This is a genomic window from Planotetraspora sp. GP83 (assembly GCF_041262585.1).
Lineage (GTDB): Bacteria > Actinomycetota > Actinomycetes > Streptosporangiales > Streptosporangiaceae > JAOEGB01.
In genome coordinates, this window is sequence record NZ_JBGCBZ010000016.1 from 57,379 (window position 1) to 172,126 (window position 114,748).

Sequence of the window (114,748 nt, forward strand, 5' to 3'; positions counted from 1 at the left end):
ACGCCGTGGCGCTCGGGGACGGGAACGGCTGGGGCTGAGCGACTCATCCCGCCCAGTCATCCCGCCCAGTCATCCCGCCTAGCCCCCCGCGAGAACTCACACGAGTTAGATCCAGTTCTCCTCTTTGGCGCGGAGGGCGGCCTGGAAGCGGTTGACGGCGCCGAGCCGCGCCATGAGATCGGCGACGTACCGGCGGTAGGTGCGGACGGAGATGTCCAGTTCGCGAGCCGCGATCTCGTCCTTGTCGGCCGTGGCCATCACTTCGAGCACCCGCTGCTCCATCTCGGACAGGTTCGGCTCCTCCGTGGAGGGCTCGGTGAACTCGCGGAAGTCGACGGCCGACTTCCACATCCCCTCGAAGTAGATGACGAGCTGTGAGACGAGCCCCGGCTCCCTGACGAGAAGGGCGCCCTTGGCGCTCTCCTTCGGGTCGATCGGCACGACGGCCACGCCGCGGTCATAGATCAGCATGCGGTCCATGGGCTGCTCGGTGAGACGCACATGCGCACCGAGGCTGACCAGCTCCCGCAGGTAGGACATCATCGCGGGGTCGTCGAGCGCCTCGGGGTGGTAGACCCCCTTGAGGGCGAGCCCGCGGCGCAGCGAGCGGGTGTCCAGAGGGAGCGCGGCGTCGATCATCGCCCGGTTCCACGGCCCGCCCGGATGCAGGCAGAGCGTCTCCTTGTAGGAGAAGAAGGCGAGGTCGTCGAGCCGCTGGCGGACGCGCTGGAGCCCCTCTACCCGCTCGATGTCGAGCACCGTCGCCGCGCGCTCCCCCTCCTGCTTGTCCTCGACGAAGACCGAGATGGCGTCACGCGCGGACAGGACACGGCGGATCTCGGCGTTGAGCTCGTTGAGCCGCTTCTCCACGAGCCGCTCGATGCCGACCCTCGGCTCGGTCGCCACGACCCTGTGCCGGTCGGCGAGGTCGAGCAGAGACAGCTTGCCGAGCATCTCGACGGCTGTCTCCACGGTGTCCGGATCCAGGCCGAGGGCGTCCGGCAACGTGCCGACGCCTTCGCCCCGATGCCGGAGGAAGTAGCGATAGATCTCCGCCGCCTCGGCTGAGATACCGATGACCGAAACATCCATGGCTCCGCCTCCCGCGTCAGACAACTGGGCAGGGCAATGTCGCGCCGGTTGGAGACGCCCCGTAGCGGGCGGCCCCTGGGCACACCACCTTGACGGCCTCGTGAGACGTCCCCGCCTCGACCACGACGGGCTCGTGTCCGAACCGGCGGCGGGCGACGGCGGCCCAGTCCGGCATGGTCAGCCCGGCCGCACCCGCCTCGCCGGCGTCAAGGGCGCGCGGATCGGCGTCGACGGCCCACCGCTCCAGATAGGTCACGTGGTCGGTCTCGCGGTGCCAGACCGCGAAGCGGCGCAGGGAGTCCGCGGTCGGGAGCGTGCTCCACGGCTGCGCCCGGGCCGCCATCGCGCGTAGGAAGGCTTCGCCGACCGCCTCGCCGGCCGTGGGGGTGGCGGCGGTGGCGACCCCGGGTTCAGCCCCAATCGAGAACAGTGCCGAGGTCTGCGCGTACGCGAGGTGCACCGTGCCGTCGAGGCATCCGGCGACCTCTCCCAACGCCTCCACCGCCGACCGAGAGCCTGGAAACGTGGGTGCCATCGAGCCCTCCTCGCTGAGCGTGACCTGTCAAGGCCCGGCGTGGGGGCATCGGCACCGCGGCCGCATGTCGCGGCGGAAGGTCCTGACACAACAGGCCGCGGGCCGAGCTTCCCCGCCGGCCGGCATCCGATCGGGACCGTGAAAAGCCCAGGATGCCGGCACACGACCAGTAGAGCATGCGCGACAAGGGGTCAGTCAACGCGAAAGCCCCTATTCGGCAATCCACAAGAAGGCATTCAGCCGGTTGCGTTGGACGATGGAACGTCCGATTGCGGGAAAACTGTCACGCGCGCCATTTCGCTGCCCCCGATATGCCTGGCCAGCGGCCTGTACGGCATGCACCGTGGACAGCGGGAGAACACGCCATTCGCTCACGGAGGCGATGTAGGAAAATGGAAATCTCCGCCACCCTGCAGGACAATCTGCCGACCAATCCCGATAAACGCGATCGCGACGACGAACCGCGATTCAACATCGCCGAGCGATTTCTCGACCGGAACCCCGGCGACCGGACCGCTCTGATCACCGCCGCCGGTCACCTCACCTTCGCCGAGTTGCGCACGCTCGCCAACCGGGTGGGCAACGCGCTCCTGGCGCTGGGCGTACGGCGCGGCGACCGGGTGCTGATCGCGTTGAGCGACGGCGTCGAGTTCGTCGCCACGTGGTACGGCGCGCAGAAGATCGGGGCCGTCACGGCCGAGGTCTACACCTACCTCCAGCCGAAGCACTACCGATATTTCGCCGACTACGCGACGCCGGCCGTCGTCGTGACCGACGCGGTCGCCGTGGACAAGCTGCGCGCGGCCGGGGTGCGCGATCTCCTGGTCGCCGGGGTGCCACAGCGCTACCTGCGGGAGGGCGAGCACCACTTCGAGACCTTCGTCGGCCGGCAGCCCGGCGATCTGGAGCCCGCGCCGACGACCCGCGACGACGTGGCGATCTGGAAGTTCACCACCGGCAGCACCGGCGCCCCCCGGGCGTGCGTGCTGGCCGCCCGCAGCCCCGAGCTCAGCTTCGAGTGGTACGCCAGGGGCGTCCTGGACGTCCGGCCCGACGACGTCGTGCTGCCGGTGCCCAAGCTGTTCTTCGGCTACGCCCGCGACCTGACCGCGCTCTTCCCCTTCGGCGTGGGCGCGGCGGGCATCGTGTTCCCCGAGCGCAGCACCGCCGACCGGATCTTCGAGCTGATCGCGGAGCACCGGCCGACGATCCTCGTCAACGTGCCGACCATGATGAGCGCGATGGTGGCCCATCCCGACGCCCACAGGCAGGACCTGAGCTCGCTCCGCCTGTGCACGTCGGCGGGCGAGTCGCTCCCCGAGGAGTTGCACCGCAAGTGGACGGACACCTTCGGCGTCGAGGTCGTCGACGGCATCGGCTCCTCCGAGGCGTACCACATCTACGTGTCCAACCGGCCTGGCCACGTCCGCCCCGGCACCCTGGGGCAGGTGGTTCCCGGCTACCGGGCGCGCGTGGTGGACGGGCGGGGACGGTCCGTACCGGACGGTGAGATCGGCAGACTGGAGATCACCGGCGAGACGGTGGCGCTGGAGTATTGGCGGGAGCCCGAGAGGTCGGCCGAGACGTTCGTCGCGGAGCACACCGTGCGGTCCGGCGACCTGTTCAGCAGGGACGCCGACGGGTTCTTCCGCTACCACGGCCGGGCCGACGACCTGCTGAAGGTCGGCGGCGTCTGGGTGGCGCCCGCCGAGATCGAGAACTGCCTTATGGGACATCCGGCCGTGGTCGAATGCGCGGTCGTCGGTTACGACGTGAACGGGCTGACCCGGCCGCGGGCGTACGTCGTGGCCTCCGGCGAGGTCGCGGCCGAGGAATTGCAGGCGTACGTGAAATCCCGGCTGGCGCCGCAGAAATATCCGCGTGACGTGCGTTTCCTGGCCGAGCTGCCGCACACCGCGTCGGGAAAGGTGGACCGCCGCGCCCTGGAGGACCGGACCGACGGTGAATCGTGAACATCCCGGGGAAGCCGCCGGTCCGGCGGGCTGGCAGGAAGCGGTTACGCGCACGCAACTTGCTGCCCGATGAACGCCTGGTTCCGGGAACGGGCAACCCGCACAGTTGACGTGTGGGAGGAAGTGCAGGGTAATCGCGATGACACCTTCGCAGAACAAGAGGTCAGGCGTATGAAGAACTCGACTACGTGTCCGCTGGATTCCGCCGACGACTCCCTGTTCGCAGGCGACGCGATTCCCGCGTACCGCGCGTCGCTCGCCGCCGACCGCGGGCCCCGGTCAGCCGACGTGGGCGCACGCTCCGCCGTGGGGGTTGACGAGACCCCGGTGGCCGATCCTCCGGCCGACTTGACGTACTCCTCCTATCTCGCGCTCGACGAGGTGCTGACGACCCAGCGGCCGCTCTCCGGCGCGCACGACGAGATGATGTTCATCGTCATCCACCAGGTGCACGAGCTGTGGTTCAAGCTGCTGCTGCACGAGTTCGCCGACCTGCAGCGGCGCCTGTCCACCGGGGACACCGCGGGCGCGCTGCACTCCCTGCGCCGGTCGCTGGCCGTGCTGAAGGTGGTGATCTCCCAGATCGACGTCATGGAGACGCTGACACCGGCGCAGTTCGCCGCGTTCCGCGGCCGCCTCGGGACGGCCAGCGGCTTCCAGTCCGCGCAGTTCCGCGAGGTCGAGACGGTGCTGGGGCGGCGCGACCTCGCAGTGCTGGACAGTTACAGGGAGGGCGGCGCGGAGCGTGGCCGGATCGAGGCCGCGATGAACCGGCCCTCCCTCTTCGACTCCTTCCTCCAATATCTGGCGTTCCAGGGCTACCCGGTGCCCGTGGCCGTGCTGTACCGGGACGTGTCGCTCCCCCTGGAGCCCTCCGCCGAGGTGCAGGACGCGCTGCTGGAGGTGCACCTCGAGGACGGCGTGGCCGCGCAGGTCTGCGAGGGTCTGATCGACCTCGACCAGCGGCTCCAGGAATGGCGCTACCGGCACGGGAAGATGGTCGAGCGGATCATCGGCCACAAGACCGGCACCGGCGGCTCCTCCGGGGCGTCCTACCTCTTCCGGACTCTGGCCACGCCCATGTTCCCCGATCTGTGGGCCGTCCGGAGCCGGTCGTGAGCGACCAGTCGGCGCGGCTCGCGCCGCACTACTCGATGTTCCAGGTGTCGGGGCGTCTCCTGCTGACCGGCCACTCCCACCAGGCCTGGCCGGACGTCGCGCTGGAGGGCCAGGTCGAGGCGTTCCACGACGCCGCCCGCGACGTGGACGACAAGTGGGGCCGCGCTCTGGCGAAGGCCGACGAGGTGAGAGCGGGTTTCCGCCGGTTCCTCGGCGACCCGGCGGCCGAGCTGGCCCTGGGCGCCAACACGCACGAGCTGGTGCTGCGGTTCCTGTCCGCTCTCGACCTCCGGGCCCGTCCCCGGCTGGTCACCTCCGACGGGGAGTTCCATACGCTGCGGCGGCAGCTCGGCCGCCTGGCCGAGGAGGGCGTCGAGCTCGTCCGGGTTCCCGCCGAGCCCGCCGGCACGCTCGCCGAACGGCTGGCCGTGGCCGTCGACGACCGGACCGCCGCCGTCCTGGTGTCGGCGGTGCTGTTCGAGACCGCCAGGATCGTCCCGGGGCTCGGCGCGCTCGCCGGAGCCTGCCGGCGGCGGGGCGCGGAGCTGCTCATCGACGCCTACCACGCACTGGGCGTCGTGCCGTTCTCGACGGCGGAGGCCGAGCCGGCCTGGGTCGTCGGCGGCGGGTACAAGTATCTCCAGCTCGGCGAGGGCAACTGCTTCCTCCGGATCCCCCCGCACGCCGCGCTGCTGCGGCCGGTCATCACCGGCTGGTTCTCCGAGTTCGCCGAGCTGGCCGCCGAACGACGCGACGGTGAGGTGCGCTACCCGACCGGCGAGGCCCGTTTCGCGGGGTCCACGTACGACCCGACGAGCCACTACCGCGCCGCCCGCGTCTTCGGGTTCTTCTCCGAGCACGGCCTGACCCCGGAATTCCTGCGCCAGGTGTCGCTGCGCCAGGTCGGCCTGCTGGCCGGACGGTTCGACGCCCTCGACGCCCCGGAGGACCTGATCACCCGCGACCGCCGCGGCTCCCTCGGTGACTTCGGCGGCTTCCTCGCGCTCCGCACGCCGTACGCCGCGCGCCTGCGGGACGGCCTGGCCGCCCGTGGGGTCCTGACCGACAGCAGAGGCGACTACCTGCGCGTCGGCCCCGCGCCGTACCTGTCGGACGCCCAGCTCGTGTCGGCCGTCGACGCCCTCGGCGCCGAGATCGCCGAGATCCGCCAAGGTACGGAAGTCACCGCCGGCCACCACGAGCGCGATCGGGACGGCTGATCGTTCTCGGGGCGCGCTCCCGGCTCACCCGTGCTCCACCAGCCGGCGAAGCTGAGGGCGAGGGCCCCGGCGGCGCGTCTGGGGAGCGCGCGGCCGGGGCCCTCGGGTCATCGGCCGGCGGTGGCGAACTGTCCGGGGGTACGGCCGGCACCGGCGGGGCCCCGGTAGGCCTGGGCGATGTCCAGCCAGTGGTCGGCCTCGGCGCCCGTGGCCGTGACCGCGAGATCGGCGCGGTGGCGGCGCCTGGTCACCAGCAGGCAGAAATCCGTGGCCGGGCCGGACACCCGCTGCTCGCCGTCCTCCGGGCCGAATGCCCAGACCTCCCCCGACGGTCCGGTGATCTCGAAGCGGAACTCGGTGGCCGGCGGGGTGAGGCCCCGGGCGAGGTAGCCGAAGTCGCGGGTGAGGATCGCGAACACGACCAGGTGCTTGAGCCGGTCGGTCCGCTCCAGCTCCACCCCCAGCGCGTCGGCGATGTCCTGCCCGTGGGCGAACTGCTCCATGATCCCGGCGCAGGCGAGCACGATCGGCGGCAGCGGGTTCACCAGCCAGGGCACCACCTCGCCGGCGGGGACGGCGGCGAGGCCCTTGACCACGGTCTCCCGCTCGGCCCGCCAGCGGGCCAGCAGCACCTCGGGCGTGTCGTTCTCGTAGTCCTTCAGCGCGGCGTTCACCGCGCCGTCGAAGTTGCTCTGCGCCCCGGCGGTCAGGGCCTTGAACGCCTCCGCGTCCGTGGCCGCGGTCGCGGCAAGGCGGAAGATGAAGGCGAGATGGGCGATCTGGTGGCGAATCGTCCAGCCGGGTGCGGGAGTGGGGAGATTCCACTGCTCCGCGTCGAGACCGGCCACCAGGCGGTCGATCTGGTCGCCGTCCGTGGTCAGGTCCTTGAGCACAGCCTCCAGCTCGGTCACGTTCTCTTCCTCTCATTCGGCAAGCGGGTTGTCTTCGTGCGTCGATGCCCGGCTCGGCTGAGCGACGGGGACCCGTGACCAGCTCCCCACCTCGCGCGCCGCGGCCAGGCTCGCCCACGCGGTCAGCTCGACCAGCGCCCGGTCGCCCGGCTCGGCGCGGCGGAAGTCGTCGATGACCGACCGGTCGACCTGGTAGGCCGCCAGCGCGGTCAGCAGGGCAAGACGGCCCGCGGGGCGCTGCGCCGCCGGCAGGACGGACACCGCGTCGGTGGCCCATCCACGGCTCGGGCCCACCGGGCGCCCGCTCCACGCGGAAAGCTCGGCGACGACGAGTTCCCTCACCGGGTCCGGCACCGAACGGCGGCCCGCCGCCTCGATCGCGGCGGCCGCCCGCGCGAAGGCCCCGGCGATGTGCGCGCCAGTTCCTGCCCCCGCGCCGGCCCACGACATGTCGCCGGGTAGCCGCGCGGCGGGCAGCAGGTCGAGGGACGCGCCGGGTGTCACGGCGCGGCGCGCGGCGGGCCGCATGAGGAGGCCGAGCAGCCGCAGGGCGGGGCCTCGGACGCCGGCCGGCACCTCGGGCGGCAGCGGGGAGTCGCCCAGGAACACGTTCACCATGCGGTTGAGGTAGTGGAAGGTGACCGCCACCGCGACCAGTTCCCCAGCCTCCCCGGGCGGCGCCGGAAGGTCCTGCCGTACGGCCGTGTCCCGGTTCGCGGCGGCGCGCGCCCATTCGGCGGTCCGCCGGACGCCGGGATCGGGGATGGCGTCGAAGCGGCCCTCGGAGATCTCGCTCGCGTGGGCTCCTCGCGCCAGGCCGCGCAGCGTCTCCCTGTGGACGTCCACGCAATATGGGCAGGCGTTGCCGATCGAGACCGTGGTGGCCACGACCTCTCTGACCGCCCTGGTGACCGAGCCCGCGGCGAGCAGCGACTCGCGCAGCATCAGCCAGGAGGCCGCCAGGGTCTCCGGAGCGGGCGAGTGCAGGATCATCGGCGGGGCGAGCATGCCGAAGTCCCGCTCCGCCTGGTCGTAGACCTCCGCGACCAGGCCCCGGGCGACGTCCGGCCGCACCGGCGAGACGTGGCGGACCTGGGCAAGCGAGTTGCGCAGCGTCGCCTTCGTGAGCAGCGTCCCGCCCATGGCCGGTCCCCCCTACTTCCGCATGAGGGCCGGCACCAGGGGAGCCGTCCCGCGCCGGCCGCCGGTGCCGCCGCCCGGCGCCGGCGCGCCGTACGTGACCTCGACGCCGCGCTCCCGCGCGGCCCTGACGATTCCGGGGACGGCCCGCTCGGCGAGCGCGCAGATGGTCATCGCGGGGTTCACGGTCAGCGCCCCCGGTACGGCCGAGCCGTCGGTGACGAAGATCCCGGGGTGGCCTCTGAGCTCGTGCCGGTCGTCGAGGGCGGAGGTGTGCGGGTCGTCGCCGATGCGGCAGGACGCCAGGGGGTGGACGGTGTACGCGCCGACGAGGTCGTTGGTCCAGGGGGTCACCGTGGCGAGCCCGTCGCGTTCGAGGATGTCCTTCACCTCGGCGTCCGCCATGGCCCAGGCGGCGCGAGTGTTGGCGGTCGGGCGATACTGCAACCTGCCGACGCCGAGCATCTGCTGCGAGAGCCGGTCGGCGTTGCCGCGCTCCGGGGGCGGGCCGAAGACGCCCTCGTTGTCGTCCTCGATCATCTGGAAGATGATCAGCCACGACCGCCAGCGCTTGAGCATCTCCTTCTTCTCGACCCCGAACCACCCCGGCCCCGATCCCCCGGGGGCCGTCGCCAGGATGGTGCCGAGGCCCGGCGGGAAGTAGAGCTGCTCCAGCGAGAAGCGGGTGTATTCGGGGAGCGAGCCGTCCAGCCGGTCCCAGTTGGCGACGGTCGGCCCCTTGCCGATCTGGTTGGCGGCGTAGGCCAGGCCGTCGCCGCGCTCCAGGCCGAGCAGGTCCCGGACGCGGTCCTCGTTGAGGACGGCGGTGTTGAGCCGCTCCCCGTTCCCGGAGAAGTAACGGCCCACGGCGTGCGGCATCGGGCCGAGCGTCGGCTCGCTGCGCTGCAGGATCACGGGCGTGGCCGCGGCTCCGGCCGCGAGCACGATGATCTTGGCCTCGATCGTGCCCTCTCCGGTCGTCAGCCGGTAGTCCTCGTCGTGGACGAGCTTGTAGTGCACGCGGTAGCCGCCGTCGTCGGTCCTGGAGATGCTCTGCACCTCGTGCAGCGGCCTGATCTCCGCCCCGTGCGCGAGCGCCGCCGGCAGGTAGTTGAAGAGGAGCGACTGCTTGGCGTCGAAGCGGCAGCCGGCCATCATCCAGTTGCAGTTGACGCACTTGCTGTTGTCCACGGCGGCGGGGACCGGATTCGCCGTACGGCCGGCGTGGCGGCAGGCCGCGGCCCACAGCCCTCCGGCGTACGACACGTCCTCCCAGCCCTGGTGGGTGATCGGGATCGACTCTGCCACCCGGTCGTACCACGGGTCGAGGGTGTCGCGGGTGATGGCCGACGGCCACATGCGGCGGGCGATGCTGCCGCGGCGCTCAAACACGAACCGCGGCGCGCGCGGCATGGCGGCGAAGTAGACGACGCTGCCGCCGCCCACGCAGTTGCCGCCGAGCGTGCTCATGCCGTCGCCCACGACGAAGTCGAAGATCCGCGTGTACGACGACCCGAGCTTGTAGTCGTGCTCGAAGTCGGTGTTCGTGAGCCACGGCCCGCGTTCGAGCATCACGACCCGCGCGCCGCCGGCGGCGAGGTGGTAGGCCGCGATGGCGCCGCCGAAACCGGTTCCCACCACGAGGACATCGGTGCGCTCCGTGGTCGTCATGCGGGGCTCCCTGAGGGCGTCGTGTCCGGATGGAGGTCGGCCAGCGCGCGGCCGTACGTGTATGCGGGGAAGCGCCACAGGCCGTCCGGGTCCGGCGTGGTGATGCCCATCGCGGTCAGCCCGGGGTGGCCCGCGGCGATCGCGTCCCTGGTGTGCATGTGGGCGGCCGAGTCGTAGGCCATGTTGCTGAACAGCGACAGGCTGATCCACAGCTCCTTCTCCGGGTGGCCGGGCGCGGTGAGCACCCCCACCAGGGCGCCGCGGTGCTCGAACGGCAGGGCGACGAACGGCGGCACCGACTCGTCGAGCGCCAGCCCGTGCTGGGCCGCGTAGGCCAGCGCGTGGGCGTCCAGCGCACGGGCGAAGTCGTCCAGCCCGCCGGTCAGCCCCGTCGCGTCCCACTCCAGCAACTCGATGGCCCCGGCCGCGACCGCGCCGCCTCCCGGAGCCGCGCCCGCGACGGCCCTGTCCTCGGGATACCGCTTCTCACCAGGGATGATCGTGTCCGCGAACGCCTCGAGGGTCATCGTCCTGGCCTGCTGCTGTGGGCTTGGCGCGCGCATAGGCGTTCCCCTACCTAGTTGAGCTCCGGCTCTCCACATGGTCCGGATTTCTGCTCGTCTGGTGCATCTTCTTCATTGCCGTCACCTTCCGCCTCAAGTGCCGACCTGAGCGTGGCGAGGGCGCGGACGGTCTGGCTCCGCACGGTCGAGGAACGGCTGCCCATCGCTCGGGCGGTCTCCTCGACGCTGCGGTCCTCCCAGTAGCGGAGGATGACCGCGGCGCGCTGCCGCGGCGCGAGGCCGGCCAGCGCGTCCATCAGGACCATCCGGTCGCCCAGCAGGGCGTACGGGTCGGGGTCGGGTGTCGGCTCCGGCTCGGGCGGCAGGTCGTTGAGGATCTCGCGGGACCAGCGGAGCGAGCGGCGGTCGCTGATGAGCAGCCGCGTCATGATCGTGCGTGCATACGCGGCGATCTTGTCGCGCTCCTCGATGGTGTCCCAGTGCCGATGGATCGCCATCAGGGTCCGTTGCACGAGGTCGTCCGCCTCGTACCAGTCGTCGGAGAGCTGGAATGCGGTGCGCCGCAGCGCCGGTCTGGCCTCCTTGACGAAGCGCGCGAACTCATCGCCGCATGCCTCAGCCATCTGCTCACACTCCAAGAAGCTGACCGGATTCCAGCGAGAAGGGGCCGGACCCCCTCCGAAGCGACGTATCGACGTCGATGTGCCTTGCCAGCCACCCTCAGAATTTGCGCGCAAATCTGCCTTCACAACCCCTACACGCCGCACACGTCCCCTTATCCGGGCCCTGTGAACCCCTATTTGGGCGCGGATCTGCTGCTCAGGGATCGGGCCGCGAATACGCTCGCCAAATGACAGGCTCGCAGCCCCACAGGGGCAGGCCGCCCGCGAGGAGCGACCGCTACGTCGCCTTTCCGGGGCACCGGGCCGCCATGTGGAGCCCGCGTTCCGCTGCATGAAACGTGGTGTTCACCCAGCCTCTGCCCGGCCCGCGCCGCAGGCGCCCGTAGGGCCTCCCATCCGATGGCGTAAACGCCCGGAACAATGCGGCCACATGATGTCACCGGTCAATTACTCAAACAAGTTCTCGGAGAAACTTGCGGCGCAGTGCAGCGTCGACAGCATCTCGCCGCGTGTAATCACCGAGAGAGTCAGGAAACGCGGCAAATGTCCGGATGAACATCTGTCCGGAAAACGCCACGTGACTCCTCGGAACACACGCCGACCAGGGCGATCAGGGGAACGTCGCAATCCAGGAGTAATACTGGCGCATTTGTCGTGCCCAGTCTTATTCAGGATTGCTCGGCCGACGCCTCCACTATCCGGGAGGGGTAATGGACGACGTAATCGAGCGGGCTGTCCTGCGTGTCATCGACAGCATGCACGAGAACCTCGGCGAACAGATCACCATCGACGACATGGCGCGCACGGCGATGTTCAGCAAGTTCCATTTCTCCCGCGTTTTCCAGCGGGTCACGGGGCTTTCACCTGGGCGCTTCCTGTCAGCGGTACGGCTCCGCGAGGCCAAACGGCTGCTGGCCTCGACACCGCTGAGCGTCACGAACATCAGCCATCAGGTCGGCTACTCCAGTGTCGGCACCTTCAGTTCGCGGTTCACCAGCAGCGTGGGGCTCTCTCCGAGCAGGTATCGGCAGCTCATGAGCGTCACGCCGCAGATCCTCACCGACGGCCGCCGGATTTTATCGGGGTGCCCGACGGTGACGATCAGGGGTGACATCACCTCTCCGATGGAGGACCGGCCCGTCTTCGCGGGCCTGTTCCCCGACCAGATCCTGGAGGGCCGGCCCGCCAGCTTCACGCTGCTCAGCAGGCCCGGGCCGTACGTCCTGGAGAACGTGCCGGAGGGCCGCTGGCACCTGATCGCGCAGTCCATCGCCGCCGGCCGGGAGGACGCCATCCACTACCCGCCCGGAGACGACGAGGCGCTCTGCATCGCGCGCTCCGGGCCCATCACGATCGGGCCGGGAGGCGGGCCGCATCTCGCCGACATCCAGCTCAAGCCGATGCGGCCGCTCGACCCCCCGGTGCTGCTGGCGCTGCGCGACCTCCTGTCCTCGCAGGACTCGCAGGACTTCGCGGACGCCACTGCGGACGCCTGTGCGGACGCCTGCTGAGCCCCGGCACGACAAGCGCCGCGGGCGGTGATTCCATCACCGCCCGCGGCGCTTTCGATATCTGATCCGGGTGTTCCGGGGAACGTCTCAGGCCAGGGTCACGGACATCGGCAGGCCGCCGCGGACCCGGAGGGACAGCATGGCCTCGGGAGTCACCCGGTAGCCGGGAACGCCGGTCAGCCGCAGTTCGCGGCACACCATGGCGAGGACGAACGTCGCCTCCAGCATGCCGAGGTGGTTGCCGACGCAGAACCGGGGCCCCGCGCCGAACGGGATGTAGGCATAGCGCGGCCGGCTGGCCGGGCGGCCGGGGTCGAACCGCTCCGGATCGAACCGATCGGGTTCGTCCCAGAAGGCGGGGTGGCGGTGCAGCGTGTAGGGGCTGATCATGACGTCCGCCCCGGCCGGCACGTGGTAGCCGCCCACCTCGTCGTCTCGCTGGGCCACCCGCGTCAGGGCCCACACCGGCGGGTAGAGCCGCAGGACCTCCTCGACGACCATCGCCGTGTACGTGAGCCGGTGAAGGTCCTCGTAGACCGGCGGCCGGTCGCCCAGCACCTCGACGGCCTCCGCGCGCAGCCGCTCCCCCACCTCCGGATGCCGGTCGATGAGGTGGAAGGCCCACGACAGCGTGCTGGCCGTCGTCTCGTGCCCCGCGAGCAGCAGCGTGACGATCTCCTCACGCGTCAACTGCCGGGCGGCCCGGGGATCGGCCTCCTCCCGCGTCGAGGCCAGCAGCCGCGACAGCAGGTCGTCTCCGTCGGCCGAGCCCGCGCCCCGTTCCGCCACGAGCCGATCGGCCACCCGGTACAGCTCTCGGCGGGCCCGGCGGAAGCGCAGGTGCATGGGCAGCGGCAGCCACAGCGGCACCATGCTCAGTGAGACCATCTCGAACATCGCCTGGTCTTGGATCTCCTCGAAGGAGTGCCCGATCGAGGTGAAGGCTCCGAGGTCGGCGTCGAGCAGAGTGCGGCCCAGGACGCCGAGGGCGAGCCCGGTCATCTCCCCGGCCACGTCGACCGGCGGTCCGCCCGCATGCGCCCGCAGGCGGTCCACCAGGCGGGCGGCCTCCTGCGCGATGAGGACGTCCTGACGGGCGAGCCGCTTGTTCTGGAACGACGGCTGGATCGTCCTGCGCTGCCTGCGCCACAGCTCGCCCTCGCTCGTCAGCAGCCCGTCACCGATGACCCGGCGGGCCTCGGCGAGCCCGATGCCCTTGTGATAGGCGGCGCTGTTGTCGGCCAGCACGTGCTTGGCGTGGTCGGGGTGGTTGAACAGGTAGATCGCCTTCGGGCCGATGGCCAGCCGTACGGCGTCGCCGTACCGGGACGCGGCCGACGAGAGCATCCCGATGCGGTCGGTCACGAGTTGCTTGAACAGCCTGGGCGCGGCCGTGATCGGAGGTCCGGGCGGCACCACGCGGGTGCCGCCCGGGACCGACGCGGCCGCCGGCGGTCGTTCGGTGTTGAGGCTCATGCCGACAGCTCCCTCAGATCCGTGATCTCCCGGAACTTGCCCCGGTAGACCAGCAGGCCGTCGCGGTCGGTCTGCTGGTAGATGGACAGGACCTTCCCGATGAAGATCGTGTGATCGCCGCCCTCGTAGGAGCGCCACACCTCGCACTCGAAGCGCGCGACCGCGCCCGCGATGAGCGGCACGGCCGTCAGCTCGCCGGACAGCCACGCGACGTTCTCGAACTGCGCCGCGCCGAGCGCCCGGTAGCGGTTGGCGAAGTGCCGCGCCTCGTTCTCCTGGTGAGACGCCAGGACCGACACGCCGAACGAGTCGGCCATGCTGAGGCACTGGTGCATCACCGCACCCCGATCGATGCAGACCAGCACGAGCGGCGGGTCGAGCGAGACCGAGGTGAAGGAGTTGGCGGTCATGGCATGCGGGACCGGACCGCCCGTCGTCACCACGGTGACGCCGGTGGCGAACGCCCCGAACGCCCGCCGCAGCACTTTCGGGTCCGTCACCTGGCAGGACGCCGTAGATTGCTCGACTTGCACGCTGACCTCCTGGATCCGCGCCTAGGGCGCGTACGGTTCGAGCGCCCTGACCAGCGACTCGGGGACCCTCGCGGGGGATGTGCGGGTGTTCGGCCCGCGCATGCAGGCCACCCGCTGCTTGCCGCGGGCGACGAGCGTCTCCCGCTCACCCGCGTCCAGCCGTACGTAGTCGAAGCTGAACTCGAGCTGGGTCTGCGCGAGCTCGCCCAGGCGCATCCTGATGGAGAGCTCGTCGAATGCCGTGATCTCCGCGAAGAACTCGCATTCGACCTTGAGCGTGAAGAGCTTCAGATCGTCCTGCAGATCGGCGAGCACCTCCGGCGCCCGCTCCTTCAGGAACATCTCCCGGCACCGCCCCTGCCACCGCAGGTAGTTGACGTAGTAGACGTTGCCGACGATGTTCGTCTCCTCGAACCCGACCGTGTGCAGGTATTCGAAGTACTTGCTCATGGCCTATGCCCCTCCTTCCGTGAGCACCGCGACGACGACGGGCTCGGGGACGCCCCGCACGGTGGTGACGAGCGTCGCGATCCGGAGGCCGCCGGAGGCGAAGACCGCCCACGCGTCGCGCCTGTCCGGAGTCAGCGTGAGCGGCGTGCCCGGCGCGAGACCGGCCCGCCGCAAACACTCGGCCGCGGACAGGACCCGCGCGCCCGAGGTGTCGGGCCCCTCGCCCAACTCCCCCGCTATCAGTTCGGCAAGCGGCGCGCGCGGACCGAGCAGGCCTTTCCACTCCTCCGCCGAGCGCGTGGTCACCCAGGCGACGTCGCAGCCGAGGGTGCCGGTGGCCGCGACGCAGAGGGTCACCCCGGCGGCGTGCGCCACCGAGACGGCCCGCTCGCCGTCGACCTCCGGCTTCCGGTCCGGGCCGTACCGGACCTCCACCGGGCGGCCGAAGGCCCGCCCCACGCTCACGGCCGCCGGGCCGTCCGGCTCCTTCCCCTCATGAGGTTCGACCACGACCGCCACCCGCGTGCCGGTCAGGTCCTCCAGAGTCCGCTCGACGTAGGAGCCGAGGAGCGGGGCCACCCAGGGTCCGCGCCCGTCCTTCTTCCGCACGGCCTGGAGCCGCAGGCCGTCCCACCGCTCGACGACATCGCCGGCGTGCGTACGCACCGCGATGTCGTAGACGTAGGTGTCGCCGTCGCGGCTGCGCTCGGTGGCGCAGTAGCGCAGCTCCCCCGCCGCGGCGAGGGACGCGCCGCCCGCGTGGACCCGCTCGATCCCGGTCGGGAGCAGCGTGGCGTCCGGCACGCAGACCTGGTTGCCGTGCATGAGCGCGTCCCGCATGCCGGGGTCGCCGAGCAGCAGGTGGCCGGGCAGGTACGCGGCGAACCAGTCCCACGCGTCGACCGCCGCCACGTCCGCGTCGACGTGCCGGGCCGCGGCGCGGTGATAGCGGCGCAGCCGCTGGAACCGCTTGCCCTGGAACAGCACGTCGCCGTACATCTCGGCGGCCGGATCCAGCGCCACCGGGGGCAGCCCCTCTCCCACCTGCTCGGGCGGCCCTTCGGGGGCCGCCTCGCCGGTGTACGACAGCCGCGCCCGGAAGTGGTCCACGTCGAAGCCCGTCTCCGCGCTCCGGATGGTCACCGCCAGCGTGTCGTCGTCGGTGACCGTGGCGGCCACCCGGAGCGTGGTGCTGCCGTCCGGCGGCACGATGATCGGCCGCAGGAACTCCGCGTCCTCGATGACCGGCGTCGCCTCCCGCCCGGTGGCCGCGAAGGCGACCTGGGCCATGGCCTCCATGCCGAACACGGCGGGGAAGAGGAGGTTGCCGTCGAGGTAGTGGTCGGGCAGGTAGAGGTCGGTTCCCGCGTTGACCTCGACCTCGGTGACGAGCTCCACGCCGTGGTAGCGGACGAGCGGCTTGCCGACGAACCGCAGCAGCGGCAGCGCCGGCAGGTCGTACCGGACCGTGTCGATGCCCTCGGTGCGCCCGCTGATCACCACGACGCCCGGGACGTCCGGGTCGGCCACCAGCCGCCGCATGATCCGCACGCCCTGCTCCGGGGAGATCGGCGTGATGCCCTGGCGGGTCAGCCCGTCGATGACCGACAGCCGCTCCCCCATGCCCACGTCCGACCAGACCGACCACTCCATGCACACCGCGCGGCAGCCGGGATGCCTCTCGGCGACCTCACTGGTGAGGTCGGCCAGCCACTCGTTCGCGGTCGCGTAGTGCGCCTCGCCGTGCAGCCCGGCCCGGCCGATGATGCTGCCGAAGGTCACGAGCAGGCGCAGCCTGCCGGTATCGATCGCGTCGAGCACGTTCCGCAGGCCGTCCACCTTGGGGGCGAACGTCCGGCGGAAGGCGGCCGTGTCGAGGCTCGTCAGGCCTGCGGGCTCGTTGCGTCCGGCGCCGTGCAGCACCGCGGTGACGGGCCCGAGCGCCGCCTCCAGCTCCGCGATTCCGCGCCGCACCTGCTCCGGGTCGGTGACGTCGGCCCTGGCGTAGCGCACCTCGATGCCGGAGTCCGCCATGCGCCGCAGATTGGCGGCGAGTTCCTCGTCGCCCGCCGGGTCGGAACGGCCCAGCACGGCGAGCCTGGCCCCGCTGTCCTCTGCCACCGCCAGCGCGCACTCGGCGGTGATGCCCTTGCCGCCGCCGGTCACCAGCAGCACGTCGGTGCCGTCCAGCGGCTGCTCGGTTCGTGCGGGCCGTACCGGCAGCGCCCGCATCGTGGGCACCCGCCGCACGCCGGCCGCGTCGTAGTACGCCTCGGCGTAGGCCGTGGTGGCGGCCACCTCGGCTACCACCCAGCCGACCGCCTCCGGCGTGGGCGGTACGTGCACGATGGTGACCCGGAGCCGCGGGGCTTCGAGCTGGAGCGTCTTGGCGAGCCCGGCCGCGCCCCTGCCGTGCTGGACCAGGACGAACCGGGTGCCCGGCGCACTGGCGATCGCCGCCTTGGCGCCGAGGAGCGCCTGCTCCAGATGCTCCTCCCCGCACTCCGGCGGTAGGCACACCAGCACACCGGAACCGACCTTCCCCTGTTCGAGTGCCAGGCGCAGCGGCTCGGCGATCGGGGACTCCGGGGCCGCGAAGACCTGCCAGTGCCCGCTCTCCCGCGCCGCCGTCCGCTCCGGCAGCGGCAGCTCGTCGAGGTCCACGGCGAACGGCCTGGCCCACGGAGCGGCGCCGGCCACCCCCTTCGCCACCGTCTCCTGGGGCTCCACGGCCAGCCGGTCGAGCGCCTCGCCCAGCTCGCGCAGGCTGGCCGTGGCGAGGTTCGTGGGAGACCGGTTCGCGGGGACGCCCAGCGCCTGGGTCGCCTGGTCGACGATGTGCATGACGGTGACCGAGCTCAGGTGCAGCTCGTCGAGCGGCCTGCTGTCCTCGGTCACCATCTCCAGAGGAAGCTCGGCGCGCTCGGCCGCCAGGCGGCGCAGCAGGTCGATGGTCGACTCGGCCGGCTGAGTGGTCTGCCCGTCCGGCTGCGGCGTGCCCATCGGCTCAGTCCGCGCCGGAGCCTGGAGCGCTCGCGCGGCTTGGGGGAGGCGAACCTCCGGCGCCTGCTCGGCGGGGCTGGCGAAGAAGGAGAACTCCGCGCCCACCTCCAGCGGCCGGACCAGCCGGCCCTGGAACAGCTCCTCGTGCACGACGGGGACGCCGATGACGTAGGCGGCGCCCACCGCGCGCAGCAGCCCGGTCAGCGACTCGGCGTCGGTGTCCAGCGGGACCGCGGGCACGTCCGTCACGTCCGCCGCCAGCCCGCTGAGCACGCGACCGGGGCCGACCTCGATGAACAGGTCGATGTCCTTGGCCGCCCGCTCCACCGCCTGGGTGAACAGCACGGGGTCGGTGATCTGGCGGCGCAGCAGCCCGGCGATGTCGGTGTCCGTCGGCAGCACCTCCCCGGTGACCGTGGAGACCACCTGGCGCTCGATCGGCCCGAGCTCCTCTATCTCCAGGTACGCGCCGAGCGCGTCGGCCGCCGGGGCCACCAGCGGCGAGTGGAAGGCGTGGGAGACCGCCAGCCTGGTCCACGTCAGGCCCGCGTCGGCGGCCCTGCGCCCGACCGTCTCGACCGCGTCCACGGGACCGGCGACGACGGTCTGGCTCGGGCCGTTGTATCCGGCGATCACGACGGGCAGGTCGCCGATCAGGTCGAGCACGGCGTCCGGCGCCGCCCGGAGGCCGGCCATGGTGCCCGAGGCGCTGTGCTCGGTCATGGCCTCGCCTCGCACGGTGGCCACGCGGAGCAGGGTCTCCTCCTCCAGCGCGCCCGCCCAGTGCAGCGCCGAGATCTCGCCCAGGCTGTGGCCGACCGCGACGTCCGCGTCGACGCCGAGCAGAGACAGAACGCGCAGACCGGCCATCGAGCCGGTGACGATGCGGGGCTGGGCCACCGCCGTCGCCACCATGTCGCCCGTGATCGGCAGCGCCGCCCTGGCGTAGATCTCCTCGGCCTCGGCGAAGCGCCGCCGCAGCGCGCCGCCGCTGGTGCCGCGGCCCGACCCCTGCCCCGGGAAGAGGAAGCCCACCCGGGCCGGGCCGTCCGCGTGGCCCAGGAAGGCCCGGCCGTCCGGCGTCAACAGGCGCGTCTCGCCCGCCTCGAGGGCGTCCAGCACGCGCTGGATCTGCCGTCCGGCGTCCTCGGGCGAGGAGACCACCACCGCAGCCCGGCACGGCAGGTCACGCGACTCCCGCTGCAGCGTGGCGGCGAGATCGGCGAGCTGGGCGTACGACACCTGCGCCACGAACTCGGCGATCTGGGTGAGCCGTTCGCGCAGCCCTTCAGGTGAAGCGGCGTCCACCAGCAGCAGCTCCACGTCCTGCGCCGACGAGGCGAGCGCCCGCGTGCGGGTCGAGAGCGGCACGCGACGGCGCGGACCGCTCTTCTCCAGCACGACGTGCGTGTTGATGCCGCCGAAGCCCATGGCCGTGATGCCGGCGCGGACCGGAGCGCCGGCCGGCCACGGCTCGGCCCTCCGCAGCACGCGCAGCGGCGCCGACTCCTCGGCCAGGATGTCGTGGGGCTCGACGCAGCCGATGGCGGGGGGCAGCACCTGCTCGTGCACCGCCATCGCGGCCTTGATCAGGCCCGCCACCCCGGCCGCCGCCTTGGCGTGCCCGATCATCCCCTTGATGGAGGTGACCGCCGCCGGAGCGGCCCCGGGACCGGCCTCCGCCCTGGCCTCCGACAGCGCCGTGAGCTCGGTGGCGTCGCCGACGGCCGTGCCGGTGCCGTGGCCTTCGAACAGCTCGACGGTCTCGATGCCGAAACCCGCCCGCTCGTAGGCCCGCCGAAGCGCCAGCTTGTAGCCGCTGACCTCGGGCCTCGTAATGCCGCCCTTACCGTCGGAGGAGATGCCCCAACCGGCGATGGTGGCGTAGACCCGGCGCCTGGCCTCCAGCGCGTCGGCCTCGCGCATCAGCACGACCATCCCGCAGCCCTCGCCCGGCCAGAAGCCGTTGGACCTGCGGTCGTAGAGCCGCATCTCGCTCTTGGCCAGGGCGCCCGTCTTCGCGAAGCCCACGATCTCGAACGGGTCGATCGACAGGTCCACCCCGCCGGCGATGGCGACGTCGATGTCGCCGTCGATGAGCGCCTTGCACGCCGTCGTCACCGACAGGAGCGAGGAGGAGCAGGCGCCGTCGACCGTGTAGCCGCCGCCGTTGAGGTCGAAGTGGTTGCAGATCCGCCCCGCGATCGTGTTCGACAGGCCGCCCGCGAGGGTGTCCTCGTCGATCGGCGGGAACGGGTTCTTGTAGGTGGCTTCCAGGTCCTCGAGGAAGGCGGCCAGCCGGTCGTCGTCCCAGCCTCCCTGCTCCTTGAGGACCGCCGCGACCGTCCTGCGCACGTACGGCCAGCGCAGACGCATGACGTTGGCCCGGGTGAACTCCCCGGTCAGGGTGTTCCCCACGACCACGCCCGTGCGCTCCCGGGGCAGTCCCTCCGCCCCGGGGAAGCCCGCGTCGGCCAGTGCCAGGCCCGCCATGTCGAGCGCGAGCCAGTGCGTGAGGTCGGTCGAGCGGTAGGTGCTGCCGGCGATCCGGTAGCCGATCCGGTCGAACTCGTAGCCCTCGATGACCGCGGCGGTGCGGGCGTAGAAGCGGTCCGGGGTGGCCGGGTCGGCGTCCCAGTAGTCTTCCAGCCGCATCCGCACATCGGGCAGCCTGCGGAAGGCGCGGCGACCGGCGAGAGCGTTCTCCCAGAGCTCTCTCGGCGACGCGGCGTCCGGATAGCGGCACGCCATGCCGACGATCGCGATCCTGGTCATGCGGCCGCGACCTCCGTCCCCGCGGCCGGGACCTTCTCCACGGCCACCTCGGTGGTGACCGCGCGGAACTCCTGAGTCTCCCGCTGCTCCCGCGCCTTGTTGACGAAGTGCAGCGCCCAGAAGAACCCGCCGCGGATGGCGCAGACGCCGGCCGTGGCGAAGAAGAGCGCGTAGGAGATGTGCACCGCGGTCAGCAGGCCGTACAGCAGGGCGACGCCGCCGCCGAAGGCCACCTGGGACGCGGGCTTGGAGGGGCTCGTGCCGGGGTCGGTGACCATGTAGTTGCTGAAGAGCACGAACGCGACGCCGGTCATCATCCCGAGGGCCGCGGGGATCGACGTGCCGAAGAAGAGGCCACGGACGATCGCCTGCAGGGCGAAGACGCCCACCCAGCCCATGATCAGCGGCATCCGGCCCGTGAGCTTCCCGTTGAGCATCGTGCCGCCGATGATGATCAGGCCGGGGATCAGCCAGTCCGCCCAGGTGTCGATGTGCTCGGTGAAGTGGTACGGCGGAGCGATGCTGGCCCAGGGGAACAGGAGCAGGATCACCGCGATGCCGAAGTTCGACGGGTTCATGAAGTGGCGCAGCCTGCCCTTCACCGGGGCCCGCAGCACCCACTTGGCGCCGACCGCCACCACGACTCCGAAGAACAGCACGAAGATCTGGTCGTTGACGTAGATCAGCATGTTCATGGCGAGGCTGGTGATGTGCGCCGGGTAGAGGAACTCGCGCAGGCCGCGGAACCCGTTGCCCGCGTAGCGCGGCGGGCGTCCCTCGACTCGGGCTCCGATCCACTCCAGCCCGAGCTCCATGCTGTAGCCGGTCGCGAGGGCGATGAACGGCCACGTCCACGGCTGCTCGAACCCGAGAATCGTGTAGCCGACGATGTTGAAGACCGAAATCGAGATCGCGAAGTTGCGCAGGGCGATGACCACCTTGGGGTCATGCCGCGGCGGCGCGCTGGGCTTGTTCTCAGCCATGTCGATCACTTCTCCTTCGCCTGCTGGCCGAGCTTGAGCGAGTGCCAGCCGGGGGCCAGCTGAAGGTCCTGTACGTGGGTCTGTCCGGTGCGGTCGCGCCAGCGCAGGTTGACGGTCAGCGGTCCGGTGACGTTCGGGCCGAGGCCGATGTGCACATCGGTGGTCCGCCTGCCGGAGTGCCCGCTGCTGCCGTCGACGCGGGCGATGTACTTCCGCCCGTCGGGGGTCATCACGCAGACCTGCGCGCCGGTGACGGGCGAGCCGGCGGCGGGAAGCGTCCCGGCGACCGGCGCGGCGTCGTGGGTGAGCCGCAGCCCGAGGAAGGCGCCGGTGGACGGGCTCTGGTTCTGGTAGAAGACCGGCTCGCCCCACTGCCGGGCGACGGCGAAGTCCAGCCGGCCGTCACCGTCGGCGTCGCCGGTGGCGATGCCCCGCGTCGGCACCGGTACGGCCAGGCCGAGCTGGGGGGCCAGGTCGACGTACCGGCCGGTGGGACCCTTGACGAAGAAGTGCAGCGTCTGGTTTCCGCCGATGTCGTCGCCCGCTTGGGCGTTCGGCCACCAGAACGGGTTCTGCAGCAGCTCGTCGTTGGCCGTGGCCAGCTCCTGGAGCTGCGGCCAGCGGTCGGTCTGACCCTTGACGAACCCGGTCGCCTGGGCGATCGACAGCTCGCCGCTGTTGTCGAAGTCGTCGATTTTGACGTCCCAGCCCCAGCCCGACCAGGCGGTGCCCGAAGGACCGCTCCTGTCCTGCCACGGCGCCACGCCGTCGCGCAGCTTCGCGCGCAGGTCGGCCTGGTTCTTGGCCGTGGAGACGAACTGGAAGTTGCTCTCCTCGATGCCCCACGACGTGGTGATGTTGCTGACGAACATGTCGTAGATGCCGTCGTGGTTCAGGTCGCCGAAGTCCACGCCCATGCCCTTGAAGGAGTCGTGGCCGATGCTCTTCGACTTGGGGATGATCGGCGAGCGCACGCCCTCGACGAGCGAGAGCTTGATGTGGCCCGGCGTGGACCGGTTGTAGAACATCCGGTCGGGGCCGAAGTCGTTGGCGAGGTAGAGCTCCGGCAGCAGGTCGCCGTCCAGGTCGGTGGACGCGGCGGCGAGCTCCCAGCCCTTCGAGGCGTCCTTGGGCAGGACGTTGTCGAGCTTCTGGTAGCTGACCGTGGGCTGACCGCTCGTGCCGGCTCCCGTCCACCGGAAGAAGTAGTCCTCGCCGCCGTTGTGGGCGTCGGACATCGAGTGGTTCATGTGCACGCCGCCGCTGACCGTGGGGTCGAGCACCGGGCCGTCGGCGAAGTAGTTGCCGATGAAGATGTCGTCGTGCCCGTCGCCGTCGAAGTCCGCGACGGTGGCGGCGTTGGTGTTCCACTGCGGGCCGGTGTACCTGCCGTTGGTGGCGTTCTTCCCCGGCACCAGCTCGGTCGGCTGGTAGGCGTCCGCGCCCAGCTTGGCCGCGGCCGGCTTGGCCAGATAGATGATCGGCGTGCGGCCCCACATGTAGACGAGCAGATCGAGCCGGCCGTCCTCGTTGTAGTCGCCGGGGACGCAGCCCATGGGCGCCATGTGGTCGTTCACCGGCAGCGCGCCGGGGCTCAGCGCGAACGGGGCGTACCTGCCGGAGCCCGCGCCGGGGGTCGGCGTGACCACGACCTGGTCGATGCGCGTGTCCACCAGGCACAGGTCGTTGGACAGCCCGTCACCGTCGAGGTCGTTCATCGCGATCGCCGCGCCGACCGAGGAGATCCACGCGTCGATGTGCGTGTAGTCCTTGTTCACCTGGCGGATCGAGTGCTGCGCGTATCCGCCCGGCAGAGCGACTGACAGCGGTTTGAACGAGAACTTGCTCGCCATGGTGGCCGTCTGGGCCGCGGAGTAGGAAGGCAGGCGGGCGATCAAGAAGACGCTCGTGACCAGCACGAGAGCGACGATTCCCGGTAGCTGCCTCCGCAGCCAGCCAAGGGTCCCAGTCACGGGCTAACACCTCCAAGAGAGACAAATTGGTCGGCTATGCGCCGCCGCCACACTTCGTAGGCGGGCACATCGCCCTGGGTCGGCCGGTCGGGACGGGATTCGTTGCTGATGCGGGCCGCCTGCCACGGGGTCGTGCCGCAGAGCACCCGCGTGGCGGTCTCGGTGGCGGGCACGACGAGGTCGGGCCGGACCCGGGCCTCGGCCGCGAACGCGGAGCCCTGCGCGAGCTGGGGACGGTACGCGCCGGCCCGCTCCTGGAAGGCCAGCAGTTCCGCCTCGTCCGCGCCGCAGGCGTAGGTGGCGGCCAGCCCCGCGCCGGCGTACAGGTCGGCCCGCCGGTACTCGGGGAACTTCTCGATCATGGTGGCCACGACGTCGGCGTCGGTGCCCCCGACGAACCACATGGCCCGTCCGATGCCCTGGTCGATGACCCGGTTGGCGTACCCGGCGGGCGCGTCCAGCGGCCACGGGAACCGGGCCTCCTGGAACTGCCCGTGCACGTACTGGTCGGTCCGGAAGTAGGCCTGGTGGAAGCCGTACCCGTCGAGCGCGAGCCACCGCAGCATCGGGTCGGGGGCGTGGATCTTGGACCACAGGAACCGCGGCAACCGGGCCATCGCCCACCCGACCCCGACGTAGATCATGTAGATCTGGGCGTCGCCGCCCGGCCGGGCGAGGAAGCCCGCGACCTTGGGGCCCATCGCGAGCGGCGTGGCGTCAAGGATGCCGAACGCCATTCCCGCGCCCTCGTAGGCGAATCCGCGAAATCGCCGCGGAAGCTCCTCCAGACGCTCCTCGGCCTCGGCCGGCGTGCGCGACTCCGCGGCATAGGCATAACCGGTGAGAAACATCTCGCCGACCGTCTCCAGCAAATCCCGGGACTCCGGGTTCTTCACATGGAAACCGCGTTTCGCGAGCCTCGTCTCGGAGACGTCGGGCGTAATAATGCGCCGTCTCAATGACCGTAGAATGCTGGCCAATCTCCCTCTCCCTCCCCCAGGTTGTCATTTTATACTTGGGGTAATCTTCCTTTTGATGTAGCCATATGGGTTTACTTGTGGTCCACTCCGGTCGTGCTCATTCGGCGGGTTGTTTCCGGGCATGCCGAACAGAACCCTCGAGCCGGCGAGGAAATCCCGCAGGTGGCGGGGACCGAACGCGTCGCCGGGTCAGCGAGTAATACGGTTCTCCGCCGCGATGAAATGCGCGCTCACATTGCGCCGCCACAATTCGTACGCCGGAACGGAGTCGCCGGCGTCCACCGCGGCGGCGTCGGCGAGGGCGACGGCGTCCTCGACGGACAGCCCCGCGAGGACGGCGGTGGCGACCTCCGTGTGGTCCGGCACGAAGCCCGCGAAGCTCCGCGCCCTGGCCGCGAAGACGACGCCCTGGGCCAGCTCCGGCAGGTGGTCACCGGCCTCGCGGCGCAGGACGGCGAGCCCGTCTGCCCCGCACCCGCCGGCGAAGGTCGCGGCCAGGCCGACGCCGCTCCAGAGGTCGGCCTGGCGGTGGGCGGCGAAGCTCCCCACGTTGGCGGCGATGTCGGGCACCTGTCCGCCGTGGATGAACCACAGCGCCCGGCCGATGCCCTGGTCGACCGCCCGGAGGAAGTAGTCCGGCGAGCCTTCCCACGCGTACGGCGACGGCACCCGCTGCTCGTCGACCCAGCGCCGGGTGTCGAAGTAGGCGCGGTCGAAGCCGTACCCGTCGACCGCCAGCCAGGTCATCGCCGGGTAGTACGCCGAGCCGCTGAGGTCGGGGACCACCTTCTTCCACAGCGGCCTGGGCAGCCGCGCCATGGCGAACCCGATGCCGATGTAGGTGAGGAAGATGTGCGGCTGCCCGGGGCCGAGGAGGAGGTCGCGGGTGCGGTGGCCGCGCCCGCCGCCCATCGCGTCGAGGACGGTGAAGGCCATCGTGGCGCCCTCGTAGGCGAAGCCCCGCAGTTCCTCGTCCACCATGCTGAGCCGCCGCTCGACCTCCCACTGGTCGCGGGCGTCGATTCCCCATTCGAAGCCGCAGACGACCGCCTGGGGAATCGCCTCCAGCCGTTCGGTGGCGGGCGACGGCGTGACGGGAAAACCGCGAGCCCGGAAAGTCACATCGAGCAGCGACGGCGCCAGAATGAGCCTGCGGAGCGAGCCGGATAACGTCGACATGGTGTTCTCCTCTTCAATCGACAGGGCGTTCTGGGGCGTTGGTGGAATCGAGCCCGTCACGACCACGGCGCCGCCGCATACCACGGAATGATTTCCCGCCGCGCCAGCGTCCGTACGTCCCAGTAAAGGAAGGTGAACACGCCCGCGATGATCAGCGCGGACGCTGTCAGGACCGCGGCCCGGCCGGGCTTGGCGCTCAGCCACCGCTGCAGCCGGCTGCAGCCGACGGCGGCGAGGACGATGAACCGCACCGCCATGATCACGATGTTGCCGACGGACTGCATGACGAACGCCGCAGCGCCGTACAACCGGTTGCCTCTCTCCGCGGCGTCGCGGAACATCTGCCGGAACAGCGCGAACGGCCGGCCGATCAGGAACCCGCCGATCAGCACCGCACCGAAGACGGCGATGTCGCAGGCGGTGAACGTGCCGGCGATCCCGCTGACGAAGGCGAACACGATGCCCGCGGCGACGCCGGCGATCGGCGTCCCCTTGGCGTCGTGCCCGAGAAGCGTGCCGGCGACGTTGTCGCCGATCGTCTGGTCGACGAACTCGGCCGACCAGATCACCGTAAGCAGGAAGCCGGCCAGTCCACTGAACAGGATGATCAGTTTGCGCCTCCGGGGGACGTGGCCGGCTCCCGGGCTGGGCGTGGCCCTGTCTGCCACGACTGCGCTGTCGCTCATCCTGATCTCCGGTGACACGAGGAAACGGCACGGTCATGCTCATTCATCAGGATGGGACGGGCAGCCTGCCCCGGTTTTTCGCAGAATGCGGCATTACCCTAAACAGCGCTTATTCGCCCAATATCCACTGAGCCACAGCACATGAGGAGAAGAGCGCCGCATCAGGCAGGCCGCGATCAGCAGTGATCAATACTGATCAGCCAGCGGTCAGCAGGCGCCCAGCGACTTCCGCCAGGTGCCGCCGAAACTCCCAGGCGATTGCTCAGTGTGGGTGGGTGCTCGTTCGCCAGGTGGCGCGGGCTCCCGGACCGGGCGGCGGGTGAGCGTGAAGCCGTCGGTCCACGCGGGCGGGGCCTCCGCGCGGGCGGCCTCCGACGCCGCGCGCCGGCGGAGCAGCGCGATGACCGCGATGACGGCCGCGAGCTCCTCGGGCGTCGGGTTCCCGCGGACGATCGTCACGTCTGCGCCCTCTTGCGCGGCTGTGCTGTCTTCCACGGTCGCCTCCCGCGACGAACGTCACACCCGGCGGGGACGCGCGCTTCTTCCGGAATGCGGACCTTCCGTCAGAGCGTGGCCTGCTCCCCCGAGCCCTGGTTGCCGCGCTGGTTGCTGAACTCGAGGACCAGCGGCAGGTCGGCGCGGCGGGTGATGTTCAGCTTCCGGTAGGTGCGGGTCAGATGCTGCTCGACCGTGCTGATCGTGATGTAGAGCCTGGCCGCGATCTCGCGGTTGGAGTAACCGGCCGCGGCCAGGGCGGCGACCCGGCGCTCGCCGTCGCTGAGCGCCTTGATCAGGTCCCTCGGCAGCGGGGACGCCGCCGCGCCCCCGTCGCCGGCTCGGGCCAGCGCCTTGACGAGCGGCTCGGCGCGGCACTCGCCGGCGACGACCTGCGCCCGCCCGGCGATCGTCCTCGCCCTGCGGTACTCGCCGAGCGCGTCGTAGACCTCGACCAGGTCGAAGAGCGCCCGGGCCAGCTCGTACTTGTCGCCCGCCATCTGGAGATACTCGGTCGCCTGGCGGAGCAGGGCGGGACGGCGGGACGGTTCCGACACGGCGGCCAGCAGCCGCAGCGCGATGCCGCGGCCCCGCCGGGCTTCCGTCCCGCAGGCGGCGAGTTGCGCCTCGATGAGCCGCCGGGCCTCCTCGACCTGCCCCATCCGCAGGCACGCCTCCCCCGCGTCGGCCCGCCACGGGATCAGTCCGGGCGTGTCGAGATTCCAGGCGGCCATCAGCTCTCCGCACCGCTGGAAGTCGCGCAGCGCCAGCGCCGGATATTCGGTCGCCAGGCTGTGGCGGCCGCGCGCGTGCAGATAGTGCAGGCCGTACCTGGTCTGAAACATGGCGTCGGGGACGGGCCGGTCGAGATGCTCGCGCACCGCGCCGTACCTGCCCATCGCCGTCAGGGCGAGGATCAGGCTGCTGAGCGGCCCGCCGATGGCGACGCCCCAGCTGCTCATCGGGATGGTGTCCAGGGCGACACGGGCATGATGTTCGGCGGCCGGCATGTCGCCCTGGCGGATCGCGATCTCGGCCCGGATGGCCGCCAGCCTGGCCTGACGGCTTGGCGCCTGCCGAGACGACGCCTCGATGCTGAACAGGTCGCACCACGGGGCGACCCGCTCGCAGCGCCCGGCGTACGTGAGCGCCAACAGGGAATTCTCCACGGTCTCCATCGTCATCTCGTCGAGGCGGGAGTCCTCCAGGATCCGCTCGACGGCGTCCAGGTGCTGCTCGCGCGGCCCCCGGGTGAGCACCTCGGCGAGGGCGAGCGTCGACTCCAGCCGCCTGCTGACCGAAACGGAGACCATGGTCGCGAGGCCGCGTTCCGCGGCGGTGTGCCGCACATGCGCCAGAAGCGGCGGATGGGTGGCGCGCAGCCACAGCTGGACCACGACCAGCTCGGCGACCGTCTCGTGGTCCGCGGCCTCCATCGACTCGTTGAGCTGCTCCAGCACGTCGCGCGCGTCGTCGAAGCGGCCGTGCCACAGCAGCGCCCGCGCCAGCACCACGGCGTCGCTCCCCCGCAGGCTGCCCCGGTGCATCGCCTCGGCCAGCTCGGCGAGATGCCCGGCCGGCGCGGCTGGGTTGATCCGCCACTCGGCGCGCACGAGCATCGTCATGATCTTCGACCGGTGGGCCTCGTCCGCGCACTCGCGCCACGCCATCCGGAGGTAGGCCACGGCCGACTCCACCTGGCCGCCCCGCAGGGCGCTCCGCGCCGCCTCCTCCAGGGTCGGGACGACCCAGGCCGCCTCGACCCGTCCGGCCTGCAGCAGATGCTCGGCGACCACGGCCGGAGCGGCGCCGGCGTCGTAGGCCAGCTCGGCCGCGCGGCGGTGCAGATCCATCCGCTCCTCGGGATCGACCCCGGCGAGCACGGCCTGCCTGAGGGCCTCGTGACGGAAGCTCCCCACCGTGAGCAGACCCGCGGCGCTGAGGGAGAGCAGCTCCCGGCCGATGTCCATCGCCGGGATGTCGAGCAGCCGGTCGAGGCCGTCGGTCTCCCCGAGGATTGCCAGCCCCCGCGCCACCCGCATGGCCTGCGGCTGGCCCCGCTCCAGGCAGGACAGTACGGCCTGGCCGTACTGGTCGCCGATGACGACGGTGGTGGGCGGCTCCCCGGCGGCGGAGCGGACGAACTCCCGGTGGTCGTCGGCGAGGGCGGTGGCCAGCAGGGGGTTGCCGCCGCTCAGCGCGTACCAGTCGTCGGCGAACCGGGCGGCGGCCTCCCGGCCCACCCGCTCCGCCGCCAGCCCGGCGACCCCCGCCCGTGACAGCGGCGCGAGCTGGAGACGGCGGCAGTGCGGCTGGCGGAGCAGGTCGGTCTGGAAGTACGCGTCGGTGTAGCGCCCCTGGTCGGAGTGGCCGAAGACGGCCACGATCCGGGCTCCCCTGACGCGGCGCGCCAGATACGCGAGGCAGAGCAGGGAGACCCGGTCGGCGTGGTGGACGTCGTCCACGATGATCATCAGGGGGTACCGCTCCGACAGGTCGAGCAGGACCGTGCAGAGGGCGTGCACGATCTGGGCGTCGATCTGCTGCTCGGCGGCTTCCTGCGCGTTCGCGACTGCCCGGGCGCCCTCGTCCAGCAGCGCGAGCGCGCGGTCGCGCTCCCCGGCGACCAGCGGCGCGTCCTGGATGAGCTGGCCCAGCACGCCCAGCGGCAGGTCCCGCTCCAGCCGGGAGCCCGTCGCCGTGACCGCCAGCGCGCCCAGCTCGATGGCCTGCTCGGCGAGCGTCCGCAGGAGGGCGCTCTTTCCGGTGGCGACGGCGCCGCCGACCAGGGCGACCCTGCCTCTGCTCACGACGGCGCTGGCCAGCAGCCCCTCCAGGGAGGCCAGCTCCTCCTCGCGCTCGATCAGGTCCATCGCCGCCTCCGATCGTCAGACCGTGGTCGGGGAATCTGACACCGCAACGTTAGGTACCGAGGGCATTCGATCCTTATCGCCCGGCTATCACCCGCCGGGCCCGCCCGGCCCCGTGGCGGTCATGGCACATGTCCTGCTCCGGGAAGGCGGACGGCTGCGCGTCCCCCGCCGAGTGCGGCTGCGCCTCCGCACCGACACCAGGGGCGGCCCGCGCGAGCCGCGCCCTCGTGACGGCCGAGCGCACGGCCGCCACCGCGGCGCCCTCGACGTCCGGCTCGATCCCCGCGCCCCAGAACGTGGTCCCGTCCACCCCGCACTCCGCGTAGACGGCCACCCGCCGCGCCGTCGCACGGCCGGGGCGCTCCAGGCCGGTGTGATGCACCACGCGGACGTGGAAGCCCCACCGGGCGAGCGCCGCCCGGACCGCCTGGATGGTGTCCGTCCTGGTCGAGCCGGAGCCGAACGGCTCGCCGTCGATGTGGAGGCCGGTGACCGTCGCGGGGGCGTCGAAAGCCGGCGGCACCGGCGGAGCCGAGGTGATGACGTACTCGTTCTCGAAGAGCCGCCTGATCCGGTCCGGCGCGATCTCGCCGCCTTCGGCGTCCGCCAGCGCCTGCACGATCTGGGCGAACTCGATCTGGAGGCCGCGCGGCAGGGTCAGCCCGTGCCGGGCGCTCATGAGGTAGGCCAGACCGCCCTTGCCGGACTGGCTGTTGATCCGCACGATCGCCTCATAGGTGCGGCCCGCGTCCTGCGGGTCCAGCGGCAGGTACGGCACGCGCCACGGCAGATCGGCGGCCTCGGCGCCCGTGCGGGCCGCCTCCCGCTCCAAGGCGTCGAAGCCCTTGTTGATGGCGTCCTGGTGGGAGCCCGAGAATGCGGTGTAGACGAGGTCGCCCCCGTAGGGGTGCCGGGAGTGGACGGAGATGCCCGTGCAGTGCTCGACCGTACGGCGGACGTGGTCGAGGTCGGAGAAGTCGACGCCCGGGTCCACGCCCTGGGTGAACAGGTTCAGCCCCAGCGTGACGAGGCAGACGTTGCCCGCCCGCTCCCCGTTGCCAAACAGGCAGCCCTCGATCCGCTCGGCCCCCGCCATCAGGGCGAGCTCGGCGGACGCGACGCCGGTGCCCCGGTCGTTGTGCGGGTGAACCGACAGGCAGACGTGCTCCCGCCGGGAGAGGTTGCGGTTCATCCACTCGATCTGGTCGGCGAAGACGTTGGGCGTCGAGCGCTCGACGGTCGTGGGGAAGTTCAGGATGATCTCGCGGCCCGGTCCGGGGTTCCAGACGTCCATGACCGCCTCGCAGACCTCCAGCGAGAAGTCCAGCTCGGTGTCGTTGAAGTGCTCGGGAGAGTATTCGAAACCGAGATCGCAGTCGCCCAGCGTCCGCTCGGCGTACTTCATCGTCAGCCGGGTCCCCTGGACGGCGAGGTCCTTGCACTCGTCGCGGTCCATGTCGAACACCAGCCGCCGGAACAGCGGCGACGTCGCGTTGTAGAGGTGGACGGTGGCGCGCGGCGCCCCCTGGAGGCTCTTCACGGTGCGCTCGATCAGCTCGTCGCGGGCCTGGACGAGCACCGAGACGCGGACGTCGTCGGGGATGCGGTCCTGCTCGACGAGCATGCGGACGAAGTTGTAATCATCCTGGCTCGCGGCCGGGAAGCCGATCTCGATCTCCTTGTAGCCCATGCCCACCAGGAGGTCGTACATGGCGAGCTTGCGGGCCGGGGTCATCGGGGCCGCCAGCGACTGGTTGCCGTCGCGGAGGTCGGTGGAGAGCCAGCGCGGCGCGGCGGTGATGGCGGCGCTCGGCCACACGCGGTCGTCAAGGAAAGCCTGCGGGAATGCGCTGTAGCGTCTGAACTTCACTGTCAGAGCCCCTATCTGGTCGCACCGAGACCGTCAACTGGGCGAACCGAAATAGGCCGAATAGCAATATGTCGAGAGCAAAAGTTGAATTTGGTACAAATCTGTCTCGTCCTGCATGCGGAACATGACGACGATCTCCGGATAGGCGGCGCTGAGCCCGAGACCGACAAAGTATCGGTCACTTTCGAATATGATGCGGTACAGCCCGCGCTCGAACCTGCGACCGCACCACTCCCGCACCCGTCCTTCCTGATCGGTCTCCGCCTTGTCCTCGGCGTTCCACTGGCCGTTGTCGGCGTGCTCAAGCCGCACCCGCACGCTGGCGGCCGGTCGGCCGTACACACCGTCCAGCGCCTGCACAGCAATCCCCATATCACCGTCACCTGTTCGCGGGTCCGTCGCGGCTGCCCGGCGCCCAGGCGCCAGGGCTCGGTCCAGGCTGGTCCATGGCGCTATCGATGTGGTTTCCGTCCGCTATCGGCCGGAGCGTGCCATCCCGCCCCGCGGCGCGGCGGGACGGGGGACAGGCCGGCCTCACAATCTCCAGTCTCGCCCCGTGACACGCTCCGCCGCCCGCCAGAAAGAGCCCTGAGCTGCATTGATATGCCACCGGAAGCGATCCGATATGGGCCGGATGGCGGCCCGTGTGAGCGTGAGCAGCGGTCAACTGAAGCGCCGCGCGACGCCGGCGCCAATAAGTGGAGGTAGGCAGATGAGTGCCAGGATGAACAAGAAGGTCGCGCGACTCGGCGTCTCGGTCGTCATCGCTCTCACGGGCGCCGTGGCCACGACCGGGATCGCCACGGGGACCTCAACCGCATACGCGGATGGGACCGGGGCGAGGACGCCCACTCCGACCCCCCCGCCGCCGCCCGTCCCGCACAACAACCCCTGGGGATGACTGACCGAATCCGCGCGACGACCACGACTTAACGGCCGGAGACAACGATGTCTCCGGCCTTTCCACGTGGTCCGGAACTTGACAACGAGGTTCACCCGACCGCCGGAGGTCCTTCTAGCCATGGATCGCCTAGCGCTGTACGATCCAGACACAATCGGACAGACTGCACGAGGGTAACCAAGGCGTCGAAAGGGGTGCCGCGCACGGGCACAGCCGCCTTGGGTTTTCGCTATCGGTTGACAGCATTTTACATACACGACCGGAGATCGAAAAGGCTGTCATACATGAGACTTCACGTGTTGCGCTTCCCGCGTGGGGAGGTGTGAATCCTTCACCGGGCACGAGGACAGAAGTTTCATCAAGGAGATGAGCGTGGAGTTTCGCGTTCTGGGGGCTCTCGAAGTTACAGCGGGGGGTCGCCGCCTCGATCTGGGAGGCATTCGTCAGCAGACTGTCCTCGCAGTGCTGCTCCTCAACGCCAACCGGCCCGTGGCCATCGGGCGGCTCATGGAGGCCGTCTACGGCGACGACCCGCCCACCACATCCCGGGCACAGGTGCAGATCTGCATCTCCGTGCTGAGACGGCTGTTCGCCGCGCACAACAACGGCGACGGCGACGTGATAGTGACCAGGTCGCAGGGCTACGCGCTGCGCGCCGACGACGAGCAGATCGACGCCCACCGCTTCCAGAGCCTCGTGCAGCAGGCCCGGCAATCCCGCGACAACCGGGGCTACGACGAGGCCGTCAAGCACTACCGCGACGCGCTCGCGCTGTGGCGCGGGCCGGTCCTGGAGGGCATAGGGAGCAGGCTGGTGCAGTCGGCGGCCGGCCGGCTCGCCGAGGAGCGGATCACCGCGAACGAGGACTGCATCCAGCTCGAACTCGACCTGGGCAGGCACCACGAACTCGTGGGCGAGCTCACCAAGCTCGTGGAGGAGCACCCGCTGCGTGAGCGGCTCCTCGGCCAGCTCATGACCGCGCTCTACCGTTCCGGACGCCAGGCCGAGTCCCTCCAGGTCTACCGCGACGCCCGGCGCAGGATGATCGACGAGCTGGGGATAGAGCCCAACGAGCGGTTGCAGCAGCTCGAGTCCGCGATCCTCACCTGCGACGAGCGGCTCGACCCGCCGCAGCAGCCCGTGCAGGCGGGCCACGCCGGTAATCCGTCCACGGGCGGCGTCGAGCTCCCCGCCGTCCCAGGAATGCTCCCCGCCGGGATCGCCGACTTCATCGGCCGGCAGAACCAGGTCGACCACATCCGGCAGCGGCTCACGGTCGCCTCCGACGGCGCCGCCCGCTTCGCCGTACCCATCATCGCGATCGTCGGCAAGGCCGGGATCGGCAAGACCACCATCGCGGTGCACGCGGCGCACAGCGTGGCCGAGCACTTCCCCGACGGCCAGCTGTACGCCGACCTGCACGGCGGGGTCTCGCGCCCGCTCAGCCCGATGCAGGTGCTCGAACGCTTCCTGCGCGCGCTCGGCGTGCCCGGGACCACGCTCCCCGACGGCGTGGAGGAGCGCGCGGAGACCTACCGCATGCTGCTGGCCGACCGGCGGATGCTCATCGTGCTGGACGACGCGGCGAGCGAGAGCCAGGTCCTGCCGCTGTTACCGGGCAACCCCGCCTCCGCCGTCATCGTCACCAGCCGCAGCCGGCTCGCGGGGCTGGCCGGGGCGACCCACGTGGACGTGGGACTGTTCGACTCGGCCCACTCGCTGGACCTGCTCGCGCACATCGCCGGGACCGAGCGGGTGCGGGCCGAGGCCGACTCGGCCGCGGCGCTCGCCGACCTGTGCGGGCATCTTCCACTGGCGCTGCGCATCGCGGGCGCGCGCCTCGCGGCACGTCCCCACTGGAGCGTCGAGCAGCTCGTGGACCGGCTCAGGGACGAGACCCGCAGGCTCGACGAGCTGATGCACGGCGAGATGGGCATAAGGGCCAGCCTGTCGCTGACCTACGACGGCATCAGCGAGGAGGCGCGGCGGCTCTTCCGGCGGCTCGCGATTCTCGACTCCCATGTCTTCTCGGCATGGACCAGCGCGGCCTTGCTGAACAGGCCGCTCGCCGACGCGCAGGACCTCCTCGACGACCTGGCCGACGCCCAGCTCGTCGAGGTCACCGGCACGGGCCGCCACGTGCACGCGCAGTATCGCTTCCACGACCTCATCCGCGTGTTCGCGCGGGAACGCCTCGCCGCCGAGGAGCCCGCCGCCGAGCGCACCGCCGCGCTGGCCCGCGTACTCGGGGCGCTGCTCTCCCTGACCGACGCGGCCAGGATCCGCGAGTACGGCCCGGACGCCACGATCCACCAGAAGGCGACCAGCCCCTGGTCGCTGCCGCAGGAGCTCATCGAACGGCTGGTCACCAAGCCGATCGCCTGGTTCGAGCGCGAGCGCCACATCCTCATCGCCGGCATCCGCCAGGCGGCGCAGGCGGGCTTCGTGCAGGTGTGCTGGGGGCTCGCGGTGAACGCCGCGATGTACTTCGAGTCGCGGGTCTACCTCGACGACTGGCGGGAGACCAACGAGATCGCCCTGGAGGCCACCAGGAGGGCGGGCGACAGGCGCGGCCAGGCCGAGATGCTGTACCGGATCGGCTCGCTGTCCCTGAGCGAGCAGCGGTTCGACGACGCGCGGCGCGAGTTCGAGGCGGCCGTCGAGCTGTTCCAGGAGGTCGGGGACGATCTGCGGATCGCCCTGGCCATCCGCAGCATCGCACTCCTCGAACGCATGAACGGCAGGTTCGAGAGCGCGGTCAGCCACTACGAGCGGTCGCTGGAGATCTTCCGCGCCACCGGCGACCACGCCTCCGCCGCCCACACCCTGCACAACCTCGCGCAGGTACGGCTCGACTGCGACGACATCGACGGCGCCAAGATGCTGCTCGCCGAGGCCCTGATGCGCAGCAAGGCCGGCGGCGACCGGCGGGTGACGGCCCAGGTCCTGCACCGCATGGGCCAGGCCCACCTCCAGTCGCGCGAGTTCGCCCTGTCGGCGGGCGCGTTCGAGGAGGCGCTGACGGTCGTGCAGGAGATCGGCGACACGACCGGCGAGGCGTTCGCCCTGCACGGCCTCGGCATCGCGCGGCTGCGGCAGGGCAAGCACGCGGAGTCCGCCGGCTCGCTGCGGCGCGCTCTCAACGTGGCCTACACCTCCCGCCACCGGCTCGCGGAGGCGTGCGTGCTGGCCGGGCTGGGGGAGCTTGCCATCGCGACCGGCGACCCCGCCGAGGCCACGGGCCACCTCCGGCGGGCGGTCGGCCTCTTCCACGGGATGCGGATCCCGCTCCGCGAAGCGGAGACCCTCATCCTGCTGAGCGACGCGTTGCAGGCCGTCGGAGACGCCGACGCGGCCGGCGACGCGCTGTCCAAGACGCTCGAACTGGCCGACCGGCTCGACCGGCGCGCCGGCGGCTACCTGCGTGAACAACTGGCCGAGCTCCACACCCGCGACAGACGCCCGGAGTACGCCACCGTCTCCGACCCGTCCGTGTGACCCGGCTGCCGCCGAAGCCAGGGGGCACCCGAAGGCGCCCCACGCCGGTCGGCGTCGCTCGCGTGCCGCCCGACCATCTGTGATCGATTCCCGGCTATCAGAGCCGATGATGAGGCTTGCTGGGATCGGTCCTTTCCCCGCGACTCGTCCGTCACGTCAACTGAGATCAGCCGGCGCACCTCGCGCCGGCGTTCTCGGGGGGCGTGATGGTCCCAGGCGTGCAGGCATGGGCATGACCGGCTCCGGCAGCGGTCTGAACGGTCAGACGCCGCGTTGCAGCCACTTCGTCACCGTCCCCTCCGCTGAGCCCGGCTCGCCGGAATGCGCTCGGTGCCTGGCACTCGGCTTGAGCTGGGCCCGCCTCCTGGCCTGCCTGACGTGCGGCGGGGTGGCCTGCTCCGACGACTCACCGGGCGGCCACGCGCGGGAGCACTACGAGGAAACCGATCATCCGGTAGCCGCCGCGCTCGGCGCCGATTCTCCGTGGCGATGGTGCTACGTCCACGAGCGAACCGTGTGAGCCGGAGGGCGCGACACGACGAAGGAGCACAATGATCACTTCCGAAAGGAAGGTGGACGGCTATGACGGCGTGTCCCCCTTCCCCCGGACCGCGACCCCGAAGCCGGGGCCGGGGCCGGCAACCAGAATCCAGGTGGGCTTGACAGGGTCGATCGTCCTGCTGCCGTTCGTGGCGCTGGGCTTCGCCATCTGGCTCGCGTGGGGGCACGGTGTCACGGTCACCGATCTGGTGCTGGCCGTCCTCCTCTACCTCGTAACGGGCTTCGGGGTCACAGTCGGCTTTCACCGGCTCCTCACCCACGGGTCCTTCGCCGCTCGGCCGTGGTTGCGGGTGGCGTTGGCCGTGGCCGGGTCGATGAGCTTCCAGGGCAACGTCCTCGACTGGGTGGCGGTCCACCGCCGCCACCACGCCTTCACCGACCGCCCTGGCGATCCGCATTCCCCCTACCGCTACGGCACGAGCCTGCGCGGGCAACTGCGCGGGCTCGCCCATTCCCACCTGGGCTGGCTGTTCCGCAACGATCCCACCCCGGCCGACCGCTACGCCCGCGACGTGCTCGCCGATCCGGCGCTGGTCAGGGTGGCGCGGGCCTTTCCGGCCCTGTGCGCGCTCTCGCTCGCGTTGCCGTTCCTCGCCGGGTGGGCGATCAGCGGCGGCCTGTACGGCGGGCTGACCGCGTTCCTGTGGGCGGGGCTGATCCGGGTCTTCCTGCTGCAGCATGTGACCTGGAGCGTCAACTCTCTCTGCCATGTGATCGGCAGCAGGCCCTTCACGACCCGTCGCCATGACCGGTCCACCAACCTGTGGCCGCTGGCGTTGCCGTCGTTCGGCGAGAGCTGGCACAACGGCCACCACAGCGATCCGACGTGCGCGAGACACGGCCTCGGCCCGCACGAGACAGACATATCCGCTGGGCTGATCAGCCTGTTCGAACGGCTGGGCTGGGTGACCGACGTCCGCTGGCCCGACCCCGGCCGCGTGGAACAGCGCCGCCGTCACGAGGCCGACGCCCCGGGAGGCGCGCGCACGCCGGCCTGACCGGCTGGCCGCCCCCAAACACCGCAGCCAGGCCGACCACGCGCGTCAGCGCGTAGGGTGAAGGAGGATCCGCATCGGCGCTCCCGGCTGGAAGGGGGGTGGCGGACGTGGAGGTGCGTCAACTTCGCTACTTCGTCACCTTGGCCGAGGAGCTGCATTTCGGGCGAGCGGCGGCGCGCGAGCACATCGTGCAGTCCGCGCTGAGCCAGCAGGTGCAGCGACTCGAGCGGGAACTCAAGGTGCGGCTCCTGAACCGCAGCACCCACCACGTGGAGCTCACCGCGGCAGGCGTCGCGTTCCTGGTCGAGGCACGCCAGATCCTCGACCACATCGGCCGGGCGACGCAGGCGGCCAGAAACGCCGCCGCTTCCGCGCCCACTCTCCGGGCGGGCATCATCGACGGCGGCTACGACTCGATGCCACAGATCCTTCGCGCCGTCCAGCGGCGCCATCCGGACCTGACGATCCACCAGGTGGAGATCGGCACGCCCGAGCAGTACCGGCAGCTCGCCGACGGCCGCCTGGACATCGGCATCGGGCGCGCGTCCCTGACCCCGCCGGGTGTGGCCTCCGAACTCGTCCGGCTCGATCCACTGGGCGTGCTGGTCCCGGAAAGCCACCGCTTCGCCGCACAGGACGGCGTGCCCGTGGCCTCGCTCGCGGGCGAGGCGCTGCTGCTCGGCGAGGACACCCGGGCGCCGGAGTTCAACCAGTTCGTCGTCGAGCTGTGCCGTTCAGTGGGATTCGCGCCCACAATCTACGAGGGCACGGTCGAGAGCACCCGCGCCGCGGCCGACCTCGTGCTGCAGGGACGGTGCGTCCTGTGCGTTCCCTCCTCGTCCCGCACGTCCAACCGGCCCGGTACCGCCTGGCGGCCGCTGATCGAACCGGCGGCGCGCTATCCCTGGTCGCTCCTGTGGCGATCCGGCGATCCGTCGCCTCACGTCGCGGCCGTGATCGAGAGCGCCAGGCACCTCGCCGAGCGGCTCGGATGGCTGGAGACCGCAGACCTGCCTGTCGACTGACCTGCCAGAAGGCCGGCATCGTGGAGGCTCATCAGCTACGGTGATGAGCCTTTCCCGTATTGATTGTTTCCCCTCTCGCAAGGATCGGCTTAACTGGTGGCAGGGCCACCCCACGTGGAACGACCCTGAACATTCACGGACGCGAATGCCCGCGAACCGCCGGCCGCGTCCATCGATTGGAGGTCCGCATGGACCTGAAAACGCGCGTTCTTTCCGACTGGACCGTCGTCAGCGTCTCCGGAGACGTCGACATCTTCACGACGTACAAGTTGCGTGAACACCTGCTGGCCGCTTTGGACCGGCCCGGACGCCGGATTCTCGTCGACCTGTCTGGGGTCACCTTCATGGACGAGAGCGGCCTGGGAGTCCTGGTCTTCATCAGGCGCACGGCGATGCTCCACGGCGGGACGCTGCGCCTGCTCGCCCCGACGCAGTCGATGCGCTGGCTGCTGAAGGCCAGCGGGCTGTCCGGGACCTTCGCCGTGAGCCTCGATCTGCTCGCCGCACGGCAGGCGGAACCGGAGCTCGTCGGCTCCTGATCCCACCCGCCACGGAGCGCTCCCTAGCCGGCGGGTTCGGCATCCGATTGAGGCCGGCCGGCCGGGTCTTCGCTCACCTGACCGTCCAGGCGCAGGCCGGGCGCGCGGTCCCAGCCGGTGAGGCTCAGCAGGCGGAGGACGTGCGGCGGCACCGAAAGCAGCGTCAGGCCCCCTTGAAGCCGGGCGGCGGCGACGGCAAGCGCGCGTAATCCGCCGACGTCGATGAAGCGCACGCCGCCGAGGTCGGCGTAGGTGTCGTCGCGGCCATTCATCGCCGAGGCAAGCGCCTGGGCGAGAAGGGGCGCGGTGGTGCCGTCGACATGGCCCTCGATCCGCAGGCCCCCGCCGACTCCGAGGCAGGTGATGCTGAGGCCTCCCTTGCCGATCTCAAGGGTGGAGGCTGTGAAGTCCGTCATGTCCATGCCCACTTCTACGGGCTCGCTGTACAGGATGGGCCGCAGGATCCGTACGGCACGGAGGCATCTTGCCATCGAACTGGTGCGACGAGGTGATCGTGCACTGGTTGGCCGCGTAGCGAAACGGCCAACCTCAGCCCGGCTCATCTCTGTTGCAGATGACCGGTATCGCCCGGTGCCGGCTATGCCCGGCCGGTCTGCGCAGGCGTATGGTCAAGGAGGGCTAGCACACCAGGAGGTGCGCGATGAGCCGTACGGACAACACCAGGCCGATCCGGTTCCAGGAGCAGGACGGCCGCGAGTTCACGAGAGACGTCGGGGGATCCTCCGCCGGTCGGGGCAAGGTGACCGGTCTCTGGGAGCATCAAGCCCGGCAGCGGGTGCGACTGACTCTCGCACGCGGCGACGAACCGGAGCCGACGCGCCACCGGCACGGCGCCAGACACGACCGCCACTGATCCCCGGTAAGGGAACCCACACAGGAAAGCCCCGGTTCAGGCTCGGCTCCATTCGTCACACACGCTGGCCGATGGATGTCTTCACCGCGTGAGGCTCGCATCCGCTGGCAAGAGCGGGCCGATGACCGGAAAGCAGGGCAAGTTGACCCGCGCATACGGCTTCCTCAGCACCCACCCGCCCACGCAGTGCGGACTCGCCACCTTCAATTCCGCCCTGGCCGCCCATCTCACCAACGGGGACATGGGCGGCGGGATCGTCCGGGTCACCGCGGAAGGCGACGACGAGCGCCCGGCTCCCGGGGTCGTGCACACCTGGAGCCCGGGCAGGCCGGACGGCTGGAAGGCGGCGGCGGCCGCGCTCGACGACTTCGACGTCGCCATCGTCCAGCACGAGTACGGCATCTACCCCGGCCAGGACGGCGAGGACGTCCTGCCGCTGCTGCGCGGTCTCACCGTGCCGAGCATCGTGGTCCTGCACACCGTCCTGACCGGTCCCACTCCTCGGCAGCGGAGGCTGCTTCAGCAGATCACGGCCGCCGCCGACGCGGTCGTCACCATGACCGGCACCGCCCGCGACCGGCTGCTCACCGGCTACCACGTCAACCCCGGCAAGGTGTCCGTCATCCCGCACGGGGCGGCCGACCACGCGCGTGTCCCGGCTCGGCGTCGCCTCCGGCCCCACCTGCTCACCTGGGGGCTGCTCGGCCCCGGCAAGGGGATCGAATGGGCGTTGCGAGCGCTCGCCCTCCTCGGCGACCTCACCCCATCACCTACGTACACCGTCGCCGGGAAGACCCACCCCAAGGTGCTGGAGCACCACGGAGAGGCCTATCGCAACCGCCTCCACCGGATCGGCGCGAAGCTCGGCGTGTCCACCTCCGTCCGATACGACCCCGTCTACCGTGACAACGCCTCGCTGAGCGCGCTCATCCGCTCGGCGAACGTGGTCGTGCTGCCGTACGACTCCCCAGAGCAGGTCACGTCCGGCGTCCTCATCGAGGCCGTGGCCGCGGGCATCCCGATCGTCGCCACGTCCTTCCCCCATGCCGTGGAGCTGCTCACGGGCGGCCCCGGCCTGCTCGTCCCCCATGAGGATCCCGTGGCGATCGCCGCCGCCGTGCGCCGGATCCTCACCGAACCCGGCCTGGCGGAAAACCTCACCGGCCGCACCCGCGCCCTGGTCCCGGCGCTGCTGTGGCCCGCCGTGGCGGCGCGCTACGACGACCTGGCCGGACGTCTCCTCGCCGCCCGCGCGCCCGCCGTGGTCGCGGCACGGCCATGAAGCCCACGAACCCCATGAACTCCATGATCCCCACTGCCTCCGATTTCAGGCACCTGTACCGGATGAGCGACGACACCGGCCTGTTCGAGCACGCCCGGCACGCGGTCGTCCGACGCGCACACGGCTACTGCACCGACGACGTCGCCCGCGGTCTCGTCGTCATCAGCCGCGAGCCCGCCCCGGACCCCCGGGTGCTCCGGCTCGCGGAGCGCTACCTGGCCTTTCTCTCCCATGCCCAAAATGGTTCCGGCGCCTTCCGCAACCGGCTTGCCTACGACCGGCGCTGGGCCGACGGACCCGGCGTGGGCGACTGGTGGGGACGAGCGCTGTGGGGCCTGGGCACCGCGGCCGCCCGCAGCCCGGCTGCCTGGATCCGTGAGGAGGCCCTGCTCGTCTTCACGCTCGGCGCCTCACGGCGATCCCCTCACCCTCGCGCCATGGCGTTCGCCGGGCTCGGCGCGGCGGAGGTCCTGCGCGTCCACACGGACAGCACCCTGGCGGCCACCTTGCTGGTGGACGCCGCCGCAGCGGTCGGTGTTCCGGCCGAGAACCCTGACTGGCCGTGGCCGCAACCAGAGCTGACCTACGCCAACGCCGCCCTCGCCGAGGTCGTCATCGCCGCCGGTCACCTCAGTGACGACGCCTCGATGCTCACCTGCGGCCTGCGGATGCTCGCCTGGCTCGGCGACATCCAGACCCGGCGCGGGCACCTGTCGGTCGTCCCGGCCGCCGGTTGGCGGCAGGGCGCGCCACGCGCCCGCTACGACCAGCAGCCGATCGAGGTCGCCGCGCTCGCCGACGCCTGCGCCACCGCGGCCGCCGTCACGGGCGACCCACGCTGGCAGGAACGTGTACGGCAGGCATCGGCGTGGTTCGAGGGCGCCAACGACTGCGGCACGGCGATGTGGGACCCCGCCACCGGAGGGGGCTACGACGGCCTGACCGCGCACGGCCCCAACCTCAACCAGGGAGCGGAGTCGACCATCGCCCTCATCTCGACCATGCAGCACGCCGGGCGCCTGTCGTGACGGCCCCGGACCTGGCCACCCGGCTCGACCTGTCGCTCGCCCCCGACCCACGACGAGTGATCATCAAACTCTTCGTCCCCGGCGAGGACGCCGCCGTGGCGCACACCCGCTCCGTCGGCCTGATCGACCGGATCGCGCTGCTCGACGCTCACGAGACCGGGGCGCTGCTGGAGGAGACGCTGCGGCGATTCGGCGGCCGGCACCACGACCTGGAGGCGACCTTCCTCCACCACTACGACGTGGTCCGCTACCGCGTCCCCCGCCACATCGACCTGTCCCCGGCCGGACGCCTCGTCGTCGGCGCGTACTTCAGCCACGAGTACGCCGTGGAGGCCGCCGCGCTGTGCAATCCCTCGATGGTCCCTCACCCCGACCAGTCCGGCCTGAACCCCGGGCAGCTCCGTGTGGTGCTCAGCGTGCGGCAGATCGGCGAGGGCCACCTGTCGTCGATCGGCTTCGCCACGGCGCTGCTCGGACCGGGCACCGACATCGCCATCTCCGACCGCTCGGGGCCGCTGTCCGTCGGCCGCCGGCGTGGCACCCACCACCTTCGCGACCTGCTCGCCGCGGGCCTCTCCGACGAGGGATGGGACAACGAGGTCTCCGCCACCGTGCTGGGATCCCTCCCAGAGCGTTTCGACGACGACGACTTAGAGCAGGCCATCGCCCGGCTCCCCGCCGACCTGCTCACCCGCACCACCACGCACAGAACCCTGGAGGAACTGCGCCGCACAACGGCCTCCGACTACGCCGCGGACTTCCCTGTCGACGTCCCCCTCGACCGCCGGGTGCTGTGGCCGGCCACGTCGGCCGAGAGTAACGGGATGGAAGACGCCCGTTTCGTGAGGGTCCTCCGCGGAGACGGCACACCGTCCTACCGGGCCACCTACACCGCCTACAACGGGCGGCGCATCCGCTCCCACCTGCTCGCCAGCGACGACCTGCGCCGTTTCGAGGTCACTCCCCTGCGCGGACCGGCCGCGGCCAACAAGGGAATGGCGCTGTTCCCTCGCCCGGTGGGTGGCCGGCAACTCGCGCTGTGCCGCTCGGACGGCGAGACCACCGGGCTGACCTCCCTCGACAGGCACAACAGATGGCAACAGCCAGTGCCGCTCCACACTCCCCACAAGGGCTGGGAGCTGATCCAGGTCGGCAACTGCGGCTCCCCCCTGGAGACAGAGTCCGGCTGGCTGGTCCTGACCCACGGTGTCGGCCCGATGCGCCGCTACGCCATCGGCGCCCTGCTGCTCGACCTCCACGAGCCGCAGCGCGTCATCGCCGAGCTCCCCGGCGCGCTGCTCACTCCCAGCGACGCCGAACGCGAGGGCTACGTGCCCAACGTCGTGTACTCCTGTGGGGGCCTGCTGCACGGGGGCGCCCTGTGGCTGCCGTACGGCGCGAGCGACGCCCGGATCGGATTCGCCCACGTGGCCCTCGCCACGCTCATGGAAGCGATGCGCCAACCTGGAGGAGCCGGGTGATCGCGGGCGTGGAGAGCCATCTGGGGCGGCCGCCCGAGCTATTCGGGTTATCTCCGTGGTGGTACGAGCACGGCCGCGCCCAGCCAGTGGCACACGGCCAGTGCGGTCTCCAGCCCCAACCGGTCGTCCCGGAGTGGCCGCCCCCGCTCCTCGGCAGCCCTGCGCAGGCGGTACACCACCGTGTTCCGATGGACGCCCAGCCGCTCGGCGGCCGCGACGTAGCTTCCCTCCGACGCGAGGAACGCGCGCAGCGTCTCCCGCAGGCGCGCGTGGGCGTCGTCGTCGATCGCCAGGGCGCCGAGGGCCTCCTCGACCCACTCGCGGGTCGCGTCCATGTCGGAGCACATGAGGGCGACCGGGCCGACCTCGCCGAACGCGATGCAGGACGGCGCGGGGGCGCGGCCCGCCAGCGCGACCGCCTGCGCCTGTACGGCCTGCCGGTGGGTGCGGCGGAACCCGGCCACGCCGCTGTGCGGCTCCCCCACGGCCACCCTGGCCGGCCGCTCCCATCCGCCGACCAGCGTGGAGATCACGGCCGAGTCGACCGTACGGCGTGGCCCCATGGGCAGCCAGGCCCACGCGCTGAGCTCGTCGCACGGTGCGAAGAGAGGGCGGGCGGCGCAGCCAAGGCTCTCGGCGAGCGCCAGGACGGAACGCTCCAGGGCGGCGAGCCGGTCCTCGGCGGGATCGTCGCGTTCCGCCCAGACGACGAGACCGAGGTGATGCTGGCGGAGGCGGTAGCCGAGCGTGCCCTCGGCGGAGGCGACGTCAACGGCCTTGCCCTCGATCAGGTCCCTGATCCGGGCCGACCGTGAGGCCCCGCGGCTGAGCAGCCACAGATCGCGCTCGTGCTCGTAGACCGCGACGACCGTCTGGGAGACCCGGTCGATGTAGGCGGACGTGACGGCGACGATGCGCAGCGCGGCGGACGAGACGGCTTCGGCGTCGTCGCTCTGGCGGCTGAGCTCCTCCAGGCACCACCGCAGGAAGCTGTCCTGTCCCAGCCGGTAGCACCGGACCAGCGCGTCGACCGGGACACCGCGCTGGGCGAGCCGCCGCGCGTACTCGACCGCCGCCGGCGGAGCCTCGGTGCGCTCCACGTCGATGCCGTGCCGCAGGATGTGAACGATCGTCTCGACGTTCCCCTCGATGCCGGCGGACATGAGCTGGACGAGCCGGTCGTCGCCGGCCAGTTGCTCGATCTCGGTGGACAGCCGGAGCAGGAGATCGCCTGTGATGTCGGCCAGGCGGACGTTCAGGACGGCCCCCACCGAGGCCACCAGATCTTCGAGCATGATCCCCGGACCAGGGCGTATGTCACCGTTCCACCGCATCGCCCCAGAGTACGCCGCTCGCCGGGAGGCATCAGACGTGTCGTCTCGCCCACGTGTCTCCCTCTTCCAGCGGCTTGCCGGCGGTGAGAGCCGTGTCACACACCGCTGGACGACATGGATAGGGCCCATCCCTCCCGTGGGGGCAGGAGGGACGGGCCCCGGCTGGGGAGATTCGCTAGCCGATAGTGATCTTGTCGACGTTCGGGCCACCGGTCGAGCCGTTACCGGTGAGCCGGATGGTGTTGGTGCCCGCCACGAGGTTCACCGTCACCGACTTGGTGACCCAGGTGTCCCAGTTCGTGGTGGCGCCGAACGACACGCCGCTGGCGGCGACCGTGCCGTTCACCGAGACGTCCAGCGGACGGGCCGTCGTCGTGCCGTTGGAGTACCGGATGGTCAGCGGGGTCGCGCCGGCCGAGTCCGCGTTCACCGTCAGCTCGATGTAACCGCCGGGGGCGTTGACGTAGTCGACGAACCCGGTGCCGGTGTACCCGAGGTGGTTGGTGAACACGCCCGCCGCGGACAGGACACCGTCCTCGGCCTGGTAGTCCTTGGGCGTGGCCACCGCGCCCGTGGTCGCGGTGGCGGGGCCGGAAGCCCCGGAGAGGTTGCCCGCCGCGTCCTTGGCCTTCACGGTGAAGGTGTACGACGTGCTCGGCGTGAGGCCGGTCACGGTCGCCGTGGTCCCGCTCACCGTGGTCGCCGGCGACGCGCCGTTGTAGACCTGGTAGCCGGTCACGCCGGTGTCGTCGGTCGAGGCGTCCCACGCCAGCGACACGCTGGAGGAGGTGGTGCCGGTGACGTGCAGGTTGCCCGGAACCGAGGGCGGAGCGGTGTCGATGATCCGCTGCTCAACCGTGATCTTGTCGACGTTCGGGCCGCCGGTCGCGCCGGGCCCGGTCAGCCGGATCGTGTTGGCGCCGGCGGCGAGGTTGACCGTCACCGACTTGGTGACCCAGGTGTCCCAGTTCGTGGTGGGGGGGAAGGCCACGCCGCTCGCCGCGACCGCGCCGTTCACGGAGACGTCCAGAGGCCTGGTGTCCGTCGCGCCGTTGGCGTACCGGATCGTCACCGTGGCCGCGCCGGCCGCGGTGGCGTTCACCGAGAACTGGATGTAGCCACCGGCCGCGTTGACGTAGTCGACGAAGCCGGTGCCGGTGTAGCCGAGGTGGTTGCTGAACACGCCGGCCGCGGACAGGACACCGTCCTCGGCCTGGTAGTCGGTCGCCGAGCCGGGCTGGCCGTTCACCGTGAGCGAGTAGGTGGCCGTGTGCGTGCCCGAGCCGCCCGTGCCCTTGATCGTCACCGGGTAGGTGCCGCCCGGCGTCGAGGAGGAGGTCGTGATCGTGACCGTGGAGCTCGCGCCCGCGTTCACCGAGGCCGGGCTGAAGGAGGCCGACGCGCCGGACGGCAGGCCGGAGGCCGACAGTGTGACCGACTGCGCGCTACCGGCCGTGACAGCGGTGCTCACGGTGGCCGTCGCGGAGGAGCCCGCGTCGACCGTGCCCGAGGTGGGGCTCACCGAGACCGAGAAGTCGTTGCTGCCGACCTCCGGCGGGAAGATCCACTGGGCGGACGTGCCCGAGCAGCTGCCCGCGACCACGCTGGTGCCCGACGCCCGGATGCACTTCTGACCGGTCTGGATGTCGGTGATCGTGCCGTCGGGGTTGATTGACCACTGCTGGGCCGGCCCGGCGGTACAGGTTTGCAGGACGATGTTGCCGCCGCTCATCCCGGCGCACAGGTTGTTGATCACCAGGAAGGCGCCGTGGAAGGTGAACCGCTGGTTCGCCGCCCCGCTGCACGCCGCCAGCTTGAGCGCGGTGCCCGTGCTGGAGCTGTTGTTGGGGTCGTCTATGCAGGTGCCGGTGCTGGCGTTCTTCCACTCACCGACCCACTTGTTCGGCTGGGCGCCGCCGTAGCACTCACCGGTCGAGGTGTTGAAGATCGGCGTGGAGTCGACCACCTCGCTCGATCCCGGGTTGACGATGACGGGCTCCATCGTCGGCGTGCCGTTCGAGTTGTAGTGCGTGAGCGCGTCCTCGCAGTCGATCGCGTCCATCGCGTTGCCGCCCTTGCCACCCAGCCAGAGGTCGAAGTGGTACAGCCCCGGGCCGCCGTTGGGGCCGTTGCCGCTCCAGTCCTCGCCGCACTCCTGGCAGCCGTCCTCCATGATGAAGTACTTCTTCACACGGGGGACGTAGATCTTGGTGCCCGCCGGGGCCTCAGCGGTCGAGGTCGCGAAAGTGATCGGGTCCGAATACGTGCCCTTGCCCCCCGCGGTGCTGTGGATCTGGGGGTAGGAGATGTCGCCGCCGGGCGGCGTGTTGTCGTACCAGCCGTAGAACGTCAGGAAGGTCTGCCGCGTCGTGGCCGCGTAGGCGGGTGTGCCGCTCAGCAGGGCGGCGAAGACCGATAACAGGATCAGACAGGCAGCCGTCAGGGTTGCGCCAAGCGCACGCCGACTCATGGGGGGACCTCCGGGGGGCGAGGATCAACCAGCGTTAATGCAGGGTCAAGCCGGAGGCCCCCGGAAGTCAAGGTTTGATAGGAAAGTTTTCTAACAATCACCCTCGGCGCACATCGACCGCCTCCCGCCGCACCGTCTCGATCCCGGGGTTCACCCAGCTCAGCGGCTGATGAGGGCGCCACGAGGGACGAGGGGCCGGACGTACGGGCTCCGAAATCACGCGTACGGCACCGCACAGGTGGCAGGATCGCCACATCCCAGAACGAGACGACATCTCTGAACGACGACACGGTCACGAGGACGCACATGCCGACAGAGCCGCAAATCGTGGAACGCGCCGAGCAGCCCTACGTGGCGATCAGAGGCGTGGTGACCATGCGGACGATCGCCGAGATAGCCGACCGTCTCCCGGAGGTCTTCGGCCGGGTCGGCGCGCACGGGGTCGAACCGGCGGGAGCGCCGTTCTTCAAGTACAACCTGATCGACATGAAGGGGCGGCTGGAGATCGAGGCCGGCGTACCGGTCGCGGCCGTCGCCGAGGCCGCCGACATCGCGCAGGACGCCGACGAGCTTCTCTCCGGCGTCCTGCCCGCGGGCCGATACGCGACCGTCACCCACGTAGGCCATCCGAGCGGGCTTCTCGACGCCACCGCCGCATTGCTGGACTGGGCGGCGAAGCGCGGCCTGCGATGGGATGTGACGGAAACGCGCGACGGCGAGAAGTGGGGCTGCCGCCTTGAGCTGTACAAGACCGATCCCCGCGTGGAGCCCGACATGAACAATTGGGAGACGGAACTGGCATTCCGGCTGGCCGACTGACCCGGACCGCGGCCGTTCCGCGGGCGCCGAAGGGCTTCCAGCAGGGTCTATAACCTCACCTATACCGACGTGTCCGATGCTCAGCGCGAGCCATTCCCGGCTTCGTCCGGGGGAACGGGGATCGGCGCCAGGCCGCATGCCCCGACGCCGGTAGGAGAAGGAGATTCATGCGTACCAGGAAGTTCTTCGCGATTGCGGCTGCCGGCCTCGTCGCGTTGGCGACCGTGTTCGCCGGCCCCGCACCCGCGAACGCCACGACCTACCCGATCACCACCTGGATCAGCGTGCTGGGGCCGAACGGGTCCATCGGTCCGAAGGTGCTCGACATCAAGGACAAGTCCACGGCGAACGGGGCTCGGGCTCAGCTGTGGCAGCTGAACCGGACCGACAACCAGCTGTGGACCATCGAGCGGATAGGCACGTATGGAAACTATTACTACTACGAGTTGAAGAACAAGCTCTCCCAAAAGTGCCTCGACATGGCGACCGATGGGCCGGTGGGGAACGGCACCCGCGTGCAGCAATGGGACTGCAGACACACCGCCAACCAGCGCTGGATAGCGAGGCCGGTTCAGTCGGGGAACAACTGGGTCGAGCTCGTCAATATTGAGAGCGGGCGTTGCCTCGACGTCACGGACGTCAACTACGCCGACGGCGCGCTGCTCCAGGTCTGGAGTTGCAGCGGAGACTGGAACCAGCGCTGGAACATCTCCTAGTGGCGTGACGTGACGGCCGGGCCTGGTGAGATATCGACCCGGCCCGGCCGTTAGAAACCGAGATCGCTGAGGCCCGGGTGGTCGTCCGGGCGGCGTCCCAGCGGCCAGTGATGTTTCCGCTCGGATTCTTTGATCGGCAGGTCGTTGATGCACGCCCACCTGACGACCATGACGCCCTGCTCGTCGAACTCCCAGTTCTCGTTGCCGTAGGAGCGATACCAGTTTCCCGAGTCGTCGTGGGATTCGTACGCGAAGCGTACGGCGATGCGGTTGCCGGTGAATGCCCACAGCTCTTTGATGAGCCGGTAGTCCAGCTCTCTCGTCCATTTCCGCCGGAGAAACTCGATGATCTCGTCGCGCCCGTTGACGAACTCGGCGCGGTTGCGCCAGCGGCAGTCGACCGTGTAGCCCTGGGCGACCTTTTCCGGGTCGCGCGTGTTCCATGCGTCCTCCGCCAGACGGACCTTTTCGATGGCGGATTCTCTGGTGAACGGAGGGTACGGAGGACGGGACATCAGGCGCTCTCCCTCAGGAAGTCGAGAAGGGCGTGGTTGACCTCTTCGTGATGGGTCCACGCGATGTTGTGCGGGCCCCCCGGAATCTCCACGTATTTCACGTTCCGAATCAGCGAGGGCAGCCGCCTGCCGGTGGAGTCGATGGGCAGGATGCGGTCCTCGTCTCCCTGCACGACCAGCGTCGGCACGTCGTTCCTGGCCAGGTCGCCGCGGAAGTCGGTCAGCCACGCCTGGACACAGTCGAGCGTGCCCTTCGCCGACGCGCCCACGGCGACGTTCCAGCTCAGCTGCCACGCCTCGTTGCTGATACGGCTGCCGAGAAGCTTGTCGACGTTGTAGAAGTCGTCGAGGAACGACTTCAGGTAAGCCGGCCGATCGGCGACGATCGCCTGCTGGATGCCGTCGAACACACCCTTGTCGACGCCCTCCGGGTTGTCGTCGGTCTTCAGCAGGTACGGTGGCACCGGCGCGAGCAGGGCCGCCTTGCTCACCCTGCCGGAGCCGTGGTTGGCCAGGTATCGGGTCACCTCGCCGGTGCCCATGGAGAACCCCGTCAGCACCGTGTCACGTAGGTCGAGTTCTTCCATCAGGGCGTTCAGGTCGGCGGCGAAGGTGTCGTAGTCGTAACCCACGGCCGGTTGGCTGGAGTCGCCGAATCCCCGGCGGTCGTAGGTGATTACGCGGTATCCGGCGTCGAGCAGCACCAGGACCTGCTTCTCCCAGGAATGACCGCTCAACGGAAATCCGTGGATCAGGACGACCGGCTGCCCTTCGCCATGATCTTCGTAGTAAATCTCGATATCGCCGGAGTTTTCCGTACCGACAGTGACGTACGGCATGTGCCCCCCCCGTGGTGATCGGTCCGGCGGTTCATCCCACCTATCACCTCGCGGAAATCCCCGGTGACGGTAAGGAATGCGTCAGAACCCTCACAGTGAGCGTGTCGTCACTGGCCGCGCGACCCGGGAGCCGTCAGGACTGCAGGGCGTCGGCCACCGATTCGTAGATGGGGAAGGCGTCGTCAAGGCCGAGGACCTCCAGCAGCCGCCTCAGCGGGCCCCGGACACCGGCGAGCTTGAGATAGCCACCCGCCTCCGACGTGCGGCGGAGGAACTCCACGAGAAGCCTGACGCCCATGGAGTCGCAGAACGTGAGCTGCTCGACCTCGACGATGAGCCGCGCGTGCCCGGCCTCCATCTCCTCGGAGAGAGCTTCGCTCAACCGGCCGGCGGAGATGATGTCCAGCTCTCCCGCGAGCGTCACCACGGTGTCGGCCGCCTCCTGGCTTACCGTGACAGCGAGTCTCGTGGGCATCTCTCCATCCTCGTCCGAAGATCTGTAGAGAAGGTACACCCACCGCATCGCCGCTCGATACGCCTGGACCGTTTTCGTCCTCAGGGCAGCCGTCATCTCGGCCGTGGCGAGGGCGCGGGTGTCGCCAGCAGGCCGGAGGCGAGCGCGCGCAACGAGTCCGTGAGGCGGGCCGCCCCGCCGTTGCTCGTGATGTGCCTGACCAGGTCGGCGTCGAACATCGCGAGCAGCGTGTGCCCCAGGAACTCGGCGTCGAGATCGGGACGTGCCGCCGCCAGCAAGGCCGTCACGTGGCCGTGCCAGAGCAGGTAGATCGGGTCGGCGTACTTGTCCTCGGCACAGGCCCGCTCGTGGGCGGCCAGCAGCGCGACGTTGCGGGTCGCGAGGTCGGCCAGCGCGTCGAGGAAGGCGAGCAACCGCTCCTCCGGCGGCGCGCCCGGCCCGAGCGGCGGAGGGCCCGACGTGATGGCCTCGCGCAGCAGCACCGCGCGTTCCTCCAGCAGCGCCCGCATGAGGCCGGTGCGGTTGCCGAAGCGGCGGAAGATCGTCCCCTTCCCCACCCCGGCCTCGGCCGCGACCTTGTCGAGCGACACATGGTCGAACCCGTGCTCATCCAGGAGACGCTCGGTCACCCTCAGGATCGCCCGGCGATTACGCGTCGCGTCGGCACGTTCGGCGCGTTCCACGCGGTGCTCGCTCATGAATCCATCCGTAGACAATCGGACCATCAGTCCGTATCGTACTCGACATCCAGAGACGGACCGATGGTCCGCTTAGCATGGAAGCATGAGGAGCACATAGATGGGTGTCGGGGCACTGGTCGTCAACGCGGACGCCTCGGGAATGCGGATGGGCGAGATTCCCGACCCGGTGCCGCAGCCGTACGAGGCGCTGGTGGATGTCCGGCATGTATCGATCAACCACGGTGACCTGCGCGTCGACGTGCGCCCGCCGGGGACCGTTCTCGGCTGCGACGCCTCAGGCGTGGTCGCGCGGGCCGCGGCCGACGGCGGCGGGCCGGCCGTGGGGACGCGAGTCGTGGCCTTCTCCGTCGGCGCCTGGGCGCAACGGATCGCGGTCGCCACGAGCGACCTGGCCGAGGTGCCCGCGTCGATCGACCTGGCCGACGCCGCGGCCTTGCCGCTGGCGGGCATCACCGCCCTCCGCACGCTGCGCGCGGCCGGACCCATCCTCGGCAGGAGGGTGCTCGTCACAGGCGCCTCCGGAGGTGTCGGCCGCATGGCCGTACAGCTCGCCGCGCACGGCGGCGCCCACGTGATCGCCTCTGTCGGTACGGCGGAGCGCGGCGAGGGCCTGGCCGCGCTCGGCGCCCACGAGGTGGTCGCCGGTCTCGACGGCATAGACCAGCCGGTCGACCTGATCCTGGACCACGTGGGCGGGCCCCAGCTCGTCGCCGCCTGGAGCCTCCTCGCTCCCGGAGGCAACGTGCAGAGCATCGGATGGGCGTCCGGAGAGCCCGCCGTCTTCCCGCCGTACTCGACCTTCGCCCTCGGCGCCGCCAGGACGCTGAGCTCGTTCGGCGACGCCTCCGACGTCGGGCCCGACCTCGCCGCTCTGGTCCGGTTGGTGGCCACTGGCGCTCTCGTCGTCGAGGTCGGCTGGAGAGGCCCGTGGGACAGGGTGAACGAGGCCGCCGACGCGCTCGCCGGCCGCCGCGTGGCCGGCAAGGCTGTACTGGACGTGAGCTAGCCGCGCCGTCGCCGTACTCCCTGGGGCGTACGCGACGTGTCGCTGAGCGGCGGACGACACCCCGGACGTCCTGGGACACGATCACCACTGTGCATCCACAGGAAAGGGAGTAACGCCCATGCGCAGGGTCTACGCCGCTCTCGCCGGCCTTCTGCTGCTGTCGGTCGTCGTGCAGTTCTACTTCGCGGCGGTCGGCGCGTTCGACAAGCCGCAGGTGGACGGCTCGTTCGCACTGCACAGCGTGACCGGCACGCTCGTCATCCCGGTCCTCTCGCTGCTGGCCACCGTGGCGGCGGCGCTGTCCCGGGCGCCAGGGCGCCAGATCGCGCTCACGATCCTGCCACTGGGCCTGGTCATCGTGCAGATGCTCATCATCGCCCTCGGTGAGGCACTGGACGACAGCACCGGCAACACCACCCCGGCGTCCCTCGCCGTCCTCGGCCTGCACGCGGTCAACGGCCTGGCCATCATGGGCGTCTCCGGGTTCGTGTTCCGGGGAGCCCGCCTCCTCGCGACGACGACCGGTGACGCGCCAAGAGACGCCGCCGCCCAAGCGTCATGAGAACGGGCCTCCCGACCGTGGGGATCACGGCGGCGGTCGGCGTGACGACGGTCGGCGTGACGACGGTCGGCGTGACGACGGTCGGCGTGACGACGGTCGGCGTGACGACGGTCGGCGTGGCGGCGCTGCATGGCGACTGACCAGCTCATGGCGCTCGACCTGCTCGCCGCCGTGGTGACCACGGCGGCATGGCTGGGGGCCGGCGTCGCGGCGGCCCTCCGGCGCCCGAGACTCGCGCTCTCATTGTTCGCCGCCGCGGTGCCGGCGTCACTGGCCCGCGTGGGGAGCGTCTTCGCGCTCTCCCGCGCCGGATGGTGGTTCGCGCAGGAGAAGGTCACGGTCGCCCTGCCGCTGCTACTCGTCACCGGACTGGTCGCGACCGTGCTGGCGGGGCCCCGCCTGGCTCTGGCCGCCCGCCGCCCCAGCGAGCCTGGCTCCGCGGAATCGCCCGCCGTCGTGGTGCCGCTGCTGAGCACGGGCTACGCGGCGGCGGCCGGGCTGGTGGTCACGTTAGTGTTCGGCTACCCCGCGACGTGGAGCATGGCCCTCATCACGGTGGCCATCGTCGCGACCGCGGTCCTCGTGACCTGGCGCCCGGCGTCCGTGTGGCGGCGAACCGCCACGGCAGCGACCACCGTGACCGGCCTGATCGGCGCCGGCCTGGCATTCCTCCCCGCCGAAGCCACCGACACAGGCGGCGGCATGGGACACCCCGCCATACGCGACACGCACGGCGAGCACGAGGGACACGAGGGCCTCGGGGAGCGGGGTGGGCCGGTGGCGGTGACCTCGCTACGCGGGCCGGCCGCACCGGCTCCGGGCGGCACCATCCGCCGATACACGCTGACCGCCCGCACCGCCACCATCACTCTGTCGTCCGGGCAGCGGGTCGCGGCGTGGACCTTCAACGGCCAGGCGCCGGGGCCGCCCATTACGGCCGCTGTGGGCGATCTCGTTGAGGTGCGGCTGCGCAATGCCGACATCGGGCCGGGCGTGACGTTGCACTGGCACGGTTACGACGTGCCCTCCGGCGAGGACGGCGTCCCCGGCCTGACCCAGGAGGCGACCCTTCCCGGGCGGGAGTTCGTCTACCGGTTCCTGGCCGACCGGACCGGCACGTACTGGTACCACACCCATGAGGTCTCCGACCGCGGGGTCAGGATGGGTCTGTACGGCACGCTCGTGGTCGGGCCGCGATCGACGGGCGTGGACGTCACCGTTCCGGTGCACACTTTCGCGGGACGGCTCGTGTTCGGCGACCACGACCAGCCGATCGACCAGCGCGTGGCGCCGGGCACGCCCGTGCGGCTGCGTCTCATCAACACCGACAACACGCCACACCGGTTCACCCTCGGCGGCACGCCGTACCGGCTGGTGTCCGTGGACGGCACCGACCTCAACGGCCCAGGCGAGCTCGACCGGGTGGGGCTGCGCCTGCCCGCAGGCGGCCGATACGACCTCTCGTTCACCATGCCCCCGGCGCCCGCCGGATCCTCCGCGCCCGTCGCCGTGCTGAAGGCCGACGACCGGACCGCAGCCGTACGCTTCACCCCCACCATGGAGAGCACCTCCATCGCACCGGGTGCGGCGCGCTCGGACGAAGACACCTCGGGCTGGCCTGAGCTGGACCTCACGCGGTACGGCACGGCGGTCGCGAACGGGGACGCCATGCCGTTCAGCGCGGCGAGCCGTTTCGACCGGCGGTTCACCCTCGTGCTCGACCGGGGTCTCGCGCTGGTCGGCGGACGGCCGATGTACGCGCACACGGTCAACGGCCGGGCGTTCCCGTCCATCCCCACGCAGATGGTCTCGACTGGAGACCTGGTCCGGATGACCGTCGTGAACCGGGGGCGCGAGACCCATCCCTGGCATCTGCACGGCCATCGCGTGCTGGTGCTGGCCCGTGACGGCCGTGCTCCGAGCGGCAGCCCGCTCTGGCTGGACACCTTCGACGTACGGCCCGGCGAGGTGTGGGAGGTGGCGTTCCGCGCGACCAACCCTGGCCTGTGGATGAACCACTGCCACAACCTGAGCCACGCCGACCAGGGCATGGCCCTTCATCTGGCCTACGAGGGCGTCACCACTCCCTTCCACGGCACCCACGGAGGCTGAGCCGTGGAAGGCGATGAACACCGGAGGGCACTAATACGGCAGCCATAATGGACGAGCGGGGAGTAATGACACCGGGTTATCCGCGCATTGAGCCGGCCAGCCATCGGAATTTCGTCTAATTTAATCCAGCTTGATCCAGGTCCTTTGTTCCGCAATCATGGGCAGATGTTCGCCCCGCGAGCCGGCGGCGCTGGAGCGGCCTGGACCATTGGCGCCGATGGCCGGTCACTGGACGTGATTTTGACGATGGACGGCATGACGCGGTCCATTTCCAGCTTCGCGCGCACCGTTTCGATGGCCCTCGTCGTCGCCTGCGGCGTGACGGCGGCCGGATGCTCAAGCGAGCCCGTCAGTGTTCCGGGGCCAGACCGGACGGCGGCGAAGAATCCGGTGGAGCCGACCGGCCCGAGTCCGGCGGGGCCGTCCGGCCTGCGAGCCGAATCGCTCAAGGCTCAGCGGCACCGGCTTCAGGCCGCCAGAGCGGCGACCCGGTCCGCGCTGATCCAGGAAGTGCTGAACGCCGCTCGGCACGACGGTACGGAGCCGTCCGAAAAGATCCGCCGTCTGCTGCATCTGAAGGAGTACGAGGAGAATGACTACGGCTGACCGACGGTTGCCGGGATCCCTGCCCCCCGCTCTGCTGCTCACCGCCCTGCTGCTCACCGCCTGTGGCGGTGGCGCAGCCGTCGAAACGGACCGGCGGAACGCATCCTCTGCTCCCGCCTCAGCGGCGGCGAGCCGACCTCAGCACAGCTCCAGCCCTTCTCCGCGGCCCACCGTCAGGCCGACCCGGGTGCCCGTAGGGCCCGGCATGAAGGTGGTCACGGCCACGGACGGGCACAGCCGGATCGCGATACCGGTCACCTGGTCGCGCATGAAGATCAGCGACGACGACGTGCTCGATGTCGGCAGCGATCAGTATGTCGAGTATCTGGACGTGGCGAGCGAGGACAAGCGCCCGTACGCGTGGGACCTCGGCGCCTACGCCAAGAACATGATCAACTTCTTGAGCAAGGCATTCGACCGGGTCCGCGTGTCGAAGCCGCGCCGCGTGACCATCGGAGGCATGCCGGGGGTCCAGTACGACTTCCAGGGCGAAGTCGACGAAGGGCGCGTGGCAATGCTGTTCACCTTCGTCGAAGGCGCCGAGCACTATCACCGGATCTCAACGACGACCCCGGCCTCTCGCGCCGCGGCCAACAGCCGACGGCTGCGCGCCATAGTCGCGACCTTCCGCGAAACGGGCCGCTGAGCATCCGGATCCGGATCCGCCAAGAATCCGGGTCACACGCCCGGCGACAGGTAAAGAAAAACAGCCCTGCCATGGGGCCGTGTTAAACGCAGAGTAATTGGATAACAACTCCCGGTGAGCATCGTGTGCCGGGCTCTCTGGCCCGGATCGAGCGATGCGGACCGAAGGGAGACATCGTGACAATCGCCAAGCGGGTCGTCCCCGTGCTGACGGCCTGCGCCGCCGCGGGGTGGCTCATGGCAGCCGCCGCCCCGGCTCAGGCCGCTGCGCAGGCCACAACACGGGCTACAACACGGGCCACCACCCAAACCAGCGCCCCGGCTAAGGCCACGGCCGCCACTCATACACCCACCACGTTCGCCCCCACCGCTCTGCTCCCCACTGCCCTTCTCCCCGCCCCTCTCGCCGGGGCCCTCCAAGGAAAGGCCCCGCATGCGACGGGGATTCATGTAACGGGGATCCATGTGACGGGCGCCGCCCGGGCCGTCCCCCGCCCGATCCCTAGGGAGGCCCGGCCGACGCTGGCGTGCAGCTACCGGCTGCACCGCGTGCGGCCCTCCAGCTTCCTCAACGTGCGGAAGGGGCCGGCGCTGCGGTTCCGCCCGGTCGGCAAGCTCAGCGCGGCCGACGGCCGCTTCGCCGGATCGTGCGGGGCGCACCACGGCTGGGTCGCGGTCAAGTCCGCCAAGGGCACCCCGGGCTGGGCCTCGGCCGGCTTCCTGCGCAAGCTCCGGGCCTCTCACCCTGTGGTGACACGCCCCGCCCTCGCCTGCGCCTACCGGGTCACCAACCTGCGGACGGGCGGCTTCCTCAACGTCCGCAAGGGTCCTGGGCTGCGGTTCCGCCCGGTCGGCACCCTCAAGGCGGCCGACGGCCGCTTCGCCGGATCCTGTGGGGCGCACCACGGCTGGGTCGCGGTCAAGTCCGCCAAGGGCGACCCGGGCTGGGCCTCGGCCCACTACCTGGCGAAACAGGCCGGCTAGCGGCGCGCACAGCCCCCCGCCGACGTTCCCCGCTCCCGGCCATCCCGCCAGCCGGGGGCGGGGAACACTGGTCGAAACGGGCGGCTACTCGCCGCTGATCACGCCGCAGGCGATGCGGCTGCCGGAGTCACCGGCCTTGAGGGTCTCGGCGTCGGGACCGGCTTTGCCCTCATGGCTGTAACGCTCGGGGATGTTGGCGTAGTTGTCCGGCTTCGAGTGGATGATGACCGAGGTGCCCTCGTCCCCGGCAAGCCCGCTGACCCGGAAGCGGTCGGTCACGTAGGTGGCCTTCGCCGTACCGTCCTTGTTCACCAGGAGGTTGGGCAGGTCGCCCGAGTGCTGCGGGTGAGACCGGGCGTCCAGGTGCGGTCCAGAACTGAAGAAGGGGCTCCCGGTGGCCGGGTCGGTCGATCCGGCCTCGCAGGTCCCCTTGCTGTGGACATGGAACCCGTGGAATCCGGGTGGCAGGCCCTCTGCTCTGACGGTCACCGTGGACTTGCCGTTCCCGGCGTCCTCGACGCTGAGCGTGCCGACCTGGTTGCCTTCGGCGTCTCTGATGACGGCGCCGGCCTTGGCGTCGGACGGCGTCGGCGGCGTGTCGGCCATGGCGACCCCGGGTACGGCGGCTGCCGTTCCGAGCGTGACGGCCAGGGCCAGAGATGTCGTGCCGAGCATGAGAATCTCCCCGTGGACAAGATCCGCTGGCGTCTACGGCCAGCGTAGGCACAACGCGCGCACGCATAGGGCCAAGGCGGCGTCAAGTCTGGGCGTCCCCCATGCCGTCTATCCCAGATCGGGGTGGGGCACGTACCGGTCCAGCCGTACGAGACTGTCGTCGCTCGTCATGAAGGTGTCCATGTCGGTGATGCGCCAGCCCGCCGCGAGAAGCGCGGGCAGGAGCGGGTGCGCTCCAGGCACCGCCATGCGGACGACGTCCACCTCCGGATGCGCGGCGCAGGCTCCGAGGACCGCCGCGACGCAGTCCGGTGGAGTCACGCCGCCCGCCGGTCCCACCACCAGTTCGCCGCCGGCCAGCCGGGCGAACGCGTACCCGCCACCGATGACTCCGCACGTCACGCCGGGCAGCCCGGCATACCAGGCGAGAGTGGCGGAACGGTCGCCGCCGGAGACCTCCGCGTCCAGTTTCCCCGCCTCGCCTGCCTTCCCCGCCTTCCCGGCCGGGCGGGCGCCGGCGCGCTCCGCCTGCTCGCCGTACGCCACGGGCCGGTCCAGCGACCTCGGCGAACCGGTCAGATAGAGCAGCGGGCATCTCGGCCGCATGCCGCGCCTCACGTAGAGGGCCATCGCCCTCGGGTCGGCCGACGCGAAGGTGACGAGGGGCGCCCCATGCGGGAGCAGCTCGTCGAGGAGCATCCGGCCGATGCCGGACGACTGGTGCTCCGGCAGGACGAACAGGTCTCCCAGGTGGGTCACCGACCCCCGGCGCAGGGTCCCGCCGTAACCGACGACCCCCGCATGCCCGTCGGAACCCACGAGGAGGTCGCCGAACGTCCGCTCCGCGTCCAGGAAGTCGGGCGTGCCCGGCCACTTGCCCAGGAGGTCGAAGTGCGACGCGACGGCGCGTACGGCCGGCATGTCCGCGTCCAGGGCGGCACGCGTGATCGGATCAGGCACGACGATCTCCTCGGAGAAACGGGCGTTTCCTCACCCCACGTGGACATGCGGGCGGCGCTCGCGGTCGGGCTCGGCCTGCCGCAGGACCTCGCGGGTCATCGCGGGCACGTCGCCGCCGCCGAAGAGGAGGTAGCGAAGCATGGCGACGATGGGGTTGCCCTCGGCCCAGTGGAAGTAGATGTGGGGCACCCTACCGGTGCGGTCGCGGAGGTAGAGCAGCAGAGCGGCGAGCGCGTTCGGGACCGTCGAACTCTCGATCCGGAGGATGCGGTGGCCATACCGCTCCTCGCCCTCGACGCGGAGCTCGGTCTCGAACTCCGAGGCGTCGGGCACGGTCACCTCCACGAACATGAGCGGCTCGGATGTCCGCAGCCGGTGGGTCAGCCACATCTCGCGCAGCTTGTGGTTGTACTCGGCCTGGTCGCGGGCCTCGGGTTCGTTGGCGATGAGGTGGATCTCCCCGGCGGCCTCGTTGATGGACTCCTCGGCCAGGGAATCCAGATGGACATTTGTGACGCGCAGCTCGGTCGACCTGGTCGCCCGGGAGATCAGCGAGGTCCCGACGATGGCCACGATGAAGAAGGACGCGATCTTCACGCCCTCGGGCCGCTCGATGACGTTGGCGACCAGCGTGTAGGCGAGCACAGCGGAGATCGTGACGAACGCGGCCACCAGCCTCCGCCGCCCGCGCCGATGAGCCGAGATGGTCACCGCGACGGCCGCCGACAGAATCAGCACGAGCACGCCGGTGGCGTACGCCCCGCCCTGCGCCTGCACGCTCGCCCTGAAGATGATCGTGATGGCGAAGGCGATCAGGGTGAACACCAGCACCAGAGGCCGTACGGCCCGGGTCCAGTCGGGGGCCATGCCGTACCGGGGAAGGTAGCGCGGGACGAGGTTGAGCAGCCCCGCCATCGCCGAGGCCCCGGCGAACCAGAGGATCGTGATCGTGCTGACGTCGTACAGCGTGCCGAACCAGTCGCCCAGGTAGCCGTGGGCGAGGTAGGCCAGGGCCCGCCCGTTGGCCTTGCCGCCCTCCTGGAACTCCTTTTCCGGGATGAGCACGGCCGTGACGACGCTGCTCAGGATCAGGAAGACGCTCATGATCGCCGCAGCGGTGGTGAGCAGGCGCTTGGCGCCCCTGATCCTCGCCTCCAGATCCCCCTTCACCAGCGGCAGCACCGCCACGCCCGTCTCGAACCCGGACAGGCCGAGCGCGAGCTTGGGCATGACGAGCAGGGAGAAGCCGACCATGGTCAGCGGGCCGTCGTGCCGCGACAGCAGGGCGTGCTCCCAGCCGGCGAGCAGTGCCGGGTGCTCCATGACGTGGAGCAGCGCCGTCGCGACCACCACCGCGTTGAGCGCGAGATAGACGGCTACCAGCAGTACGGCGATGCCGATCGCCTCGCCGAAGCCCACGAGGAACACCGCCCCGAGCAATCCGAGAAGCACCAGCGTCACGCCTATCTGGTGCCCTTGGAGCCATCCCGGGGCGAAGGGGTTCTCCAGGGCGTGAGCCGTCGCGTCGGCGGCGGACAGGGTCATCGTGATGACGAAGTCCGTGGCCGCGAACCCGAGCAGGACCAGCACGAACAGCTTCCCCCACCAATGCGGCGCGAGCCGTTCCAGCATCGCGATGGAGCCCTGCCCGTGCGGGCTCTCGACGGCCACCCGCCGGTAGACGGGCAGCGCGCCGAACAGCGTCAGCATGACGAGGAACAGTGTGGCGACCGGCGACAGGGCGCCCGCCGCGAGCGCGGCGATGCCCGGCTGGTAGCCGAGCGTGGAGAAGTAGTCGACGCCCGTGAGGCACATGACCTGCCACCACGGGTGCCGCCCGTGCGGTTCCTCCGGCCCATAGGGGCTCTGCACCTTCAGATCCGCGTGCTGGAGCCCCTCCAGAAGCCAGGAGCGCACCCCATCCCCGGCCCCCACACTCCGCACCTTACGAGCTGCCCTCGGCCCCGTTCGTCAAGGACACGTATGCGGTTGACCAGAAGCCGCTAGCTCACCGCGGCGGGGCGCTTGCCGTACGCGTGCTTGACCAGCGCGATCAGCACCTCCTTGCCCGAATCCCGCTTCCGCGCGTCGCAGAGCAGGACGGGGACGTCCGGGCCGAGGTTGAGCGCGAGCTTCACCTCGTCGAGCTGGAACATCGGAGCGCCCTCGAAGCAGTTGACCGCCACGATGAACGGCGTGCCGCGCCGCTCGAAGTAGTCGACCGAGGGGAAGCAGTCGGCCAGCCGCCGCGTGTCGGCGAGCACGACCGCGCCGAGCGCCCCTCGCGCGAGCTCGTCCCACACGAACCAGAACCGCTCCTGCCCCGGCGTGCCGAACAGGTACAGCACGAAGTCGTCGCCGATGCTGATGCGGCCGAAGTCCATCGCCACCGTGGTGGTGGACTTCGCCTCCACGCCGGACAGGTCGTCGACGCCGACGCTGCGGTCGGTGAGCGTCTCCTCCGTGCGCAGGGGCCTGATCTCGGAGACCGCGCCGACCATGGTGGTCTTGCCCACGCCGAACCCGCCGGCGATCAGAAGCTTGACCGCCGTGGGCATCTTCGGGGTGGGCTTCTTCGGCACGTCAGAGCGCCCGGAGACCATCGAGCACCGCCCTGTACATTCTCTCGTCCAGCACGTCCACCTCCGGTTGGGGCTCCTGCACGGCGACGAACCCGCGGTCGAACAGGTCGCCGAGCAGGACTCGGACGATCCCGGCCGGGAGGTCCATGTGGGCGGCGATCTCCGCCACCGACAGCGGCCTCCGGCACAGTCGCACGATGGCCTGGTGCTCCGGATCGAGGCCGATCTCGGCGCCGGTCGTGGGCCGGATCGTCACGGCGAGCGTGATGAGGTCGAACCGGTCCTGGGCCTCGGTGCGGCCACGCGCGATCACGTACGGCCGGACGGTCGGCGCGTCGAGAAGCCGCTCCTCGTCCGGGCTCCAGTCGCCGTTCCAGTCGTTCATCGCTCAGCCCCGCCGCCGACGGCACGGGCGGGGGATGTGAGGTACGGACCCACGCGGACGACCAGCATCGCCATCTCGTAGGCGACGAGGCCCACGTCTCCGTCGCCGGCGCACAGCACGGCCAGGCAGGCCCCCTGCCCCGCCACGGTCACGAGCAGGTAGGCCGACTTCATCTCGACGATCGTCTGCCGTACGGTGCCGCCCCCGAACCGGTCGCCGACTCCCCTGGCGAGGCTCTGCAGCCCGGAGGCGACGGCGGACAGGTGCTCGGCGTCGTCCGTGCGCAGGTCTCGCGAGGAGGCCAGGAGGAGGCCGTCCGTCGAGAGGACGACCCCGTGCTCGACCTCCCGCACGCGCGTGACGAGGTCGTCGAGCAACCAGGCCAGGTCGGCGGAAGTGCTCGTCCTCTGCGTCACCGGGTGTTCTCTCCTTCGCCAAGCAGCCTCGCCGCTTCGGACCTGCCCCGCCTGGTTCCCGTCTGAAACGACCCCATGATCTTACGGATGTCGTCGGGCGTGCGCTCGTCTTCGTCGTCATCGGCCGATGCCGGCTGCTCCTCGGCGAGCGACGGCGCCAGGCTCGCCTGCGGCACCCGGAAGGGCAGGCCGGAAGGCGTGAACGACGCGGGCGGCGCGGATCTCGCCGGCTCACGGGCCGGTGGGGCGAGCATCCCGGGCCCGGCCGAAGCCTCGGGCACGGCCGGAGCCTCGGGCACGAGCCGCGCCTCAGGCTCGGCGGGCGCCTCGGGCGCGCCGACAAGAGCGATCTTTCGCACGTTCTCCTCCTCCTGGTCGGGAAGGGCCTCCGCGTTGTCGATCACCACCTCGCGCGGCAGCAGGACCACTGCCGTCGTGCCCCCGTACGGCGACGCCTTGAGCGACACCCGGATCTCGTGCCGCTCGGCCAGCCGGCTCACCACGTACAGGCCGAGCCGTGCCGTACTGGACAGGTTGAACTCCGGGGGGTCGGCGATCCGCTCGTTGGTCGCGGCCAGGTCCTCGGGGCTCATCCCGAGGCCTCGGTCCTCGATCTCCAGCGCGTAACCGCTGGCCACCTGCTGCCCGCCGACCTGGACCATGGTGTACGGCGGGGAGAACGACACCGCGTTCTCGATGAGCTCGGCCAGCAGGTGGATGACGTCGCCCACGGCGCGGCCGGTCAGCCCGACCTGCCCCATGGGAAGCACGGTGACGCGGGTGTAGTCCTCGACCTCGGCGAGCGCGCCGCGCACCACGTCGACCATCGGGACCGAGCGCCGCCACGCCCGCGCGGGCGACGCGCCGGACAGCACGATGAGGTTCTCCGCGTTGCGCCGCATCCGGGTGGCGAGGTGGTCGATGCGGAACAGGTCCTTGAGCTCGGCCGGGTCCGTCTCGCGCCGCTCCATGACGTCGAGGAGCGTGAGCTGCCGGTGGACGAGCGACTGCGTGCGCCGGGCGAGGCTGAGCAGGATGTCGCGGATGCTCTGCCGGAGCTGGGCCTCCTCGACGGCCGTCCGGATCGCGGTCTGCTGGACCGCGTTGAAGGCGGCGCCCACCTGGCCGATGACGTCGCCGCCGAACTCCAGCGGTGGGGCCTCCACCTCGACGTCGACCTTCTCGCCCTGGGCGAGCCGGGCCACGACGCGAGGCAGGCGGTCGTTGGCCAACTCGAGCGCGGCCGTACGCAGCTTCTCAAGCTCGCGGACCAGGGCCCTGGCGGTCGTAATGGACAGGATGATCGACGCGATGACCGCGACCAGTCCGAGCACGCCGGCGAGCACGAGACGGGCGATGACGCCGACGGCGACCGGGATCGCTCGCTGGACCAGCCCGTCGCCCGCGTCCAGGACGACCTTCTGCAGTCCCGCCAGAGCCGGCTCGGCGGCGGCCCGCCACTGGGCGTCCGTGACCAGGGGCATGCGACCGGCCTGCCTGCTCTGGGAGAGCAGGTCCTCCATGTTCCGCACACTGGTGACCGTCCGTGACTTCGTCCACTGCTCGAACGCGGGACGGTCGGGCTCGGGCAGATCGGCGGCGGCCCGGGAAAGCACGTATCGCTGGACGCCCACAGCCTGGGCGAACTCCTGGTGCTCGGCCTCGGTGAACCGCCCGGACGCGAAGACTCCGGCGAGCAGCGCGTCCTCGCGGGAGAGGAGCTCACGGGCCCGGCTCAGGGTCGTCAGCGTGCGGCCGTCCTTGGCCAACGTGGCGTCGTCCAGGGAGGACACCGAGTCGTACACCCGGTAGAAGGACTCGATGACGTCGGTGAAAGCCGCCTCGGCCTTGACCCGGTCCATGTGGCCGCTGTCGATGGCGTCCCGGGTGGCGGGCAGGCTTTCCAGCCGCCGGATCGTGTCGCCGAGGCGTGCCAGCAGCCCCGGGCTCGCCGCGAATCGGACGCTGTCACTCTTGGCGGACTTCACGAAGGCGGCGACCGTCGCGTCGGTGCGCGCCCGCTGGTCGTCGAGCTCCTTACGGGACAGGCGGGCGATGTCTCCCAGCCGGACCAGGGACAGCCGGCGCTCATGCTGGAGCTCCACCAGCAGTGGCTCGCTGGGCTGGGCCACGCCGCTGTCGATGGTGGTGGCCCAGACGAGATTTATGCCCTCCCGGAGTGTGACCCAGGCCGCGAACGCCCACAGCGCTGTGAGGGACACCAGCAAAGCCGCGACCTTGGTCCGCACACGCGAATTCCGGAAGCGCATAGACACCCACCCAGCGAAAAGTCAGAAGACCGTAACGGCGCGTTCTTTGGCGATTAACAATTGCTTGTCTCTAGGGCGACGTGCATCGCGCTCAGCACAAAAATAGCCGCGCCATATCTCGACATCCCGGACACCCTAGCAAAGGCCGAGAAACCCGCTCAACCCCACAATATGCGCCAGGAGAAATGTCAAATCTAAGACACTTTACTACAGTTTATGCCTGCATGATCATACTTGACCGATGTAGTCGACTACAAGTCGGCTCTCCTGTGCGAGGTGGAGCGCGGCCAGGACGGCCGCCCTGACGACGGCCATCGGCAGGTAGAGGTCCTTGTCATGCCAGAGGGCAGGGCCGTCCGCCCCACCGGCCGACCGGAGGAGGTATCGGTAGCCCCGTGCCGCCGCGTCCCTCCCCCGTTCGGCGAGCTCTCCCCCGGGCTCTCCTGCCAGGAGCAGGAGTTGCACGGCGTACGCGGTCTCCTCCGCCGTGCCGGTCCACCGGCCCCAGGAACCGTCCTCGCGCTGGGTCTCCAGCACCCACCGGACGGCCTTCCGTACGGCCGGCTCGGAGGCGGGGCCTCCGAACTCGCGCAGTGCGAGCGCGCAGGAAACGGTGGCGTAGTAGGGGGACGCGTGCCACCGGTCCTCCCAGCTCCCGTCGGCCCGCTGCCGGTCGCGAAGCCAGGCCGACAGCATGCCGATCGCGGGCGCGTAACGCGCGAAGGCGGTGGGCCTGGCCGCCACGTACTGGCCGAACGCGTCGAGCACGTGGGCGTTCACGCTGACGGAGGAGCCCTGCTCCCCCTGCCAGGTGCAGAAATGCGTCGGCGTCCGGTAGGCCCAGAGGCTGTCGGGCTCCTGGGGCATGCCGAGCAGAGACAGGGCGTACAGGGCGACGGAGGTGCTGTCGGCGTCCGCGGGCAGCCCCGCCCCCGCCGGCGTGCCGGACGGGCCGATCGCCGCCCGGAGGTCGGCCAGCATCTCCGGCGGCACGTCGAAGGCGATCCCGGCGCGGGCCAGCAGGCTCAGCACCCATCCGCGTTCGAAGACCGTGATGGGCAGGCCCACGGGGACCGGGCCCCCGTGCCGCAATGCCACCGCCTCCAGATGGCGCCGGGCGGGATGGCCCGGGTCGGGCGGCGTGCCGTGACCGAGCCACGCCGCCGTCGCCGCCGGTGAGGCCCCCACAGTCCCGATCGGTGTCGGGCTCACGGCGGGACAACCCACCGCCGACTCGCCCGCGACCTCCAGGGCGTGCAGGAGCTTCTCGGGCAGGACGGCGCCGGATGCCACCCGCTGCCTGATCGCGGCGAGCGGCGCGTCGCTCATCCCCGAGGGCAGCCGCAGGGGTTCCCGCGCGCCTGGTTCCAACCGGGGCAGGCTGCCGACATGCGCGTTGATCAGTGCGACGAGCGCCGGGACGATGATCTCGATCGCGGGCGTGTCCGGAAGGGCCGGCCCCGGCGTCTCATCCAGCCAGCGGGACAGCACGCGCAGCCCCCTGGCGGCCGACTCCGTCAAGACCGCGGGGTCGATGTCGGAGTCGCCGCGCAGGAGGGCCGACAGCATCGCCTCCGTCGCGCTGAGGGTCGGCACCAGGCCATACCCGTCCAGCTCCCCCCATGAGCCGTCCGGCCGCTGCGTCCCGAGTAGGTAGCTCACCCGGTCGTTGTGGCCGACCAGCCAGGGAGCCAGCGTCACCAGCCGCCCGGTCTCGTAGACGGACGGCGACACCTGGCCCCAGGGCCGGGACATCAGCTCCCACATCAGCTCGCCGGCCGCCGAAGCCACATCCACGGGTTCGTCTACGGAAAGGTCACTCACGTGCACCGCTCGCCCCAGTAGTCCACAAGCCCGTAGAAGCCCGTGTTGAATCCGATCTGCCGCTCCAGGTAGGCGGCGGTGCGCGGGCTGCCGGCCCGTACGGGGTCGATGAGCGCGCGGCAGCGGGCGACCAGTTCGGCCATCCGTCCCGTCACCTCGGTACGGCTCACGCCGAGCGTGAGCACGTTGAGGTCGCCCCATTCGAGCTCCCGGCCGTGGGTGGCCATGTCGTTGAGAAGACGCAGGTAACGCTGCACCTCTCCGCTGATCTCCCGCAGCTCCCCGAGGTGTCCGGCCGTCCACGCGTCGCCGGTGGCGATCCAGTGGGAGACGTTGACGAACGACGACCCACAGCTGTCGGCGTTGCCGAGGTAGTCGTCGAACGTGACCGTCGTCGCCTCGCTCCGCCACCGCCACTCCCGCGCCATGGCGAGGAGCATCCGCCGGACCTGGTCGGCCCAGATCTGGCGGAGGACCGGAAATGAGGGGACGGCGGCCAGCTCGTCACGGATGTCCGCGAGGAACCGGGTGATCCCGGCCTCACCAACCGGCGGGTCGCCGTCGGCGACGGCGAGGCAGTCATGGACGAGCGCGTCCACTTCCCCGGCCGACGTCGCCACGGCGTCCACCAGCCAGTCGACGGCGAAGACCCACAGCGCCGCCCGGTTGACCACACGGAGTTGCGCGGCGGTCGCCCACGGGGAGCCGAACGCGCCGACGAGCGAGAGCCCGCTGAAGAAGCCGGCGTCGAACGGCTCGGGCGGGAACAGCTCGCCGTACGTCTCGGCGCACCGCATGAGGTCGCGCTGGGACCGCGCGGCGAGCGCGCACGTCCTGCCCAGATCCGAGGCGACCGCGAGCTCGCCCGTGCCGATCAGGGAGCCGATCAGGGAGCCGGTCAAGGGGCCGATGAGGTGCGCGGTCATGCCCTGCCACGCTCGACGAGCGTCATTTGGACGTCCCGGTTGGGGCGCAGCGAGGAGGCCAGCCGGGGCAGCACCGGGCCCGAGGTCTTGAGCACCGGCCGGAACCGGCTCAGGATGCCTCCGACGAGAAGCAACGCCTCCAGCATGAAAAGGTGCTGCCCCAGGCACTGGTGCGGGCCGCCCAGGAACGGGAAGTAGGCGTATCGATGCCTGCGCTGCGCGTTCTCAGGAGCGAAGCGCTCGGGGTCGAAGACGAGCGGGCGGTCCCAAAACTCCTCCAGCCGGTGGGTGAGGTAGGGACTGAGCATCACCGTGGATCCGGCCTCCACCGTGACCGCTCCGATGGTCTCCGTCCGCAGCGCCTTCCGCGGGAGGATCCAGCCGGGCGGGTACAGGCGCAGGAGTTCGCTCAGGAACATTCCGAGATAGCGCAGCCCGGGCAGGTGCGCCGGACGGATCGGATCCGTCCCGACCACGTCGTCGATCTCCTCGTACACCCGCGCCGCCAGGTCCGGGTTGGCGTCGAGGGCCACCCACATCCAGGTAAGGGCAGTGGCGGACGTCTCCGTGGAGGCGCCGTGCATGGCGACGAGGTCGTCGCGAATCCGCCGGTCGCCGGCTTCCCCGATGTCATCCCGGCGCGCGCGGCAGAGGGCGGCCACGATGTCACGGTCGTCGTCGAGCCTGAGACGGCCCTCGCGAACCCGCGGGTACACCACATCGTCGATCGTTTCGATGGACCGCCGGAACGCCCTGTCTCCGGGCAGCGGGACACTGCGGGGGACGAAGGGCAGGACCAGGCGCATCGAGGTCGCCGTGACGGCGGTGTCGTACGCCGGGATGAGACGCGCGATGTCCTCGGCGGAGATCTTGTCGCCGAAGAAGAGCCGCACGATCGTCGGATGAACGATTTGGGCCACTCCCTTGACGATGTCGAAGGGCTCCCCCGGCCGCACGGTGACGTCGATCTGTTCGGCGATGATGTCCGCCATGCGCTCGGCCAGCGAGTTCACGTACTTCGTCGTGAACAGCGGTTGCACGATCCGGCGGCTCTCCTGCCAGGTCTCCCCGTCGGACAGGATGCCGCCGCCCAGGAGGGGGACCAGCGGATCCCAGAACATGCCCTCGCGCACGTAGTTGGGCTGGCTGGTCTTCAGAACATGCCGCACATGGTCTGGATGGGTCACCAGGTAGGGGCGGAAGGGGCCCATGGTGAGCCGGACGATCTCGCCGCGGGCCTCCCTTCCCACCTCCTCGAAGGCCTTGAGTGGGTCTCGCATGCGTCTGGCCAGGAGGCGGTAGAAGGGAAGGCTTCGGGCGTCGCGCGCCGGTTCCGCATCAAGATCAACAGACATGCTTCGACTTGGCTCCCCACCTGAAGATCACGTCGTTCGCGAAGTATCACATGATCAATCCCATTGATCAAGAATGAAGGCAAGTGACACTTTTATGGCGATATGGGGCATGGACCAGCCTTTGGCCGGTTTGGGAGGTAAGTGCCGTCTGTGACGCAAGTAATCGCCCATGCCGGGCGCACACAGCAAAAGGGGCCGGACCGTAAGGTCCGGCCCCTTCTCTGAGGCTCGTTACGCGGGCCGGGTGATCAGGATCGCGAGGCCGACAAGGACGACGACCGGGATCAGCCACACCACGACCTCGCCGAGGAACTCCTTGTACATGACCTCGTCCTCCGGGTGACGCGCGAAAAGTGGACCGCATGCAGCATATTCGCTGGCGCGGCCCCATGGAACCGCGTGCCAGGATCGGGCAATGCGGTACATCATCATCGGCGCCGGGGCCATCGGCGGAACGATCGGCGGGCGGCTCTTCCAGAGCGGCCACGACGTCCTCCTCGTGGCCCGGGGCGCCCACTACGAGACCCTGCGCGACAACGGGCTCCGGCTGATCACCCCCGGCGGCGACACCACGATGCCGATCCCCGCCACCGACCGGCCCGTACGGCTCGGCGACGACGACGTGCTCGTCCTCGCGACCAAGACCCAGGACACGGCCGCGGCCCTCGACGCGTGGGCGGGCGCCGAGCACCTGCCCCTCGTGTGCGCGCAGAACGCGGTGGAGAACGAGCGGGTCGCGCTCCGCAGGTTCGGCCGCGTCTACGGCATGTGCCTGTGGCTCCCCGCCCTCCACCTCGAACCGGGAACCGTCGCGTCGTACGGCACGCCCCTGTCCGGCATGCTGCCGGTCGGGCGCTATCCCCAGGGTGTGGACGAGCTGTCCGAGCGGCTCGCCTCCGACCTCGCCGAGAGCTCCTTCTCCAGCTTCGCCGTACCGGACATCATGCGCTGGAAGTACGCCAAGCTGCTCGGCAACCTCGGCAACGCCGTGGAGGCGATGTGCGGCCACGCCGACGGCTGGCAGCCGATCATCCGGCAGGTCTACGCCGAGGGCACCGCCGTGCTGAAGGCCGCCGGCATCCCGTACGCCTCCCGCGAGGAGGAGCAGGCGAAGCGGGGCGACTCGGTCGAGATGGCGGCCATCGACGGCGTCCCGCGGCCCGGCGGCTCCTCGTGGCAAAGCCTCGCCAAGGGCAGCGGATCAATCGAGGCCGACTATCTCAACGGCGAGATCGTGCTGCTCGGCCGCCTCCACGGCGTGCCCACCCCGGCGAACCTCGTCCTCCAGCGGGAGGCCAACCGGTTCGCCCGCGAGCGCCGCGCCCCCGGGTCCCTGGACATCGAAACCCTGGCGGAGCTGATCACGGCTGAAAGCGGTAGCCCATCCCCGGCTCGGTGAGCAGGTGCGCCGGGTGGCCCGGGTCGGCCTCCAGCTTGCGGCGGAGCTGGGCCATGTACTGCCGGAGGTAGTGGCTCTCCTTGAGGTAGGCCGGGCCCCACACCTCGGTGAGGAGCTGCCGCTGGGTGATCAGCTTGCCTGGGTTGCGCAGGAGGATCTCCAGCAGGTGCCATTCGGTGGGCGTCAGCCGTACGCCGCTGGAGACGGTCTTTCGGGACAGGTCCACCTCCAGGTCGCCGAGGCGGACCATGGGCTCCTCCGCCTCGTGGGCCCCCATGCGCCGGGTCACCGCCCGGATGCGGGCCAGCAACTCGTCGACGCCGAACGGCTTGGTCACGTAGTCGTCGGCGCCCGCGTCGAGCGCGTCGACCTTGTCTGCGCTCCCGGCCCGGCCGGACAGCACGATGATCGGCACGCTGGTCCAGCCGCGCAGCCCGTGGATGACGTCGACGCCGTCGATGTCCGGGAGGCCCAGGTCGAGGATCACCAGGTCGGGGTGCCAGTCCGCGGCCTGGCGCAGGGCGGCTCCCCCGTCGGCGGCGACCTCGACCTCGTAGTGACGCGCCGCCAGGTTGATGCGGAGCGCGCGCAGGAGTTGCGGCTCGTCATCGACGACGAGGATGCGGGTCACGAGTTCAAGGTTACGACCCGAGGGTAACCCGGTGATCGGCTAAGGTGCTGTGCGCGATCCCCAGGAGGGCGACATGAGCGAATACGCGGCGACATTTGACCTTATCGACGCCGACAAGGACGGGCGGATCTCCGCCGAGGAGCTGGTGCGGCTGATGGACGTGCTCGGTAAGCCGATCACGGTCGAGGGCGCCCAGGGCGCCATCACCAAGGTCGACACCGACGGGGACGGCCTGATCGACCTGGCCGAGTTCGGCGCCTGGCTTGAGAAGAGCTAAAAGCCGACCTCTTGCACCACCTGTCTGATAGGTCACTATGAGGCGGGAGGCAGCATGGCCACGAAAGCGGACAGGGACCTCTGGTGCGCGGTGCCCACGGGCGTCGCGAAGCTTCTGCGCCCCCGCATGGGCGACGTCGCGGACCGCATGATCCAGGAGATCCAGCGGCGGGTGCCCGAATACGCCCGCCCGGCCGACGAGGTCTACATCAAGGTCCTCCGGCTGTCCGTGGAGGAGGCGCTCCAGGGGTTCCTCGACCGCATCGAGAGCCCGAAGGACCCGTGGGACCCCGAGGTCTTCCGTACGATCGGCCGCGGGGAGGCCGCCGAGGGCCGCGACCTGGAGCCCTTCCAGACCGCCATGCGGCTCGGCGCGCGGGTGGCCTGGCGGCAGCTCACGGAGCAGTCGGGGCAACTCGGCCTCGACCCGCAGAACCTGTACGACCTGGGCGAGGCGATCTTCATTTACCTCGACCAGCTCGCCGACGCGGCGGCCGAGGGGTTCGCCGAGGCGCGGGCGCGCGCCGCCGGCGAGATGGAGCGGCGCCGCCACCGCCTGCTCGACCTGCTGATCAGCCAGCCTCCCGCCTCCCCCGAGGCCATCGCCGACCTGGCGAAGGCGGCCGGGTGGCGGCTGCCCAAGACCGTCGCGGGAGTGGCGCTGGAGGAGCGCGACGGCGGCTACCTCCCCCTGTCGCTGCCCCTGTCGCTGCCCCTGTCACTGCCTCCGGACGTCCTGTCCGGGCTCGACCGGCGGATCCCGTGCCTGGTCGTCCCCGACCCCTCCGGCCCCGGGCAGGCCCGGATGCTGGAGACGGGCCTGCGCGGCCGGCGCGCCGCCGTCGGGCCGCCCGTGCCGCTGGCGGCCGCCGCGACCTCGCTGCGGTGGGCGCGCGAGGCCCTTGAGCTGGGCGAGCGCGGCATCCTCTCCGCGAAGGGAGTGCTGCGCTGCGCCGACCACATGGCCACGCTCGTCGTGTTCCAGGACGAGGAGCTGGTCGCCGCGCTGGCGGAGGCGCGGCTCGCGCCCCTCGCCCATCTGCGGCCGAGCCAGCAGGACCGGCTCGCCGAGACCCTGCTCGCCTGGATCCGCCACGGCCGGGGCGTCGCCGAGGTCGCGGCCCGGCTGCACGTGCATCCGCAGACCGTCCGCTACCGGCTCCGCCAGCTCGAAGAGCTCTACGGCGACCAGCTCGGCGACCCGGACGTCCGGTTCGAGCTGGAGATCGCGCTCCGCGCCCGCGAGGCCCTCACCCGTCAGCCGGGTCAGCCGCCGGACGGGGCGGTCTGACCGCTCGTCCTGAGCCCGCGCGCCGCCGTCCGCTCGTGCAGGCCGAACCTCGCCTCGGGCTCCCGCACGCCGTCGAGAATGTCCGCGACGTGCTCGGCCAGGGCCGGGGCGTGCTTGAAACCGTGCCCTGAGTCGCCGCCGAGCAGCCAGACGCCGTCCGCCGCCTCCGCGATGATCCACTCGGCGTCCTCGGTCAGCGTGTACTGGCAGACCTGGCTGAAGACGACCGGCGCGCCCACGAGCGAGGGGAACCGCCGCCTCAGGTAGTCGCGCGCCAGTTCCTCGCTGCGCGGCAGCACCTGGCGGCTCCCCGTCTCCACGTCGTACGGCTCGCCCTCGGCGTCACTGGTGACCTTCATGCCCATCCCGTCGAGATCGCCGTGGCCGTACGCCGAGAGCTCGTAGTCACAGAACGCGGGCAGCGGCGGCGACGTCCAGTCCCGTGGCACGCCGAAGTGCAGGGTGTCCTGCCGGGTCACCTCGAGCTTCACGTCGAACAGGCCGGGCAGCCACGCCCCGCACGCCCACACGACCCGGTCCGCCGTCAGCACCTCGCCGTCGGCCACCACACCGGTCCCCTTCTCGTACGGCTCGGCCCTGGCGCGGACGAACGTGACGCCGGCGGCGCGGGCGAGCCGCGCGGTCACCTGGGTGGCGCGGCGGGCCCGCAGCACCCCGGCGTTCGGCTCCCAGAGCACGAACGCGAGGTCGTCGCCGCCGAACCCGGGGAAGCGGCGTCCCGCCTCCTCCGGATCGAGCAGCTCATGCGGGATGTCCAGATTTTTCAGGACCTGGGCGCTCACGCTCTCCCAGCCGTCCTGGCGCTGGGCGAACCACATCATCCCGGTCTCGGTGTAGAGCTCCTCGCCGGCCCGCTCGCCGAGCCGCCGCCAGCCCTCCCGCGCCCGCCAGGCCATGCGGGCGTACCAGCCGTCCGAGCCGTGCGAGCAGCGCAGGAGCCGCGTCTCCCCCGCGCTCGCCTGGCGCACGTGACCCGGCGCGTACTGCTCGACGACCGTCACCCGCCAGCCCGTCTCGGCCAGCCTCAGCGCCAGCGACGTCCCCCAGATGCCCGCCCCGACCACGATCACCGACTTCATGCGTCCCATTCTGGCGATAATCGGTTACATGATGGCGGCCGAGTCGGCGCAGACCCTTGAGCGGGGGTTACGGCTCCTGCGGTTGCTGGCGGACGGCCACCGGGGGCGCACGCCCACCGAGCTGGCCCACGAGCTGGGCCTCAGCCGCCCGGCCGTCTACCGGCTGATCACGACGCTGCAGAACGAGGGGTTCGTCCGGCGGGACGCCGACGGGCGGGTCCATCTCGGCTTCGGCGTGCTCGTGCTGGCCCAGGCCGTACAGCCCCTGCTGCGGGCGGCGGCGCTGCCCGCGCTGCGCGCGCTGGCGGAGCGGGCGGGGGCGACGGCGCACCTGACCGTGGCGGAGGGCGACGACGGGCTGGCCGTGGCCGTGGTCGAGCCGTCGTGGACCGACTTCCACGTGGCCTACCGCGAGGGGTCGCGGCATCCGCTGACGCGAGGCGCGGCCGGGCTGGCGGTGCTCGCGCTCCGCTCCGGAGAGGGCCGGCCGTCCCTCCACCAGAGCAGGGACCAGCTCCAGGAGGGCGCCCGCGGCATCGCCGCGCCGATCCGGGGGCTGCCCTGGCTGGAGGCGTCGGTGGGGGTGGTGTCGTTCAGCGACCTCGACGTGGAGTCCGTGGGCCCGCTCGTGCTCGACGCCGCCGAGGAGCTGGCCCTAGCGCTCGCTCACCCGAAACACCCGCAAATCAACCCATAGGCAATGGTTTGACATCCGGGCCCCATTGGCGGATCGTCGTACGTATAGAGGACGCTAGCGTCCGATATTCGGACAGCTCCTCTGGCAGAGATTCGGACATGGAGGGGTCGCCATGCCGTACTACCGCGTCGTCGGCCAGGTGCCGGGCAAGCGCCACGTCCAGTTCCGGCAGCCTGACGGCCGCCTCTACCAGGAGGAACTGATGGGCGAGGAGGGCTTCTCGTCCGACTCGTCGCTCCTCTACCACCGCCACGCCCCGACCGCGATCGTCAAGGCCGAGGCCGTGGACGTGGGCGCTTCCGGGCTCACGCCCAACCTGCCGCTCTCGCCACGCCACTTCCGCACCCAGGACCTGCCGCCGGGCGGCGACCTGGTCTCCGGCCGTTCGCTGCTGGCGGGCAACGCCGACGTCCGGATCTCGTACGCCGCGGCGGACCGCCCCAGCGAGCTCTACCGCGACTCGATGGGCGACGAGTGCGTCTACATCGCCAGTGGCAGGGCCCGCTTCGAGTCGGCCTACGGGGCCATGGACGCCCGCGAGGGAGACTACGTCGTCGTCCCGACGGGGACGATCCACCGCTGGGTGCCGGAAGGCCGGGTGACCGCGCTGGTCATCGAGGCCGCGGGCCACATCCGGCCGCCGAGGCGCTATCTGTCCCAGTACGGCCAGTTCCTGGAGCACGCGCCCTACTGCGAGCGCGACCTGCGCGCGCCCACCGAGCCGCTGCTGTTCGACGGCGAGGAGGTGCAGGTCCTCGTCCGCACGCGAGGGGGGCTCACCCGGCTGACCTACGCCCACCACCCGTTCGACGTGGTCGGCTGGGACGGCTGCCTGTATCCCTACGCCTTCAACATCCACGACTTCGAGCCGATCGTGAAGCGCACCCACGCGCCGCCGCCGGTCCACCAGACCTTCGAGGGGCCCGGGTTCGTGATCTGCTCGTTCTGCCCGCGGCCGCTCGACTTCCACCCGGACGCCGTGCCGATCCCGTACAACCACCACAACGTGGACTCCGACGAGTTCATGTTCTACGTGGGGGGCGACTACACGGCCAGGAAGGGCTCGGGCATCGACGTCGGTTCGATCTCCCTGCACCCGGCGGGCTTCACGCACGGCCCCCAGCCAGGCGCGGTCGAGGCCGCCGTCGAGGCCGTACGGCAGGGCCGCTCGGCCACCAGCGAGATGGCCGTCATGCTCGACACCTTCCGGCCCCTCGACCTCGGCCCGGCGGCCCTGGCCTGCGAGGACCCCGGCTATGCCTGGACGTGGGCCGCCCGGGCCTGATCCCGGATCTGTCCACAGAGTGTGTTCTTGTCGTCACCCATCGCTACTCTGTGGGGATGCGTCACACGGCAGCCCGCACGGCCCTTCTCCTGGTCTGTGTCTTCGGGGCTGTGCTGCCGGGAGCCTGCGCGCGCCTGACGCCGCCCGCGCCCCGCATCACGATGTCCCCGGGCGCCGACGCCATGTCGGCGCCGCCGGACAAGGGCCTCCTGGTGAAGTCCGCGGGCGGCAGGCTGACGAGCGTGCTCGCCTTCGCCGGGCGTGAGCTGGTTCCCGGCTCCTTCGACGCGTCCCACACCTCCTGGCGGTCGGACTGGACGCTGCAGCCGGGCACGGAATACGTGGTCAACGCCGTGGCCGTCAGCCGTGACGGCGTCGCGTCCCAGCTCGCGGGCCGGTTCCGGACCCTACGCCCGCAGCACGCGCTCGGCATCGGGTTCGTCGCGCCGTACGACGGCGAGACCGTCGGGGTCGGCATGCCGATCATCGTGACGTTCACGGGACGCGTCCAGGACCGCGCGGCCGTCGAGCGCGCGCTGGAGGTCCGGGCGGGCGTCCAGGGCGCCTGGCACTGGGTCGGCGACAGCCAGGTGGTCTACCGCACCAGGAAGATGTGGCCGTCGGGGCGGAAGGTCCTCTTCACGGCCCACCTCGCGGGCGTCCGCACCGGTCCCGGCACGTACGGCACGGCCGACCGGACCGTCTCCTTCACCGTCGGCCGCGCGATGGTGAGCACCGTGGACACCCTGACGCACCAGATGGTGGTGAGACAGGACGGCGAGGTCGTCCAGCGCATGCCGATCAGCGCGGGCATGGCCACGACCACGGAATACACCACGACCAGCGGCATCCATCTGACGATGGACAAGGGCAACCCGGTCCGCATGATCTCGCCGGGCCGCGACGAGGGCGACCCCGGATACTACGACGTCATGATCGGCTACGCCGTGCGGATCTCCAACAGCGGCGAGTACGTCCACGCCAAGGACAACATCTGGGCCCAGGGCCGGGCCAACGTGAGCCACGGGTGCGTCAACGCCCGGCCGGACCAGGCGAGGTGGTTCTACGAGCACGCCCTCCGGGGCGATCCGGTCATCGTCACGGGCACCGACCGCACGCTGGAGTGGACCAACGGCTGGGGTTACTGGCAGCTCTCCTGGGCCGGCTGGCTCAAGGGCAGCGCGCTCGCGGATCAGAGTTAACGTGAAAGGAGGAACCCTGACGGATCGGGATCCGTTCATTGCTATGGAGGCGAGGCAATGGACTCGTGGATCGTCTGGCTCATCCTGGCGGCGGCGCTGGGCATCGCCGAGATCTTCACGCTGACCGCCGCGCTCGGGCTCCTGTCCATCGCGGCCCTCCTCACGGCGGGGGTCGCCCTGATCGGGTTCCCGCCCGGCCTCCAGCTCGCCGTCTTCGTCATCGCCTCGGCCGCCGGGCTGCTCGGCGTCCGGCCGATCGCGCGGCGGCACATCACCCAGCCCCCGCTCCAGCGCTTCGGGGTCTCCGCGCTCGTCGGCAAGCCGGCGTACGTCACCAAGGAGGTCACCGGGCGGGAGGGCAGAGTCCGCATCGGGGGCGAGGAGTGGTCGGCGCGGGCCTACGACGAGACCCTCGTCATCCCCGCCGGGTCCACCGTCGACGTCATCCAGATCGAGGGCGCCACCGCCCTCGTCTATCCCAGGGAGTGAGCATGGACGCAGCCCTGATCGCCGGTCTGATCGTCGCACTGATGGCGGTGTTCACGGTGCTGCGAGCCGTCCGCATCGTGCCCCAGGCCAGAGCCGGGAACGTCGAGCGCCTGGGGCGCTACTACCGCACCCTCGGCCCCGGGCTCAACTTCGTCATCCCGTTCGTCGACCGGGTCCGGCCGCTGATCGACCTGCGCGAGCAGGTGGTGTCGTTCAAGCCGCAGCCCGTCATCACCGAGGACAACCTGGTCGTCGACATCGACACGGTCCTCTACTTCCAGGTCACCGACCCGCGAGCCGCGGCGTACGAGATCGCCAACTTCATCCAGGGCGTCGAGCAGCTCACCGTCACCACGCTGCGCAACGTCGTCGGCGGCATGGACCTGGAGAAGACGCTGACCTCCCGCGACACCATCAACAGCCAGCTGCGCGGCGTGCTCGACGATGCGACCGGCAAGTGGGGCATCCGGGTCAACCGGGTGGAGATCAAGGCGATCGACCCGCCGAAGACCATCAAGGAGGCCATGGAGAAGCAGATGCGCGCCGAGCGGGACAAGCGCGCCGCCATCCTCACGGCCGAGGGCCAGCGGCAGTCGAAGATCCTCACCGCCGAGGGCGAGAAGCAGAGCGCGATCCTCCGCGCCGAGGGCGAGCGGACCGCGCTGATCCTCAAGGCCGAGGGCCAGTCGCAGGCGATCGACGAGGTGTTCCAGGCCGTGCACCGCAACGACCCGGACCCGAAGCTGCTCGCCTACCAGTACCTCCAGATGCTTCCCCAGCTCGCGCAGGGGCAGGGCAACACGTTCTGGGTGATCCCGAGCGAGGTCACGTCGGCGCTGCAGGGCGTCTCCAAGGCGTTCACGGAGGCGCTGCCGGTGTCCCCGGCGGTGCGGGAGCGCGAGCCGAGCCGCGCCGGGAGCGAGGCCGTCGCCGAGGCCGAGCGGGCCGCCGCTGAGGCCAAGGCCGAGGCGGAGGACACCCTGACGGCGGGTCCCCGGCAGATCGAGGCCGCCGGCCCCGAGGTGGACCCTCTTCAGCGCGCCGACGTGACCCGATCGACGAAGCGGGCGTAGCGGGCCAGCTCCTCCCCCGCGGGGGCGATGACCAGCTCCTCGCCGACCCGCTCGATGCCGGCCCGCAGGACCTTCGCCGCCTTGCGGGCCCGGCGTCCGCCGCCGATCCAGGCCACCAGCCGGGAGAGCAGCGCAACGATCAGCCCGGCGACCGCGCCGCCGATCAGCAGCACGGTCGGCCAGGGCGCCTGGCCCAGGGTCGGCGTCGGGGGCCTCGGCAGCATGAGGTAGCCGAGGGCGAACAGCGCGAGCAGCCAGAGCGCCCCCACCGCCATCGCCCCGGCGAGCAGCCACTGCAGCGTCCCCGCCATCCGCCACCAGCGGGGCGGCCGGGAGGCCCCAAGGGAGGTCGTGGTCACCGTCCGGTCCAGGGCGTCCGCCAGCTCGCCGGCCCGTGACCGCGCGGCATGCCGTACGGCTGACGCCCAGGGCTCCGGCACGCCCGCCGAGGCCGCCGCCCCGACCTCGCGCAGGGCCGTCTCCACCGCCGGGAGCTGGACGGAGGCCCCGATCGGAAGCTCCGAGCGCACCCGCGTCCGGAGGCGGCGGAGGGGGTCCGGCCTGAGTTTGCGCAGCCACCGCGTCACCGGCCAGCCGGTCGCGGCGACCGCCCGGTGCCGATGGGCCTTCGCGACGGCCTCCACCACCAGCGGCACGGCGACCGCCTGAGAGAGCGCCTTCGACAGCGGCTTCCCCAGGACCCCCGGCATGGCCGGGGCGTTCTCGGGGGCGGGAGCCGTACCGCCAGACGTGGCCAGCAGGGCGTCGGCGGCCGTGCCGGCGTCGGCGGCCAGCCTGGACGCCCACGCGGCGCGGCGGGAGACCTGCCGGTCGAGCGCGGCGCGAAGCTCGGGCAGGCCCTGGCCGGTCTTGGCCGACACGCCGATGACCGGGATGTCGTGCAGGCCGTCAGCCTCCAGCAGCCTGCTCAGGTCGTCGAGGCAGCGCTTGACCGCCCGCTCGGGCAGCCGGTCGATTTGGTTGAGCACGACCAGCATCACGTCCCGGTGACGGGCGAGCGGCTGGAGGTAGCGCTCGTGCACGGCCGCGTCCGCGTACTTCTGCGGGTCGAGCACCCACACCAGCAGATCCACGACGGCGACCAGCCGGTCGACCTCCAGCCGGTGGGACAGCTCGATCGAGTCGTGGTCCGGCAGATCGAGCAGAATCAGTCCCGAGTCCTCCCCCGGGCGCTCGCCGACCGTGTGGCGGAGCGGGATGTCGAGCCAGTCGAGCAGCGGACCCGAGCCGTCGGCGCCCCACAGGGCGGCCTGCGCCTTCGAGGTCGTGGGCCGGGTCACGCCGACCGGGGCCAGCTCGGTCTCCGACAGGGCGTTGAACAGCGACGACTTCCCGCTTCCCGTCGCCCCCGCGAGGGCGACGGCCGTATGGTCGACCGACAGGCTCCGCCGTACCCCCGCGCGTGCGACCACGTCACGGGCCCGATCCACCACCGCCTGGTCCAGCCGCCCCTCCGCGAGGTCGGCCGCCTCCGCCAGCGCCGCCAGCCGGTCGTCCAGCGTCGCCTCGCCCTTCCTGCGCAGGAGCCTCACAGAGCGCCCCTTTCCTGTACGGCTTTCGCCGCGTCCCTGAGGCGGGCGGACGTGTCGTCGGCGGGGCCGAGGCCGTCCAGCAGCGAGGTGAACCGCGACCGCTCATCGCCGATGATCTCGCGGACCCGGCGCCGGAGGTCCTCCCGGGCGCTCTGGGTCAGCGTCCGGACGGCCTGGTCGCCGAAGATGGCCTCCAGCAGCTTCTGGCTCAGCACGCTCGTGCCGCCCGCGATGCCGATCTCGATGCCGGTGATCCCTCCGGTGGAGGCGAACACCGCCAGCATCAGCATCACGCCCAGGCTGTTGACGCCGAACGACGCGGCCCGCGCGACCGTCCGCCTGTCGGTGCCCTCGGACCTGACCAGGTCGAGCACGTAGCCCTGCCACTCCCGCACGGCCGCGCTCGCCCGTGACGGCAGGCCGGAGGAGGCGCGGCCCAGCCGCCCGGTCACCGTGACGCCCGACTGCTCCAGCAGATCACGACCCGCCGGCATGGCGAGCCAGGACTCCACGGCCCGCTCGGCCGCCCCGTCGGCGGCGGCCCGGATCAGCGTCTCCACGCCGCTCTCCAGCGCCACCCGCAGCTCCTTGTCCGGGGCGGGCCGCCCGGTGAACGCGGCGGTGATGCGGTCGCGGAGCCATCCGACGCGGGACTCCAGCGACCGCATCAGGTCTCCCGTGCCGATGAAGTCCTGCCAGCGGGCCAGGACCTCGCCGCGGAGCAGCAGGCCGTCCCGCATGCCCTCGTCGAACGCGGACATCCCCGAGTCATAGGCCTTCTCCACAACGGCGCGCAGCTCCGCGATCCCGGCGCGCTGCCTGTCGACGCGGTCGGCGAGCGCGGGCACCCGCGTCCCCAGGCTGTCAAGCGCGCCGGTGAGCGTCTGCCGCACCACGGCGGCCCGCGCCCGCGCGTCGACCGAGAGCCGGGCGAGCCAGGTCGCGATCGGCTGTACGGCATGCGCGGGCAGCCTCGCATGCTCCGACGGGAGCTCCAGCTCGGGGACGGCGAACAGAGGAGCGTCGCCCAGGCCGTGCTCCCGGAGCAGCCGGGTCAGGTCGGCGGTCACCGGTTCACGCGCCTCCGCGGGCACCCGCTGCAGGATGATCGCGAGAGCCGTGCTGCGCTCCCGGGCGAGCCGCAGGAAGCTCCACGGCACCTCGTCGGCGTAACGGGCCGCCGTCGTGACGAACAGCCACAGATCGGCCGCCGCGAGGAGCTGCGCGGCCAGCTCGCGGTTGGCGGAGACGATCGAGTCGATGTCGGGGGCGTCGAGCAGGGCCAACCCGGCCGGCAACCTGTCGGCGGTCGCGATCCGGAGGGTGCCCGGCTCGCCACGGCCGCCCCCAGTCGGCCCAGTGGTTCCGGGCGGCGTGGTGACCCTGGGCAGCCCCGGAAGGACGCTCGTGGAGGTGAACCAGGCCGCGTCGGCCGGGTTGCACACGAGCGTGGGGGCCAGCGTCGTCGGTCGCAGCACCCCCGGCTCGGTGACGTTCGCTCCGACCAGCGAGTTCACCAGGGTGGACTTGCCCGCGCCGGTCGAGCCGCCGACCACGGCCAGCAGCGGCGCGTCGATGGCGGCCAGCCGGGGCAGGAGATAGTCGTCGAGCTGCCCGCTCAGCTCCTTCAGGGCGCGCCTGTCGGCCGCGACGTCGCCGATCGCGAGAGGGAACAGGTCGTGATCGAGGTGTTGCCGCAGCGTCTTGAGGGCCGCCAGGAGCCCGTCGTTCATACCCCCGACCTTCCCTCAAATCGGCCGCCGATGCCCGGAGAGGGGACTCACTGACGCGGGGCACGGAGGACATAGCCCACACCGCGCAGTGTGTGAATCAGCTTCGGGCCGGTCGTGTCGACCTTACGCCTCAGATAGGACACGTAGGACTCGACGATGTTGCGGTCGCCCGTGAAGTCGTAGCGCCACACGTGGTCGAGGATCTGCGCCTTGGACAGCGCGCGGCCCTCGTTGACCAGGAGGTAGTGGAGCAGCTTGAATTCGGTCGGCGAGAGCCGTACGGGCCTGCCTCCTCGCCACACCTGGTGGGTGGTCTCGTCCATCTCCAGGTCCGCGACCTTCAGCCGGGCGGGAGCGCCGGGCTCGCCGCGCGTCCGGTGGAGCACCGTCCGGATCCTGGCCAGCACCTCCTCCAGGCTGAACGGCTTGGTCACGTAGTCGTCCCCGTGGGAGAGCGCGTCGATCTTGTCTTCGACCGAGTCCCGCGCGGTGAGGAACAGCACGGGGGTCCGGCGTCCGGCAGCATCATGTCGAGCACGATCAGGTCGGGTCGCATCCGCTCGGCGACCTCCAGGGCCTCCTGGCCGTCCGACGCGGTCACCACGTGGAATCCGGCGTACCGCAGGCTCGCCGAGAGCAGCTCCCTGATGTTCGCCTCGTCGTCCACGACGAGGACCGAGGCAAGGTCCACGGCGACGATCATGCTGCCCTGGTCACTGATCGCGACGAGTCGTGCCCGCCAGAGCCCGTCACCCGACAGGGCGGCGACCGTCTGCGGGACTTGTGACGTGACGGCATCGGGACCGGGCCGGCTCTCGACGGCCATCCCCGACTGGAGCAGGATCGTCCTTCCGTCACGGTCGCGGATCTCCACACGGCCCTCCGGCGGGACCCTCAGGTAGCTGAAGGCCGCCGGTCCGCGGTGCAGTCGCTTGACCACGTCGGCGGTCACCAGGCCGAGCTGCATGTCCACCCGGCTGACCAGGTAGTCGCGGAGCACCGACACGCTGGCCACTCCGATGACGGCCAGGGCGACGGCGACCAGCGCCAGCATGGCCGCGCTGAGCCTGATCCGCAGTGGCGTCCGCCCCGACACGGGCGTCAGGCGCTGGTCGGCGGTATTCGCATGACGTACCCGACGCCGCGCAGGGTGTGGATCAGCCGCGGGTGGGCGTTGTCGAGCTTGCGCCGCAGCACGGAGACGTAGGACTCGACGATTCCGGCATCGCCGCGGAAGTCGTAGTCCCACACGTGGTCGAGGATCTGCGCCTTGGAGAGCACCCGCCCGGCGTTGGCCATGAAGTATCTCAGCAGCTTGAACTCCGTCGGCGACAGCGATACGGCGGAGCCCGCGCGCCACACCTCGTGGGAGTCCTCGTCCAGCTCGATGTCGGCGAAGGTCAGCCGGGGAGCGACAGCCATCGGGTCGCCACTCGTACGGCGGAGCACGGCCCTGATCCGGGCGACCACCTCTTCGAGGCTGAACGGCTTCGTCACGTAGTCGTCGCCTCCGAGGGTCAGGCCGCGGACCTTGTCCTCTGTCGCGTCCCTCGCGGTGAGGAAGACCACAGGGGTGTGGGTGCCGCCACCGCGCAGCCTGCGCACGATGTCGAAGCCGTCCATGTCGGGCAGCATGACATCGAGGACGATCAGGTCCGGCCGGTGGCGCTGGGCCGCCGTGACCGCCGCGTTTCCGCTGGAGGCGGTGTCCACGTCGAATCCCGCGAACCGGAGGCTCGCGGCCAGCAGTTCCAGAATGTTCGGTTCGTCCTCGACGATGAGCAGCCGGGCTTTCGGAGATGCGTTGACCATGGCAGGTAGCACTCTAGAACGTCCCTGGTAAGCGAACCGTTAACGCGATATGCCGGGCAATCGCCAGACTGGAGGTCGCGGCGGGCGACGGGGCGTTCCTGACCAGGACGATCGGCCCGTGCGCGTCGATCGCGAAGTCGTCGAGCAGCCGCCCGTCCCTGGCCACCGCCTGTGCCCGCACACCTCCCTCCGTCCTGACGATGTCTTTGGCGGTCAGCGCGGGCACGTAGCGCCGCGCCGCCGACAGGAAGGCCCTGCGCGCCAGCGAGCCGTACACCTCCTTGACACCGGTCCGCCAGTGCGTCGCCGCCATCCGGCGGGTGCCCGGCCAGGTGAGGATCTGGCGCAGGTCCCTGAGTGAGATCTCGCGCCACGAGTAGCCCTCCAGTGCCAGGGCCAACACCGCGTTCGGCCCGACCAGCACCTCCCCGTCGATCCGGCGGGTCAGGTGGACGCCGAGGAACGGGTAGCGGGGGTCCGGCACCGGGTAGATCAGCCCCCGGACCATGCCCTTCGCCGTTTCGGTCAGCCGGTAGTACTCACCCCTGAAGGGGACTATCCGCACATCACCGCCCGCCTTGGCCATGGCGGCCACCCGGTCGGTCCCGAGCCCCGCGCAGGAGATCACCCGGTCGAACCTGAACCGGGCAGTCCCCGCCAGCACCTCCACACCCCCCGGCGTCTCCCGCAGTGCCCGGACCGGGTGCGAGAGCCGTACCGACCCGCCCGTTTCCTCCACGTCGGCGGCGAAGCGGCGCGCTACGGCGCGGAAGTCGGTGATAGCTGTGTGCGGCGAGTGAACCGCCCCCACGCCGACCGCGTCCGGTTCGATCTCCCGCAGGCCGAGCGCGTCGAGCTCGGCGATGCCCGGCACCCCGTTCTCCCTGGCCCGGTCGGCGATCCGGCGCAGCCCGTCCCGCTCCGCGCGGGTCGAGGCGATGACCAGCTTGCCGACCTCCTCATAGGGCAGCCGGTGCTCGGAGCAGTACTCCCTCAGCATCGCCATGCCGTCCCGGCAGAGCGTCGCCTTGAGCGAACCGGGCGTGTAGTAGATCCCGGCGTGGACCACGCCGCTGTTGTGCCCGGTCTGGTGGGCCGCGACCTCGGCCTCCTTGTCGAGCACGGTCACCTCGGCGCCCGTACGCGCCATCTCCCGGGCCACCGCCAGACCCAGGATCCCCGCGCCGATGATCCCGATCTTCATGTCAGTACGGCGGACAGGCGGTCAAGTGTGGGCACCATGTCCGCCATTGTCTCGCAGTCGTAGATTTCCACGACGCGTCAATTCCCCCAGGTATCAGAAGGGCGGGATGTCCGTTTCCGGGTCTGCACGACAGTCGCCGGGCAAAGACCGTTCACCCGACGGCCGTTCACCGACCGAAGGGGCCTCACCGGGCGGAGCCTGTTCTTTATTCGGAGGGTCGTTGCCGGGCTGAGGCCGTGATTCCATCCACAGCGGGCCGTATTCCCAGGTGGAGGGCAGTGGAAGGTCGTTTTCCGACACGGTCTCCGAAGTGGCCGGGATGGCCTGGGTGATCGGTTCGGGGAGGGGTTCGGTGATGGGTGGTGGTGTGACCGGGTAGTGGTGGCCGGTGCGGCTGATCCAGGTGAGGTGGCCGGGTTGGGTTGGATGACGCGCCAGCCGTGGTCGCGGAGGTCGTGGTCGTGTGCGCAGGCGGCGCCGAGGTTGGCGTCGGTGGTCGGTCCGCCGTGGCCGTGCTGGTGGGTGTGGTCCAGCTCTGATCGGCTGGCGGGGGCGCGGCAGCCGGGGTAGGTGCAGACGCGGTCGCGTCCCCCGTCCCGCGTGCCATCGGAGGCGTCGATGCTGTCCGCACTCCAGCCAGTCATGAAAAACAGAGCGCGGGCTTTATCGATGACCCCCACCGCAAGGGCCCGGTGGACGGCGGGAAGGCGGGTCGACAGATCATAAGCGAAAACGTATTCACGCTCGGCGGCGCGGCGGGTCAACACCAGCGCGGCCCGGATCTCATCGGCGGAGTATTTGTCCGGGCGCGGCATTTTCTTCATATCGCACGGGGACGGCTCATACAGGCCGACTTCGGCCATGACGGCGGCTTTGCGGGCTTGGACGTGCGCTTCGAGCCGGGCGTAGGCTTGCAGCACCAGCACCGCGTCGTAGCCGCTCAACCGGGCGACATCCAACCCGTCCAGGACGGCGGCCAGCCCAGGACCGGGCGCCATCCGCGCCAGCCCTTCGGGGATTCGCTGCCGTTCGACAATCACACGGTAAAACTACCAACCACCACCGACAAAAACGCCCCGCGATAACGCCGCCAATTCCCGTCAATCGCCGCCAATTTGGCGGCCGATCAGAGAATCGCCTGCCGTACCAAATTGGCCTTAGCCCTCCCAAAAGACATATGTTTGCTATTTCCCCCGCAGCACCTCGCCTTGCAGCGACTCCCTCCCGCAGCGCCTGCGCCGCGGCGGCGACCCGGCGCTCCTTCTTGGAAGAAAACGAGTCGCCTCCGACGGACCAGTCACCCACAGCATGCGACACGGATAGACATGGCCGCAGAGAGACCAGGAGATCGAACTTCTGTTCGGTATGGTGATATCTGTGTACATGCCACCGGGATGGCCGTCGGAGGTCCGGCCGCCGGGTAGCCCTGACTGGGAGACCTCGGCCGTGGCATGGTTGCTCGACGCCGTGCCGCCGGACTACCGCGCCTACGAGGTGCTGCGCCGTCACCCGCTCGCGCTGGCCCGGATGGCGAGGCAGCATGTCCAGGCGTCGATCGAGGCGGCTCGGGACGGCTACCGCGGAGCCGCCGTCGACCTTAAAGAACACCTCCCTCCCCATGCCATCGAAGCCGTCCTGGAGACCTACCGTCGCGAAGGTCCCCGTCTCGTAGGGCTCGGCAAGTCGATCGAGTTGGTCGAGCGCGCCCTGCGTGGCGAGCATTTCGTCGAGAGGCTCTGACTGCGTGACTAGTGGAGAGCTCGGATACCGTCCCGGATCCGGCGAATGTCCTTCAGGCGGGCTTCGTAGGTAGCCCCGACGAGGAGCAGCACCAGGCCGCCCGCCGCCATCGGCACCCACCGTGGCACAGCCGTCACAAGCTGGGTGATCCAGGGCGCGAGTTCGTGTACGGCAACGGCGGCGAGTGTGAACCCACCGAGCACGGCGGGCGCCTGAAGCCGGAATCTCCCACCTGCCAGCAGGATCGCGAGAGAAGCCAGCCCGAGCGTCAAGGGGCGGATCCAGCCTTCCGGCTGGGCGTAGACCACCAGGAGGCTCGGCCCCAAGGAGAACGCGAGGCCAGAGCCGTAGGACAGCCACGACGACTCTCGCGCCCGCAACCAGCCGATCACCAGCAGCACGAGAGAGAACGGCACCGTGTAGGCCTCTACGACGTCGACCCCGTCCGCGAAGAGACGGGTCCAACTGGCCGACAGCAGGAAGCCGGTGCCGACATACCCGGCCACTCGCCGGTCCTTCAGCAGTGCCGTACCAAGACCGAGGACGCCGGCCACGGCACAGGCGAGGCTGAACATCCGCAGGTCGGGGACGAGAAGCAATCCGGCCAACCCGAGCACATATCCCGAGATCTCCACGGCAACCCGTGGACCCGTCTTGAGCAACGGCGCGACGACTCCGGCCACGCAGGCCACTCCAAGGAGGACGAAGGTGACGAATCGCGAGTCGAGGTCGGCGGCGAGCCACGCTGCGACCGCCTCGCTGCCGGCGAGCAACGTGGCCGTCGCAGCCGAGCCGGTGCGTACGACCGTCGCCGCCGAGCCGGTGCGTACGGCGGCCGGCATCAGGGCGGCCAAGGCGGTCACGGCGGCCGTCACAGCGAGGACGCCGAGCACGATCAGGGTCGCCGGCTCTGACACGAGGGCCCACGCGCACGCTTCCATCGCCGCCGCGAGCGCGAGAACGCCCACCGCGGCGGCCCTCGCGCTTACGGTGGCCCTCGTCGAGATCGCGGCGAGAGAGGCTGCCAGCACGAGCTGTACGGCAATCGCCGCGGCATAGGGCAGGTTCAGCGCGACTGGACAGACGGCCACGGTCACCACGCCCAGGGCGAATGCGACCGCGAGCAGCACCTTCCGCCATTGGACCGGCTGATCGGCCTGGTCCGGCTTGCCGTCCTGCCGTTCCACTGGCTGTCCGGGAAGAGGTAACAGCGTCACGACGGCGCAGGCGAGCGCGAACACCGCCAGCACGACCAGCTCGGGTCCGGCGACCACCCACTCGGCGGCCGTGCCCGCCGGGTCCATCCCGCCAGCGCCCATCCCTTTGGCGAGCATGACATCGCGAATGCCGCCGGTCCTAATGCCTTCCCAGACCCCCAGGTAACGCAGAGGCCCGACGAGGGCGTTCATCACCGGCGCCAGCACCGGCATCGCGGTCAGGCCCGCCGTGATCACAGCCGTTGTCGCCACTGCGCTGGCGACGGCCCGGAAAGCGGAACCCGCACGAGGCACGCCAGCCGAAGCCGTACCGGAAACGGGGGTACCCAGACCGGACGCTGCGCAGGAGGCGAGGACGGCCAACACCGCGACGACCAGGGCGGCGGCAGGCCCGGGAACGCCCGTCCAGCGGCTTTCCAAGACCACGCGCACAGGAGGAGCCAGCGCCGCGATCAGTGTGACCGAGGACGCCGCCGCGAGTGCCGGCGACCAGGGCTTGGCCGCTCGGACGGCGATGAAGAGCGCGAGGGCCACGGCGACGACCAGTACGCCGCAGACTTTCAGCGCACCCGGCAAATCGTGCGTCTCCAGGGACTCCAGCACTCCGGCCGCCGCTCCGAGCGACCAGACGATGCCGAAGCAGATGGCGAGCGTCGTCCGTCGCCAGAGGACCCAGGCCGCCGCGTCGGCGGCGGCGGTGGCGATCAACGCCCAGAGCAGCCAGAGGACATGCCGATCAAAGGCCAAGACCGTCAGGGGAAACTGCGCCAGCACGATCGCCACCGGGACGGGCAGCCTGAGCCGGCTGAACCGCCCGTACGCCCCGGACGACACGGCGACGACGGCGATCAGCCCGGCCGTATAGTTCTGAGGATCTATGCCGTCGAGTCCGGCCACGCCGACCTGCCAGGCCGCATACCCGTCAAGGAACAGCAGAGCCAGGCCCAGCATGGACAGGGTCTCGGCGGTGGCGGCGAGACCGCGCGTACGCAAGAAGACCGGAGCGGCAAGGACAAGAGTGGTGAATCCGAGCAGGATCGCCGCGCGACCTCCGATGCCGAGGTGTCCCCAGCTCACCACCGTGAAGACGATCGCCGCCACGACGAGCAGGGTCCCGCCGAGCCCCAGCAGCAGGTTCTGTACGGCTTTCGCGGAAATGTCCTTCGGCCGCTCCTGAACCGGGATCGGGGCCGCCGGGAGTGCGCTCTCCCCTGGGGGCGGTGGCGATGCCGTCTCCGCGCGAGCGGCCCGCAGTGTGGCGAGAAGCTCCTCCCGCCTCGCGAGGAGTTGCGCCTCCCGCGTCCTGAGGTCGGCGAGCGCCACGTCCACCTGCCACAACTCGGCGGCCACGGGCCCGCCCAGCGGCAGGGCGCAGGCCGGGCAGGCGGCGCCCGGACCGATCGGACCGGTCAGCGGTTCGCCGCAATCCGGACACCGGGGGGAACCCTCGAATCGCATGCCAGAACGATCTCGCAGTCTGATCATCGTCGCCATGCGTCGAGCTACTTAGTTACTCATAAGTACGTGCTTCACCACTCCTTCCCAACGCGAGATCGCCGGATGTGGCGGTCTCACCCCACGGTGATTTCCGCACAAATCGGGCATAAGGCCCAATGGGTCAATCGATCGGAGGTGCACTGATGATCGGAGAGGGAGCCAGCAAGAAGGCTCGGGATGTCATGCATCAAGGGGCCGAGTGCATAGGAGAGCACGACACCCTCCGCAGAGCGGCGCAAATGATGCGCGATCTGAATGTCGGCTCGTTGCCGATCTGCGGAGACGACGACCGTCTCAAGGGGATCATCACCGACCGCGACATCGTGGTGAAGTGCCTGGCCGAAGGCGGGGACGTCAACCAGGCCACGGCGGGCGAGCTCGCCCGGGGGCTGGTGTGGGTGGACGCCGACACCAGCGTCGAGGAAGCGCTGGTCAAGATGGAGGAGAACCAGATCAAGCGAATGCCCGTGATCGAGAATCACCGCATCGTCGGAATGATCAGTGAGGCCGACCTGGCCAAGGAACTGCCCGACAGCAAGCTGGCCGAGTTCGTCCACCGCGTGTACGCGCGGGCCTGACAGCCAAGACGGACGGCGAGAGCCGCGAGACCGGCTCAGCGGGCGGTTCGCGAGGCGATGGAAGGATCAGCGGGCGGTTCGCCAGGCGATGAAGGAGATGATGCCGATCGCCCCCACCGCGACCCCGACCCATAAGGCGATCATCGAAACCGGAAGGCCGTCATCGGCCTCCCGCGACGCCGCGGCCGGATGGGGGGTGGTGCCGGGCTTCGCCGTACGTGACACGGAGTTCCCGGGGGGTTGCGCGGACTCGGCGGCGGCCGAGGGGGACGGATGGGCGCGGGCCTCGGCGTGGAGGGGCACCTCGTAGACGGGGCTGCCCGCGCCCTCCGAGCCGGTGAGCAGGGCCTTTCCATCGCGCGTGTAGGCAATCGACTCGGCCTGGTTCAAAGCGGGCATGGTGACGTGCGCGATCACCTGGCCGGGCGAGCGGTAGACCGTCGCCGAGAAGTACGTGCGGATCACGAAGCTTGACCCGTCCGGAGCGTAGGCGGCGTCGGTGGCCATGATGGGGGCCGGGCCGACACGGCGGAGGACGTTCACCCTGTCAGCACTGAGTTTCGCCGGCGCCCTGTAGACGGACCCGGAGAACTCCTTGCTCACGATGTAGACCCTGCCGGTGCGCGGATCCACCATCATCCCCTCGGCGTTGCGGGCGCCGTTCTCGTAGCGGAAGCGGTAGCGCGTCGCCGGGAGAGTCGCGCTGGCGATGGTCCGGGGCTCCATGATCTTGTATACCGAGACGTCGGACCACGCGCCTTCGAGGTTGTCGCCGATGTCGGCGATCCACAGGACGCCGCGGCCCGTCTGCGGATCGACGGAGGACGCCATGGCCTCCCAGTCCCGCGCCACGGCTCCGGCGACCGTGAAGGTCGCGCGCGTGCGGCCGTCGAGGCCGACGGCGAAGAACCGCGGTCCGTCGCCACTGTCGTTGTGCGTGTAGACGATGCCGTCGTGGGTCGGAGAGACCGTGAGGCCGCTGGACTCGGTGATCCGCTTGTCCTTGAACGTGAAGAGCACCCGGTCGCCATCGGCTCGCGCGCTCGCCGGTGCCAAAGGGGCGAACGGGACCCAGAAAACCGACGCGACGGCCAGCAAGGACACCGTCAGCCAGGACACTCGCCTCACCGGTACCGCTTTCGCTCTTGAATTCCCCCACGAGGTCCCCATGCGGCAATCATTCCCGATGCCCGCCCCCCGCGCGCTGCGGCGCACACTGAGGAACTCCACCCGAAGCCCCGTCACGGACCCTCGTTCCATAGGGTGGCGGTATGGAATATGGACAACTTGGCCGCACGGGCCTCCAGGTCAGCAAGCTCTGCCTCGGCACGATGAACTTCGGGCCGGTGACCACCGAGGAGGACTCCTACGCGATCATGGATCGCGCCCACGAGCTCGGGATCAACTTCTTCGACACCGCCAACGTCTACGGCTGGGACGCGGGCAAGGGGCTCACCGAGCAGATCATCGGCCGTTGGTTCGCCAAGGGCGGCGGCCGCCGGGAGAAGACGGTCATCGCCACCAAGCTGTACGGCTCGATGGGCGACTGGCCGAACGACAACCTGCTGTCCGCGCTCAACATCAGGCGGGCCGCGGACGCCTCGCTGAAGCGCCTCCAGACCGACTACATCGACATCTACCAGGCCCACCACGTCGACCGGAACACCCCGTTCGACGAGTTCTGGGAGGCCATGGAGGTGCTCAGGCAGCAGGGCAAGATCCTGTACGTCGGCTCCTCGAACTTCGCCGGCTGGCACCTCGTCAAGGCCCAGGAGGCGGCCAAGCGGCGCAACTTCCTCGGCCTGGTCAGCGAGCAGTCGCACTACAACCTGCTCACCCGGACGGTCGAGCTGGAGGTGCTGCCCGCGGCCGAGGACTACGGCATCGGCGTGATCCCGTGGAGCCCCCTGGCGAGCGGCCTGCTCGGCGGCGTGCTCAGGAAGATCGAGAAGGGTCGCTCGGCCTCCAACCACATGGTGGCCCGGCTGGAGAAGCACCGCGACAAGATCGAGCAGTACGAGGCCTTCTGCGACGAGCTGGGCGAGGATCCGGCCAACGTCGGCCTCGCCTGGCTGCTCCACCAGCGGGCCGTCACCGCGCCGATCATTGGGCCGCGCACGATCGAGCAGCTCGACGGCGCGATCCGCGTCCTGGAGATCAAGCTGGACGAGAAGGCGCTCGCCCGTCTCGACGAGATCTTCCCGGGTCCCGGAGGCACCGCCCCCGAGGCGTACGCCTGGTAGCCGTCACCTCAGCAGCGCGCCGACCAGCACGATGAGCACGAGCAGTGCGAGCACCGTGGGCAGCAGCCAGCGACGAGGACGATCCACGCCTTGGAGCCTAGTACCGGGCGCCGAGTGGGTAGGCCTCAATGGATTCGTACCGAACCTGCGAACCAAGATGGCTTCGCACCAGCTGTACGGCTCCCGCCTCCCACTCGCGCCCGCTGAAGGCGCTGAGCGTGCCGACGAGCGGCCGCAGGTCGTCGCCGTTACGTGAGCGGGCCATTGAACGGGCCGGTGAACGGGCCAGGGTCAGGTGGGGATGGAACCGCTTCCGGTCCGTCTCCGCGGCTCCGGCCCGTCTGGCGCCGGCCGCGACGGAGCCCGCCAGCCTCGTCAGGGGCGGGTCGGCACTCAGGCCGAGCCAGAAGAGCCTCCCGCGGGCCGCCGAAGGGAAGGCGCCGGAACCGGTGAACGCCAGAGTCGCCGGCTCGTAGCGGGAGGCCGCCCGGGCCAGCCGTACCCGCAGGTCGGGCAGGACCCGGTCGGGGACCTCACCGAGGAAGGCGAGGGTCACGTGCCAGAGCGCCGGGTCGACCCAGCGCAGCTCCGGCCAGCGGGCCCGGACGGGATCGACCGCCGCGGCGACCTCGGCCAGGGCCTCAGGCGGCGGCAGCAGCGCCACGAACAACCTGCTCATGCGCCGATTGTTCCCCCTGCGCCTGTTCCGCCGGCACCCCGGTCCGCGCCGCGACGATCCTCGTCACCAGTACGGCGAGGCCGACGCCGACCACGCTCAGCCCTCCTGCCGTCATGACGGCGACCCTGGGACCGGCCAGCTCGGACAGCCAGCCCACGATCGGCGAGCCGACGGGGGCGCCGGCCGTGAAGACCAGCACGTAGATCCCCATGACGCGGCCACGCATCGCGGGCGACGCGCCGAGCTGCACGATGGTGTTGGCCGTCGTGTTCACCGTGATCATCGCCATCCCGGCCGGGACGAGCATGAGCAGGAAGGCCGCGTAACCCGGGGCGAGCCCGGCGACGACCTGGAAGAGGCCGAAGCACACGGCCCCGGCGATGAGGAACCGCCGGCTCGGCTTGACCCGCCGCGCGGCCAGCAGCGCGCCGGCGAGGGCGCCCACGGCGAACGCGCTGGAGGCGATGCCGAACGACGACGCGCCCGCGCCGTACACCTGCCTGGCCATGAGGGCGATGCTGGTCGAGAAGCTCTGCGTGAAGATCGCCATGAAGGCCACGATCAGCAGCGGCAGCAGCAGGTCGGGGCGCGTGCCGACATACCGGAGGCCCTCCCTGAGCTGGCCCTTGGCGCGGGGGACGGGCTCGGGGCTGCGCAGCTCCGACGCGCGCATCAGCAGCAGCCCGGTGATCACCGCCGCGAAGGAGGCCGCGTTCAGGAGGAAGATCGGCCCGGTGCCCATCCAGTAGATCAGCACACCGGCCAGGGCCGGTCCGACGACCCGGGCCAGGTTGAACGTCGAGCTGTTGAGCGCGATCGCGTTGGGCAGGTCCCGGCGGCCGACCATCTCCACGACGAAGGACTGCCGTGTCGGCACCTCGACGCAGGCGATCAGGCCAAGGGTGAACGCCATGGCGTACACGTGCCACACATGGGCGGAGCCGGTCATGACCAGGACGCCCATGGTGAGCGCCAGCAGGCCCATCAGCGACTGGGCGACGACGAGCACGCGCCGCTTCGGGTAGCGGTCGGCGAGCATCCCGCCCCACAGCCCGAACAGCATGATGGGGAGGAACTGCAGCGCCACGGTGACTCCGAGGGCGGAGCCGCTGCCGTGGGTCAACTCCAGGACGAGCCAGTCCTGCGCGGTCCGCTGCATCCAGGTGCCGATGTTGGAGACCACACCACCGGCCGCGAACAGCCGGTAGTTGTGGTTCCGCAGCGACCGGAACATCCCCCCTACATCTGGGAGAGCCTCTCCAGGATCGGGGCGACCGACCGCAGCGTCGCCCTCTCCTCCGGCGTCAACTCCTTGAGGCGCTGGGCCAGCCAGGCCTCCTTGGTGCGGCGCTCCTCCTTGAGCAGCGCCGCCCCCTGCTCCGTCACACTCACCGTGACCTGCCGCCCGTCCGTCGGATGGGGCCTGCGCTCCAGCAGGCCCCGCTCCTCCAGTTTGGCGACCACCCGGGTCATCGAGGGCGGCTGCACCTTCTCGTGCTCCGCCAGCTCGCCGGGGGTCATCGCGGTGTGGCGCTCGACAGCGGACAGCGTCGCGAGCTGGGTGGGCGTCAGCGAGTGGTGCGCGCTCTGCTTGCGCAGCCGCCTGGTCAGCCGCGCCAGCGAGACGCGCAACGCGGATGCGAGCCCGGCGTCGCTGCGTAGGTTCTCGGTGTTCGTTAGCATAAGTCATTACCTTTGCTAACTTTATGTCGCATGTCGGTATTCCGCAAAGTCACAGGCCAAGCAGGCTCTTGATCGGCTCCAGCGCGAAGTACACGACGAAGAGCGCCGCCACGAGCCACAACAGCGGATGGATCTCCCGCGCCTTGCCGCGCAGAGCCTTGATCACGACGTAGCTGACGAATCCGGCGCCGATGCCCACCGTGATCGAGTAGGTGAACGGCATCAGCACGATCGTCAGGAACGCCGGGATCGCGGTCTCGTAGTCGTTAAAGTCGATCTCCCTGACCTGGGTCATCATCAGGAAGCCGACGATCACGAGCGCGGGGGTCGCGGCCTCGAAGGGCACGATCTCGGTCAGCGGCGCGAAGAACATCGCGAGCAGGAACAGCAGGCCGGTCACCACGCTGGCCAGGCCCGTCCGGGCGCCCTCACCGACTCCGGCCGCCGACTCGATGTAGGTCGTGTTCGACGACACACTGGCCGCACCGCCCGCCGCCGCGGCGACCGAGTCGACCAGCAGGATCTCGCGGGTGCGCTCGACCGTGCCGTCCTCCCGGACGAGACCGGCCTGGCGTCCGACGCCGACGATCGTGCCCATGGTGTCGAAGAAGTCGGCCAGCATGAGCGTGAAGACGAACATGACCGCCGCGAGGCCGCCGACCTTGGCGAAGCCGCCGAACAGGCTGAACTGGCCGAGCAGCGACAGGTCCGGACCGCCGACGACCTTGGACGGCCACGTGGGGACCGTCAGGCTCCACCCGTTGGGATTGACGAGCTTGCCGCCCGCGACCTGCGGGCCGAGCTTCCCGATGGCCTCGACGACGATGGCCAGCACGGTCGTGCCCACGATGCCGATGAGGATGGCGCCCTTGACCCTGCGAGTGACCAGGAACGCCGTGACGAGCAGGCCGACGACGAAGACCAGGGTCGGCCATCCGGTCAGCGAGCCGTTGCCGAGCACGCCCAGCTTGACCGGGACGGTGGTGCCGGCGGCGTCGGGGATGCGCCGCACGAAGCCCGCGTCGACGAACCCGATGAGCGCGATGAACAGGCCGATCCCGACGCTGATCGCGGTCTTGAGCTGGGCCGGGATCGCGTGGAACACGGCCACCCGGAAGCCGGTGAGCACCAGGATCGCGATGACGACGCCTTCCAGCACCACCAGGCCCATCGCGTCTTCCCACGACATCTGACTGGCGATGCCGAAGGCGACGAAGGCGTTCAGGCCGAGACCGGTGGCCAGGGCGAACGGCACGCGGCCGAAGACGCCCATCGCGATCGTGAGAATGCCCGCCACGAAGGCCGTGGCCGCCGCTACGAGGGGGAAGTTGGGGACTTCGCCGTCCCCGAGGAACTGGCCGGTCTTGTCGGCGACGGTCCCGATGATGATGGGGTTCAGCACGACGATGTAGGCCATCGTGAAGAACGTGGCGAAGCCGCCCCGGATCTCCTGGCCTACCGTCGAACCACGGGCGGAGATGGAGAAGTATCGATCAAAAGCACTGGGAGTCACGCGCGCAGAGTGACAGGGCCCTACCACCTGCGAAAAGGGGACAGGAGGCAGAGTTGTCCTTTTGTGATGGATTTGTCATAGAACCATCTGACCACGCCGTCTCCACCGGACACGACCTAAGCTTGCACCCGTGAACCAGCCCCGCCGTCCCGATCCCGAGCCCCTCAAGACCAACGACACCTTGACCATCCTCGTCGGGACGGCGCTGTGGGCGGTGGCCCTCGTCGCGGTGCTGGTCGTCAGACCGGCGAGCACCTGGCCGGTCTGGACATGGACCTGCGTGGCGGGCATCGGGCTGGGCCTCTTCGGGCTGCTCTACGTCCGCCGCCGCGACTCCAGACGCCGCTGAAGCGCTCTCAGAGAGACTTCACGGGGTCGAGGTCGGCCTCGGCGAGCAGCAGCGGGACCCTGCCCGGGTCGCGGAGCAGGGCCGCGACGGCGAGCCGGTCACCCCACTGCCCGGCCGCCCACGCGAGGCCCCTGGCCAGCCCCTCGACGCCGGACGCGTGGACCTTGCCCTCGAAGAACCGCCACGGCACCGGCGTGCCGTCCACCAGCAGCCGGTCGTGCTCCACGTAGCTCAGCGGAGCCGACGGGAGCAGCGAGCGCACCTCGGCCGGCACCGGCCGGTCGACCCCGGACGACGTCACCGCGCCGGTGACGACCTCGCCGACCAGCGGCAGGTCGAGCACCTCCGACAGCGCCTCGGCCAGGTCGAACGGCGCGAGCACGAGTGGCCGGTACTCCACCAGGGTCAGCAGGTCGGGCGCCTCCACCACGACGGGGCCCTCCTCGGCGTCCGCCACGACGATCGAGCCCTTCAGCACCGCCCGGACCGTCTGGGGCGGCCGCACCCGCGCCGGGTCCACCCCGGCGAGCGCGATCCACAGGGCCCGGAGCTGGGCCCGGTCCACCTCGGCCGAGGGATCGGCGAGCAGGTCGAGCAGCTCCTCGGGGCCGCCGTGCGAGGCCAGCAGCTCCTCCAGCGACGAACGGACGCCGATCATCGTCAGCGCGGCCTCGTCGATGCCCTCGGGCGCGTCGCCGTACAGGCCGAACAGGAGTGGGTCGCCGGAGGGCAGCCGCAGCGACGTGGGGCGCCTGCCGTCGAGCACGGGGTGCCTCGACAGCCACCACGCCGTGTACGACGGGACCTCCACGGTCTCCCCCGCGACCAGCACCCGCAACGGCAGGAGGGCGGCCCGCAGCGGGGGCCGCGAGAGCAGGGCGAGCGCGGACGGCCAGTCCGCGACGTACTCCAGGTCGCGGACCGCGGTGAACTCCCGGGCCACCGGAGGCACGTCCAGCTCCGGCAGCAGGTCGAGAACCGCCTCCAGCCACTCTTCCTCAAGGTCGAGGTCGTGGTCGCACTCCGCCGGGTCGAGCAGCACGTCGGCGTCGTTGACCACCGCGAACCCGTCGAGCACCCCGGCCGCTGCCAGCACCCGCGAGCCGTACTTCTCCACGAGGTCGGGAGCGGCCACGCCGAACGGCACGTCCTGGTCGATCAGCCCGGCCAGCGAACCCTCGGCGAGGAGCAGGTCGCCCGCCGGGTACAGCTCGCCGTCGGCGCCGCGGAGCGCCAGCTCGGCCAGCCACGGCGCCTCTCCCGCCGTCAGCCCGGCCGCGTCCACCAGGGCCAGGACGGCCTGGGCCACCGGCTCCGGGTCGGCGCTCTCGAGCGACTCCGTCACGGCGGCGTGGGTGAGCGGGTCCTCCAGGACCGTGCGCGGCGTCGCCTCGGCCGCCCCCAGCCTGAGCAGCAGCGGATGCGCCGCGTCGGGATGGACGATCCGCAGCCCGAGCGGCGCGAGCAGGGCGGGGTCGAGGGGGCTGACCCCGAAGGAGTCGAGCGCCGCCGAGAGGACCAGCGTCCCCCGGGGGCCGCGGACGAGGCGGCCGTCGGCGAGCGGGACCGGGATGGCCCCGATGGCCTCCAGGTCGTCGGCGGGGAGCACCTCGTAGAGGGACCGCCACCACGACGGTTCCTTGTCCTGTACGGCCTCGCCGGACAGCATGTCGACGACGTCGGCGAGCTCCACCCGCCTGACGCCCAGCGTCGTGAGCCCGGGATGCCGCGACGCCCAGCCGGCGGGCAGCAGGCCGGGGACCATGTCGGCGATCTCGTCCAGGAAGTCCTGCGAGCCGGCCACCGCCCGCGCCTGGTTGCCTGGCAGAGTCTCCCCGGAGAAGTCGGGAGGGAACGAGATTCCCGGAAGCAGCGGCGTGTCCGGGAGCAGCCTGATGATCTCGCGGCGGATCTCCGCGTCGAGCTGGCCCTTGCCCATCAGGCCGGGCACGAGGTCGAGCAGCGCCGGGGTCCGCGGCAGCTCCTGGAGCAGCCGGACGTAGGTCTCGGCCACGCGGGCGACCAGGAAGTCGGTGAGCGGGCCGGGGGCGACGTGCCGCCGGTCCGTCGTGAGCGGGAACGTGGCGATCAGCAGCGCGGGCAGGTCGAGCGGCTCGTCGCTCGGCGTCGGCGCGTGCACCACCCTCGGGACGTCCCCCGGCCGCCCGCCGACGGCCCAGCGGACCTGCCAGTACGGCCGGGCGCGCTCCTCGGTGGGGCGGTCGGCGAAGAGCTCGGCGACCTGCTCGGGCGTGAACGCGCCCGACTCTGTGACGACGTGCCAGCCCTCGGCGGAGATCGTGCGGGACCCGCCGTCGACCTCGATCTCGATGGCCTCCAGCGCCGGCATGGCCAGCGGCAGCGCGGGGCCGGCCTCCTCCAGCATCCGCCGCACGGCCTCCTCGGCCGCCTGATCGCGGAGCGGGAGCCGTACGAGCGTGTCGAAGCCTTCGGGCACCGGAACCGCGTCTTCATCGAGGTCTTCGCCAAGGTCTTTGTCGAGGTCTTCGCCGAAGGGCAGGCGGAGCAGCGGCACGTGACCGTCGCGGCCGGTCAGCTCAGCGGCCAGCTCGGGACGGGCGGCCACGAGCGCGCTCGTCTCCTCGCGCGACCACCGGACGCCGCCGGTCTCCCGCGAGAAGATCGACGGCTCGTCCGAGACCGACACCACGGCGGCGAAACCGACGCCGAACCGGCCTGCCGTGCCGGCCTCGCCCTTCTTCCCGGAGACCCGCAGCGTGGAGAGCCCCTCGACGCCGGTCTCGTCCAGCGGGGCACCGGTGTTGGCGGCGAGGAGGACCCCGTCGCACAGGGTCAGCCGCAGGCGTCCGGGCACTCCCGCCCGCAGCGCGGCGTCCGCCGCGTTCTGGGCCAGCTCGACGACGAGCCGGTCACGGTAGCCGCCGAGGGCGAAGTCCTCCTCGGCGTTCGCGTCCTCGCGGAAGCGGGCGGGCGACGCCGTCCATGCCGCGAGAACCGTCTCGCGCAGCCTCTGGGTGTCGAACATGTCAGGAGTGACCAAGGGGCTCGGACTCCGTCTCGTCGACGGAGCCGGACTCCATCAGATCGTCGTAACCCATGTCGTCGAGGATCGGCGGCACCGCGTCCATGACCATCGAGGGGACCGTGGTGGCCTCCGAGTGGGCGCCGCACCCATGGTCCGCGGCGACGACCTTGCCGTCGTCCGGGGCGTACTCGTTCGCGCAGACTCCGAAGCCGAGCCGCAACGCGCCCGCGAGCGGCCAGTAGAACCCGCAGGTCGAGCACTGTGCGGGAGCGGCGTGGGCGATGGGGCTGTGCGGGCCCGACTCGCCGGAGTGCCAGCGCCGCACGGCCAGATCCCGGCCGATGGGCGAGAGCACGCGGGCCCGGCCCAGCCCGTACTCGAAGATCATCTGCTGGTCGCCGTCTTCGTCGTCGGTGGCCGTGTAGCCCGGGGCCAGCCGGTCGTCGTCGGCCTCGGCGGGCAGCAGGTCGCCCACGCCGAGGTCGCCGGGGCGCAGGCGCTCGTTCCACGGCACCCAGCGGGGGGCCAGCAGGGCGCCCGACCCGGGCAGCAGCACGGTCTCGCTCACCGTGACGTTGCGGGCCCGGGAGGCGCGGGTCACGGTGATGGCCCACCGCCAGCCCCCGTAGGCCCGGTCCAGGCACTCGAAGTAGTGGGTGACGATGCGGTCGCCCTCGCCCTCGAAGCCCAGATGCGTCCCCACCTCGCCGGGGCGCGCGATCCCTTCGGCGGCCTCACGGGCGAGGTCGACGGCCGCGGCGCACGCCTGGTCGACTGGAGTGCTTCGGATTCGGGTACGACTCACACTCCATTTTCACCCACGCCGCGAGCGGACCGCACCGGCTTGATGGGGTAACGATGGAAGGGATGTCGGTGCCTATGGTGAATATTTGGGCGAAAGTTGTCCGAGCGGTGGGAGCGCCTGGCCGGGCCACGCGCCGGCTCAGTCATGCCCAGGGCGCCGACCGCACCGGTCTCGGCCGGTTGATCGAACTGACCGCCACGCATTCGGCCGGGGACGCGCTGATCACCGTGTCGCTGGCGGGCGCGCTGCTGTTCCGGCTGCCCGTCGGCCAGGCGCGCGGCCAGGTCGCGCTGTACCTGCTGATCACCATGGTGCCGTTCGCCGTCGTGGCGCCCTTCGTCGGCCCGGTGCTGGACCGGTTCCGCTCGGGCCGCCGCTACATCATGGCGGGGACGCTGCTGGCGCGCGGGCTGCTGTGCTGGGGCATGGCGGGCGCGGTCCACTCGTCCGACGCGCTCACGCTCTTCCCGTCGGCCCTCGCCGTGCTCGTCCTGTCGAAGGCCTACAACGTCTCCCGCGCGGCGATCATGCCGAGCGTGCTGCCCGCCGACATCCCGCTCGTCACGGCGAACGCCAGGGTGGCCCTGTTCGCGCTGATCTCCGCCGGGGCGGGCGCGGGCGTGGCGTCCGGGCTCGCCGCCCTCATCGGGCCCGACTGGGTGCTGCGCGCCACGATGCCGCTCTTCCTCGCCGCCGGGGTGTTCGCCGTACGGCTCCCGCGCCACGTGGACACGCCCGACCTCGAACTGGACACGCCGGACCCGGAGGCCGCGGCGGAGTTACCGCCCAGATGGCGGACGTTCTTCACCGTGGGCCCCGTGGTCGCCGAGGCGATGGCCGCCAACGCCGCCATCCGCGTCCAGGGCGGGTTCCTGGTGTTCTTCCTGCTCTTCCTGGTGCAGGACAGGCACCTCAACGGGCTCGACCCGACGGTGGCGCTGGCCGTGCTCGCGGCGGCGGCGGGCGGAGGCGGCCTCGCGGGAGCGGCGGTCGCCTCGTGGACGCGCTCCCGCTCGCCTCACCTCACGGTGCTGGCCACGCTCGCCCTCGCCACCGTCACCACGATCGCGGCGGCCTTCGTCTTCACGCTGTGGACGGCCGTCGTTGTGGCCCTGGTGGGCGCGTTCGCCCAGGGTCTCGGCAAGCTCGCGCTCGACGCGATCGTGCAGCGCGAGATCGGCGAGGAGGTCCGGTCGTCGACCTTCGGCGTCGTGGAGACGCTGCTCCAGATCGCCTGGGTCTTCGGCGGCCTCCTCGGCCTCGTCATGTCGCTGTTCACGACAGGATCCGCCGGGCTGGCGGTGATCTCCGCCGGGCTCGTCGCCTGTCTCGGCTGGCTCTTCGCGCTCAGACGCCGCCGTCTGGAGGCGGCCCCCGTCTAGCCGTCGAGGTCGTCGGCGACCGCTCGCAGCACGGTCGCCACCTTCTTGGCGTGGGCGGCGTCCGGGTGCTTGCCCCGCTGGTACGAGTTGGAGACGTCGTCGAGCAGCTTGATCAGGTCCTCGACGATGACCACCATCTCATCGGGGTTCTTGCGCTTGGCCTTCGGCCTGGCCGCCTTGGCGAGGGTCGGCGGCTGCTCCAGGACCCTGACCGACAGGGCCTGCTGGCCACGACGGCCCTCGGCCACACCGAACTCGACCTTCTGTCCCGGCTTCAGGACGTCCACGCCTCTGGGCAGCGCGGAGGAATGCACGAAGACCTCACCGCCGTCGTCGCGGGTGAGGAAACCGAAACCTTTGTCGGCGTCGTACCACTTGACCTTGCCACTCGGCACAGGGGTGACCTCGTTCAGACTGTCGTGAAGGTGATGGATCTAGGTTATGCCCACAAAGGGCCCACGCGGACCCCCTACTCCGTGAAGTAAGCCTGCACATCAACAGATCGACACGCGAGCGGATTATCGGCCGGATTATCAGCCGGTCCCGAGGTCGGTCAGCGGCGTATGACGAGCTGCCGTGGCGGCGGCGGAGACGGCGGGTTGAGCAGCCGGTGGGCCAGCCAGAACACCCCGGCGGCGCTCCCGAGCACGAACAGCACACCGCTGACGCTGTGGAAGGCCGCCAGGAACGACTGGATGTCGCCGCTCCCCGCCCGGGCCGCCGCCAGCAGCGTCCCTCCGGCCAGGTAGGCGACCACGGGAGTGGACAGCCCGATCATGCGGTCGTTGAACGACCACGCCTCGCACGCCAGCACGGTCAGCGCTCCGAGCGCCCACACCAGCGCGGGAACCGGGAAGATCGCCACGGCCGCGAACCGGAACGGGATGAGCAACCCGGCCACGGCCAGCAGCGCCATCGCCAGCGTCTCCCTCCGGTGGCTCAGGAGGGCCGCCGCGACTTCCCTGCGCCGAGCCGCGCGCGGGCTTCCGGCCGTTCCACGCGCGGCCGCCCTGGCTCGGACGGCCGCCTTTCCCCGAATGACCGTCATGCCGGGACCGGCCGTCAGCAGGCGGCGCCGTTCCGGTGGCGGCGGCACGCTCGGCCCCGCGTCCACGACGACGGGGATGACGGCGGTGCTGCGCTCCTCGATCGGCTGGGCGGCCTCGTGCGCCGCCGCCAGCCTGCGGATCTCACGGTCGACCAGGGCGGTGGGCGGCCCGAACCGCGCGATCACCTTCTTCACGTGCCTGGCGTCGTCGCTTCCGCCGCGCTCCTGCTCGACGCGCTCCCGCAGCCGCCGGACGAAGTCGAGCCGCTGATCCGGGCGCAGCCGACCGTGGGCGGCGTCCGCCACCCTGCTGACGTACTCCAGAACGAGCTGGTCGGCGCGCTCGATCACCCTGGTCATACTGCCCCAGCACCGGCGGCTATGCGACCGATGCTCGAAAAATCCGGCCCTACGATGGAAAGGATGTTGACACGCTCCCCTCCCCGGGAGGGGGGTTTCACGGGCACCCTGTCCCGGCCATGGGCGGCGCCGCAGGCGGCGGACTCCCAGAGGAGATTCGATGAGCACCGACTTCACCGAGTGGCTGCGCGGCCGTACGGATGAGCGGTTGCGCGCGCTCGTGAAGGCGCGGCCCGAGCTCATCACGCCCGTCCCGGCCCATGTCGAGGGCCTCGCCGCCCGCGCGAGCACCCCGTCGGCCCTGGGCCGGGCACTCGACCGGCTCGACGGGTTCACGCTCGCCGTCCTGGAGACGCTGAGCCTCCAGCCCGGCCCCCTCGCCCGCGACCCGCTCCGGTCCCTCCTCGCCCACGCCGTCCCAGGAGCCACCCCCGGCCCGGACCTCGACGCCGCCCTCGACGCCGCCCTCGACGAGGCGATCGAGCGGCTCCGCACCACGGGGCTGGCCTACGGGCCCGACGACGCGCTGCGCCCGGCGCCGGGGGTCAAGGAGGCGCTGGACCCTCCCGCGGGTCTGGGGCCTCCGGCCGCGGAGGTCTTCCGGCACCACTCCCCGGAGGCGCTGGAGGTGCTCCTCGGCGACATCGCCCCGGACGGAGACGCCCCACCGGGGGGAGATCACAGGGCTCCCCGGGTGCGGCTGGCGGCGGTGCTGGCCGATCCGGCGGCGGTCGGGCGTCTGGTCGGGGAGGTGTCGTCGCAGGCGCGCGCCGCCCTCGACGAGCTGGCATGGGGACCGGCGAGCGGGCGGCTGCCCAACGCCCGGCGCGAGGTCAGCACGGCCACCGCCCAGTCGCCGATCGAGCAGCTCCTCGCCCGGGGCCTGCTCGGAGCGACCGGCGAGGAGACCGTGGCGCTCCCCCGCGAGGTGGCCCTCTTCCTGCGCGACGGCCGGATCCACCGTGACCTGTCCCCTCACCCGCCCGCGCTGGAGGGCGCCACCCGCGACCAGGTCCTCGCCGACCGGACGGCCGCCGGGCAGGCGTTCACCTTCGTCCGCACCGTCGAAGAGCTGTGCGAGCACTGGAGTGTCGATCCTCCCGGGGTCCTGCGCACGGGCGGCCTCGCCGTACGGGATCTGAAGAGGACGGCGCAGCTCCTCGACCTTCCGGAGTGGGCGGCCGGGCTCGTCGTCGAGGTGGCCTACGCGGCCGGGCTGATCGCGTCGAACGGATCGGTCGACGGCGAGTGGCTGCCGACCGCGGCGTACGACGGCTGGCGGGTCAAGGCCACCGAGGACCGGTGGGCGGTGCTGGGCTCCGCCTGGGCGGCCATGGATCGCGTCCCCGGACTCATCGGAGAGCGGGACGAGCGCGACCGGCCGCTGAACGCCCTGAATCCCGATCTCCGCAGGCCGGCCGCCGCGCAGGTGCGCGCCGAGACGCTGGCCGTGCTGGCGTCGGCCCCCGCCGGGCTGGCGCCGGCCGCGCGGTCCGTGCTGGCCCGGCTGACGTGGGAGCGGCCCCGGCGCCGGGGCGCGCAGCGGGACAGGTTCGCGGAGTTCACACTGCGCGAGGCCGAGCACATCGGCGTGACGGGGCTCGGCGTGCTGTCCGCGCACGGGCGGTCGATCGTCCTCGGGGACGGCGAGGCGGGGCGCCTGCTGGCTCCGCTGCTGCCCGAGCCGGTGGACCACGTGCTGCTGCAGGCCGACCTGACCGCCGTCGCCCCCGGACCGCTGACGAGCGACCTCGGCCGCTGGCTCGCGCTGGCGGCCGACATCGAGTCGAAGGGCGGCGCGACCGTCTACCGGTTCGGCGAGCGGTCGATCCGCCGGGCGCTGGACGCCGGGCAGTCGGCGGACGACATGATCGCGATGCTGGAGCGGCACTCCGCCACACCCGTCCCCCAGCCGCTGCGCTACCTGGTCTCCGACGTGGCCCGCCGCCACGGCCGCATCAAGGTCGGTACGGCTTCCGCCTACGTCCGCTGTGACGATCCGTCGGTGCTCGACGAGGTGCTGGCCGACAAGCGGTCCGGCCTGCTGCGGCTGCGGCGGCTCGCCCCGACCGTGCTGGCGTCCAAGACGTCGAGGGCGACGCTGGTCGACTCGCTGCGGGCGATGGGCTACGCGCCGGTCGCCGAGTCCCTGGAGGGAGACGTACTGGTCTCCCGGGCCGAGACGCGGCGGACGGAGGGCCCGGCCATGGCCCGTGCGGCCGGCGCCACAGGTCCAGATCCCGACGTCGTGGCGGCGGCCGTACGAGCGATCCGGGCGGGGGACGACGCCCACCGCACGAGGCGGCGGCCGGTCGACGCTCCCGACGGCCAGCCCCCCCGCAGCCCGGCGAGCGCGACGATCGAGGCGTTGCGCGAGGCGATTCGCCTGGGCTCCCAGGTGTGGATCGGCTACCTCGACTCCCAGGGTCACGCCACCAGCCGCATCCTGGAGCCGGCCCGCATCGAGGGCGGCTATCTCACGGCCTACGACGAGACCCGCGCCACCGTCCACCGCTTCGCCCTGCACCGCATAACCGGTGTGGCGAGCCTCTCGCCTCAGTAAAACGGGACTGATTCGCCTCGATCTCTTGTTTGATAGGCCATAACCGTTCGAGGGAGTGGGCATTGAATGACGGGCCGCTGATCGTTCAGTCGGACAAGACGCTGCTGCTTGAGGTCGATCACGAAAGGGCCGGTGAGTGCCGCAAGGCGATCGCCCCGTTCGCCGAGCTGGAGCGCGCGCCCGAGCATGTCCACACCTACCGGGTCACGCCGCTCGCGCTGTGGAACGCCCGCGCCGCCGGGCACGACGCCGAGCAGGTTATCGACGCGCTGATCTCGCACAGCCGCTATCCCGTGCCGCACGCGCTGCTCGTGGACGTGGCGGAGACCATGGCCCGCTACGGACGGCTCCGGCTGGAGAAGGACCCGATCCACGGGCTGATCCTGACCAGCTCCGACCGCGCGGTGCTGGAGGAGGTGCTGCGCTCCAGGAAGATCCAGCCGCTGCTGGGCGAGCGGATCGGCGCCGAGGCGGTGGCCGTGCACCCGTCGGAGCGCGGCAACATCAAGCAACTGCTGCTCAAGCTGGGCTGGCCGGCCGAGGACCTCGCCGGATACGTGGACGGCGAGCACCACGCCATCGCGCTGGCCGAGGACGGCTGGGAGCTCCGGCCGTACCAGAAGGAGGCGGCGGACGCGTTCTGGCACGGCGGTTCCGGCGTGGTGGTGCTGCCCTGTGGGGCGGGCAAGACGATCGTCGGGGCCGCCGCCATGGCGCACGCCCAGGCCACCACGCTGATCCTGGTGACCAACACGGTCTCGGCGCACCAGTGGAAGCAGGAGCTGATCAAGCGGACCTCCCTGACCGAGGACGAGATCGGCGAGTACACGGGCACCAAGAAGGAGATCCGCCCGGTCACCATCGCGACCTACCAGGTCATGACGACCAGGCGGCAGGGCGTCTACCGGCATCTGGAGCTGTTCGACGCCCGCGACTGGGGACTGGTGATCTACGACGAGGTGCACCTGCTGCCCGCGCCGATCTTCCGGATGACGGCCGACCTCCAGGCCCGCCGCCGGGTGGGGCTCACCGCGACGCTGGTCCGCGAGGACGGCCGCGAGGGCGACGTCTTCTCCCTCATCGGGCCCAAGCGGTACGACGCGCCCTGGAAGGAGATGGAGACCCAGGGGTGGATCGCGCCCGCCGACTGCGTCGAGGTCAGGGTCACGCTGACCGACGAGGAACGGCTGGCCTACGCGATGGCCGAGCCCGACGAGCGCTACCGGTTCTGCTCCACCACGCCGTCGAAGACCCGGGTCACCGAGGCCCTCGTCCGGCGGCACGCCGGCGAGCAGGTGCTGGTGATCGGGCAGTACATCGACCAGCTCGACGAGCTGGGCGAGCACCTGAACGCCCCGGTCATCAAGGGCGAGACCCGCGTCCGCGAGCGGGAGCGGCTGTTCCAGGCGTTCCGCGACAAGGAGATCCAGGTCCTCGTCGTGTCGAAGGTGGCCAACTTCTCCATCGACCTGCCCGAGGCTGCTGTGGCGATCCAGGTGTCGGGCACCTTCGGCTCGCGGCAGGAGGAGGCCCAGCGGCTCGGCCGCGTGCTCCGGCCCAAGGCCGACGGCGGCGGCGCGCGGTTCTACTCGGTCGTCAGCCGGGACACCGTGGACCAGGACTTCGCGGCCCACCGGCAGCGGTTCCTGGCGGAGCAGGGGTACGCCTACCACATCATCGACGCCGACGACGTGGGCGAGGAAAACCCGGCGAGGTGAGTCTCGCCGGGTGGGGCGCCAGGTCAGGCAGGTCTGTTCTGATCAGGTCCAGGAGATACCGTCGGCCCGAGACAACCGCATCACCCCCTTGCCGCCTTGCCCCCACACACAACCACTCAGATCGATGGCGGCCATACCCCATAGTCGCGGCAAATCACCCGATTTGCCCCGGCTTTTGGGCGACTTGCCATGCCGATTTGTTAGGGATTCAGCCAGTATTCGCAGGGTTACTACGCGACCACACCGCCGACGAAAAGCACGCCCACGGCCAGCACCCACGCCCCCACGCCGACCCCCAGCAGCGCCGCCCGGCGAGTGATCCAGGCCGCCGCCGTGGACGTCGCCGCCACGAGCGCGATCGCGGCGGAGAGCAGGGTGGCGGTGGCGATCCGGTCCGCGCAGGCCACGTACGAGTCGGCATTCGAGCAGAACGCGTCCATCCCCCAGCCGTCGAAGACCGACAGCCCCCAGAGCGCGGCGAGCAGCAGGCTCGCCACGGTCGGGATCGCGGGAGGGACCCAGGTCCGTGTCACGCCGTTACAGGTACCCGCACCGGGAAACGGCAACACGCCGCGGAAATACCATTTGGGTTGGCGATCGGCCCTCGGTAAGCTCTTGTGTTTCCCGCTCTCACAGAGGAGTTTCCGCATGCCTGAAAAGGTGCTAGAGGCCGAGCGCGCCCATCTCGCGGCCTCCCGCGCCGCGCTCCGATCGATGCGCGAGCACGCGCAGTCCCTCTCCGCTGACGCCGCCGGCGACTGGGTCTCCCAGCAGGTGCTCCAGGGCCTCCTCGACCAGCGGGTCGCCGCGCTCGCCGACCACGCCGGCACCCCGCTCTTCTTCGGCCGCCTCAACCGGTCCGGCGGCGACGACCTCCCCACCACGATCTACGTCGGCCGCCGCCACATCCACGACGACAACAGCCGGGCCCTGGTCATCGACTGGCGCGCCCCCGTCTCCCGCGCCTTCTACCAGGCGAGCCCCGCCGACCCGATGGGCATCACGCTGCGCCGCAGGTTCGGCTACCACGGCGGCGACCTCACCGCCTACGAGGACGAGCCCCTCGACGGCCTCCTCGACGGCAGCGGCCTCGGGCAGAGCAGGCTCCTCACCGAGGAGATCGAGCGCCCCCGCACCGGCCCCATGCGCGACATCGTCGCTACCATCCAGCCAGACCAGGACGAGATCGTCCGAGCCGACCTCGGCGTGACGGTCTGCGTCCAGGGGGCTCCCGGCACCGGGAAGACGGCGGTGGGCCTGCACCGCGCCGCCTACCTGCTGTTCACCCACCGCGAGAAGCTCTCCCGATCCGGCGTGATGATCGTCGGCCCGAACCGCGCCTTCCTCTCCTACATCTCCTCCGTCCTCCCGGCGCTCGGCGAAGTCAAGGTCGACCAGACGACCGTGGCCGGCGTCCTCGGCGACCACTCCTTCCCCGAGGACCCGGCGGTCGCGGCGATCAAGGGCGACGCCCGGATGGCCGAGGTCCTGAAGCGGGCGCTCTGGCTGCACGTGACCAAGCCGGAAGAGGGCGTGCTGTTCACCAAGGGCATCAACCGCTACCGGGTCGCCGACTACGAGGTCCGCGAGATCGTCGCCTCGCTGCGCGGCACCACCCGGTACGGCCCGGGCCGCACCACGCTGGCCCAGCGGCTCGCGCACGCCGTGCTCGTCCAGATGGAGCGGCGCGGCGAGTCGCCCGACGACCGGGTGCAAGACGCCGTGGCGAGATCCAAGTCGGTCAAGGCCGTGCTCGACGCGGTGTGGCCCAAGCTCACGCCCGAGCAGGTGCTCTTCCGGCTTCTCTCGGACGCGGGCTTCCTCGCCCGCGCCGCCAAGTCCGGCCTGTCGCCCGCCGAGCAGGAGACGATCCTCTGGCGCAAGCCCGCCAAGTCGCACAGATCCGTCAAATGGTCTGCGGCCGACGCCGCGCTGCTCGACGAGCTGGGCGACCTGATCGAGCGGACGGCCTCACACGGCCACGTCGTGGTGGACGAGGCCCAGGACCTGTCCGCGATGCAGCTCCGCGCGCTCGGGCGGCGCTGCCGTACGGGATCGGCGACCGTGCTGGGCGACCTCGCCCAGGGCACGACGCCGTGGTCCGCCCGGTCCTGGAAGACCGTGCTCGACCATCTCGGCCAGCCGTCCGGCCAGGTCACCGAGCTGACACTGGGCTTCCGCGTGCCGCGCGAGATCCTCGACTACGCGGCCCGGCTGCTTCCCTCGGTCGCGCCGGACCTCGCCGCTCCCCGATCGCTCCGCCCCGGAGCCGGCTCCCTTTCCGTACGGCTGTCGCCCGACGTGGCCTCGGCCGTGCCCGACGCCGTACGGCAGGCCCTCCGGCGTGAGGGCTCCATCGGGGTCATCGTGGCCGACGCCTCCGTCTCCGCCATCTCGACGGCCCTCACCGGTATCGGCCACGGCGTGCTCGGCCCCGACTCCACCGGCGAGGAGCGCGTGCTGGTGGTCCCGGCCGGCCTGGCCAAGGGCCTGGAGTACGACCACGTCATCGTCGTGGAGCCCGCCGACATCGTCGCCGCCGAAGAGCGCGGGCTCGCCCGGCTCTACGTCGTCCTCACCCGGGCCGTCACCTCGCTGACCGTCCTCCACGCGAACGGGCTCCCCGAGCAGCTCGCCCCGCAGACCGTTATGTAGACCGTCGGGTGGACCGGGCTACAGCGTCGTCGTCATTCCCCCGTCGACCGTGAAGGTCGCGCCGGTCGTGTTGCCGCTGCGGCGTTCGCTCGCCAGCATCAGCACGGCCTCCGCGATCTCCTCCGGCCGCGTGAGCCGGCCCGTCACCATGCGCTTCGCGACGGCGGCCCGCGCCTCGTCGCCCTGCCAGCGGCCGGTGTCCACCGGGCCCGGGGCCACACCGTTGACGCATGTGGAAGTCGTCAGTCGTGTGACTCAAGCGGCCGCCGGACGCGCCTCGTTAGCGTGCGGTCATGACCGAATCCACGAATCCCTTCGACGTCGTCCGCGCCGTATACGCGGCCATCAACGCAGGTGACGTCCCCACGTTGTTCGCGCTGACCGACCCCGAGATCGAGATCTACCAGAGCGAGGAGCTGCCCTACGGCGGCCACCACCAGGGCTACGACGGAATGAAGGTGTTCCTGGAGGGCGTGCGGACCGCTTTGGACAGCCAGATCGAGATGGGCGAGCTCTACCGGGCCGGCGACAAAATGGTTCAGATCGGCCGGACCCGGGGAACGGCCCGTGCGACAGGAGCGTGGATTTCGAACGATTCCGCGTCGCCGGGGAAGACACACTCCGCCGGGCCGTCGATCTGTGCACCGGCGTCGCGTCTGTCAGTCCGCAGCAGCGAATCAGTACTGTCATGCAGCGGCTCGGCCCTCACTGCTCGCTCCCAATCGTCGCGGAGCTTCTCGACAGAACGACCTGACGTCCTACGAGGTCGACCGGGTCACCCATTCCAGGAACGTCGCCGAGCCCGCCGCCAGAGGCCACGCGGTGACCTCCGGGTTGTCCCACGGGTGCCGGTCGATCAGATGCGCCTCCAACTCGGGATACTTCGCGGCGGTGGTCTTCAGGAACACCTGCCACTCCTCGGCTTCCCCGAGTTCGCCCTTGTGCCAGAACACCGAGACGACCGGGCCGAGGACCTGCCCGCAGGCCGCGAGACGCCCCTCAACCGCCGACCGGACAAGGTTTATCGCTGCCTCGCGGCTGGCGGCCGTCGTGGACACCTGGAAGTAGTCAGTCACGCCGCAGACCCTACGACAGCCAAACGCCCCGCCGGCGAGATGACCGGCGGGAGGGAGCTCGTGCTCATCCTCTCACCACGCTGAAAAGAAAGAGCCGGCCCCGTGACCGGGGGCCGGCTTCTTCTCGTAACCGTGCTTCGAGGACCTAGAAGTCCATGTCGCCGCCGCCGGGCATGGCGGGAGCGGCCGGGTTCTTCTCGGGCTTCTCGGCGATGACGGCCTCGGTCGTGAGGAACAGGGCCGCGATGGAGGCGGCGTTCTGCAGCGCGGAGCGCGTCACCTTGGCCGGGTCGATGATGCCCGACTCGAACATGTTGACGTACTCGCCGGTGGCGGCGTTGAGGCCCTCACCCGCGGGCAGGTTGCGCACCTTCTCCACCACGACGCCGCCCTCGAGGCCGGCGTTGACGGCGATCTGCTTCAGCGGCTCCTCGAGCGCCTTACGGACGATCGCGACACCGGTGGCCTCGTCGCCGTTGACCTCGAGCTTGTCGAACGCGTTGGCGGCGGCCTGCAGCAGGGCCACGCCACCACCGGGGACGATGCCCTCCTCGACGGCGGCCTTCGCGTTGCGGACCGCGTCCTCGATGCGGTGCTTGCGCTCCTTCAGCTCGACCTCGGTCGCCGCGCCGGCCTTGATGACGGCGACGCCGCCGGCCAGCTTGGCGAGACGCTCCTGGAGCTTCTCGCGGTCGTAGTCGGAGTCGGTGTTGTCGATCTCGGCGCGGATCTGGTTGACCCGGCCGGAGATCTGCTCGGCGTCACCGGCGCCGTCGACGATGGTGGTCTCGTCCTTGGTCACGACGACCTTGCGGGCGCGGCCCAGCAGGTCGAGCGACGCGTTCTCCAGCTTGAGGCCCAGCTCCTCGCTGATGACCTGGCCGCCGGTGAGGACGGCGATGTCGCCGAGCATGGCCTTGCGGCGGTCGCCGAAGCCCGGGGCCTTGACGGCCACGGAGCGGAACAGGCCGCGGATCTTGTTGACGACCAGGGTGGCCAGGGCCTCGCCCTCGACGTCCTCGGCGATGATCAGCAGCGGCTTGCCGGCCTGCACGACCTTGTCGAGCAGCGGCAGCAGGTCCTTGTTGGCCGAGATCTTCGAGTTGGCGATGAGGATGTAGGGGTCCTCGAGGACGGCCTCCATGCGCTCGGGGTCCGTCACGAAGTACATCGAGATCAGGCCCTTGTCGAAGCGCATGCCCTCGGTGAGCTCAAGCTCCAGGCCGAAGGTGTTGCTCTCCTCGACGGTGATGACGCCTTCCTTGCCGACCTTGTCCATCGCCTCGGCGATCATCTCGCCGATCTGCGGGTCGCCGGCCGAGATGGAGGCGGTGGAGGCGATCTGCGCCTTCGTCTCCACGTCCTTGGCGAGCTTGGACAGCTCCTCGCTGACGCGCTCGACGGCGGCCTCGATGCCCCTCTTCAGGGACATCGGGTTGGCCCCGGCGGCGACGTTGCGGAGACCCTCGCGTACCAGCGCCTGGGCGAGCACGGTGGCCGTGGTGGTGCCGTCACCGGCGACGTCGTCGGTCTTCTTGGCGACTTCCTTGACGAGCTCGGCCCCGATCTTCTCCCACGGGTCCTCGAGCTCGATCTCCTTGGCGATGGAGACGCCGTCGTTGGTGATGGTGGGGGCGCCCCACTTCTTCTCCAGCACGACGTTGCGGCCCTTGGGACCGAGGGTGACCTTCACGGCGTCGGCGAGCTGGTTCATACCGCGCTCGAGACCGCGCCGGGCGTCCTCGTCAAACGCGATCATCTTGGCTGCCATAAGGCTAGACCTCCCAGTAGCAGGGTGGCTTCAGCGGACCGAGCCGACGCCCGCGACGGCAAGGGCCCGCTTCCTTCGCCGGCCCCATCGCCTCGATCCGGTTGTTGTCACTCTCTACCCGAGAGTGCCAAACAAGTATCTAGCACTCTACCCCTGCGAGTGCAAGCGGAAGCCATGCTGACCAGCTTGTACGGGTAAGTCCGCCCACGTCGAAGGCCCGGTTCGGGGGAGCGAACCGGGCCTCCGTGGTTGTCCTGGGACGGGATCAGACGGTCCGGACGCCTTCCGCCTGCGGGCCCTTCTGACCCTGCGTGATGTCGAACTCCACTCGCTGGCCCTGCTCGAGAGCCTTGTAACCGTCCATCATGATTGCCGAGTAATGGACGAACACGTCCTTACCACCGTCTACCGCGATGAAGCCGTAGCCCTTGTCCGCGTTAAACCATTTGACGGTGCCCTGCGCCACTTTCCGACTCCTCTTACTGGGCTGGGGACCACACCCAAGAAGCCCCCGGTTTCGTCGATCGTCTTCGACCATACCTGTGTCAAGGCGTAGAACAACAGAGTCAAAGCGCAAACTGCTCCATCACGTTCGCTCAAAGCAGGATCGGCGAATATTCAGTTAAGGAGTAGATAGTTGATAATTGCACTATATGCTATAGCACCGATTAACTTCGGCAATGATAGAACCGCATGTCAGGTGCTCGCGGGCTTGCCGCCGCTCAGCCGCCGGCGACGGCGGGGATGACGGAGACCTGGACTCCGTCGGGCGTCGCGGTGTCGAGCCCCTCGGCGAAACGGACATCCTCTTCCCCGACATACACGTTGACAAAACGACGGATCTTGCCCGTTTCATCCAGGATCCGGGCGCCGATGCCGGGGTAGTCCGCGTCCAGCTTCTGCAGGACCTCGCGGAGCGTTCCGCCCTCTCCGGATACCTCTGCGGCTCCGTTGGTGTATGTCCGCAAAATCGTCGGAATCCGCACTGAAACGCTCATCTATCGCTCGCTTTCGTTGCTTGGGTTGGGCTTTGGATAACGCGTTCAGTTGGCGAAAGCCGTACGGAATGCGTCGAGGGAAGGGCGGATGACGGCGGTGGGCCGCGCCTCGGCGGCGACCGCGTCCAGGGTCTTGAGCCCGTCCCCGGTGTTGAGCACGACGGTCTCCGCCTCGGGGTCCAGCGTGCCGTTGCGGACCAGCTTGCGCAGCACGCCGACGGTCACGCCGCCGGCGGTCTCGGCGAAGATGCCCTCGGTGCGGGCCAGCAGGTGGATGGCCTCGACGATCTCGCGGTCGTCGACGTCCTCCACCGCGCCGCCCGTGCGCCGGGCGATGTCCAGCACGTACGGCCCGTCCGCCGGGTTGCCGATGGCGAGGGACTTGGCGATGGTGTCCGGCCGGACCGGCTGGACGACGTCGAGCCCCGCCTTGTACGCGGCCGAGACAGGCGAGCAGCCCTCGGCCTGCGCGCCGAACACGCGGTACGGCTTGTCCTCGACGAGGCCGAGCTTGATCAGTTCGCGGAAGCCCTTGTCCACCTTGGTGAGCTGGGAGCCGGAGGCGATGGGGATGACGATCTGGTCGGGGATGCGCCAGCCGAGCTGCTCGGCGATCTCGTACGCCAGGGTCTTGGACCCCTCCGCGTAGTAGGGCCGGAGGTTGACGTTGACGAAGCCCCACTTCTCGCCCAGCTCGTCGCCGATCAGCTCGGAGCAGAAGCGGTTGACCTCGTCGTAGGTGCCCTCGATGCCGACCAGGCGCCCGCCGTACACCGAGGCCATGGTGATCTTGGCCTCTTCGAGGTTCGACGGGATGAACATGCAGGAGTCGAGCCCGGCGCGGGCGGCCGCGGCGCCGACCGCTCCGGCGAGGTTGCCCGTGGAGGAGCAGGAGAGCGTGTGGAAGCCGAAGGTCCTGGCCGCCTCCAGGGCGATGGCGACGACCCGGTCCTTGAAGGAGTGGGTGGGGTTGCCGGAGTCGTCCTTGACGTACAGCGAGCGGAGGCCCAGCTCGCCGGCCAGGTTGCCGGCCTTGACGAGCTTGGTCCAGCCCGGCTGGAGGTTGGGCTTGGAGGCGACGTTCGCGGGAACGGGCAGCAACGACCGATAGCGCCAGATGTTGGCCGGTCCCGACTCGATCTGCTCCCGCCGGACCTCGCCG

101 protein-coding genes and 2 pseudogenes (2 of these 103 running past the window's edge) are annotated in these 114,748 nt (G+C 70.7%); 42 read left to right on the forward strand and 61 right to left on the reverse strand.

What is annotated here, in order from left to right; translation table 11 throughout:
• Positions 1–38, forward strand: the 3' end of a protein-coding gene (locus tag ABH927_RS22155; RefSeq protein ID WP_370024172.1) for a hypothetical protein. 139 nt of this gene lie to the left of the window's left edge; only the last 38 of its 177 coding nucleotides appear in the window; the start codon falls outside the window, past its left edge; its stop codon occupies positions 36–38.
• Between the two features lie 67 nt (positions 39–105).
• Here the strand turns inward: ABH927_RS22155 and ABH927_RS22160 are convergent, their stop codons facing one another.
• Positions 106–1,092 carry a LuxR C-terminal-related transcriptional regulator gene (locus tag ABH927_RS22160; protein WP_370024173.1) on the reverse strand — a complete coding sequence of 329 codons (987 nt, stop codon included), beginning with the start codon at positions 1,090–1,092 and terminating at the stop codon, positions 106–108.
• Positions 1,093–1,108: 16 nt separating this feature from the next.
• Positions 1,109–1,627 (reverse strand): hypothetical protein, encoded by a 519-nt coding sequence (locus ABH927_RS22165; protein ID WP_370024174.1) that lies wholly within the window; start codon positions 1,625–1,627, stop codon positions 1,109–1,111.
• A gap of 392 nt (positions 1,628–2,019) precedes the next feature.
• On the opposite strand from ABH927_RS22165, the gene ABH927_RS22170 reads away from it, so the two are divergent.
• The 3 genes from ABH927_RS22170 (at position 2,020) to ABH927_RS22180 (ending at position 5,939) form a co-directional block, all read left to right on the forward strand.
• Positions 2,020–3,600 (forward strand): benzoate-CoA ligase family protein, encoded by a 1,581-nt coding sequence (locus ABH927_RS22170; protein WP_370024175.1) that lies wholly within the window; start codon positions 2,020–2,022, stop codon positions 3,598–3,600.
• A 171-nt stretch (positions 3,601–3,771) separates the two neighbouring features.
• Positions 3,772–4,719: a tryptophan 2,3-dioxygenase gene (locus tag ABH927_RS22175; protein WP_370024176.1), complete on the forward strand. Its 948-nt coding sequence runs from the start codon at positions 3,772–3,774 to the stop codon at positions 4,717–4,719.
• Complete coding sequence (locus ABH927_RS22180) at positions 4,716–5,939, forward strand: kynureninase (protein ID WP_370024177.1); 1,224 nt, start codon at positions 4,716–4,718, stop codon at positions 5,937–5,939. The genes ABH927_RS22175 and ABH927_RS22180 overlap by 4 nt, the downstream gene beginning before the upstream one ends.
• A 107-nt stretch (positions 5,940–6,046) precedes the next feature.
• On the opposite strand, the gene ABH927_RS22185 is transcribed toward ABH927_RS22180, so the two are convergent.
• From ABH927_RS22185 to ABH927_RS22205, 5 genes are read right to left on the reverse strand one after another with little or no spacing between them, the layout of a single operon-like run.
• A complete protein-coding gene (locus ABH927_RS22185; protein ID WP_370024178.1) occupies positions 6,047–6,850 on the reverse strand; it encodes a TIGR03084 family metal-binding protein in 804 nt (267 codons plus the stop codon).
• A 12-nt stretch (positions 6,851–6,862) separates the two neighbouring features.
• Positions 6,863–7,993 (reverse strand): carboxymuconolactone decarboxylase family protein, encoded by a 1,131-nt coding sequence (locus ABH927_RS22190; protein WP_370024179.1) that lies wholly within the window; start codon positions 7,991–7,993, stop codon positions 6,863–6,865.
• Positions 7,994–8,005: 12 nt separating this feature from the next.
• Complete coding sequence (locus tag ABH927_RS22195) at positions 8,006–9,661, reverse strand: GMC family oxidoreductase N-terminal domain-containing protein (RefSeq protein WP_370024180.1); 1,656 nt, start codon at positions 9,659–9,661, stop codon at positions 8,006–8,008.
• Positions 9,658–10,224 carry a DUF5987 family protein gene (locus tag ABH927_RS22200; protein WP_370024181.1) on the reverse strand — a complete coding sequence of 189 codons (567 nt, stop codon included), beginning with the start codon at positions 10,222–10,224 and terminating at the stop codon, positions 9,658–9,660. The genes ABH927_RS22195 and ABH927_RS22200 overlap by 4 nt, the downstream gene beginning before the upstream one ends.
• 14 nt (positions 10,225–10,238) lie before the next feature.
• On the reverse strand, positions 10,239–10,808 hold the full coding sequence (locus tag ABH927_RS22205) for a SigE family RNA polymerase sigma factor (protein ID WP_370024182.1): 570 nt from the start codon (positions 10,806–10,808) through the stop codon (positions 10,239–10,241).
• A gap of 710 nt (positions 10,809–11,518) precedes the next feature.
• Here ABH927_RS22205 and ABH927_RS22210 point away from each other — a divergent pair.
• The gene (locus ABH927_RS22210; RefSeq protein ID WP_370024183.1) at positions 11,519–12,319 is read left to right on the forward strand and encodes a helix-turn-helix domain-containing protein; all 801 of its coding nucleotides are present in this window, start codon (positions 11,519–11,521) and stop codon (positions 12,317–12,319) included.
• 87 nt (positions 12,320–12,406) lie between these two features.
• On the opposite strand, the gene ABH927_RS22215 is transcribed toward ABH927_RS22210, so the two are convergent.
• From ABH927_RS22215 to ABH927_RS22275, 13 genes are all read right to left on the reverse strand, one after another.
• On the reverse strand, positions 12,407–13,795 hold the full coding sequence (locus ABH927_RS22215) for a cytochrome P450 (protein WP_370024184.1): 1,389 nt from the start codon (positions 13,793–13,795) through the stop codon (positions 12,407–12,409).
• The gene (locus tag ABH927_RS22220; protein WP_370024185.1) at positions 13,792–14,328 is read right to left on the reverse strand and encodes a flavin reductase family protein; all 537 of its coding nucleotides are present in this window, start codon (positions 14,326–14,328) and stop codon (positions 13,792–13,794) included. The genes ABH927_RS22215 and ABH927_RS22220 overlap by 4 nt, the downstream gene beginning before the upstream one ends.
• Before the next feature lie 21 nt (positions 14,329–14,349).
• On the reverse strand, positions 14,350–14,778 hold the full coding sequence (locus tag ABH927_RS22225; RefSeq protein WP_261586199.1) for a thioesterase family protein: 429 nt from the start codon (positions 14,776–14,778) through the stop codon (positions 14,350–14,352).
• A 3-nt stretch (positions 14,779–14,781) separates the two neighbouring features.
• The gene (locus ABH927_RS22230) at positions 14,782–20,556 is read right to left on the reverse strand and encodes an SDR family NAD(P)-dependent oxidoreductase (protein WP_370024186.1); all 5,775 of its coding nucleotides are present in this window, start codon (positions 20,554–20,556) and stop codon (positions 14,782–14,784) included.
• Positions 20,553–21,539, reverse strand: coding sequence for an enediyne biosynthesis protein (locus ABH927_RS22235; protein ID WP_370024187.1), 987 nt, complete (start codon positions 21,537–21,539; stop codon positions 20,553–20,555). Before ABH927_RS22235 ends, ABH927_RS22230 begins: the two co-directional genes overlap by 4 nt.
• 5 nt (positions 21,540–21,544) lie before the next feature.
• A complete protein-coding gene (locus ABH927_RS22240; protein WP_370024188.1) occupies positions 21,545–23,512 on the reverse strand; it encodes an ASPIC/UnbV domain-containing protein in 1,968 nt (655 codons plus the stop codon).
• A complete protein-coding gene (locus ABH927_RS22245; RefSeq protein ID WP_370024189.1) occupies positions 23,509–24,471 on the reverse strand; it encodes a DUF1702 family protein in 963 nt (320 codons plus the stop codon). The genes ABH927_RS22240 and ABH927_RS22245 overlap by 4 nt, the downstream gene beginning before the upstream one ends.
• Positions 24,472–24,681: 210 nt before the next feature.
• Positions 24,682–25,671 (reverse strand): DUF1702 family protein, encoded by a 990-nt coding sequence (locus ABH927_RS22250; RefSeq protein WP_370024190.1) that lies wholly within the window; start codon positions 25,669–25,671, stop codon positions 24,682–24,684.
• A 56-nt stretch (positions 25,672–25,727) separates the two neighbouring features.
• Positions 25,728–26,357, reverse strand: a complete 630-nt coding sequence (locus ABH927_RS22255; protein ID WP_370024191.1) for a hypothetical protein — start codon at positions 26,355–26,357, stop codon at positions 25,728–25,730.
• 207 nt (positions 26,358–26,564) lie between these two features.
• Positions 26,565–26,852: an acyl-CoA carboxylase subunit epsilon gene (locus ABH927_RS22260; protein WP_370024192.1), complete on the reverse strand. Its 288-nt coding sequence runs from the start codon at positions 26,850–26,852 to the stop codon at positions 26,565–26,567.
• A gap of 68 nt (positions 26,853–26,920) precedes the next feature.
• Entirely contained in the window at positions 26,921–29,725 is a 2,805-nt protein-coding gene (locus ABH927_RS22265; RefSeq protein WP_370024193.1) for an AAA family ATPase, read from the reverse strand.
• Positions 29,726–29,798: 73 nt separating this feature from the next.
• Positions 29,799–31,595 carry a 2-isopropylmalate synthase gene (locus tag ABH927_RS22270; RefSeq protein WP_370024194.1) on the reverse strand — a complete coding sequence of 599 codons (1,797 nt, stop codon included), beginning with the start codon at positions 31,593–31,595 and terminating at the stop codon, positions 29,799–29,801.
• A 33-nt stretch (positions 31,596–31,628) separates the two neighbouring features.
• Positions 31,629–31,967, reverse strand: coding sequence for a hydroxyisourate hydrolase (locus ABH927_RS22275; RefSeq protein WP_370024195.1), 339 nt, complete (start codon positions 31,965–31,967; stop codon positions 31,629–31,631).
• A gap of 340 nt (positions 31,968–32,307) precedes the next feature.
• Here ABH927_RS22275 and ABH927_RS22280 point away from each other — a divergent pair, with 340 nt between their 5' ends.
• The 6 genes from ABH927_RS22280 to ABH927_RS22305 all read left to right on the forward strand — a co-directional run bounded on the left by ABH927_RS22280 (position 32,308) and on the right by ABH927_RS22305 (position 39,117).
• Positions 32,308–32,496 (forward strand): hypothetical protein, encoded by a 189-nt coding sequence (locus ABH927_RS22280; RefSeq protein WP_370024196.1) that lies wholly within the window; start codon positions 32,308–32,310, stop codon positions 32,494–32,496.
• 372 nt (positions 32,497–32,868) lie between these two features.
• Positions 32,869–35,994, forward strand: a complete 3,126-nt coding sequence (locus ABH927_RS22285; RefSeq protein WP_370024197.1) for a BTAD domain-containing putative transcriptional regulator — start codon at positions 32,869–32,871, stop codon at positions 35,992–35,994.
• A 226-nt stretch (positions 35,995–36,220) separates the two neighbouring features.
• Positions 36,221–36,514 (forward strand): UBP-type zinc finger domain-containing protein, encoded by a 294-nt coding sequence (locus ABH927_RS22290; RefSeq protein ID WP_370024198.1) that lies wholly within the window; start codon positions 36,221–36,223, stop codon positions 36,512–36,514.
• A gap of 31 nt (positions 36,515–36,545) precedes the next feature.
• Positions 36,546–37,553 (forward strand): acyl-CoA desaturase, encoded by a 1,008-nt coding sequence (locus tag ABH927_RS22295; protein WP_370024199.1) that lies wholly within the window; start codon positions 36,546–36,548, stop codon positions 37,551–37,553.
• A gap of 107 nt (positions 37,554–37,660) precedes the next feature.
• A complete protein-coding gene (locus ABH927_RS22300) occupies positions 37,661–38,578 on the forward strand; it encodes a LysR family transcriptional regulator (RefSeq protein WP_370024200.1) in 918 nt (305 codons plus the stop codon).
• 188 nt (positions 38,579–38,766) lie between these two features.
• Positions 38,767–39,117, forward strand: a complete 351-nt coding sequence (locus ABH927_RS22305) for an STAS domain-containing protein (RefSeq protein ID WP_370024201.1) — start codon at positions 38,767–38,769, stop codon at positions 39,115–39,117.
• Between the two features lie 23 nt (positions 39,118–39,140).
• Here ABH927_RS22305 and ABH927_RS22310 read toward each other — a convergent pair whose 3' ends face one another.
• A complete protein-coding gene (locus ABH927_RS22310) occupies positions 39,141–39,539 on the reverse strand; it encodes an STAS domain-containing protein (protein ID WP_370024202.1) in 399 nt (132 codons plus the stop codon).
• 239 nt (positions 39,540–39,778) lie between these two features.
• Here ABH927_RS22310 and ABH927_RS22315 point away from each other — a divergent pair, with 239 nt between their 5' ends.
• The 4 genes from ABH927_RS22315 to ABH927_RS22330 all read left to right on the forward strand — a co-directional run bounded on the left by ABH927_RS22315 (position 39,779) and on the right by ABH927_RS22330 (position 43,782).
• Positions 39,779–39,991, forward strand: a complete 213-nt coding sequence (locus ABH927_RS22315; RefSeq protein ID WP_370024203.1) for a hypothetical protein — start codon at positions 39,779–39,781, stop codon at positions 39,989–39,991.
• Between the two features lie 121 nt (positions 39,992–40,112).
• On the forward strand, positions 40,113–41,273 hold the full coding sequence (locus ABH927_RS22320) for a glycosyltransferase (RefSeq protein WP_370024204.1): 1,161 nt from the start codon (positions 40,113–40,115) through the stop codon (positions 41,271–41,273).
• A gap of 23 nt (positions 41,274–41,296) precedes the next feature.
• The gene (locus ABH927_RS22325) at positions 41,297–42,301 is read left to right on the forward strand and encodes a glycosyltransferase (protein WP_370024205.1); all 1,005 of its coding nucleotides are present in this window, start codon (positions 41,297–41,299) and stop codon (positions 42,299–42,301) included.
• On the forward strand, positions 42,298–43,782 hold the full coding sequence (locus ABH927_RS22330; RefSeq protein WP_370024206.1) for a glycoside hydrolase family 130 protein: 1,485 nt from the start codon (positions 42,298–42,300) through the stop codon (positions 43,780–43,782). The genes ABH927_RS22325 and ABH927_RS22330 overlap by 4 nt, the downstream gene beginning before the upstream one ends.
• 47 nt (positions 43,783–43,829) lie before the next feature.
• On the opposite strand, the gene ABH927_RS22335 is transcribed toward ABH927_RS22330, so the two are convergent.
• Both ABH927_RS22335 and ABH927_RS22340 read right to left on the reverse strand, forming a co-directional pair.
• On the reverse strand, positions 43,830–45,116 hold the full coding sequence (locus ABH927_RS22335; protein ID WP_370024207.1) for a PucR family transcriptional regulator: 1,287 nt from the start codon (positions 45,114–45,116) through the stop codon (positions 43,830–43,832).
• A gap of 175 nt (positions 45,117–45,291) precedes the next feature.
• A complete protein-coding gene (locus tag ABH927_RS22340) occupies positions 45,292–47,586 on the reverse strand; it encodes a carbohydrate-binding protein (protein WP_370024208.1) in 2,295 nt (764 codons plus the stop codon).
• A gap of 306 nt (positions 47,587–47,892) precedes the next feature.
• Here ABH927_RS22340 and ABH927_RS22345 point away from each other — a divergent pair, with 306 nt between their 5' ends.
• Together ABH927_RS22345 and ABH927_RS22350 are read left to right on the forward strand one after the other, a co-directional pair.
• Entirely contained in the window at positions 47,893–48,405 is a 513-nt protein-coding gene (locus tag ABH927_RS22345) for a GyrI-like domain-containing protein (protein ID WP_370024209.1), read from the forward strand.
• 167 nt (positions 48,406–48,572) lie between these two features.
• Positions 48,573–49,121, forward strand: coding sequence for an RICIN domain-containing protein (locus tag ABH927_RS22350; protein ID WP_370024210.1), 549 nt, complete (start codon positions 48,573–48,575; stop codon positions 49,119–49,121).
• Between the two features lie 50 nt (positions 49,122–49,171).
• Here the strand turns inward: ABH927_RS22350 and ABH927_RS22355 are convergent, their stop codons facing one another.
• The 4 genes from ABH927_RS22355 to ABH927_RS22370 all read right to left on the reverse strand — a co-directional run bounded on the left by ABH927_RS22355 (position 49,172) and on the right by ABH927_RS22370 (position 51,648).
• On the reverse strand, positions 49,172–49,636 hold the full coding sequence (locus ABH927_RS22355) for a DUF1348 family protein (protein ID WP_370024211.1): 465 nt from the start codon (positions 49,634–49,636) through the stop codon (positions 49,172–49,174).
• On the reverse strand, positions 49,636–50,475 hold the full coding sequence (locus ABH927_RS22360; RefSeq protein WP_370024212.1) for an alpha/beta fold hydrolase: 840 nt from the start codon (positions 50,473–50,475) through the stop codon (positions 49,636–49,638). The genes ABH927_RS22355 and ABH927_RS22360 overlap by 1 nt, the downstream gene beginning before the upstream one ends.
• Positions 50,476–50,608: 133 nt before the next feature.
• On the reverse strand, positions 50,609–50,950 hold the full coding sequence (locus ABH927_RS22365) for an STAS domain-containing protein (protein ID WP_370024213.1): 342 nt from the start codon (positions 50,948–50,950) through the stop codon (positions 50,609–50,611).
• A gap of 92 nt (positions 50,951–51,042) precedes the next feature.
• Positions 51,043–51,648 carry a TetR/AcrR family transcriptional regulator gene (locus tag ABH927_RS22370; RefSeq protein ID WP_370024214.1) on the reverse strand — a complete coding sequence of 202 codons (606 nt, stop codon included), beginning with the start codon at positions 51,646–51,648 and terminating at the stop codon, positions 51,043–51,045.
• A gap of 100 nt (positions 51,649–51,748) precedes the next feature.
• Between ABH927_RS22370 and ABH927_RS22375 the strand changes: the two genes are divergently transcribed.
• From ABH927_RS22375 to ABH927_RS22405, 7 genes are all read left to right on the forward strand, one after another.
• Positions 51,749–52,657, forward strand: a complete 909-nt coding sequence (locus ABH927_RS22375) for a zinc-binding dehydrogenase (protein WP_370024215.1) — start codon at positions 51,749–51,751, stop codon at positions 52,655–52,657.
• Between the two features lie 118 nt (positions 52,658–52,775).
• Complete coding sequence (locus ABH927_RS22380) at positions 52,776–53,219, forward strand: DUF6220 domain-containing protein (RefSeq protein ID WP_370024216.1); 444 nt, start codon at positions 52,776–52,778, stop codon at positions 53,217–53,219.
• Complete coding sequence (locus ABH927_RS22385; RefSeq protein WP_370024217.1) at positions 53,216–53,359, forward strand: hypothetical protein; 144 nt, start codon at positions 53,216–53,218, stop codon at positions 53,357–53,359. The genes ABH927_RS22380 and ABH927_RS22385 overlap by 4 nt, the downstream gene beginning before the upstream one ends.
• The gene (locus ABH927_RS22390) at positions 53,349–55,331 is read left to right on the forward strand and encodes a multicopper oxidase domain-containing protein (protein WP_370024218.1); all 1,983 of its coding nucleotides are present in this window, start codon (positions 53,349–53,351) and stop codon (positions 55,329–55,331) included. Before ABH927_RS22385 ends, ABH927_RS22390 begins: the two co-directional genes overlap by 11 nt.
• A 165-nt stretch (positions 55,332–55,496) precedes the next feature.
• Positions 55,497–55,937, forward strand: coding sequence for a hypothetical protein (locus tag ABH927_RS22395; RefSeq protein WP_370024219.1), 441 nt, complete (start codon positions 55,497–55,499; stop codon positions 55,935–55,937).
• A gap of 205 nt (positions 55,938–56,142) precedes the next feature.
• Complete coding sequence (locus tag ABH927_RS22400) at positions 56,143–56,583, forward strand: hypothetical protein (protein WP_370024220.1); 441 nt, start codon at positions 56,143–56,145, stop codon at positions 56,581–56,583.
• A 176-nt stretch (positions 56,584–56,759) separates the two neighbouring features.
• The gene (locus ABH927_RS22405) at positions 56,760–57,566 is read left to right on the forward strand and encodes an SH3 domain-containing protein (RefSeq protein WP_370024221.1); all 807 of its coding nucleotides are present in this window, start codon (positions 56,760–56,762) and stop codon (positions 57,564–57,566) included.
• Between the two features lie 84 nt (positions 57,567–57,650).
• Here ABH927_RS22405 and ABH927_RS22410 read toward each other — a convergent pair whose 3' ends face one another.
• The 10 genes from ABH927_RS22410 to ABH927_RS22455 all read right to left on the reverse strand — a co-directional run bounded on the left by ABH927_RS22410 (position 57,651) and on the right by ABH927_RS22455 (position 68,884).
• On the reverse strand, positions 57,651–58,241 hold the full coding sequence (locus ABH927_RS22410) for a superoxide dismutase family protein (RefSeq protein ID WP_370024222.1): 591 nt from the start codon (positions 58,239–58,241) through the stop codon (positions 57,651–57,653).
• A 108-nt stretch (positions 58,242–58,349) separates the two neighbouring features.
• Positions 58,350–59,201 carry a GNAT family N-acetyltransferase gene (locus tag ABH927_RS22415; protein WP_370024223.1) on the reverse strand — a complete coding sequence of 284 codons (852 nt, stop codon included), beginning with the start codon at positions 59,199–59,201 and terminating at the stop codon, positions 58,350–58,352.
• 30 nt (positions 59,202–59,231) lie between these two features.
• Positions 59,232–61,136 (reverse strand): amino acid transporter, encoded by a 1,905-nt coding sequence (locus ABH927_RS22420; RefSeq protein WP_370024224.1) that lies wholly within the window; start codon positions 61,134–61,136, stop codon positions 59,232–59,234.
• Between the two features lie 68 nt (positions 61,137–61,204).
• A complete protein-coding gene (locus ABH927_RS22425) occupies positions 61,205–61,804 on the reverse strand; it encodes an ATP/GTP-binding protein (protein ID WP_370024225.1) in 600 nt (199 codons plus the stop codon).
• Positions 61,785–62,168 (reverse strand): DUF742 domain-containing protein, encoded by a 384-nt coding sequence (locus ABH927_RS22430; RefSeq protein WP_370024226.1) that lies wholly within the window; start codon positions 62,166–62,168, stop codon positions 61,785–61,787. The genes ABH927_RS22425 and ABH927_RS22430 overlap by 20 nt, the downstream gene beginning before the upstream one ends.
• Complete coding sequence (locus ABH927_RS22435; protein WP_370024227.1) at positions 62,165–62,584, reverse strand: roadblock/LC7 domain-containing protein; 420 nt, start codon at positions 62,582–62,584, stop codon at positions 62,165–62,167. Before ABH927_RS22435 ends, ABH927_RS22430 begins: the two co-directional genes overlap by 4 nt.
• The gene (locus ABH927_RS22440; RefSeq protein ID WP_370024228.1) at positions 62,581–64,854 is read right to left on the reverse strand and encodes a nitrate- and nitrite sensing domain-containing protein; all 2,274 of its coding nucleotides are present in this window, start codon (positions 64,852–64,854) and stop codon (positions 62,581–62,583) included. Before ABH927_RS22440 ends, ABH927_RS22435 begins: the two co-directional genes overlap by 4 nt.
• 228 nt (positions 64,855–65,082) lie before the next feature.
• Positions 65,083–66,678, reverse strand: coding sequence for a prenyltransferase/squalene oxidase repeat-containing protein (locus tag ABH927_RS22445; RefSeq protein WP_370024229.1), 1,596 nt, complete (start codon positions 66,676–66,678; stop codon positions 65,083–65,085).
• Positions 66,675–67,604: a terpene synthase family protein gene (locus tag ABH927_RS22450; RefSeq protein ID WP_370024230.1), complete on the reverse strand. Its 930-nt coding sequence runs from the start codon at positions 67,602–67,604 to the stop codon at positions 66,675–66,677. Before ABH927_RS22450 ends, ABH927_RS22445 begins: the two co-directional genes overlap by 4 nt.
• Positions 67,601–68,884: a cytochrome P450 gene (locus ABH927_RS22455; RefSeq protein ID WP_370024231.1), complete on the reverse strand. Its 1,284-nt coding sequence runs from the start codon at positions 68,882–68,884 to the stop codon at positions 67,601–67,603. Before ABH927_RS22455 ends, ABH927_RS22450 begins: the two co-directional genes overlap by 4 nt.
• A gap of 490 nt (positions 68,885–69,374) precedes the next feature.
• On the opposite strand from ABH927_RS22455, the gene ABH927_RS22460 reads away from it, so the two are divergent.
• Positions 69,375–70,358, forward strand: a complete 984-nt coding sequence (locus ABH927_RS22460) for a ketopantoate reductase family protein (protein ID WP_370024232.1) — start codon at positions 69,375–69,377, stop codon at positions 70,356–70,358.
• Here the strand turns inward: ABH927_RS22460 and ABH927_RS22465 are convergent.
• Entirely contained in the window at positions 70,321–70,989 is a 669-nt protein-coding gene (locus tag ABH927_RS22465; RefSeq protein WP_370024233.1) for a response regulator, read from the reverse strand. The genes ABH927_RS22460 and ABH927_RS22465 overlap by 38 nt on opposite strands.
• Before the next feature lie 73 nt (positions 70,990–71,062).
• On the opposite strand from ABH927_RS22465, the gene ABH927_RS22470 reads away from it, so the two are divergent.
• Both ABH927_RS22470 and ABH927_RS22475 read left to right on the forward strand, forming a co-directional pair.
• The gene (locus tag ABH927_RS22470) at positions 71,063–71,266 is read left to right on the forward strand and encodes an EF-hand domain-containing protein (RefSeq protein WP_370024234.1); all 204 of its coding nucleotides are present in this window, start codon (positions 71,063–71,065) and stop codon (positions 71,264–71,266) included.
• Positions 71,267–71,320: 54 nt separating this feature from the next.
• Positions 71,321–72,556 (forward strand): PucR family transcriptional regulator, encoded by a 1,236-nt coding sequence (locus ABH927_RS22475; protein WP_370024235.1) that lies wholly within the window; start codon positions 71,321–71,323, stop codon positions 72,554–72,556.
• Here ABH927_RS22475 and ABH927_RS22480 read toward each other — a convergent pair.
• Positions 72,532–73,656 (reverse strand): NAD(P)/FAD-dependent oxidoreductase, encoded by a 1,125-nt coding sequence (locus ABH927_RS22480; RefSeq protein WP_370024236.1) that lies wholly within the window; start codon positions 73,654–73,656, stop codon positions 72,532–72,534. The genes ABH927_RS22475 and ABH927_RS22480 overlap by 25 nt on opposite strands.
• On the opposite strand from ABH927_RS22480, the gene ABH927_RS22485 reads away from it, so the two are divergent.
• From ABH927_RS22485 to ABH927_RS22505, 5 genes are all read left to right on the forward strand, one after another.
• Complete coding sequence (locus tag ABH927_RS22485; RefSeq protein WP_370024237.1) at positions 73,655–74,353, forward strand: helix-turn-helix domain-containing protein; 699 nt, start codon at positions 73,655–73,657, stop codon at positions 74,351–74,353. The genes ABH927_RS22480 and ABH927_RS22485 overlap by 2 nt on opposite strands.
• Positions 74,354–74,465: 112 nt before the next feature.
• Positions 74,466–75,638, forward strand: coding sequence for a homogentisate 1,2-dioxygenase (locus tag ABH927_RS22490; RefSeq protein WP_370024238.1), 1,173 nt, complete (start codon positions 74,466–74,468; stop codon positions 75,636–75,638).
• 56 nt (positions 75,639–75,694) lie between these two features.
• Positions 75,695–76,840 carry an Ig-like domain-containing protein gene (locus ABH927_RS22495; RefSeq protein ID WP_370024239.1) on the forward strand — a complete coding sequence of 382 codons (1,146 nt, stop codon included), beginning with the start codon at positions 75,695–75,697 and terminating at the stop codon, positions 76,838–76,840.
• A 57-nt stretch (positions 76,841–76,897) separates the two neighbouring features.
• Complete coding sequence (locus ABH927_RS22500) at positions 76,898–77,329, forward strand: NfeD family protein (protein ID WP_370024240.1); 432 nt, start codon at positions 76,898–76,900, stop codon at positions 77,327–77,329.
• Between the two features lie 2 nt (positions 77,330–77,331).
• Positions 77,332–78,402, forward strand: a complete 1,071-nt coding sequence (locus ABH927_RS22505; protein ID WP_370024241.1) for an SPFH domain-containing protein — start codon at positions 77,332–77,334, stop codon at positions 78,400–78,402.
• Here the strand turns inward: ABH927_RS22505 and ABH927_RS22510 are convergent.
• From ABH927_RS22510 to lhgO, 5 genes and pseudogenes are all read right to left on the reverse strand, one after another.
• Positions 78,363–79,955, reverse strand: a complete 1,593-nt coding sequence (locus ABH927_RS22510; RefSeq protein WP_370024242.1) for a YfjP family GTPase — start codon at positions 79,953–79,955, stop codon at positions 78,363–78,365. The two genes, ABH927_RS22505 and ABH927_RS22510, sit on opposite strands and share 40 nt — an antisense overlap.
• Positions 79,952–81,688, reverse strand: a complete 1,737-nt coding sequence (locus ABH927_RS22515; RefSeq protein ID WP_370024243.1) for an ABC transporter — start codon at positions 81,686–81,688, stop codon at positions 79,952–79,954. Before ABH927_RS22515 ends, ABH927_RS22510 begins: the two co-directional genes overlap by 4 nt.
• Before the next feature lie 47 nt (positions 81,689–81,735).
• A pseudogene (locus ABH927_RS22520) lies at positions 81,736–82,391 on the reverse strand (response regulator transcription factor).
• Positions 82,392–82,789: 398 nt separating this feature from the next.
• Positions 82,790–83,500, reverse strand: coding sequence for a response regulator transcription factor (locus tag ABH927_RS22525; RefSeq protein WP_261586259.1), 711 nt, complete (start codon positions 83,498–83,500; stop codon positions 82,790–82,792).
• A 13-nt stretch (positions 83,501–83,513) separates the two neighbouring features.
• Complete coding sequence (gene lhgO / locus ABH927_RS22530; RefSeq protein ID WP_370024244.1) at positions 83,514–84,704, reverse strand: L-2-hydroxyglutarate oxidase; 1,191 nt, start codon at positions 84,702–84,704, stop codon at positions 83,514–83,516.
• A gap of 692 nt (positions 84,705–85,396) precedes the next feature.
• Between lhgO and ABH927_RS22535 the strand changes: the two genes are divergently transcribed.
• On the forward strand, positions 85,397–85,789 hold the full coding sequence (locus ABH927_RS22535) for a hypothetical protein (RefSeq protein WP_370024245.1): 393 nt from the start codon (positions 85,397–85,399) through the stop codon (positions 85,787–85,789).
• Positions 85,790–86,087: 298 nt separating this feature from the next.
• The gene (locus ABH927_RS22540; protein ID WP_370024290.1) at positions 86,088–86,444 is read left to right on the forward strand and encodes a hypothetical protein; all 357 of its coding nucleotides are present in this window, start codon (positions 86,088–86,090) and stop codon (positions 86,442–86,444) included.
• An 8-nt stretch (positions 86,445–86,452) separates the two neighbouring features.
• On the opposite strand, the gene ABH927_RS22545 is transcribed toward ABH927_RS22540, so the two are convergent.
• Positions 86,453–89,119: an SCO7613 C-terminal domain-containing membrane protein gene (locus tag ABH927_RS22545; RefSeq protein ID WP_370024246.1), complete on the reverse strand. Its 2,667-nt coding sequence runs from the start codon at positions 89,117–89,119 to the stop codon at positions 86,453–86,455.
• A 221-nt stretch (positions 89,120–89,340) separates the two neighbouring features.
• On the opposite strand from ABH927_RS22545, the gene ABH927_RS22550 reads away from it, so the two are divergent.
• Positions 89,341–89,736 (forward strand): CBS domain-containing protein, encoded by a 396-nt coding sequence (locus ABH927_RS22550; protein ID WP_370024291.1) that lies wholly within the window; start codon positions 89,341–89,343, stop codon positions 89,734–89,736.
• A 66-nt stretch (positions 89,737–89,802) separates the two neighbouring features.
• On the opposite strand, the gene ABH927_RS22555 is transcribed toward ABH927_RS22550, so the two are convergent.
• A complete protein-coding gene (locus ABH927_RS22555; RefSeq protein WP_370024247.1) occupies positions 89,803–90,855 on the reverse strand; it encodes a hypothetical protein in 1,053 nt (350 codons plus the stop codon).
• 152 nt (positions 90,856–91,007) lie between these two features.
• Between ABH927_RS22555 and ABH927_RS22560 the strand changes: the two genes are divergently transcribed.
• Positions 91,008–91,979: an aldo/keto reductase gene (locus ABH927_RS22560; RefSeq protein WP_370024248.1), complete on the forward strand. Its 972-nt coding sequence runs from the start codon at positions 91,008–91,010 to the stop codon at positions 91,977–91,979.
• A gap of 97 nt (positions 91,980–92,076) precedes the next feature.
• Here ABH927_RS22560 and thpR read toward each other — a convergent pair whose 3' ends face one another.
• Genes thpR through ABH927_RS22580 form a run of 4 tightly spaced genes read right to left on the reverse strand, consistent with a single transcriptional unit; the run spans position 92,077 to position 95,854 of the window.
• Positions 92,077–92,658: an RNA 2',3'-cyclic phosphodiesterase gene (gene thpR / locus ABH927_RS22565; protein WP_370024249.1), complete on the reverse strand. Its 582-nt coding sequence runs from the start codon at positions 92,656–92,658 to the stop codon at positions 92,077–92,079.
• A complete protein-coding gene (locus tag ABH927_RS22570; protein ID WP_370024250.1) occupies positions 92,621–93,892 on the reverse strand; it encodes an MFS transporter in 1,272 nt (423 codons plus the stop codon). The genes thpR and ABH927_RS22570 overlap by 38 nt, the downstream gene beginning before the upstream one ends.
• A gap of 5 nt (positions 93,893–93,897) precedes the next feature.
• Complete coding sequence (locus ABH927_RS22575) at positions 93,898–94,341, reverse strand: MarR family winged helix-turn-helix transcriptional regulator (protein WP_370024251.1); 444 nt, start codon at positions 94,339–94,341, stop codon at positions 93,898–93,900.
• 49 nt (positions 94,342–94,390) lie between these two features.
• Positions 94,391–95,854, reverse strand: coding sequence for an NCS2 family permease (locus tag ABH927_RS22580; protein WP_370024252.1), 1,464 nt, complete (start codon positions 95,852–95,854; stop codon positions 94,391–94,393).
• Between the two features lie 130 nt (positions 95,855–95,984).
• On the opposite strand from ABH927_RS22580, the gene ABH927_RS22585 reads away from it, so the two are divergent.
• Entirely contained in the window at positions 95,985–96,203 is a 219-nt protein-coding gene (locus ABH927_RS22585) for a DUF2530 domain-containing protein (RefSeq protein ID WP_370024253.1), read from the forward strand.
• A 7-nt stretch (positions 96,204–96,210) separates the two neighbouring features.
• Here ABH927_RS22585 and ABH927_RS22590 read toward each other — a convergent pair whose 3' ends face one another.
• The gene (locus tag ABH927_RS22590; protein ID WP_370024254.1) at positions 96,211–99,210 is read right to left on the reverse strand and encodes a sacsin N-terminal ATP-binding-like domain-containing protein; all 3,000 of its coding nucleotides are present in this window, start codon (positions 99,208–99,210) and stop codon (positions 96,211–96,213) included.
• A gap of 1 nt (position 99,211) precedes the next feature.
• Complete coding sequence (locus tag ABH927_RS22595) at positions 99,212–100,015, reverse strand: DUF3027 domain-containing protein (protein ID WP_370024255.1); 804 nt, start codon at positions 100,013–100,015, stop codon at positions 99,212–99,214.
• A 107-nt stretch (positions 100,016–100,122) separates the two neighbouring features.
• On the opposite strand from ABH927_RS22595, the gene ABH927_RS22600 reads away from it, so the two are divergent.
• On the forward strand, positions 100,123–101,397 hold the full coding sequence (locus ABH927_RS22600; RefSeq protein ID WP_370024256.1) for an MFS transporter: 1,275 nt from the start codon (positions 100,123–100,125) through the stop codon (positions 101,395–101,397).
• On the opposite strand, the gene ABH927_RS22605 is transcribed toward ABH927_RS22600, so the two are convergent.
• Entirely contained in the window at positions 101,394–101,792 is a 399-nt protein-coding gene (locus ABH927_RS22605; protein ID WP_370024257.1) for a cold-shock protein, read from the reverse strand. The two genes, ABH927_RS22600 and ABH927_RS22605, sit on opposite strands and share 4 nt — an antisense overlap.
• A 158-nt stretch (positions 101,793–101,950) precedes the next feature.
• Entirely contained in the window at positions 101,951–102,805 is an 855-nt protein-coding gene (locus ABH927_RS22610) for a hypothetical protein (RefSeq protein WP_370024258.1), read from the reverse strand.
• A gap of 160 nt (positions 102,806–102,965) precedes the next feature.
• Here ABH927_RS22610 and ABH927_RS22615 point away from each other — a divergent pair, with 160 nt between their 5' ends.
• Both ABH927_RS22615 and ABH927_RS22620 read left to right on the forward strand, forming a co-directional pair.
• On the forward strand, positions 102,966–105,368 hold the full coding sequence (locus ABH927_RS22615; protein ID WP_370024259.1) for a helicase-associated domain-containing protein: 2,403 nt from the start codon (positions 102,966–102,968) through the stop codon (positions 105,366–105,368).
• A 62-nt stretch (positions 105,369–105,430) separates the two neighbouring features.
• Positions 105,431–107,086 (forward strand): DNA repair helicase XPB, encoded by a 1,656-nt coding sequence (locus tag ABH927_RS22620; protein WP_370024260.1) that lies wholly within the window; start codon positions 105,431–105,433, stop codon positions 107,084–107,086.
• Positions 107,087–107,316: 230 nt separating this feature from the next.
• Here ABH927_RS22620 and ABH927_RS22625 read toward each other — a convergent pair whose 3' ends face one another.
• Positions 107,317–107,619, reverse strand: coding sequence for a hypothetical protein (locus tag ABH927_RS22625; RefSeq protein ID WP_370024261.1), 303 nt, complete (start codon positions 107,617–107,619; stop codon positions 107,317–107,319).
• A 115-nt stretch (positions 107,620–107,734) separates the two neighbouring features.
• Here ABH927_RS22625 and ABH927_RS22630 point away from each other — a divergent pair, with 115 nt between their 5' ends.
• Positions 107,735–109,741 carry an AAA family ATPase gene (locus ABH927_RS22630; RefSeq protein ID WP_370024262.1) on the forward strand — a complete coding sequence of 669 codons (2,007 nt, stop codon included), beginning with the start codon at positions 107,735–107,737 and terminating at the stop codon, positions 109,739–109,741.
• Between the two features lie 18 nt (positions 109,742–109,759).
• Here the strand turns inward: ABH927_RS22630 and ABH927_RS22635 are convergent, their stop codons facing one another.
• The gene (locus ABH927_RS22635; RefSeq protein WP_370024263.1) at positions 109,760–109,960 is read right to left on the reverse strand and encodes an SDR family oxidoreductase; all 201 of its coding nucleotides are present in this window, start codon (positions 109,958–109,960) and stop codon (positions 109,760–109,762) included.
• A gap of 74 nt (positions 109,961–110,034) precedes the next feature.
• Here ABH927_RS22635 and ABH927_RS22640 point away from each other — a divergent pair.
• Positions 110,035–110,325 (forward strand): annotated as a pseudogene (locus tag ABH927_RS22640) (nuclear transport factor 2 family protein); the annotation flags it as partial.
• Positions 110,326–110,499: 174 nt separating this feature from the next.
• On the opposite strand, the gene cutA reads toward ABH927_RS22640, so the two are convergent.
• From cutA to thrC, 5 genes are all read right to left on the reverse strand, one after another.
• On the reverse strand, positions 110,500–110,817 hold the full coding sequence (cutA, locus tag ABH927_RS22645) for a divalent-cation tolerance protein CutA (protein ID WP_370024264.1): 318 nt from the start codon (positions 110,815–110,817) through the stop codon (positions 110,500–110,502).
• Positions 110,818–110,962: 145 nt separating this feature from the next.
• Complete coding sequence (gene groL / locus ABH927_RS22650) at positions 110,963–112,588, reverse strand: chaperonin GroEL (protein WP_370024265.1); 1,626 nt, start codon at positions 112,586–112,588, stop codon at positions 110,963–110,965.
• Between the two features lie 265 nt (positions 112,589–112,853).
• Positions 112,854–113,054 carry a cold-shock protein gene (locus tag ABH927_RS22655; protein ID WP_066373698.1) on the reverse strand — a complete coding sequence of 67 codons (201 nt, stop codon included), beginning with the start codon at positions 113,052–113,054 and terminating at the stop codon, positions 112,854–112,856.
• A gap of 256 nt (positions 113,055–113,310) precedes the next feature.
• Positions 113,311–113,586: a MoaD/ThiS family protein gene (locus ABH927_RS22660; protein WP_370024266.1), complete on the reverse strand. Its 276-nt coding sequence runs from the start codon at positions 113,584–113,586 to the stop codon at positions 113,311–113,313.
• A 45-nt stretch (positions 113,587–113,631) separates the two neighbouring features.
• Positions 113,632–114,748: the 3' portion of a threonine synthase gene (thrC, locus tag ABH927_RS22665; protein WP_370024267.1), read on the reverse strand. It continues 134 nt past the right edge of the window; only the last 1,117 of its 1,251 coding nucleotides appear in the window; the start codon falls outside the window, past its right edge; the stop codon is at positions 113,632–113,634.

Excerpts from the sequence above, each read along its gene's own strand:
- ABH927_RS22160 (WP_370024173.1), bottom strand. The coding sequence starts at position 1,092 with ATGGATGTTTCGGTCATCGGTATCTCAGCCGAGGCGGCGGAGATCTAT.
- ABH927_RS22165 (WP_370024174.1), bottom strand. The coding sequence starts at position 1,627 with ATGGCACCCACGTTTCCAGGCTCTCGGTCGGCGGTGGAGGCGTTGGGA.
- ABH927_RS22170 (WP_370024175.1), top strand. The coding sequence starts at position 2,020 with ATGGAAATCTCCGCCACCCTGCAGGACAATCTGCCGACCAATCCCGAT.
- ABH927_RS22175 (WP_370024176.1), top strand. The coding sequence starts at position 3,772 with ATGAAGAACTCGACTACGTGTCCGCTGGATTCCGCCGACGACTCCCTG.
- ABH927_RS22190 (WP_370024179.1), bottom strand. The coding sequence starts at position 7,993 with ATGGGCGGGACGCTGCTCACGAAGGCGACGCTGCGCAACTCGCTTGCC.
- ABH927_RS22195 (WP_370024180.1), bottom strand. The coding sequence starts at position 9,661 with ATGACGACCACGGAGCGCACCGATGTCCTCGTGGTGGGAACCGGTTTC.
- ABH927_RS22200 (WP_370024181.1), bottom strand. The coding sequence starts at position 10,224 with ATGCGCGCGCCAAGCCCACAGCAGCAGGCCAGGACGATGACCCTCGAG.
- ABH927_RS22205 (WP_370024182.1), bottom strand. The coding sequence starts at position 10,808 with ATGGCTGAGGCATGCGGCGATGAGTTCGCGCGCTTCGTCAAGGAGGCC.
- ABH927_RS22210 (WP_370024183.1), top strand. The coding sequence starts at position 11,519 with ATGGACGACGTAATCGAGCGGGCTGTCCTGCGTGTCATCGACAGCATG.
- ABH927_RS22215 (WP_370024184.1), bottom strand. The coding sequence starts at position 13,795 with ATGAGCCTCAACACCGAACGACCGCCGGCGGCCGCGTCGGTCCCGGGC.
- ABH927_RS22225 (WP_261586199.1), bottom strand. The coding sequence starts at position 14,778 with ATGAGCAAGTACTTCGAATACCTGCACACGGTCGGGTTCGAGGAGACG.
- ABH927_RS22230 (WP_370024186.1), bottom strand. The coding sequence starts at position 20,556 with ATGACCAGGATCGCGATCGTCGGCATGGCGTGCCGCTATCCGGACGCC.
- ABH927_RS22235 (WP_370024187.1), bottom strand. The coding sequence starts at position 21,539 with ATGGCTGAGAACAAGCCCAGCGCGCCGCCGCGGCATGACCCCAAGGTG.
- ABH927_RS22250 (WP_370024190.1), bottom strand. The coding sequence starts at position 25,671 with ATGTCGACGTTATCCGGCTCGCTCCGCAGGCTCATTCTGGCGCCGTCG.
- ABH927_RS22255 (WP_370024191.1), bottom strand. The coding sequence starts at position 26,357 with ATGAGCGACAGCGCAGTCGTGGCAGACAGGGCCACGCCCAGCCCGGGA.
- ABH927_RS22265 (WP_370024193.1), bottom strand. The coding sequence starts at position 29,725 with ATGGACCTGATCGAGCGCGAGGAGGAGCTGGCCTCCCTGGAGGGGCTG.
- ABH927_RS22275 (WP_370024195.1), bottom strand. The coding sequence starts at position 31,967 with ATGGGGATTGCTGTGCAGGCGCTGGACGGTGTGTACGGCCGACCGGCC.
- ABH927_RS22280 (WP_370024196.1), top strand. The coding sequence starts at position 32,308 with ATGAGTGCCAGGATGAACAAGAAGGTCGCGCGACTCGGCGTCTCGGTC.
- ABH927_RS22290 (WP_370024198.1), top strand. The coding sequence starts at position 36,221 with ATGGGCATGACCGGCTCCGGCAGCGGTCTGAACGGTCAGACGCCGCGT.
- ABH927_RS22295 (WP_370024199.1), top strand. The coding sequence starts at position 36,546 with ATGATCACTTCCGAAAGGAAGGTGGACGGCTATGACGGCGTGTCCCCC.
- ABH927_RS22305 (WP_370024201.1), top strand. The coding sequence starts at position 38,767 with ATGGACCTGAAAACGCGCGTTCTTTCCGACTGGACCGTCGTCAGCGTC.
- ABH927_RS22310 (WP_370024202.1), bottom strand. The coding sequence starts at position 39,539 with ATGGACATGACGGACTTCACAGCCTCCACCCTTGAGATCGGCAAGGGA.
- ABH927_RS22315 (WP_370024203.1), top strand. The coding sequence starts at position 39,779 with ATGAGCCGTACGGACAACACCAGGCCGATCCGGTTCCAGGAGCAGGAC.
- ABH927_RS22320 (WP_370024204.1), top strand. The coding sequence starts at position 40,113 with ATGACCGGAAAGCAGGGCAAGTTGACCCGCGCATACGGCTTCCTCAGC.
- ABH927_RS22325 (WP_370024205.1), top strand. The coding sequence starts at position 41,297 with ATGATCCCCACTGCCTCCGATTTCAGGCACCTGTACCGGATGAGCGAC.
- ABH927_RS22335 (WP_370024207.1), bottom strand. The coding sequence starts at position 45,116 with ATGCGGTGGAACGGTGACATACGCCCTGGTCCGGGGATCATGCTCGAA.
- ABH927_RS22340 (WP_370024208.1), bottom strand. The coding sequence starts at position 47,586 with ATGAGTCGGCGTGCGCTTGGCGCAACCCTGACGGCTGCCTGTCTGATC.
- ABH927_RS22345 (WP_370024209.1), top strand. The coding sequence starts at position 47,893 with ATGCCGACAGAGCCGCAAATCGTGGAACGCGCCGAGCAGCCCTACGTG.
- ABH927_RS22350 (WP_370024210.1), top strand. The coding sequence starts at position 48,573 with ATGCGTACCAGGAAGTTCTTCGCGATTGCGGCTGCCGGCCTCGTCGCG.
- ABH927_RS22355 (WP_370024211.1), bottom strand. The coding sequence starts at position 49,636 with ATGTCCCGTCCTCCGTACCCTCCGTTCACCAGAGAATCCGCCATCGAA.
- ABH927_RS22360 (WP_370024212.1), bottom strand. The coding sequence starts at position 50,475 with ATGCCGTACGTCACTGTCGGTACGGAAAACTCCGGCGATATCGAGATT.
- ABH927_RS22365 (WP_370024213.1), bottom strand. The coding sequence starts at position 50,950 with ATGCCCACGAGACTCGCTGTCACGGTAAGCCAGGAGGCGGCCGACACC.
- ABH927_RS22370 (WP_370024214.1), bottom strand. The coding sequence starts at position 51,648 with ATGAGCGAGCACCGCGTGGAACGCGCCGAACGTGCCGACGCGACGCGT.
- ABH927_RS22375 (WP_370024215.1), top strand. The coding sequence starts at position 51,749 with ATGGGTGTCGGGGCACTGGTCGTCAACGCGGACGCCTCGGGAATGCGG.
- ABH927_RS22380 (WP_370024216.1), top strand. The coding sequence starts at position 52,776 with ATGCGCAGGGTCTACGCCGCTCTCGCCGGCCTTCTGCTGCTGTCGGTC.
- ABH927_RS22385 (WP_370024217.1), top strand. The coding sequence starts at position 53,216 with ATGAGAACGGGCCTCCCGACCGTGGGGATCACGGCGGCGGTCGGCGTG.
- ABH927_RS22390 (WP_370024218.1), top strand. The coding sequence starts at position 53,349 with ATGGCGACTGACCAGCTCATGGCGCTCGACCTGCTCGCCGCCGTGGTG.
- ABH927_RS22395 (WP_370024219.1), top strand. The coding sequence starts at position 55,497 with ATGTTCGCCCCGCGAGCCGGCGGCGCTGGAGCGGCCTGGACCATTGGC.
- ABH927_RS22400 (WP_370024220.1), top strand. The coding sequence starts at position 56,143 with ATGAAGGTGGTCACGGCCACGGACGGGCACAGCCGGATCGCGATACCG.
- ABH927_RS22410 (WP_370024222.1), bottom strand. The coding sequence starts at position 58,241 with ATGCTCGGCACGACATCTCTGGCCCTGGCCGTCACGCTCGGAACGGCA.
- ABH927_RS22425 (WP_370024225.1), bottom strand. The coding sequence starts at position 61,804 with ATGGTCTCCGGGCGCTCTGACGTGCCGAAGAAGCCCACCCCGAAGATG.
- ABH927_RS22430 (WP_370024226.1), bottom strand. The coding sequence starts at position 62,168 with ATGAACGACTGGAACGGCGACTGGAGCCCGGACGAGGAGCGGCTTCTC.
- ABH927_RS22440 (WP_370024228.1), bottom strand. The coding sequence starts at position 64,854 with ATGCGCTTCCGGAATTCGCGTGTGCGGACCAAGGTCGCGGCTTTGCTG.
- ABH927_RS22450 (WP_370024230.1), bottom strand. The coding sequence starts at position 67,604 with ATGACCGCGCACCTCATCGGCCCCTTGACCGGCTCCCTGATCGGCTCC.
- ABH927_RS22455 (WP_370024231.1), bottom strand. The coding sequence starts at position 68,884 with ATGCGAGACCCACTCAAGGCCTTCGAGGAGGTGGGAAGGGAGGCCCGC.
- ABH927_RS22460 (WP_370024232.1), top strand. The coding sequence starts at position 69,375 with ATGCGGTACATCATCATCGGCGCCGGGGCCATCGGCGGAACGATCGGC.
- ABH927_RS22470 (WP_370024234.1), top strand. The coding sequence starts at position 71,063 with ATGAGCGAATACGCGGCGACATTTGACCTTATCGACGCCGACAAGGAC.
- ABH927_RS22475 (WP_370024235.1), top strand. The coding sequence starts at position 71,321 with ATGGCCACGAAAGCGGACAGGGACCTCTGGTGCGCGGTGCCCACGGGC.
- ABH927_RS22485 (WP_370024237.1), top strand. The coding sequence starts at position 73,655 with ATGCGTCCCATTCTGGCGATAATCGGTTACATGATGGCGGCCGAGTCG.
- ABH927_RS22480 (WP_370024236.1), bottom strand. The coding sequence starts at position 73,656 with ATGAAGTCGGTGATCGTGGTCGGGGCGGGCATCTGGGGGACGTCGCTG.
- ABH927_RS22490 (WP_370024238.1), top strand. The coding sequence starts at position 74,466 with ATGCCGTACTACCGCGTCGTCGGCCAGGTGCCGGGCAAGCGCCACGTC.
- ABH927_RS22495 (WP_370024239.1), top strand. The coding sequence starts at position 75,695 with ATGCGTCACACGGCAGCCCGCACGGCCCTTCTCCTGGTCTGTGTCTTC.
- ABH927_RS22500 (WP_370024240.1), top strand. The coding sequence starts at position 76,898 with ATGGACTCGTGGATCGTCTGGCTCATCCTGGCGGCGGCGCTGGGCATC.
- ABH927_RS22505 (WP_370024241.1), top strand. The coding sequence starts at position 77,332 with ATGGACGCAGCCCTGATCGCCGGTCTGATCGTCGCACTGATGGCGGTG.
- ABH927_RS22515 (WP_370024243.1), bottom strand. The coding sequence starts at position 81,688 with ATGAACGACGGGCTCCTGGCGGCCCTCAAGACGCTGCGGCAACACCTC.
- ABH927_RS22525 (WP_261586259.1), bottom strand. The coding sequence starts at position 83,500 with ATGGTCAACGCATCTCCGAAAGCCCGGCTGCTCATCGTCGAGGACGAA.
- lhgO (WP_370024244.1), bottom strand. The coding sequence starts at position 84,704 with ATGAAGATCGGGATCATCGGCGCGGGGATCCTGGGTCTGGCGGTGGCC.
- ABH927_RS22540 (WP_370024290.1), top strand. The coding sequence starts at position 86,088 with ATGCCACCGGGATGGCCGTCGGAGGTCCGGCCGCCGGGTAGCCCTGAC.
- ABH927_RS22545 (WP_370024246.1), bottom strand. The coding sequence starts at position 89,119 with ATGCGATTCGAGGGTTCCCCCCGGTGTCCGGATTGCGGCGAACCGCTG.
- ABH927_RS22550 (WP_370024291.1), top strand. The coding sequence starts at position 89,341 with ATGCATCAAGGGGCCGAGTGCATAGGAGAGCACGACACCCTCCGCAGA.
- ABH927_RS22560 (WP_370024248.1), top strand. The coding sequence starts at position 91,008 with ATGGAATATGGACAACTTGGCCGCACGGGCCTCCAGGTCAGCAAGCTC.
- thpR (WP_370024249.1), bottom strand. The coding sequence starts at position 92,658 with ATGAGCAGGTTGTTCGTGGCGCTGCTGCCGCCGCCTGAGGCCCTGGCC.
- ABH927_RS22570 (WP_370024250.1), bottom strand. The coding sequence starts at position 93,892 with ATGTTCCGGTCGCTGCGGAACCACAACTACCGGCTGTTCGCGGCCGGT.
- ABH927_RS22575 (WP_370024251.1), bottom strand. The coding sequence starts at position 94,341 with ATGCTAACGAACACCGAGAACCTACGCAGCGACGCCGGGCTCGCATCC.
- ABH927_RS22590 (WP_370024254.1), bottom strand. The coding sequence starts at position 99,210 with ATGTTCGACACCCAGAGGCTGCGCGAGACGGTTCTCGCGGCATGGACG.
- ABH927_RS22610 (WP_370024258.1), bottom strand. The coding sequence starts at position 102,805 with ATGACCAGGGTGATCGAGCGCGCCGACCAGCTCGTTCTGGAGTACGTC.
- ABH927_RS22615 (WP_370024259.1), top strand. The coding sequence starts at position 102,966 with ATGAGCACCGACTTCACCGAGTGGCTGCGCGGCCGTACGGATGAGCGG.
- ABH927_RS22630 (WP_370024262.1), top strand. The coding sequence starts at position 107,735 with ATGCCTGAAAAGGTGCTAGAGGCCGAGCGCGCCCATCTCGCGGCCTCC.
- groL (WP_370024265.1), bottom strand. The coding sequence starts at position 112,588 with ATGGCAGCCAAGATGATCGCGTTTGACGAGGACGCCCGGCGCGGTCTC.
- ABH927_RS22660 (WP_370024266.1), bottom strand. The coding sequence starts at position 113,586 with ATGAGCGTTTCAGTGCGGATTCCGACGATTTTGCGGACATACACCAAC.